95 protein-coding genes, 2 tRNA genes and 2 pseudogenes (1 of these 99 cut by a window edge) are annotated in these 114,805 nt (G+C 71.4%); 61 read left to right on the top strand and 38 right to left on the bottom strand.

Annotated features, from left to right (window positions below; all coding sequences use genetic code 11):
* The first annotated feature begins 222 nt into the window (after window positions 1–222).
* From rsfS to ACIBBH_RS33325, 3 genes are all read left to right on the top strand, one after another.
* A complete protein-coding gene (rsfS, locus tag ACIBBH_RS33315; RefSeq protein WP_399411103.1) occupies window positions 223–669 on the top strand; it encodes a ribosome silencing factor in 447 nt (148 codons plus the stop codon).
* On the top strand, window positions 666–1,334 hold the full coding sequence (locus ACIBBH_RS33320; protein ID WP_399411105.1) for a histidine phosphatase family protein: 669 nt from the start codon (window positions 666–668) through the stop codon (window positions 1,332–1,334). The genes rsfS and ACIBBH_RS33320 overlap by 4 nt, the downstream gene beginning before the upstream one ends.
* Before the next feature lie 110 nt (window positions 1,335–1,444).
* Window positions 1,445–1,517, top strand: a tRNA-Ala gene (locus tag ACIBBH_RS33325).
* A gap of 53 nt (window positions 1,518–1,570) precedes the next feature.
* Here ACIBBH_RS33325 and ACIBBH_RS33330 read toward each other — a convergent pair.
* Window positions 1,571–2,497, bottom strand: coding sequence for a helix-turn-helix transcriptional regulator (locus ACIBBH_RS33330; protein ID WP_399411299.1), 927 nt, complete (start codon window positions 2,495–2,497; stop codon window positions 1,571–1,573).
* A gap of 222 nt (window positions 2,498–2,719) precedes the next feature.
* Here ACIBBH_RS33330 and ACIBBH_RS33335 point away from each other — a divergent pair, with 222 nt between their 5' ends.
* The 4 genes from ACIBBH_RS33335 to ACIBBH_RS33350 all read left to right on the top strand — a co-directional run bounded on the left by ACIBBH_RS33335 (window position 2,720) and on the right by ACIBBH_RS33350 (window position 5,074).
* The gene (locus ACIBBH_RS33335; protein ID WP_399411107.1) at window positions 2,720–4,081 is read left to right on the top strand and encodes an MFS transporter; all 1,362 of its coding nucleotides are present in this window, start codon (window positions 2,720–2,722) and stop codon (window positions 4,079–4,081) included.
* Window positions 4,082–4,150: 69 nt separating this feature from the next.
* Complete coding sequence (locus ACIBBH_RS33340) at window positions 4,151–4,324, top strand: hypothetical protein (RefSeq protein ID WP_399411109.1); 174 nt, start codon at window positions 4,151–4,153, stop codon at window positions 4,322–4,324.
* A 3-nt stretch (window positions 4,325–4,327) separates the two neighbouring features.
* Window positions 4,328–4,561, top strand: coding sequence for a hypothetical protein (locus tag ACIBBH_RS33345; protein ID WP_006136074.1), 234 nt, complete (start codon window positions 4,328–4,330; stop codon window positions 4,559–4,561).
* Window positions 4,562–5,001: 440 nt separating this feature from the next.
* Window positions 5,002–5,074 (top strand) — tRNA-Ala (locus ACIBBH_RS33350).
* 143 nt (window positions 5,075–5,217) lie between these two features.
* On the opposite strand, the gene ACIBBH_RS33355 is transcribed toward ACIBBH_RS33350, so the two are convergent.
* Window positions 5,218–6,825: an NADH-ubiquinone oxidoreductase-F iron-sulfur binding region domain-containing protein gene (locus ACIBBH_RS33355; RefSeq protein WP_399411111.1), complete on the bottom strand. Its 1,608-nt coding sequence runs from the start codon at window positions 6,823–6,825 to the stop codon at window positions 5,218–5,220.
* Entirely contained in the window at window positions 6,822–8,144 is a 1,323-nt protein-coding gene (locus tag ACIBBH_RS33360) for a cytochrome b/b6 domain-containing protein (RefSeq protein ID WP_399411112.1), read from the bottom strand. The genes ACIBBH_RS33355 and ACIBBH_RS33360 overlap by 4 nt, the downstream gene beginning before the upstream one ends.
* Before the next feature lie 392 nt (window positions 8,145–8,536).
* Between ACIBBH_RS33360 and leuS the strand changes: the two genes are divergently transcribed.
* From leuS to ACIBBH_RS33405, 9 genes are all read left to right on the top strand, one after another.
* Window positions 8,537–11,419 carry a leucine--tRNA ligase gene (gene leuS / locus ACIBBH_RS33365; protein WP_399411114.1) on the top strand — a complete coding sequence of 961 codons (2,883 nt, stop codon included), beginning with the start codon at window positions 8,537–8,539 and terminating at the stop codon, window positions 11,417–11,419.
* A 140-nt stretch (window positions 11,420–11,559) separates the two neighbouring features.
* Window positions 11,560–12,294 (top strand): hypothetical protein, encoded by a 735-nt coding sequence (locus ACIBBH_RS33370; protein WP_399411117.1) that lies wholly within the window; start codon window positions 11,560–11,562, stop codon window positions 12,292–12,294.
* A gap of 72 nt (window positions 12,295–12,366) precedes the next feature.
* A complete protein-coding gene (locus tag ACIBBH_RS33375) occupies window positions 12,367–13,212 on the top strand; it encodes a DegV family protein (RefSeq protein WP_399411119.1) in 846 nt (281 codons plus the stop codon).
* A 134-nt stretch (window positions 13,213–13,346) separates the two neighbouring features.
* Window positions 13,347–14,495: a helix-hairpin-helix domain-containing protein gene (locus tag ACIBBH_RS33380; protein WP_399411121.1), complete on the top strand. Its 1,149-nt coding sequence runs from the start codon at window positions 13,347–13,349 to the stop codon at window positions 14,493–14,495.
* Window positions 14,492–17,080, top strand: coding sequence for a ComEC/Rec2 family competence protein (locus ACIBBH_RS33385; RefSeq protein ID WP_399411123.1), 2,589 nt, complete (start codon window positions 14,492–14,494; stop codon window positions 17,078–17,080). Before ACIBBH_RS33380 ends, ACIBBH_RS33385 begins: the two co-directional genes overlap by 4 nt.
* 4 nt (window positions 17,081–17,084) lie before the next feature.
* Complete coding sequence (locus ACIBBH_RS33390) at window positions 17,085–17,942, top strand: arylamine N-acetyltransferase (protein ID WP_399411125.1); 858 nt, start codon at window positions 17,085–17,087, stop codon at window positions 17,940–17,942.
* A complete protein-coding gene (locus tag ACIBBH_RS33395; protein ID WP_399411127.1) occupies window positions 17,939–18,184 on the top strand; it encodes a hypothetical protein in 246 nt (81 codons plus the stop codon). Before ACIBBH_RS33390 ends, ACIBBH_RS33395 begins: the two co-directional genes overlap by 4 nt.
* Before the next feature lie 63 nt (window positions 18,185–18,247).
* On the top strand, window positions 18,248–19,240 hold the full coding sequence (gene holA, locus ACIBBH_RS33400) for a DNA polymerase III subunit delta (protein ID WP_399411129.1): 993 nt from the start codon (window positions 18,248–18,250) through the stop codon (window positions 19,238–19,240).
* Window positions 19,241–19,324: 84 nt separating this feature from the next.
* A complete protein-coding gene (locus ACIBBH_RS33405; RefSeq protein ID WP_399411131.1) occupies window positions 19,325–19,717 on the top strand; it encodes a nuclear transport factor 2 family protein in 393 nt (130 codons plus the stop codon).
* Window positions 19,718–19,952: 235 nt separating this feature from the next.
* Here ACIBBH_RS33405 and rpsT read toward each other — a convergent pair whose 3' ends face one another.
* A complete protein-coding gene (gene rpsT, locus ACIBBH_RS33410; RefSeq protein WP_086168781.1) occupies window positions 19,953–20,219 on the bottom strand; it encodes a 30S ribosomal protein S20 in 267 nt (88 codons plus the stop codon).
* Window positions 20,220–20,440: 221 nt separating this feature from the next.
* Between rpsT and lepA the strand changes: the two genes are divergently transcribed.
* Window positions 20,441–22,309, top strand: coding sequence for a translation elongation factor 4 (gene lepA / locus ACIBBH_RS33415; protein ID WP_399411133.1), 1,869 nt, complete (start codon window positions 20,441–20,443; stop codon window positions 22,307–22,309).
* A 261-nt stretch (window positions 22,310–22,570) separates the two neighbouring features.
* The gene (locus ACIBBH_RS33420; protein WP_399411135.1) at window positions 22,571–24,445 is read left to right on the top strand and encodes an AMP-dependent synthetase/ligase; all 1,875 of its coding nucleotides are present in this window, start codon (window positions 22,571–22,573) and stop codon (window positions 24,443–24,445) included.
* Between the two features lie 24 nt (window positions 24,446–24,469).
* On the opposite strand, the gene ACIBBH_RS33425 is transcribed toward ACIBBH_RS33420, so the two are convergent.
* Both ACIBBH_RS33425 and ACIBBH_RS33430 read right to left on the bottom strand, forming a co-directional pair.
* On the bottom strand, window positions 24,470–24,937 hold the full coding sequence (locus ACIBBH_RS33425) for a two-component system response regulator (RefSeq protein ID WP_399411137.1): 468 nt from the start codon (window positions 24,935–24,937) through the stop codon (window positions 24,470–24,472).
* Window positions 24,938–24,945: 8 nt separating this feature from the next.
* Window positions 24,946–28,938, bottom strand: coding sequence for a HAMP domain-containing protein (locus ACIBBH_RS33430; RefSeq protein ID WP_399411139.1), 3,993 nt, complete (start codon window positions 28,936–28,938; stop codon window positions 24,946–24,948).
* 263 nt (window positions 28,939–29,201) lie between these two features.
* On the opposite strand from ACIBBH_RS33430, the gene ACIBBH_RS33435 reads away from it, so the two are divergent.
* The 3 genes from ACIBBH_RS33435 to ACIBBH_RS33445 all read left to right on the top strand — a co-directional run bounded on the left by ACIBBH_RS33435 (window position 29,202) and on the right by ACIBBH_RS33445 (window position 33,092).
* Window positions 29,202–31,157, top strand: coding sequence for a SpoIIE family protein phosphatase (locus tag ACIBBH_RS33435; protein ID WP_399411141.1), 1,956 nt, complete (start codon window positions 29,202–29,204; stop codon window positions 31,155–31,157).
* Window positions 31,158–31,184: 27 nt separating this feature from the next.
* Window positions 31,185–32,417, top strand: coding sequence for a radical SAM family heme chaperone HemW (gene hemW / locus ACIBBH_RS33440; protein WP_399411143.1), 1,233 nt, complete (start codon window positions 31,185–31,187; stop codon window positions 32,415–32,417).
* A 102-nt stretch (window positions 32,418–32,519) separates the two neighbouring features.
* Window positions 32,520–33,092: a Uma2 family endonuclease gene (locus ACIBBH_RS33445; RefSeq protein ID WP_399411145.1), complete on the top strand. Its 573-nt coding sequence runs from the start codon at window positions 32,520–32,522 to the stop codon at window positions 33,090–33,092.
* Here the strand turns inward: ACIBBH_RS33445 and ACIBBH_RS33450 are convergent.
* Window positions 33,076–33,882 carry a DUF3097 domain-containing protein gene (locus ACIBBH_RS33450; RefSeq protein WP_399411147.1) on the bottom strand — a complete coding sequence of 269 codons (807 nt, stop codon included), beginning with the start codon at window positions 33,880–33,882 and terminating at the stop codon, window positions 33,076–33,078. The two genes, ACIBBH_RS33445 and ACIBBH_RS33450, sit on opposite strands and share 17 nt — an antisense overlap.
* Before the next feature lie 31 nt (window positions 33,883–33,913).
* Entirely contained in the window at window positions 33,914–34,639 is a 726-nt protein-coding gene (locus ACIBBH_RS33455; protein WP_399411149.1) for an MBL fold metallo-hydrolase, read from the bottom strand.
* Between the two features lie 172 nt (window positions 34,640–34,811).
* Between ACIBBH_RS33455 and hrcA the strand changes: the two genes are divergently transcribed.
* From hrcA to ACIBBH_RS33505, 10 genes are all read left to right on the top strand, one after another.
* Window positions 34,812–35,828, top strand: a complete 1,017-nt coding sequence (hrcA, locus tag ACIBBH_RS33460; RefSeq protein WP_399411151.1) for a heat-inducible transcriptional repressor HrcA — start codon at window positions 34,812–34,814, stop codon at window positions 35,826–35,828.
* Window positions 35,829–36,965 carry a molecular chaperone DnaJ gene (dnaJ, locus tag ACIBBH_RS33465; protein ID WP_399411153.1) on the top strand — a complete coding sequence of 379 codons (1,137 nt, stop codon included), beginning with the start codon at window positions 35,829–35,831 and terminating at the stop codon, window positions 36,963–36,965. It abuts the gene before it with no gap.
* Between the two features lie 99 nt (window positions 36,966–37,064).
* A complete protein-coding gene (locus ACIBBH_RS33470; RefSeq protein ID WP_399411156.1) occupies window positions 37,065–38,141 on the top strand; it encodes a nitronate monooxygenase in 1,077 nt (358 codons plus the stop codon).
* Window positions 38,138–38,884, top strand: a complete 747-nt coding sequence (locus ACIBBH_RS33475; RefSeq protein ID WP_399411158.1) for a 16S rRNA (uracil(1498)-N(3))-methyltransferase — start codon at window positions 38,138–38,140, stop codon at window positions 38,882–38,884. The genes ACIBBH_RS33470 and ACIBBH_RS33475 overlap by 4 nt, the downstream gene beginning before the upstream one ends.
* A gap of 15 nt (window positions 38,885–38,899) precedes the next feature.
* Window positions 38,900–39,292 carry a VOC family protein gene (locus ACIBBH_RS33480; protein ID WP_399411160.1) on the top strand — a complete coding sequence of 131 codons (393 nt, stop codon included), beginning with the start codon at window positions 38,900–38,902 and terminating at the stop codon, window positions 39,290–39,292.
* A gap of 443 nt (window positions 39,293–39,735) precedes the next feature.
* Window positions 39,736–40,299 carry a hypothetical protein gene (locus ACIBBH_RS33485; protein ID WP_399411162.1) on the top strand — a complete coding sequence of 188 codons (564 nt, stop codon included), beginning with the start codon at window positions 39,736–39,738 and terminating at the stop codon, window positions 40,297–40,299.
* Between the two features lie 81 nt (window positions 40,300–40,380).
* Window positions 40,381–43,584, top strand: coding sequence for a S41 family peptidase (locus ACIBBH_RS33490; protein WP_399411301.1), 3,204 nt, complete (start codon window positions 40,381–40,383; stop codon window positions 43,582–43,584).
* A 56-nt stretch (window positions 43,585–43,640) separates the two neighbouring features.
* Window positions 43,641–44,006, top strand: coding sequence for a histidine triad nucleotide-binding protein (locus ACIBBH_RS33495; RefSeq protein ID WP_399411164.1), 366 nt, complete (start codon window positions 43,641–43,643; stop codon window positions 44,004–44,006).
* Between the two features lie 6 nt (window positions 44,007–44,012).
* Complete coding sequence (locus ACIBBH_RS33500; protein WP_399411166.1) at window positions 44,013–44,918, top strand: ribonuclease Z; 906 nt, start codon at window positions 44,013–44,015, stop codon at window positions 44,916–44,918.
* Between the two features lie 21 nt (window positions 44,919–44,939).
* A complete protein-coding gene (locus tag ACIBBH_RS33505) occupies window positions 44,940–45,944 on the top strand; it encodes an adenosine deaminase (protein ID WP_399411168.1) in 1,005 nt (334 codons plus the stop codon).
* On the opposite strand, the gene ACIBBH_RS33510 is transcribed toward ACIBBH_RS33505, so the two are convergent.
* Window positions 45,896–47,179 carry an MFS transporter gene (locus ACIBBH_RS33510; RefSeq protein ID WP_399411170.1) on the bottom strand — a complete coding sequence of 428 codons (1,284 nt, stop codon included), beginning with the start codon at window positions 47,177–47,179 and terminating at the stop codon, window positions 45,896–45,898. The two genes, ACIBBH_RS33505 and ACIBBH_RS33510, sit on opposite strands and share 49 nt — an antisense overlap.
* A gap of 274 nt (window positions 47,180–47,453) precedes the next feature.
* Here ACIBBH_RS33510 and ACIBBH_RS33515 point away from each other — a divergent pair, with 274 nt between their 5' ends.
* The 6 genes from ACIBBH_RS33515 to ACIBBH_RS33540 all read left to right on the top strand — a co-directional run bounded on the left by ACIBBH_RS33515 (window position 47,454) and on the right by ACIBBH_RS33540 (window position 53,404).
* The gene (locus tag ACIBBH_RS33515; protein ID WP_399411172.1) at window positions 47,454–48,743 is read left to right on the top strand and encodes a glucarate dehydratase family protein; all 1,290 of its coding nucleotides are present in this window, start codon (window positions 47,454–47,456) and stop codon (window positions 48,741–48,743) included.
* A 113-nt stretch (window positions 48,744–48,856) separates the two neighbouring features.
* A complete protein-coding gene (locus tag ACIBBH_RS33520) occupies window positions 48,857–49,999 on the top strand; it encodes a carbohydrate kinase family protein (RefSeq protein WP_399411174.1) in 1,143 nt (380 codons plus the stop codon).
* Window positions 50,000–50,143: 144 nt separating this feature from the next.
* On the top strand, window positions 50,144–51,217 hold the full coding sequence (locus ACIBBH_RS33525) for a PhoH family protein (RefSeq protein ID WP_399411176.1): 1,074 nt from the start codon (window positions 50,144–50,146) through the stop codon (window positions 51,215–51,217).
* 13 nt (window positions 51,218–51,230) lie between these two features.
* The gene (gene ybeY / locus ACIBBH_RS33530; RefSeq protein WP_399411178.1) at window positions 51,231–51,728 is read left to right on the top strand and encodes an rRNA maturation RNase YbeY; all 498 of its coding nucleotides are present in this window, start codon (window positions 51,231–51,233) and stop codon (window positions 51,726–51,728) included.
* 9 nt (window positions 51,729–51,737) lie between these two features.
* Window positions 51,738–53,048 carry a hemolysin family protein gene (locus tag ACIBBH_RS33535; protein WP_399411180.1) on the top strand — a complete coding sequence of 437 codons (1,311 nt, stop codon included), beginning with the start codon at window positions 51,738–51,740 and terminating at the stop codon, window positions 53,046–53,048.
* The gene (locus ACIBBH_RS33540; protein ID WP_399411182.1) at window positions 53,045–53,404 is read left to right on the top strand and encodes an MmcQ/YjbR family DNA-binding protein; all 360 of its coding nucleotides are present in this window, start codon (window positions 53,045–53,047) and stop codon (window positions 53,402–53,404) included. The genes ACIBBH_RS33535 and ACIBBH_RS33540 overlap by 4 nt, the downstream gene beginning before the upstream one ends.
* On the opposite strand, the gene ACIBBH_RS33545 is transcribed toward ACIBBH_RS33540, so the two are convergent.
* Entirely contained in the window at window positions 53,366–54,817 is a 1,452-nt protein-coding gene (locus ACIBBH_RS33545) for an MFS transporter (protein WP_399411184.1), read from the bottom strand. The two genes, ACIBBH_RS33540 and ACIBBH_RS33545, sit on opposite strands and share 39 nt — an antisense overlap.
* Window positions 54,818–54,959: 142 nt before the next feature.
* Between ACIBBH_RS33545 and ACIBBH_RS33550 the strand changes: the two genes are divergently transcribed.
* The 3 genes and pseudogenes from ACIBBH_RS33550 to ACIBBH_RS33560 all read left to right on the top strand — a co-directional run bounded on the left by ACIBBH_RS33550 (window position 54,960) and on the right by ACIBBH_RS33560 (window position 57,408).
* Window positions 54,960–55,781: a helix-turn-helix transcriptional regulator gene (locus ACIBBH_RS33550; protein WP_399411303.1), complete on the top strand. Its 822-nt coding sequence runs from the start codon at window positions 54,960–54,962 to the stop codon at window positions 55,779–55,781.
* Between the two features lie 28 nt (window positions 55,782–55,809).
* Complete coding sequence (locus ACIBBH_RS33555) at window positions 55,810–56,160, top strand: cytidine deaminase (RefSeq protein WP_399411186.1); 351 nt, start codon at window positions 55,810–55,812, stop codon at window positions 56,158–56,160.
* A gap of 247 nt (window positions 56,161–56,407) precedes the next feature.
* Window positions 56,408–57,408: pseudogene (locus ACIBBH_RS33560) on the top strand (WxL protein peptidoglycan domain-containing protein).
* Here ACIBBH_RS33560 and ACIBBH_RS33565 read toward each other — a convergent pair.
* Both ACIBBH_RS33565 and ACIBBH_RS33570 read right to left on the bottom strand, forming a co-directional pair.
* Window positions 57,302–57,640: a P-II family nitrogen regulator gene (locus ACIBBH_RS33565; protein ID WP_399411187.1), complete on the bottom strand. Its 339-nt coding sequence runs from the start codon at window positions 57,638–57,640 to the stop codon at window positions 57,302–57,304. The pseudogene ACIBBH_RS33560 and the gene ACIBBH_RS33565 overlap by 107 nt on opposite strands.
* Window positions 57,637–58,962, bottom strand: coding sequence for an ammonium transporter (locus ACIBBH_RS33570; protein WP_399411189.1), 1,326 nt, complete (start codon window positions 58,960–58,962; stop codon window positions 57,637–57,639). The genes ACIBBH_RS33565 and ACIBBH_RS33570 overlap by 4 nt, the downstream gene beginning before the upstream one ends.
* A 162-nt stretch (window positions 58,963–59,124) precedes the next feature.
* Here ACIBBH_RS33570 and era point away from each other — a divergent pair, with 162 nt between their 5' ends.
* The gene (gene era / locus ACIBBH_RS33575; protein ID WP_399411191.1) at window positions 59,125–60,078 is read left to right on the top strand and encodes a GTPase Era; all 954 of its coding nucleotides are present in this window, start codon (window positions 59,125–59,127) and stop codon (window positions 60,076–60,078) included.
* Window positions 60,079–60,099: 21 nt separating this feature from the next.
* Here the strand turns inward: era and ACIBBH_RS33580 are convergent, their stop codons facing one another.
* On the bottom strand, window positions 60,100–60,657 hold the full coding sequence (locus tag ACIBBH_RS33580; RefSeq protein ID WP_399411193.1) for a hypothetical protein: 558 nt from the start codon (window positions 60,655–60,657) through the stop codon (window positions 60,100–60,102).
* An 86-nt stretch (window positions 60,658–60,743) separates the two neighbouring features.
* Window positions 60,744–65,252 (bottom strand): DUF6531 domain-containing protein, encoded by a 4,509-nt coding sequence (locus ACIBBH_RS33585; protein WP_399411195.1) that lies wholly within the window; start codon window positions 65,250–65,252, stop codon window positions 60,744–60,746.
* An 88-nt stretch (window positions 65,253–65,340) separates the two neighbouring features.
* Between ACIBBH_RS33585 and ACIBBH_RS33590 the strand changes: the two genes are divergently transcribed.
* Window positions 65,341–66,510 (top strand): DUF6183 family protein, encoded by a 1,170-nt coding sequence (locus tag ACIBBH_RS33590; protein WP_399411197.1) that lies wholly within the window; start codon window positions 65,341–65,343, stop codon window positions 66,508–66,510.
* Between the two features lie 13 nt (window positions 66,511–66,523).
* Here ACIBBH_RS33590 and ACIBBH_RS33595 read toward each other — a convergent pair whose 3' ends face one another.
* Window positions 66,524–66,778 (bottom strand): hypothetical protein, encoded by a 255-nt coding sequence (locus tag ACIBBH_RS33595; RefSeq protein WP_399411307.1) that lies wholly within the window; start codon window positions 66,776–66,778, stop codon window positions 66,524–66,526.
* Here ACIBBH_RS33595 and ACIBBH_RS33600 point away from each other — a divergent pair.
* Window positions 66,678–66,924, top strand: a pseudogene (locus ACIBBH_RS33600) (NAD(P)-dependent oxidoreductase); the annotation flags it as partial. The gene ACIBBH_RS33595 and the pseudogene ACIBBH_RS33600 overlap by 101 nt on opposite strands.
* A 22-nt stretch (window positions 66,925–66,946) precedes the next feature.
* Here ACIBBH_RS33600 and ACIBBH_RS33605 read toward each other — a convergent pair.
* From ACIBBH_RS33605 to ACIBBH_RS33620, 4 genes are read right to left on the bottom strand one after another with little or no spacing between them, the layout of a single operon-like run.
* On the bottom strand, window positions 66,947–68,209 hold the full coding sequence (locus ACIBBH_RS33605; RefSeq protein WP_399411199.1) for an MFS transporter: 1,263 nt from the start codon (window positions 68,207–68,209) through the stop codon (window positions 66,947–66,949).
* Complete coding sequence (locus ACIBBH_RS33610) at window positions 68,206–69,519, bottom strand: GH1 family beta-glucosidase (RefSeq protein ID WP_399411201.1); 1,314 nt, start codon at window positions 69,517–69,519, stop codon at window positions 68,206–68,208. The genes ACIBBH_RS33605 and ACIBBH_RS33610 overlap by 4 nt, the downstream gene beginning before the upstream one ends.
* 58 nt (window positions 69,520–69,577) lie before the next feature.
* A complete protein-coding gene (locus ACIBBH_RS33615; RefSeq protein ID WP_399411203.1) occupies window positions 69,578–69,844 on the bottom strand; it encodes a protealysin inhibitor emfourin in 267 nt (88 codons plus the stop codon).
* A gap of 33 nt (window positions 69,845–69,877) precedes the next feature.
* Window positions 69,878–70,948, bottom strand: coding sequence for a M4 family metallopeptidase (locus ACIBBH_RS33620; protein WP_399411205.1), 1,071 nt, complete (start codon window positions 70,946–70,948; stop codon window positions 69,878–69,880).
* 333 nt (window positions 70,949–71,281) lie between these two features.
* On the opposite strand from ACIBBH_RS33620, the gene leuA reads away from it, so the two are divergent.
* The 3 genes from leuA to ACIBBH_RS33635 all read left to right on the top strand — a co-directional run bounded on the left by leuA (window position 71,282) and on the right by ACIBBH_RS33635 (window position 75,126).
* On the top strand, window positions 71,282–73,003 hold the full coding sequence (gene leuA / locus ACIBBH_RS33625; RefSeq protein ID WP_399411207.1) for a 2-isopropylmalate synthase: 1,722 nt from the start codon (window positions 71,282–71,284) through the stop codon (window positions 73,001–73,003).
* Window positions 73,004–73,189: 186 nt separating this feature from the next.
* The gene (locus ACIBBH_RS33630; protein ID WP_399411209.1) at window positions 73,190–73,885 is read left to right on the top strand and encodes a TerB family tellurite resistance protein; all 696 of its coding nucleotides are present in this window, start codon (window positions 73,190–73,192) and stop codon (window positions 73,883–73,885) included.
* Between the two features lie 53 nt (window positions 73,886–73,938).
* Window positions 73,939–75,126, top strand: a complete 1,188-nt coding sequence (locus tag ACIBBH_RS33635) for an exo-alpha-sialidase (protein ID WP_399411211.1) — start codon at window positions 73,939–73,941, stop codon at window positions 75,124–75,126.
* Here the strand turns inward: ACIBBH_RS33635 and ACIBBH_RS33640 are convergent.
* Genes ACIBBH_RS33640 through ACIBBH_RS33660 form a run of 5 tightly spaced genes read right to left on the bottom strand, consistent with a single transcriptional unit; the run spans window position 75,123 to window position 81,663 of the window.
* The gene (locus ACIBBH_RS33640; RefSeq protein WP_399411213.1) at window positions 75,123–76,058 is read right to left on the bottom strand and encodes a dihydrodipicolinate synthase family protein; all 936 of its coding nucleotides are present in this window, start codon (window positions 76,056–76,058) and stop codon (window positions 75,123–75,125) included. The two genes, ACIBBH_RS33635 and ACIBBH_RS33640, sit on opposite strands and share 4 nt — an antisense overlap.
* Window positions 76,055–77,074, bottom strand: a complete 1,020-nt coding sequence (locus tag ACIBBH_RS33645) for an oligopeptide/dipeptide ABC transporter ATP-binding protein (protein WP_399411215.1) — start codon at window positions 77,072–77,074, stop codon at window positions 76,055–76,057. The genes ACIBBH_RS33640 and ACIBBH_RS33645 overlap by 4 nt, the downstream gene beginning before the upstream one ends.
* Complete coding sequence (locus tag ACIBBH_RS33650; RefSeq protein WP_399411217.1) at window positions 77,071–79,062, bottom strand: dipeptide/oligopeptide/nickel ABC transporter permease/ATP-binding protein; 1,992 nt, start codon at window positions 79,060–79,062, stop codon at window positions 77,071–77,073. Before ACIBBH_RS33650 ends, ACIBBH_RS33645 begins: the two co-directional genes overlap by 4 nt.
* Entirely contained in the window at window positions 79,062–80,021 is a 960-nt protein-coding gene (locus ACIBBH_RS33655; RefSeq protein WP_399411219.1) for an ABC transporter permease, read from the bottom strand. The genes ACIBBH_RS33650 and ACIBBH_RS33655 overlap by 1 nt, the downstream gene beginning before the upstream one ends.
* 22 nt (window positions 80,022–80,043) lie before the next feature.
* The gene (locus tag ACIBBH_RS33660) at window positions 80,044–81,663 is read right to left on the bottom strand and encodes an ABC transporter substrate-binding protein (RefSeq protein ID WP_399411221.1); all 1,620 of its coding nucleotides are present in this window, start codon (window positions 81,661–81,663) and stop codon (window positions 80,044–80,046) included.
* Between the two features lie 350 nt (window positions 81,664–82,013).
* Here ACIBBH_RS33660 and recO point away from each other — a divergent pair, with 350 nt between their 5' ends.
* From recO to ACIBBH_RS33675, 3 genes are all read left to right on the top strand, one after another.
* Window positions 82,014–82,760, top strand: coding sequence for a DNA repair protein RecO (gene recO / locus ACIBBH_RS33665; RefSeq protein ID WP_399411223.1), 747 nt, complete (start codon window positions 82,014–82,016; stop codon window positions 82,758–82,760).
* 48 nt (window positions 82,761–82,808) lie between these two features.
* The gene (locus ACIBBH_RS33670; protein WP_399411225.1) at window positions 82,809–83,654 is read left to right on the top strand and encodes an isoprenyl transferase; all 846 of its coding nucleotides are present in this window, start codon (window positions 82,809–82,811) and stop codon (window positions 83,652–83,654) included.
* A 152-nt stretch (window positions 83,655–83,806) separates the two neighbouring features.
* Window positions 83,807–84,628 carry a glycosyltransferase family 2 protein gene (locus ACIBBH_RS33675; protein ID WP_399411227.1) on the top strand — a complete coding sequence of 274 codons (822 nt, stop codon included), beginning with the start codon at window positions 83,807–83,809 and terminating at the stop codon, window positions 84,626–84,628.
* A 139-nt stretch (window positions 84,629–84,767) separates the two neighbouring features.
* Here ACIBBH_RS33675 and ACIBBH_RS33680 read toward each other — a convergent pair whose 3' ends face one another.
* From ACIBBH_RS33680 to ACIBBH_RS33695, 4 genes are all read right to left on the bottom strand, one after another.
* Window positions 84,768–85,178, bottom strand: a complete 411-nt coding sequence (locus ACIBBH_RS33680; RefSeq protein WP_399411230.1) for a Fur family transcriptional regulator — start codon at window positions 85,176–85,178, stop codon at window positions 84,768–84,770.
* A gap of 61 nt (window positions 85,179–85,239) precedes the next feature.
* Window positions 85,240–86,142, bottom strand: coding sequence for a metal ABC transporter permease (locus tag ACIBBH_RS33685; protein WP_399411232.1), 903 nt, complete (start codon window positions 86,140–86,142; stop codon window positions 85,240–85,242).
* Complete coding sequence (locus tag ACIBBH_RS33690) at window positions 86,142–86,909, bottom strand: metal ABC transporter ATP-binding protein (protein WP_399411234.1); 768 nt, start codon at window positions 86,907–86,909, stop codon at window positions 86,142–86,144. Before ACIBBH_RS33690 ends, ACIBBH_RS33685 begins: the two co-directional genes overlap by 1 nt.
* A gap of 35 nt (window positions 86,910–86,944) precedes the next feature.
* Complete coding sequence (locus tag ACIBBH_RS33695; protein ID WP_399411236.1) at window positions 86,945–87,901, bottom strand: metal ABC transporter substrate-binding protein; 957 nt, start codon at window positions 87,899–87,901, stop codon at window positions 86,945–86,947.
* A 160-nt stretch (window positions 87,902–88,061) separates the two neighbouring features.
* On the opposite strand from ACIBBH_RS33695, the gene ACIBBH_RS33700 reads away from it, so the two are divergent.
* Entirely contained in the window at window positions 88,062–89,444 is a 1,383-nt protein-coding gene (locus ACIBBH_RS33700) for a glycine--tRNA ligase (RefSeq protein WP_399411238.1), read from the top strand.
* Window positions 89,445–89,495: 51 nt separating this feature from the next.
* On the opposite strand, the gene ACIBBH_RS33705 is transcribed toward ACIBBH_RS33700, so the two are convergent.
* The gene (locus ACIBBH_RS33705) at window positions 89,496–90,608 is read right to left on the bottom strand and encodes an endonuclease/exonuclease/phosphatase family protein (RefSeq protein WP_399411240.1); all 1,113 of its coding nucleotides are present in this window, start codon (window positions 90,606–90,608) and stop codon (window positions 89,496–89,498) included.
* A gap of 207 nt (window positions 90,609–90,815) precedes the next feature.
* Between ACIBBH_RS33705 and ACIBBH_RS33710 the strand changes: the two genes are divergently transcribed.
* Entirely contained in the window at window positions 90,816–91,427 is a 612-nt protein-coding gene (locus ACIBBH_RS33710; protein WP_399411242.1) for a LysE family translocator, read from the top strand.
* 6 nt (window positions 91,428–91,433) lie between these two features.
* Here the strand turns inward: ACIBBH_RS33710 and ACIBBH_RS33715 are convergent, their stop codons facing one another.
* The gene (locus ACIBBH_RS33715) at window positions 91,434–92,486 is read right to left on the bottom strand and encodes a chitinase (RefSeq protein WP_399411244.1); all 1,053 of its coding nucleotides are present in this window, start codon (window positions 92,484–92,486) and stop codon (window positions 91,434–91,436) included.
* Between the two features lie 163 nt (window positions 92,487–92,649).
* Between ACIBBH_RS33715 and ACIBBH_RS33720 the strand changes: the two genes are divergently transcribed.
* On the top strand, window positions 92,650–93,657 hold the full coding sequence (locus ACIBBH_RS33720; protein ID WP_399411246.1) for an aldo/keto reductase: 1,008 nt from the start codon (window positions 92,650–92,652) through the stop codon (window positions 93,655–93,657).
* 22 nt (window positions 93,658–93,679) lie between these two features.
* Complete coding sequence (locus tag ACIBBH_RS33725) at window positions 93,680–94,273, top strand: TetR family transcriptional regulator (protein ID WP_399411248.1); 594 nt, start codon at window positions 93,680–93,682, stop codon at window positions 94,271–94,273.
* Window positions 94,274–94,364: 91 nt separating this feature from the next.
* On the opposite strand, the gene ACIBBH_RS33730 is transcribed toward ACIBBH_RS33725, so the two are convergent.
* Window positions 94,365–94,589 (bottom strand): hypothetical protein, encoded by a 225-nt coding sequence (locus ACIBBH_RS33730; RefSeq protein ID WP_399411249.1) that lies wholly within the window; start codon window positions 94,587–94,589, stop codon window positions 94,365–94,367.
* Window positions 94,590–94,856: 267 nt separating this feature from the next.
* Between ACIBBH_RS33730 and ACIBBH_RS33735 the strand changes: the two genes are divergently transcribed.
* The 3 genes from ACIBBH_RS33735 (at window position 94,857) to ACIBBH_RS33745 (ending at window position 96,250) form a co-directional block, all read left to right on the top strand.
* Window positions 94,857–95,588: a chitinase gene (locus ACIBBH_RS33735; protein ID WP_399411251.1), complete on the top strand. Its 732-nt coding sequence runs from the start codon at window positions 94,857–94,859 to the stop codon at window positions 95,586–95,588.
* Window positions 95,589–95,687: 99 nt separating this feature from the next.
* Window positions 95,688–96,128, top strand: a complete 441-nt coding sequence (locus tag ACIBBH_RS33740) for a septal ring lytic transglycosylase RlpA family protein (protein ID WP_399411253.1) — start codon at window positions 95,688–95,690, stop codon at window positions 96,126–96,128.
* Window positions 96,128–96,250, top strand: a complete 123-nt coding sequence (locus ACIBBH_RS33745; RefSeq protein ID WP_399411255.1) for a hypothetical protein — start codon at window positions 96,128–96,130, stop codon at window positions 96,248–96,250. Before ACIBBH_RS33740 ends, ACIBBH_RS33745 begins: the two co-directional genes overlap by 1 nt.
* Before the next feature lie 57 nt (window positions 96,251–96,307).
* Here ACIBBH_RS33745 and ACIBBH_RS33750 read toward each other — a convergent pair whose 3' ends face one another.
* Complete coding sequence (locus ACIBBH_RS33750) at window positions 96,308–97,735, bottom strand: MFS transporter (RefSeq protein WP_399411257.1); 1,428 nt, start codon at window positions 97,733–97,735, stop codon at window positions 96,308–96,310.
* Between the two features lie 101 nt (window positions 97,736–97,836).
* On the opposite strand from ACIBBH_RS33750, the gene ACIBBH_RS33755 reads away from it, so the two are divergent.
* A complete protein-coding gene (locus tag ACIBBH_RS33755; RefSeq protein WP_399411259.1) occupies window positions 97,837–98,766 on the top strand; it encodes a helix-turn-helix transcriptional regulator in 930 nt (309 codons plus the stop codon).
* Here the strand turns inward: ACIBBH_RS33755 and ACIBBH_RS33760 are convergent.
* Window positions 98,715–100,160 (bottom strand): MFS transporter, encoded by a 1,446-nt coding sequence (locus ACIBBH_RS33760; RefSeq protein ID WP_399411261.1) that lies wholly within the window; start codon window positions 100,158–100,160, stop codon window positions 98,715–98,717. The two genes, ACIBBH_RS33755 and ACIBBH_RS33760, sit on opposite strands and share 52 nt — an antisense overlap.
* Before the next feature lie 96 nt (window positions 100,161–100,256).
* On the opposite strand from ACIBBH_RS33760, the gene dusB reads away from it, so the two are divergent.
* Window positions 100,257–101,396: a tRNA dihydrouridine synthase DusB gene (gene dusB / locus ACIBBH_RS33765; protein ID WP_399411263.1), complete on the top strand. Its 1,140-nt coding sequence runs from the start codon at window positions 100,257–100,259 to the stop codon at window positions 101,394–101,396.
* A gap of 12 nt (window positions 101,397–101,408) precedes the next feature.
* On the opposite strand, the gene ACIBBH_RS33770 is transcribed toward dusB, so the two are convergent.
* From ACIBBH_RS33770 to ACIBBH_RS33780, 3 genes are all read right to left on the bottom strand, one after another.
* A complete protein-coding gene (locus ACIBBH_RS33770; RefSeq protein ID WP_399411305.1) occupies window positions 101,409–102,992 on the bottom strand; it encodes a CDP-alcohol phosphatidyltransferase in 1,584 nt (527 codons plus the stop codon).
* 889 nt (window positions 102,993–103,881) lie between these two features.
* The gene (locus ACIBBH_RS33775; RefSeq protein WP_399411265.1) at window positions 103,882–105,819 is read right to left on the bottom strand and encodes a glycogen debranching N-terminal domain-containing protein; all 1,938 of its coding nucleotides are present in this window, start codon (window positions 105,817–105,819) and stop codon (window positions 103,882–103,884) included.
* A complete protein-coding gene (locus tag ACIBBH_RS33780; RefSeq protein WP_399411267.1) occupies window positions 105,816–107,309 on the bottom strand; it encodes an MGH1-like glycoside hydrolase domain-containing protein in 1,494 nt (497 codons plus the stop codon). Before ACIBBH_RS33780 ends, ACIBBH_RS33775 begins: the two co-directional genes overlap by 4 nt.
* Before the next feature lie 120 nt (window positions 107,310–107,429).
* Here ACIBBH_RS33780 and ACIBBH_RS33785 point away from each other — a divergent pair, with 120 nt between their 5' ends.
* The 3 genes from ACIBBH_RS33785 to ACIBBH_RS33795 all read left to right on the top strand — a co-directional run bounded on the left by ACIBBH_RS33785 (window position 107,430) and on the right by ACIBBH_RS33795 (window position 113,965).
* A complete protein-coding gene (locus tag ACIBBH_RS33785) occupies window positions 107,430–108,632 on the top strand; it encodes an ROK family protein (protein ID WP_399411269.1) in 1,203 nt (400 codons plus the stop codon).
* Between the two features lie 405 nt (window positions 108,633–109,037).
* Entirely contained in the window at window positions 109,038–111,758 is a 2,721-nt protein-coding gene (gene ppdK / locus ACIBBH_RS33790) for a pyruvate, phosphate dikinase (RefSeq protein ID WP_399411271.1), read from the top strand.
* A 1,463-nt stretch (window positions 111,759–113,221) separates the two neighbouring features.
* Window positions 113,222–113,965: a tyrosine-type recombinase/integrase gene (locus tag ACIBBH_RS33795; protein WP_399411273.1), complete on the top strand. Its 744-nt coding sequence runs from the start codon at window positions 113,222–113,224 to the stop codon at window positions 113,963–113,965.
* A 266-nt stretch (window positions 113,966–114,231) separates the two neighbouring features.
* On the opposite strand, the gene ACIBBH_RS33800 is transcribed toward ACIBBH_RS33795, so the two are convergent.
* Window positions 114,232–114,699, bottom strand: coding sequence for an SMI1/KNR4 family protein (locus ACIBBH_RS33800; RefSeq protein WP_399411275.1), 468 nt, complete (start codon window positions 114,697–114,699; stop codon window positions 114,232–114,234).
* Window positions 114,689–114,805 carry the final stretch of an HNH/ENDO VII family nuclease gene (locus ACIBBH_RS33805; protein WP_399411277.1) on the bottom strand. It continues 132 nt past the right edge of the window, so the window shows 117 of its 249 coding nt (coding positions 133–249); its start codon lies off the right edge, out of view; its stop codon occupies window positions 114,689–114,691. The genes ACIBBH_RS33800 and ACIBBH_RS33805 overlap by 11 nt, the downstream gene beginning before the upstream one ends.

Here is a 114,805-nt window from a genome sequence, read left to right on the forward strand (position 1 = left end):
GACCGACGTCAGGTGAACTGGCAGTTCACCACCCACGACGCACGCATCAAACTGCGCCACCTCTATCCCAAAAATTAGCCGCGACAATCTACTAGGGCGCCGGGCACGCCAGGAATGGCGTGCCCGGCAGCGGTACCCCACGTGACCCGCTAAACACGTGGGGTACCACGGGCGGCTCGTGAGACCCTTGGTGTCAAGTGACCGCCGACGGAAAGCCATGTAGTGACCGCAACCGACCGTTCTCTCGAGCTCATCAACACCGCCGCCCAGGCGGCCGCCGACAAGCTCGCCCACGACGTCATCGCCTATGACGTCAGCGATGTGCTGTCGATCACCGACGCCTTCCTGCTGGCGTCCGCACCCAACGACCGCCAGGTCAAGTCGATCGTCGACGAGATCGAGGAGCGTCTGCTGAAGGAACTCGGCGCCAAGCCGGTGCGCCGTGAGGGCGACCGCGAGGCCCGCTGGGTCCTGCTCGACTACGTCGACATCGTCGTCCACGTCCAGCACAGCGAGGAGCGTGTCTTCTACGCGCTGGAGCGGCTGTGGAAGGACTGCCCCGAGATCGAGCTGCCCGCCGACGCCAGGGCCACCCGCGGCAAGGCCGAGGAGCACGCCAGGCTGCAGGCCGCCGACGCCGCCGACGAGCTGGGCGGGGAGTGGGAATGAGCGCCACCGGTGAGGTGACCGACAAGAAGGGCCGAGGCCGCCGCATCATCCTGTGGCGGCACGGCCAGACCGCGTGGAACGTGGAGCGCCGCTTCCAGGGCACCACGGACGTCGAGCTGACCGAGACCGGCCTCGGCCAGGCCCGGCGCGCGGCGCGGCTGCTCGCCTCGCTGGGGCCCGACGCGATCGTCTCCTCGGACCTGCAGCGGGCCGCGCTCACCGCGGCCGAGCTCGCCGCCCTCACCGGCCTGGAGATCACCCGCGAAGAGGGCCTGCGCGAGACCTACGCGGGCGCGTGGCAGGGGCTGACGCACGAGGAGATCATCGCCCGCTACGGCGAGGAGTACGCGGCGTGGAAGCGCGGCGAGCCGGTCCGCCGCGGCGGCGGCGAACTGGAGACCGAGGTCGCCGACCGCGCCGCCCCCGTCGTGCTGCGGCACGCCGACAAGCTGCCCGAGGACGGCACCCTCGTGGTGGTCAGCCACGGCGGCACCATCCGCACCACCATCGGCCGCCTCCTCGGCCTGGATGCCCACCTCTGGGAGAGCCTGGGCGGCCTCTCCAACTGCTGCTGGTCCGTCCTCGGCGAGGGCGCGCGCGGCTGGCGGCTGCTGGAGCACAACGCGGGCACCCTTCCGGAGCCCGTCCTCGGCGACGACGACTGAGTGCCTGCCGGGGCCCGGATTTCACTTTCCGGCAGGTCGCAGGCTAAAGTTCTTCTTGTTCGCCCCGCCGAGCGGGGCGAAACACCATGCGGCTCCGCCGCGTGGCACAAGGGGCTATAGCTCAGTTGGTAGAGCGCCTGCATGGCATGCAGGAGGTCAGGAGTTCAATTCTCCTTAGCTCCACGGATCGGCACTCTGTTGAGTTGTCAAAGATCGGTGATGAGGATCCCGTCCCTTCAGGGGGCGGGATTTTCTGTGCTCCACATGCGGATGACCTCCGCGGCCGCCTCGTCCGACGACGGCCACAGCCGCTCCCTCCGTTCCCTGAGCAGAGCGACTTTCGTCCGCGCCTCCTCGCTCTCCGGGGTGTACGTCACGATCCGGCACTCCGGCATTCCGTCGATCGACAGCGACAGCGACGTCATCCTCAGCTCGCCCACCGCCTGGTGACGGAACGTCTTCACCCGCGGCCCCGGTGGTATCACCTCGCCGTTCGCCCACAACTCGGCGAAGCGCGGGCTGGCCGCCGAGAGCCTGCGTATGAAGTTCTCCCAGGAGGGTTCGCCGACGTGTCTGCCGTACGAGGAACGCAGCGTCGCCACCATCATCGGCAGCTCCCGCTCGCGGTTGACCACGGGACAGGCGTCCTCGGACAGGGTGAACAGCGTCCACAGCACGTTCGGCACGCCCGTCCTGAGCGTCTCCGGCACAACGAAGAGGTCGCGGTAGGCCGGATTGGTGGCGAGGATGTCGTACCGCGAGTTGTAGACCGCCGCCGGATACGGATCGAGGGCGTCGATGAGGCCCTGGATCTCCGGCCCGACCGTCCGCGCCGACTGCTCCGGGCTCGGGTCGAAGGGCACCTCCGCCAACCGGTACAGATGCTCCCGCTCCGGCGGGTCCAGCCGCAGCGTGCGGGCCACCGCGTCGAGCACCTGCGGCGAGGCGTTGATCGGCCGGCCCTGCTCGAGCCAGGTGTACCAGGTGACGCCCACGCCCGAGAGCTGGGCGACCTCCTCGCGGCGCAGCCCCGGTGTGCGGCGGCGCAGGCCGGGCGGCATGCCCACGTCGGCCGGTGTCACCCGCGCGCGTCGGCTGCGCAGAAAGGCGGCCAGCTCGTGCCGGCGGCGCTGTGTCGTCCCCGTCATCGTCACGTCCCCCATCGTCACGTCCCCATGGTCGGTGCCCGACTTGTCCGCTGCCAGGTGCTGTCAGTACCAGCATCACCGGGCACTCGGCACCCGTATCGGGGCCCCGCCAGGCTCGACGGCATGACGACAACACCCCAGACGGGACCGGGTCGCACACCCGCGAACCCGCTTCCAAGTCCTGCGACCAGTAAAGCGCCCGGCACTGACAACGGGTCCCGGTCGCTGCTCGCGGTCGTGCTCGCGGCCCAGTTCATGGCCCTGCTCGACGTGTTCATCGTCAACGTCGCCGCCCCCACCATCGGTTCCGAACTCCACGCGTCCGGCGCCGACTTGCAGCTGGTGATCGCCGGGTACGCCATCACGTACTCGGTTCTGCTGATCACCGGTGCACGTCTCGGCGACCGGCTGGGGCACGGCCGGGTCCACCTCGCGGGGCTCGCCCTCTTCACCGCCGCGTCGCTCGCGTGCGGCCTGGCGCAGGGCGCCACCGAGCTGATCGTCTTCCGGCTGGTCCAGGGCGCCGGCTCGGCGGTGATGATCCCGCAGGTGCTGAGCCTGATCCAGCGCACCTTCACCGGCGAGGCCCGGGTGCGGGCCCTCGGCGCGTACTCGGCGGTCATCGCCGTCGGCGCGGCGGCCGGGCAGACGGTCGGCGGCGTGCTGGTCAGCGCCGACCTGTTCGGCACCGGCTGGCGGCCGGTGTTCCTCGTCAACGTCCCGGTGGGCGCCGTGCTCCTCGCCGTGGGCAGGCGTGTCCTGCCGCGAGGTGGCGCCGAGCGGGAGGGTGCACGCGGACTCGACGTGCCCGGTCTGGTGCTGCTCGGCGGGGCCGTCGCGCTGCTGACGGTGCCGCTGGTGCTCGGGCAGGAGGAGGACTGGCCGCTGTGGTCCTGGCTGTCGCTGGCGGCGGCCGCGGTGCTGTTCGGACTCTTCTGCCGGTACGAGTCCCGGCTCGCCCGGCGCGGCGGCGCCCCGCTGATCGCGCCCCGGGTGCTGCGCCACCCCGGTATGGGCCTGTCGGTGTTCCGCATCCTCGCCGTCATGGCCGTCAACGGCGGATTCCTGTTCGCGGTCACCCTGCACGTCCAGGGCGGCCTCGGCTACAGCGCGCTGCGGGCGGGCCTCAGCTTCGCGCCGACCGCGGCCGCCTTCGGTGCGGTCGGCCTGACCTGGCGGAAGTGGCCCGCCTCCTGGCAGCGGTGGCTGACCGCGGCCGGATTCGCGCTCCTCGCGATGTCCGTGACCGGTGTCGGACTGGCCTTCCACGGCGGCGGCGCCGGCGGGCCCCTGCTCCATGCCGCGTACGCGGGCGTGGGCGTGGGCCTCGCGCTCGGTTTCAGCCCGACGCTGACGAGGGCGCTGGCCACCGTGCGGCCCGAGGACGCGGCGGACGCCAGCGGACTGCTCGCGACGGTCGCCCAGCTCGGCCAGCTGATCGGCGTGGCCGCGTTCGGCACACTGTTCCTGATCCGCCTTGAGTCACTTGGGGGCCCGCAGGCGTATACCTCTGCGGAGGCGCTGTCAGTGTGCGCGTGGGCGCTGGCCGGAACGGCGGCGGTGGGTGCCGTGTCCGGACTGGTACTGAGGCGTCGCTGACCGTATTGGTCCGGCCGTGGCAGAATCAAACGGCCGGAAGGGGGCGCGGCCCGACGGGAGGGAGTAGCGATGCCTGCGAGCATCCTCGAGGAGGTCGACCACCTCCTCGATGCGGCGTTGATACGGGACACGGCCACCCGCCTCAGCTGCCCTTCCTGCGGTTCCGGCCATGTCGCCCAGGTCCTCGGCGACAACGGAGGGATCTCCTACGTGTGCACGGCCTGCGGCCACAGCTGGAGCTGATCGATGGGTGCACACAGGCGAAAGTGCGACTGGTGTGGGAGCGGTACGCCCATCGTCCGTGACATGGAGCCGATCAATCCCGACTACCAGTACTGGTGCGAGGAGTGCGCGCGGGCGCTGATCATAAAGGGCGACCCGATCGAGACGTACCGCGAACTGGAGGGCGAGCCGATCTACGGGCGGCTCCTCGAGGAGCACTGCACGCTCAAGCGGTTCTACTCGTTCGTCACGGCCTGATCCCCGCCGGACCTCGGCGACGATGTCCGGCGCGCGTCGGCAGGAACAGGCCGGCACCTCCGTTGAGGGTTGACAGCGCCGACTCGACGCAGCCCTGGTGCAAATCCGTGCCGCCCGGCCCGTGCGGCACCCACTCGCCGCCGTGACCGCCACGGGCGGCCCCGGCAGGCCGCCAGGGCGGTGCCGCCACGCGCGCGTGCCCCACCAGTGGCAGCGACAGCCACGCCGTGCAAAAAGACGAGGGTGGCCCCCGGGGAGGCCGGCGCACGACGGTGGGCTCCGGAGAACCCGATCACGGTCACAAAAGCCGACATCGAGGTCTGTATCTGCCCAGAACGGAAACGATTTGGTGCTGCACCCCGTTGACCGTGTAATGTTGGCGTCGCCGCCGGGGAAACCGGGCGGCACGGTCAATACGCGGCTTCGCCGCATGGCCGCGAGGGGCTATAGCTCAGTTGGTAGAGCGCCTGCATGGCATGCAGGAGGTCAGGAGTTCAATTCTCCTTAGCTCCACAGAAGTCGAAGGCGGACCACTCGATCGAGTGGTCCGCCTTCGGTGTTTTCGAGTCCGGCGGGACGGCGAGAAAGCGGCTGCGGAAAGTGACGGCGTGAAAACGGTGGGCCACCCGTGATCCGGGTGGCCCGCGTACGTGTGTTCAGCGGCCCAGGGCGCGGCGGCCGCGGCCCTGGGAGAGGACCGGCAGATTGCGGGCCGGGGCCTGCGGGCGGGTGTCCTCCTCGATGCGCAGGGCGAGCGCCGGGCAGCGGCGCACCGCGCGTAGAGCCTTGGCCTCGGCGTAGCGCGGCACCTTCGCCTGCGCCACCGTCGGGAAGCCGTCCGCGCCGAGTTCGAAGACCTCCGGGAGGATGTCCGCGCACAGTCCGTGCCCCCGGCACAGCGTCCAGTCGACGTAGATCTTCTGACGGCTGTCGCCGGTCTCCGCGGGCTCGCCGCCCGGGATGCCCGTCGGCATCTTGCCGTCCTCGAAGAGCGGCAGAACACCCTCCACGGGCCGTCCGCACCCGTTTCCGAGGACGTGCGCGGCGAGGTCGTCGGTGAACGCCTTGATCGTCGACTCCAGGAACATCGCGGAGCCGTCCGGGTGGGAGCACGCACCGCGCCGCTTGACGTTCTTGGCGACCTGCTTGAGGGCCTCCAGGGCGGCCGGGCCGCCGCCGTTGAGGATGTCCTCCATGCCGCGCGCGGCGGCCGGCAGACCGAGGTAGCAGGGACCGCACTGTCCCGCGCTCTCCTCCGCCAGCCACTGCGCCACCCGCAGCGACTCGCCCAGCGGGCAGGTCTCCTGACTGATCGGCAGGATCGCTCCGGCGCCGAGCGTACCGCCCACCGCGTCCAGGGAGTTGCGGGAGATGATCGCCTCGCTGACCGTCGCCGCGTCGATCCACTTGCCGTGGTAGCCACCGGTCAGCACGCCCTGCGGGACCGGCGGGGCGCCGGCCAGCTGCAGCACGTAGCGCAGCGGCACGCCCGTGGGGGCCTCGATCACCATGGGGCGGGCGACCGCCCCGGAGACCGTCAGCATCACGGTGCCCGGCTCGTCGTACAGGCCCGTGTTGCCGTACCGCTCCGGGCCGATGCGGGCGGCGATCGCCAGCTGGGCGAAGGTCTCGGCGTTCGACAGCAGCGTGGGCGCGCCGCCGACACCGCTCTTCGAGGCGCTGATCTTGCGGCCGGGCGGGATCGCCGGACCGCCGTCGATGGAGCGGATCAGCGACGCGGCGGCACCGGTGACCATGCGGATCGGGTTGCGCTGGACGGACGCCTTCAGGGCCGAGCGGCGGCCGTTGCTCAGGCCTCGTTCGGCGAGCGCGGCCTCCATGGAGCGCTGCGTGGACTCACGGGTGACGCCCACCACGAGCGTGCGGGCTCCCAGCGCCTCCGCGACCAGCAGTGCGCCGTCCAGGATCAGGTGCGGGGCACGGTTGATGAGGACCGTGTCCTTGCGGCAGGCCGGCTCGTCCTCGCTGCCGTTGACGACGACGACCGGCCGGACGCCGCGCTTGATCGCCGATTCGGCGACCGAGCGCAGCTTCTTGTGGAAGGGGAAGCCCGCGCCGCCGCGGCCCTTCAGGTTGATGGCCTCGGCGAGCTGCGCGAGCTGCTCGCCGGCCAACGGTTCGAGCGGCCCGTGCACCTTCAGGTGCATGGGCAAATCGAGTCTCTCGACAAGGTCGAAGCCCGACGTGAGCTGAGGAAGACCGACCACGCGGACTTCTGGTACGTCGGGCAGGGCCTCGTTCACCTATAGCCTCCGGAAGGCGTGTTCCAAGGTTCGCCCGATCCCGGTGAGTCGAAGGACGCACCGGGGGATGGTTCATTGGCGGGACCGCTGTTGTACGTGTCACTCGAGTTGTACGTGCCGTAGAGGGGGTTCGACTCACCGGTGTCGTACACATCACTTCCGCCGTACCCGCCGACGCCCGAATTGTTGTAGACCGGGATGTTGTGCCCGGTGTCGGCGAGCGGGTCGTACGCCGACGGGGGCGCCTCGCCGACCGGCGGCGGGGACGGGATCGGCCAGCTGCCCGAGGTGCTGGTGGGGCCGTCCACGCGCGGGATCGCCTCCGTGGCCTGCATGTCCAGCGGCAGGTCCATGCGCGCGGTCTGGCCGGCCGCGAAGGGCTGCTGGGGCTGTGCGGGTGTCGAGACGGCCCGGTAGGCGGCCGCGAAGCCGGACGCGGGCTCCGCGGTCACGGGGCGGCCCATGGCGTCGTAGCGCGGGGTCGAGGGCGCCGCCGTGTGCAGGGAGGCGGCGGTCTCGGCGAACGCCGCCTGGTTCTCGTAGCCCGGCAGCGCGGACGCGGCAGAACCGAGGGACCCCGCGTCCGTCACCCTGGCGCGGCTGGCGTCCAGGTCCTCGAGGTCCCGCCGCTCCTCGGCGCCCAGGATCGCGAGGAGCCGGTCGGCGACCTTGCGCTTGAACGGGCGCGGCGCGGCGCGCAGCGCCAGGGCCGCGATGATTCCGAGCAGGCACAGTTCGTACGAAACCATGAAGAACGGCTTCGCCGCGCGACCCGCGAACAGGCCGTGGATCAGTGCCGCGCACAGGGCCGGGTAGGCCAGCATGTGCATCGCGCGCCAGCGTGCCGCGACCGGCGCGGGGGTGGCGAACTGGTTGCGCAGCGCGCCGGTGACGCCCACGAAGATCATGAGCAGGCCCGCCAGGGATCCGAGGCCGATGAGTCCCGCGCTGCCCTCGACGCCCAGGCTGAAGGGGATCAGCGCGGCGATCAGGACGGTGTGCTCGAGCGCCAGCTTGATGGTGATGTGCACCAGGAGGAACGCGATGGAGGCGACAGCGAGCACCCGGTGGATGCCCTGGGCGATGATCCGCTGGCGCGTGTTCAGGAAGATCCGGTCCTGTGCCACCAGGCCCCAGATCACCGAACTGGTGAGACTGACGAGTGACAGGACGCCTGCGCCGAAGTTCAGGAAGTCCTGGAGCCAGCCGCCTCCGTTCAGCACCACCACGGGTATGAGCAGCAGGGCGACAGCCGTCGCCACCCCGTAGGCCGACCGGCCCGGTTTGGGGAGCGAACTGTTACTAAGACGAGCGTTCATGGGGGCAACTCCGAGCGGTTCGGGAAAGCGGTCCCGCTGCCGAACTTTAAATGGCGCCATACCGATCAGTACGAGGTTTGAGTTATTGCGCTGTTATCAAATGACAATCTCCTCGTTGCGATGTCCCTTAGTGGGTGTTACGCGAAGTAATCCTTGACCTTGGTTCAGTTGCTGTCGCTGTCACCCAGGCATACGGAAGCGCGTCGCGGCTTGCTCAAGGCCTGCGGTACCCTAACGCCATGCGTGCCGTACGCCTTCTGCTTAGCGGGCCGCGCTGATCAGTCCCGACCGTCGGTGAGTGCCGAGTGGTCGGCATCGGCGCGGCGTCCCCTCCTGTGCGAGGGGATTTTTCGTTTCCGCAGGCAGAGACGATCGATGGAGCTTTGAGGATCATGAGCGAGACGAACCCCGCTGCCGCCGCTGCCGTGTCGGCGGAGGCAGCGCCGCACCGCTACACGGCCGCCCTGGCGGCCGAGATCGAGGCACGCTGGCAGGACTTCTGGGACGCCGAGGGCACGTACGCGGCGCCGAACCCGAAGGGTGACCTGGCCGGCGACCCCGAGGTGGTCGCCCGGCCCAAGAAGTTCATCATGGACATGTTCCCGTACCCCTCCGGTGCGGGCCTGCACGTCGGCCACCCCCTGGGATACATCGCCACCGATGTATATGCCCGGTTCCAGCGAATGACCGGCCACAACGTCCTGCACACCCTGGGCTTCGACGCCTTCGGCCTGCCCGCCGAGCAGTACGCCGTGCAGACCGGCACGCACCCGCGCGTGTCCACCGAGGCCAACATCGAGAACATGAAGATCCAGCTGCGCCGGCTGGGCCTGGGCCACGACAAGCGCCGGTCGTTCGCCACGATCGACCCGGACTACTACAAGTGGACCCAGTGGATCTTCCTGCAGATCTTCAACTCCTGGTACGACGACGACGCGAACAAGGCCCGCCCCATCTCCGAGCTGATCGCGCAGTTCGAGTCCGGTGAGCGTGCCGTACCCGGGCACGCGCGCGCGTGGGGCGAGCTGAGCGCCGCCGAGCGCGCCGACGTCCTGGGCGGGTTCCGCCTGGCCTACGCCTCCGACGCCCCCGTCAACTGGTGCCCGGGCCTGGGCACCGTGCTGGCCAACGAGGAGGTCACCGCCGACGGCCGCTCCGAGCGCGGCAACTTCCCGGTCTTCAAGGCCAAGCTGCGCCAGTGGAACATGCGGATCACCGCCTACGCCGACCGGCTGCTGGAGGACCTGGAGGAGCTGGACTGGCCCGAGGCCATCAAGCTGCAGCAGCGCAACTGGATCGGCCGCTCCGAGGGCGCCCGCGTCGACTTCCCGATCGACGGCGAGCGCATCACGGTCTTCACCACGCGCCCGGACACCCTGTTCGGCGCGACCTATATGGTGCTGGCGCCCGAGCACCCGCTGGTCGAGAAGTTCACCCCTCAAGCCTGGCCGGAGGGCACCCACGAGGTGTGGACCGGCGGTCACGCGACCCCGGCCGAGGCCGTCGCCGCCTACCGCGCGCAGGCCGCCTCGAAGTCCGACGTCGAGCGGCAGGCCGAGGCCAAGGACAAGACCGGCGTCTTCATCGGCGCGTACGCGACCAACCCGGTCAACGGCGAGCGGGTCCCGGTCTTCGTCGCCGACTACGTCCTGATGGGCTACGGCACCGGCGCGATCATGGCCGTCCCGGCCCACGACGCCCGCGACTTCGAGTTCGCGCGCGCCTTCGAGCTGCCCATCCGCTGCGTGGTCGAGCCGGCCGACGGCCGAGGCACGGACACCTCGACGTGGGAGGACGCCTTCGCCTCGTACGACGCGAAGATCGTCAACTCCGTCAACGACGAGGTCTCCCTGGACGGCGCGGGTGTCGTCGAGGCCAAGGCCCGCATCACCGAGTGGCTGGAGCGCAAGGGCATCGGCGAGGGCACCGTCAACTTCCGCCTGCGCGACTGGCTGTTCAGCCGCCAGCGCTACTGGGGCGAGCCCTTCCCGATCGTCTACGACGAGGACGGCGTCGCCCACGCCCTGCCCGAGTCGATGCTGCCGCTGGAACTGCCGGAGGTCGAGGACTACTCGCCGCGCACCTTCGACCCGGACGACGCCGACACCCAGCCCGAGACGCCGCTGTCGCGGAACGAGGAGTGGGTCAACGTCACCCTGGACCTGGGCGACGGGCCGAAGAAGTACCGCCGCGAGACCAACACCATGCCCAACTGGGCCGGTTCCTGCTGGTACGAGCTGCGCTACCTGGACCCGCACAACGACCAGAAGCTGGTCGACCCGGAGATCGAGCAGTACTGGATGGGCCCGCGCGAGGGCCGGCCGCACGGCGGCGTCGACCTGTACGTCGGCGGCGCCGAGCACGCCGTGCTGCACCTGCTGTACGCGCGCTTCTGGTCCAAGGTCCTGTACGACCTGGGGCACGTCTCCTCCGCGGAGCCGTTCCACAAGCTGTTCAACCAGGGCATGATCCAGGCCTACGTCTACCGCGACAGCCGTGGCATCGCGGTGCCGGCCGCCGAGGTGGAGGAGCGCGACGGCGCTTACTACTACCAGGGCGAGAAGGTCTCCCGCCTGCTGGGCAAGATGGGCAAGTCCCTGAAGAACGCGGTGACTCCGGACGAGATCGCCGCCGAGTACGGCGCGGACACGCTGCGCCTGTACGAGATGGCCATGGGCCCGCTGGACGTGTCGCGGCCGTGGGACACACGCGCGGTGGTGGGCCAGTTCCGGCTGCTGCAGCGGCTGTGGCGCAACATCGTCGACGAGGCCACCGGTGAGGTCACCGTCACCGACGCCGAGCCCGACGAGGACACGCTGCGCGCCCTGCACAAGGCGATCGACGGCGTGCGCCAGGACCTGGAGGGCCTGCGGTTCAACACCGCGATCGCCAAGGTCACGGAGCTGAACAACCACCTGACCAAGGCGGGCCGGGCGGTGCCGCGCTCGGTCGCCGAGCCGCTGGTGCTGATGATCGCCCCGCTGGCCCCGCACATCGCCGAGGAGCTGTGGCGCAGGCTGGGCCACCCCGACTCGGTCGTCCACCAGGACTTCCCGGTCGCCGACCCGCAGTACGTCGTGGACGAGACCGTGACCTGCGTCGTGCAGATCAAGGGCAAGGTCAAGGCACGCCTGGAGGTGCCGCCGTCCATCTCCGAGGAGGAACTGGAAAAGGCGGCGCTGGCCGACGAGAAGGTCGTCGCAGCGCTGGGCGGTGCCGGGATCCGCAAGGTGATCGTGCGGGCGCCGAAGCTGGTGAACATCGTTCCGGCGTAACGCTTGGTGAGCGGTACCTGAGGGCTCGGGGTAGTCCCCTACGGGCAGGTTCGGGGTTCTTCTGGAACTCCGTACCTGCCCGTTGCGTTTACCGTTGAGAGGGGAGCGGCCCGCGCCGCCAGGACCGGAGGAGGAGCTTCGTGGAAGCAGTGATCGCAGTCTTCGCCCTGCTCTTCCTGCTGTTCGTCGTCCTCGGCGCCTACGCCACGGTCAAGGTGATCGGCGCCGCCAAGCGCGGTGTCGACCGGACGATCACACAGGCCCGCCGCACGGTCGAGGACCACACGCTGCGCGCCAAGTCCATCGTCCAGCCCGGGCCGGCCGGCGAGATGGCGCAACTCCGGCTCACCCTGCGCACCTCGATGCGCGCCACCCAGGAGGCGTTGCAGACGGGCGTCGCCGAAGACGAGTCGCTGAGGGAGTCCCTCAGCCTCTTCCAGCGGCTCAGCGTGCACGGGCACGAACTGGACGACGAGCTCAAGCGCCTGGAGTCCGAGCCGGACCGGACGACGCTCGCCGCGCGCCTGCCCGAGCTGCGCCGCCGCACCGAGCGCGTCACCCAGTCCGCGGACTCGCTGCGCTGGGCCGCCCGCGACCGGGCCCACCGCTTCGCCGACGACGACCTGGACACACTGAGCGCCCAGATCGACGTCGAGGCCGGCGCGCTGCGGCACTGGACGCGCTCGGATGCCCAGCCCGCGCCGCCGCCGTGGCCCGACGCCCCGGCCGACGACGGCCGGACCGCACAGCAGACCTGGCCGGAGCCGCCTCGGCCCGGCAGCGCCGAGCAGCCGGCGCGGCCGTCCCTCACCCCGCCCGGCCGACGCCAGGCATACCCCTGGCAGAAGAAGGCCCGCCCCGAGAGCACCACTTGATCCGGCCGACTCCGGCCCAGGTCACCGGGGCCGGGCTGCCGCCCCGGCGCTACGCCAGGTAACCTCCAGCTCATGTCCCGCCATGTCGCTATCGTCACCGATTCAACGGCCTACCTGCCGCCGCGGACGATGGAGCGCCACGGCATCACCGCGGTGCCGCTGACCGTGGTCCTCGGTGACCGGGCGCTCGACGAGGGCACCGACATCTCCACCCGCTCCCTGGCCCAAGCCCTCCAGAAGCGGCGTGCCGTCACCACCTCGCGCCCCAGCCCCCAGGTGTTCGCGGAGACCTACCGCAAGGTCGCCGAGTCCGGTGCGACCGACATCGTCTCCCTCCACCTCTCCGCCGAACTGTCGGGCACGTACGACGCCGCGGTCGTCGCGGCGTGCGGGGCGCCGGTGCCGGTGCGAGTGGTGGACACCGGCATGGTCGCGATGGCCCTGGGCTTCTGCGCCCTCGCCGCGGCCGAGGCGGCGGAGGCAGGCGGTACCGCGGACGAGGCCGTCGCCGCGGCCGAGAAGCGGGCCGCGGGTACGTCCGCCTACTTCTACGTCGACACCCTCGAGTACCTGCGCCGCGGCGGCCGTATCGGCGCCGCGCAGGCCCTGTTGGGCTCCGCGCTCGCCGTCAAGCCCCTGCTGCAACTGGACGGCGGCCGCATCGAACTCCTCGAGAAGGTACGGACGGCGTCCAAGGCGATCGCCCGCCTGGAGGAGATCGCGGCCGATCGGGCGGGCAGCGCCGAGGTCGACATCGCCGTCCATCACCTCGCCGCCCCCGACCGCGCCTCGGCCCTGGCGGACCGGCTCCGGGCCCGCGTGCCCGGCTTGGCCGACCTGCACGTGAGCGAGGTCGGCGCGGTGATCGGGGCGCACACGGGACCCGGGCTGCTGGGGGCCGTGGTCTCGCCGCGGTGACAGCAACAGGACGCAGGTGTCTACGCGTCGGGCGCCGCACTCGTACGGGTGGCGGAATTATCCACAACCGGCTCATCGTCCACGGAAATTGAGCAAGATCATCGCGAAGCGGCGGGATGCCCGATCCTCGTCGCATGGCACTTCGATCACGTTCACGCACAGCGACCGCGACCAGCGGCCCCGGCCGCGCCCCCGCTTCCGACGGCCGCATCCGACACCGCCGTCCACCCACCCGACGCCCCGCCCGCCACCGCCACGCTCCGGCGGAGGAACTGCGCCGCCGCGCCGAACTGCTCTTCGCTGAGAACGCCCGGCAGCCAAGCGAGTCGGGGCACGGGCCCCCACCGGCACAGCCGCGAGCGGACACGGCGAGCGGGGTGGGCGCGGCGCCCGGGATGGGCCTCGGGCCGGGGACGGCCACCGGACCTGGCACGGTCGTCGTCCCTCGTGTCGCCGCGCCGGCGACGAGCACGGCGTCGTCTGCTGGGCCCGAGGACGTCGTAGAGGGCGGTACGGACGACGAGTCGGTGGTCCCCGACTGGCGGGAGCGGGCCACGCTTGCCCTGCGGGAGCGGATGCCGGTGTGGTTGCAGGCGCGGTGTGCTCTGGAGCGGCGGGGCGCGGTCGCGCTCACGGTGCTGCTGGCGGTCGCCGCGGTGTTCGCCGTGCAGCACTTCTGGGCGGCCCGCACCCAGTCGGTCAGCGCACCGCAGGCGGTGCGGGCGGAAGCTCCGTACGAGAAGGAGGCGGAACCAGGGAAGAGCGGCGGGCACCGGCAGACCGGGCTGACCGGCCCCGGGGCCACTGCCGGGACTGCCACGGCTTCCGGGACCGAGATCGTGGTGGACGTCAGCGGCAAGGTCCGTGACCCCGGGATCCATCGCCTGCCGGCCGGTTCACGGGTCGCCGACGCGCTGCGTGCGGCGGGCGGGGTGCGTCCGGGCACCAGCACGGAGGGCCTCAACCGGGCCCGCTTCCTCGTGGACGGCGAACAGGTCGTCGTCTCAGGCCACGCACCGGCGCAGGGCTCCGCTCCGGGTGCCGTGCCGGGATCCGTTGCGGCAGGCACGACAGCGGGAGCCGGACCCTCGGCGCCGGTCTCCCTGAACACGGGCACCGCGGAGCAGTTCGACACTCTGCCCGGCGTCGGCCCCGTGCTGGCCCAGCACATCATCGACTACCGCACCCGGCACGGCGGCTTCCGTTCGGTCGACGAGTTGCGCCAGGTCAACGGCATCGGCGACCGGCGGTTCGCCGACCTGCGGAACCTGGTACGGCCATGAGCCGGGCGCCCGACCAGCCGAGCGGCGCCGCGCTGTCCGACGGCGGCCACGAGGAGCGCCCTGCCACCCGCCGGGCCGTCCACGCCGCCTCCGGGAAGCGGCTGGGCGCCGCACACCCCCGGCAGGCGGGACCGACGGACCTGCGCCTGGTACCGCCCGCGCTCGCGGCCTGGGGGACGGCGGCGCTCGCGCTGGACAGCCAGCCGGGCTGGACCGCCGGCCTCGTGATCGGTTGCGTGATCACGGCGGCGGTCCTGCTGTGCGGGCGGTGGACGCAAGCCGCGCCCCTGTCCGTCGCCTGGTCGCGCGTCACGGTCGCCGCCGTGCTCCTGTGCGTCGCCGCGGCCGCCGCTTCCGCCGGGCTGCACGGGGCGGATCTGCGCCGTGGGCCGGTGCCCGCGCTGGCCCGCGAGTACGCCACGGTGACCGCCGAGGTCGAGGTCGGCTCCGATCCCTGGCTCAGCAGACCCGGGGTCACCGGTGATCACGCGGCACCGGTCGCCGTGCTGGTCCGTGCGGAGGCGCGGCGCGTCGAGGAGGCCGACGGGACGGTCGCGGTGACACGGACACCGGTGCTGATGATCGTCGACGCGGGCACACCGGGGCCGCGCGGGACTGCCGAGGAGAGCGCGACGGGCGCGCGGGCGGCCTGGCTCGGGCTGTTGCCCTCGACACGGCTCAGGGTGAGCGGGCGGCTGGCGCCCGGGCCGGCTGACGGCGACCGCATCGCGGCCGTGCTGCGGGTGCGGGGCCGGCAGGCGCCGGAGGTCGTGGGGAGGCCGAGCGGGCCGCAGCGGCTGGCGGGGCGGTTGCGGGCCGGGCTGCGCGAGGCGACCGACGGGCTGCCGGCGGACGCGCGGGCGCTGCTGCCCGGGCTGGTCGTCGGGGACACCTCTCGGATCACGCCCGAGTTGGACGACGCCTTCAAGGAGACGGATCTGGCCCACACCCTCGCCGTCTCCGGCAGCAACCTGACCATCCTGCTCGTCCTGCTCATCGGGCCGCCCGGACTGGCCCAGCGGGCCGAGCGCCGGGGTCTGGCGCCCTTCCTCGGCCTTTCCCTGCGGGCGGCCGCGTTGCTCGCGGCCGCGCTCACGCTCGCGTTCGTGGTCGTGTGCCGGCCGGACCCCAGTGTGCTGCGGGCCGCGGCCTGCGGAGGCGTCGCTCTGCTCGCGCTGGCGACGGGACGCCGCAGATCGTTGATTCCGGCGCTGGCGACGGCCGTTCTGCTGCTGGTCCTGTACGACCCGTGGCTGGCCCGTAGTTACGGCTTCCTGCTCTCCGTGCTGGCCACCGGCGCCCTGCTCACGCTCGCGCCCCGCTTCGGCGCGGCGCTGCGGCGGCGCCGGGTGCCCGCGCGGCTCGCGGAGGCGCTGGCCGCCGCTGCCGCCGCGCAGGTGGTGTGCGCGCCGGTGGTCGCCGTGCTGTCGGCCCGGGTGAGTCTGGTGGCGGTGCCGTGCAATCTGCTCGCGGAGACCGCGGTCGCCCCGGCCACGGTGCTGGGCTTCGCGGCGCTGGCGACCGCGCCGGTGGCGATGCCCGTGGCGAAGGCGCTGGCCTGGCTCGCGAGCTGGCCGGCCGGATGGATCGCGGGCGTGGCCCGGGGCGGGGCCGAACTCCCCGGCGGGGGAGTCGACTGGCCGGGCAGCTGGGCGGGGGCGCTGCTGCTCGCCGCCGTCACGGTGGTCGTCGTACTCCTCGGGCGCCGGCTGGTGCGGCACCCGTGGTGGTGCGGTGTCTGCGGGCTGCTGCTCCTGCTCGCCGTGGTGCGGCCCGCGCCGCTGACCCGGGTGATCACCGGCTGGCCGCCGCCCGGCTGGCGGCTTGCGATGTGCGACGTGGGACAGGGCGACGCCACGGTGCTCGCGGCGGGCGGTGGCACCGGGGTGGTGGTGGACGCGGGACCCGATCCGGCGCTGGCCGACCACTGTCTGCGCGAGCTGGGCATCACCCGGATCCCGCTGGTCGTACTGACCCACTTCCACGCCGACCACGTGGCGGGACTGCCCGGTGTGCTGCGCGGGCGGTCGGTGGGCGAGATCGAGACGACGGGCTATGAAGAGCCCCCGGACCAGGCCGGGTTCGTACGGAAGGAGGCGGCCGAACGCAACATCCCCCTCACCCGCGCGGTAGCCGGGGAGCGGCGGAGTACCGGACCGCTGTCCTGGCAGGTGCTGTGGCCACCGCCCCGCCCGGCACCGGAGCCGGACGGACCCAACGAGGCCAGCGTCGCGCTGCTCGTCCGGTCGGCCGGACTGCGGTTGCTGTTGCTCGGGGATCTCGAACCCCCGGCCCAGCAGGCGCTGTTGAGATCGCCGGCGGCGGCCGGGCTGGTCCGTGTCGACGTGCTCAAGGTCGCCCATCACGGTTCCGCCTACCAGGACCCCGACCTGATACGCCTGGTCGCTCCGCGGGTCGCGCTCATCAGCTGCGGTGCGGACAACCCGTACGGCCACCCGGCGCCCGGCACCGTGCAGGCGCTGCGGGAGGGGGGCGCGGTGGTGCTGCGTACGGACCGGGACGGGGCGCTGGCGGTCGGGGGGAGCGGTGGGGCGGACGGGGAGGTGCGGGTGGCGAGAGACTGAGCGCATGAACTCCGCACAGGTCGACGCCTATCTCCGCCGCCTCGGGGCCGCGCACCCGGCGCGGCCCACCGCCGAAGCGCTCCGCGCACTGCATCTCAGCCATCTGCGGGCCGTGCCCTTCGAGAACCTGTCGGTGCACCTCGGAGAGGAGATCGTGCTGGAGGAGGAACGGCTCGTGGACAAGGTGGTGGGTGCGCGGCGGGGCGGGTTCTGCTACGAACTGAACGGCGCCTTCGGGGCGTTGCTCACCGCGCTGGGCTTCGACGTCGCCCTGCTCGCGGCGCGGGTGTACGGGGACGAGGGCCGGCTCGGGATCCCGTACGACCATCTCGCGCTGCGGGTGCGGACGGTGGACGGCGGTGAATGGCTCGCCGACGTCGGGTTCGGGGCGCACAGCCACTACCCGCTCGCGTTGCGGGAGCGGGGCGACCAGCCGGACCCGGGCGGGACGTTCCGGATCATGGCGGCCGCGCCGGACGAGGCCGGGGTGCGCGGTGTCGCCGGCCTGAGCGACGCCCTGGACCTGGACGTCGTGCGGGACGGCACGCCCCAGTACCGCCTGGAGACACGGCCCCGGGCGCTCGGGGACTTCGCCGCGGGGGCGTGGTGGCACAGCACCTCGCCGAAGTCTCACTTCACGCGGTCGCTGGTCTGCTCGCGGGTCACGGAGGACGGAGGGAGGATCACCCTGAGCGGCCGCGGCTGGACGGTGACGGCCGCCGACGGAACGCGTGAGGTGCGCGAGCTGGAGTCGGACGAGGAGGTGCTCGCGGTGTACCGGGACCGGTTCGGGATCGTGCCGGCCGTGGGGGTGCCGGCCGTCGGAGTGCCCGTCGCGAGGGCGCGGAGAATGGCTCCGTGAGTGATGTGAGACATGTGCTGGTGCTGCCCGACCGTGATGCCGCCGAAGAGGTGGCGGACGCGCTCGGGGAGCGGTTCGGGATCGCGGAGGAGCCGCAGCTGGTGCGGGACGCCCTGGCGGGCGAGGACGACGCCGAGGACGCCCAGTGGCTCGTCGTCCTGCGGGACGAGGCGGGACGGCTGGATCCGCGGGAGCTGGACGCGCTGGCGGGGGAGTGGGACGGATGGCGGGAGGAGCCGTAGGCCCGCCCGGTCCCCTGGTCTTGGCGGAGGGCGTTGTCAGTGGCGCGTGGGATGCTTGTCGCGATGGCCAGGAAGACTGCGAATGACGACCCTCTCGCCCCGGTGACCGTTGCCGTGGGCCAGGAGGACCTCCTGCTCGACCGTGCCGTGCAGGAGGTGGTGGCCGCCGCCAAGGCCGCCGACGCCGACACGGACGTCCGGGACCTGACCCCTGAGCAGTTGCAGCCCGGGACGCTCGCCGAGCTGACCAGCCCGTCGCTCTTCGCCGAGCGCAAGGTCGTGGTCGTACGCAATGCGCAGGATCTGTCGGCCGACACGGTCAAGGACGTGAAGGCGTATCTCGGGGCGCCCGCCGAGGAGATCACCCTTGTGCTGCTGCACGCGGGCGGGGCGAAGGGCAAGGGGCTGCTCGACGCCGCGCGCAAGGCGGGGGCGCGGGAGGTGGCGTGCCCGAAGATGACCAAGCCGGCGGACCGGCTGGCGTTCGTGCGGGGGGAGTTCCGCTCCTTCGGGCGGTCGGCCACGCCCGAGGCGTGCCAGGCGCTGGTGGACGCGCTCGGGAGTGATCTGCGGGAGCTGGCGTCGGCGGCGGCGCAGCTGGTCGCCGACATCGAGGGGACGATCGACGAGGCCGTCGTCGGACGGTACTACACCGGGCGGGCCGAGGCCTCCAGCTTCACGGTCGCGGACCGGGCGGTCGAGGGCCGGACGGCGGAGGCGCTGGAGGCGCTCAGGTGGTCGCTGGCGACCGGGGTGGCGCCGGTGATGATCACCAGCGCGCTGGCGCAGGGCGTGCGGGCGATCGGCAAGCTGTCGTCGGCGCGGGGCGGTCGTCCCGCCGATCTCGCGCGGGAGCTGGGGATGCCGCCGTGGAAGATCGACCGGGTGCGCCAGCAGATGCGGGGGTGGACGCCGGACGGGGTGGCGGTCGCCATGCGGGCGGTCGCGGAGGCTGACGCGGGGGTGAAGGGCGGCGGGGACGATCCCGGGTACGCCCTGGAGAAGGCGGTCGTGACGGTCGCGCGGGCGGCGCGGTCCAGGGGCCGCGGGCAGTGATCCAGTCGCCCCGGCCGCCGTACGGAGGAGAATCGTGGGCACCAGCCGACGCATCGCCGGACACGGAGAAAGGTGGCGATCGACATGGCTGAACACCCGCACGCCGCGCTGGTCCGAAGGGGCTACGGGGCCTTCTCCCGTGGGGACATGGACACCATGCGGGAACTGATGGCGGCGGACGCCACGCATCACGTGCCCGGCAGTCACCCGCTCTCGGGCGACTTCAAGGGGCAGGACGCGATCATCGGCATGTACCGGCGGCTCGCCGAGGAGACGGACTCGATGAGCGTCGAGCTGCGCGCCGTCTGCGTCGACGGCCGGGGCCACGCGGTCGGTGTGCACCGCTTCACCGCCGAGCGCCAGGGCAAGCGCCTGGACGACACCGGGTGCATCGTCTTCCGGATCGTCGGAGACAAGATCACCGATCTCGACGAGTGCGTGGGGGACATCGGCAAGAGCGACGACTTCTGGTCGTGACGGCAGTACAGGGCAGCACTCGGCGGCAGCTCGGCAGTACCCACCAGCACAGGACAGGCCGAAGACCCCGCCGCTCCTCCTGGGAAGGGAGGGGAGACGGGGTCTTTCGGTTCAAGAACGGTGAGCCCGTACCCGCGTGGCGAACGCAGGCCGCGTACGAGCTCGGGGTGCCGGTCGGGAGCGGATGAGAGAGGGCCCGCTCTGGGTCCTTCCGGCGGTCAGATCAGAGAAGGGTTCAGCCCTTGAGGGACGCGACCTTGGCAGCCAGCGCCGACTTCTTGTTGGCGGCCTGGTTCTTGTGGATGACGCCCTTCGAGACGGCCTTGTCGAGCTGACGCGCGGCAGCGCGCTGGTACTCGGTGGCCTTCTCGACGTCACCCGCGGCAGCGGCCTCGCGGGCCTTGCGGATCGCGGTCTTCAGGGAGGACTTGACGGCCTTGTTGCGCAGCCGGGCCTTCTCGTTGGTCTTGATCCGCTTGATCTGGGACTTGATGTTCGCCACGAATGAGCCTTTTCAGGTTCTGGCACGGGGCCACGAAGGTCCCGTACCGATGATTTTCTTGGGTCGTGCCTCGCGCAGAGAGGGCATGAGACACAGCCACTCAGCCTACCAGCGGCCCAGCGAGTGGCCCAAACCGGTCGCCGGTCCCCGCCCGTGGGACCATGGAGACTACGTATCGATCCGACCCGAGGCATAAGGCGCCTCAAGAGACAGGACCCTGCGTGCCCGCGACCCCTAACCATGTGCCCGAGCCGAGCCGTACCGACCCGGCTCTGATCCGCAATTTCTGCATCATCGCGCACATCGACCACGGCAAGTCCACGCTCGCCGACCGGATGCTCCAGCTGACCGGTGTGGTCGAGCAGCGGCAGATGCGTGCTCAGTACCTCGACCGGATGGACATCGAGCGTGAGCGCGGTATCACGATCAAGTCCCAGGCCGTGCGTCTGCCCTGGGCGCCCACCCACGATCCGGGCAACACGCACATCCTCAACATGATCGACACCCCGGGGCACGTCGACTTCACCTACGAGGTCTCGCGGTCGCTCGCCGCCTGCGAGGGGACCATCCTCCTCGTGGACGCCGCCCAGGGCATCGAGGCGCAGACCCTCGCCAACCTGTACCTGGCGATGGAGAACGACCTCACCATCATCCCGGTGCTCAACAAGATCGACCTCCCGGCCGCCCAGCCGGAGAAGTTCGCCGAGGAGCTCGCCAACCTCGTCGGGTGCGACCCCGACGACGTGCTCAAGGTCTCCGCCAAGACCGGCCTCGGCGTGGAGGCGCTGCTCGACAAGGTCGTCGCCGAGGTCCCCGCCCCGGTCGGCGTCAAGGACGCCCCCGCGCGTGCCATGATCTTCGACTCGGTCTACGACTCCTACCGGGGTGTCGTGACGTACGTCCGTGTCATCGACGGGCAGCTCAACAAGCGCGAGCGCATCAGGATGATGTCCACGAACGCCACCCACGAGCTGCTGGAGATCGGCACCAACTCGCCCGAGATGCTCCCGGCGGACGGCCTCGGCGTCGGTGAGGTGGGCTACCTGATCACGGGTGTGAAGGACGTCCGCCAGTCCAAGGTCGGTGACACCGTCACCAGCCAGGCCAAGGGCGCCACGGAGCCGCTCGGCGGCTACAAGGACCCCAAGCCCATGGTCTTCTCGGGCCTGTATCCACTGGACGGCTCGGACTACCCCGAGCTGCGCGAGGCCCTGGACAAGCTCCAGCTCAACGACGCCGCGCTGGTGTACGAGCCGGAGACCTCCGCCGCCCTCGGCTTCGGCTTCCGCGTCGGCTTCCTGGGCCTGCTGCACCTCGACGTGATCCGCGAGCGGCTCGAGCGCGAGTTCGGGCTCGACCTCATCGCCACCGCGCCGAACGTCGTCTACCGCGTGGTCATGGAGGACGGCAGCGAGCACACCGTCACCAACCCGAGCGAGTTCCCCGAGGGGAAGATCGACGAGGTGTACGAGCCGGTCGTGCGTGCCACCATCCTGGCGCCGAGCGAGTTCATCGGCTCGATCATGGAGCTGTGCCAGACCCGGCGCGGCACCCTCCTCGGCATGGACTACCTGTCCGAGGACCGGGTCGAGATCCGGTACACGCTCCCGCTCGCCGAGATCGTCTTCGACTTCTTCGACCAGCTGAAGTCCAAGACGCGCGGCTACGCCTCGCTCGACTACGAGCCCACGGGCGAGCAGACCTCCCAGCTCGTCAAGGTCGACATCCTTTTGCACGGCGACAAGGTGGACGCCTTCTCCGCGATCACCCACCGTGACCAGGCGTACGCGTACGGCGTGCGGCTCGTGGCCAAGCTCAAGGAGCTGATCCCGCGGCAGGCCTTCGAGGTGCCCGTCCAGGCCGCCATCGGCTCCCGGGTCATCGCCCGCGAGACCATCCGCGCCATCCGCAAGGACGTCCTCGCCAAGTGCTACGGCGGTGACATCTCCCGAAAGCGGAAGCTGCTGGAGAAGCAGAAGGAAGGCAAGAAGCGGATGAAGATGGTGGGTTCCGTGGAGGTTCCGCAGGAGGCCTTCATCGCGGTCCTCTCCAGCGATGACAGCGCGGGGTCGGCCAAGGGCAGGAAGTAACCGCCGGTAAGGGCCGGTGGCGTCCGCAAACCAGGTGCAACAGGGGCCCGTCGTGCCAAAGCACGGCGGGCCCCTACGCGTGCGTAGCGTCGCTCTCTGTAGGAAGTGACAGGCCGCCGCCCCTTACGCGTCGGCCCGGAGCGCTTTACTCTGATCCCTGCTCGATAGTTACTCGCGAGTTAAACAACAGCCCGAAACACCGCCCGTGAGTACCCCAGCCGCACTGAGCCAGCCGCACCGTCGCGGGCCCCGGAGGATGTCGTGAGCGACACACAGACACTGATCGAGAACCGTCCGCCGTCCGTCGCGGCCCTCTTCCTGGAGCGCGTCAACGCCACACCGGACGCCGAGGCATACCGCTACCCCGTACCGCCGGCCTCCGGGCAGGGCCCCGACGACTGGAAGTCGCTGAGCTGGGCCCAGGCGGCCGAGCGGGTCTACGCGATCGCGGCCGGCCTCATCGAGCTGGGGGTGCGGCCCGAGCAGCGGGTGGCACTGGCCTCCTCGACCCGGGTCGAGTGGATCCTCGCCGACCTCGGCATCCTGTGCGCCGGCGCGGCCACGACCACCGTCTACCCGCAGACCAACGCCGAGGAGTCGGCGTTCATTCTCGCCGACTCCGAGAGCCGGGTGCTGATCGCGGAGGACGCGGCCCAGCTCGCCAAGGCGGTCGAGAAGCGCGCCGAGCTGCCCGAGCTGCACCACGTGGTCGTCATCGACCCGGCGGGCGTCGAGACCGGCGACTGGGTGCTCACCCTCGCCGAACTGGAGCAGCGCGGCGCCGCGTACCTGGAGAAGCACCCCGAGCTGATCGAGGAGCGGGTCGGTGCGATCACCAGGGACCAGCTCGCGACGCTGATCTACACCTCCGGCACCACCGGCCGCCCCAAGGGCGTGCGCCTGCCGCACGACAACTGGTCGTACATGGCCAAGGCGACCGCCGCGACCGGTCTGATCAGCGCCGAGGACGTGCAGTACCTGTGGCTGCCGCTCGCGCACGTTTTCGGCAAGGTGCTCACCTCCGGGCAGATCGAGGTCGGGCACGTCACCGCCGTCGACGGCCGCGTCGACAAGATCATCGAAAATCTGCCGGTGGTGGAACCGACCTACATGGCGGCCGTCCCGCGCATCTTCGAGAAGGTCTACAACGGCGTCGCCGCCAAGGCCCGCGCGGGCGGACCGGCCAAGTACAAGATTTTCCAGTGGGCCGCCGAGGTGGCCCGCGAGTACGCCAAGGTCTCGCAGGACAACTTCCGCCGCACCGGTACGCACTCCGTGCCCTTCGGCCTCGGCGCCAGGCACAAGGTCGCCGACGCGCTCGTCTTCGCCAAGATCCGCGAGGCCTTCGGCGGCCGGCTGCGCGCCTGCGTCTCGGGCAGCGCGGCCCTCGCCCCCGACATCGGCTACTTCTTCGCCGGCGCCGGCATCCACATCCTGGAGGGCTACGGCCTCACCGAGTCCTCGGCCGCCTCCTTCGTCAACCCCGGCGAGGCCTACCGCACCGGCACGGTCGGCAAGCCGCTGCCCGGCACCGAGGTGCGCATCGCGGACGACGGGGAGATCCTGCTGCGCGGTCCGGGAATCATGGAGGGCTACCACGGGCTGCCCGAGAAGACCGCCGAGGTGCTGGAGAGCGACGGCTGGTTCCACACCGGCGACATCGGCGAGCTGTCGCCCGACGGCTACCTGCGCATCACCGACCGCAAGAAGGACCTGATCAAGACCTCCGGCGGCAAGTACATCGCGCCCGCCGAGGTCGAGGGCCAATTCAAGGCCGTGTGCCCGTACGTGTCCAACATCCTCGTCCACGGCGCCGACCGGAACTTCTGCACCGCCCTCATCGCCCTCGACGAGCCGTCGATCCTGGAGTGGGCGAAGGAGAACGGGCTGGGGGGCAAGTCGTACGCGGAGGTGGTGGCCGCGCCGGCCACGGTCGCGATGGTCGAGGGGTACGTCTCGGAACTCAACGCCGGTCTCCAGCGCTGGCAGACCATCAAGAAGTTCCGGCTCCTGCCGCGTGACCTCGACGTCGAGCACGGGGAGATCACGCCCAGCCTCAAGCTGAAGCGGCCGGTGGTGGAGCGGGAGTACAAGCACCTGATCGACGAGATGTACGCGGGCACGCGCGAGGCGTGACCACCCCGGTGGCCGGGGGCGGGTTCACCCGCCCCCGGCCACCAGTCGGCGCAGTTCCCGGACCTCTGCGCGCAGGCGTTCCACCTCGAGGGTCTTGCGGTGCAGGTCCAGAAACACCTTGACCTTCGCGCGCAGGACCCAGGGGTCGAAGGGCTTCGTCAGATAGTCCGCCGCGCCCGTCGCGTAGCCGCGGAACGCGTAACCGGAGTCGTCGTCCGCGCCGGTCAGGAAGATGATCGGGACGTCCTTGGTCTGGTCGAGCCGCTTGATGTTGGTGGCCGTCTCGAAACCGTCCATGCCCGGCATCCGCACGTCCAGCAGGACGAGTGCGAACCGTTGCCGCAGCAGCGCCTTCATCGCCTCCTCGCCCGAACGGGCGCGCACCAGCGGCTCGTTGAGGGAGCCGAGGACGGCCTCCAGGGCAATCAGGTTGTCCTCCATGTCGTCCACCAGGAGGATCCCGGCGGGCTCGTCGTTCCTCGGCTCACTCACCGGTCGCCTCACTCACCCGTCGTCTCCTCGGCGTCGGCGCTCCCCTCCGGGTCCAGGAGCGCGCAGACGACCGTGAGCAGCCGGTCGACGTCGACCGGCTTCGGTACGTAGTCATTGGCGCCGCGCGCGATGGACTTCTCCCGGTCGCCCGGCATCGCCTTCGCGGTCAGGGCGACGATGGGCAGGCCGGCCCAGCGCGGGGTGCGGCGGATGGCGGCGATCGTCTCGTAGCCGTCCATCTCCGGCATCATGATGTCCATCAGGACCAGCTCGACGTCCGGATTGCGCTCCAGCGTCTCGATGCCCTCCCGGCCGTTCTCCGCGTACAGCACCGGCATGCCGACCCGGCCGAGGACATGGGTGAGGGCGAAGACGTTGCGGATGTCGTCGTCGACGATCAGCACTCTGCGGCCGGGCAGCACCTGGCCCGCGCGGCCCGTCTGCCACGCCTCCAGCTTGGGAGGCGCGGGCCAGGAGTCGTCGGCCGTCAGGGGCTCCGCCGAGGGCTGCTCGCGCACCCGGGCGTCCACCGCCGGGCCGGTCACCGGGTGGCCTGGGCTGACGACGGGGACGTACAGGGTGAAGGTGGAGCCCTTGCCGGGTTCGCTCTCCGCGACGATCCGGCCGCCGAGCAGCCCGGCGATCTCCCGGCTGATGGACAACCCCAGCCCCGTACCGCCGTACTTGCGGTTCGTCGTGCCGTCGGCCTGCTGGAACGCCTCGAAGATCACCGGGAGCTTCTCGGCGGCGATGCCGATGCCGGTGTCGGAGACCGCGAAGGCGATCACGTCGTCGCTGTCGCGGACGTAGCGGCGCTCGGGGTCCTTCACCCGGTTCACGCGCAGCTCGACCCGGCCCGACGCGGTGAACTTGATCGCGTTGGACAGGAGGTTGCGCACGATCTGCTGCAGGCGCTGCTCGTCCGAGTACATCTCGCGCGGTACGTCCTCGCCGACCGCCACGTCGAACGCGAGCCCCCGGTCCAGGGTGAGCGGCCGGAAGGTGGCGTGGACGTAGTCCAGCAGCTTGATCAGCGGAAGCCGCTTCGGGCGGACGTCCATGCGGCCGGCCTCGATCTTCGACAGGTCCAGGATGTCGTTGATCAGCTGGAGGAGGTCCGAGCCGGAGCGGTGGATCGTCGTCGCGAACTGCACCTCCTGGTCCGACAGATGGCCGTCCGGGTTGTCCGACAGCAGCCTCGCCAGGATCAGCAGGGAGTTGAGCGGTGTGCGCAGCTCGTGCGACATGTTCGCCAGGAACTCCGATTTGTACTGCGACGAGGTGGCCAGCAGGGCGGCCTTCTCCTCCAGTTCCGCGTTGGAGCGCTGCAACTCCGCCTGCTGCTTCTGCAGTTCGTCCGAGCGCTCCTGGAGCTGCATCGCGAGGCGCTGGGACTCGCCGAGCAGGGACTCCGTACGGGAGTTGGCGATGATCGTGTTGATGGCGACGCCGATGGTGTTCACGAACTGGTCGAAGAAGGCCAGGTGGACGTCGGAGAAGCGGGAGAAGGAGGCGAGTTCGATCACGCCGAGGAGTTTGTCCTCGAAGAGGATAGGGATGATGACGATGGTGGTGGGGGCGGCTTCCCCCAGCCCGCTGTTGATCTTGATGTAGTCCGGTGGGGCCTCCTCCACCAGGATCCGCTTCTTCTCCCGGGCCGCCTGCCGGACCAGGCCGTGCACCGGCAGACCGCCGGTCTCCACGGTCGCGCCCTGGGCCGCGCCGTATCCGGCGATGAAGGCCAGCCCCTTCGCGGGCACGGCCGTCCGCAGGGACGCGCTGTTCTCGTCGGGGTCGGCCAGGTAGAACGCGCCGTACTGGGCGTTCACCAGCGGGGTCAGCTCGCGCAGGATCAGGTCGGCGACCTCCATCAGGTCCCGGTGGCCCTGCATCAGCGCGGCCAGGCGGGCCAGGTTGGACTCCAGCCAGTCCTTGGCCCGGGTGGTCTCGCGCAGGTTGGCCACCATCAGGTTGATGTTGTCCTTCAGCTCCGACACCTCGCCGCGCGTCTCCACGGAGATCGAGCGGGACATGTCGCCCTGGGCCACCGCGGAGGCGACCTCGGCGATCGCGCGGACCTGGGTGGTCAGGTTCAGGGCGAGCTCGTTGACGTTCGTCGTCAGGCGCTTCCAGGTGCCGTACACGCCCTCCACCCGGGCCTGGCCGCCGAGCTGGCCCTCGCTGCCCACCTCGCGGGCCACGCGCGTGACCTCCGAGGAGAAGGAGGACAGCGTGTCGACCATGGTGTTGATGGTGGTCTTCAGCTCCAGGATCTCGCCCCGCGCGTCCACGTCGATCTTCTTCGACAGGTCGCCCTGGGCGACGGCGGTGGCGACCTGGGCGATGTTGCGGACCTGCGAGGTGAGGTTGTCCGCCATGTAGTTGACGTTGTCCGTCAGGTCCCGCCAGACCCCGGAGACGCCCAGCACCTGGGCCCGGCCGCCCAGCCGGCCGTCGGTGCCGACCTCGCGGGCCACGCGGGTCACCTCGTCGGCGAAGGCGCGCAGCTGCTCCACCATCGTGTTGACGGTGTCCTTGAGTTCCAGGATCTCGCCGCGCGCGTCGACGGTGATCTTCTTCGACAGGTCGCCGTTGGCGACGGCCGTGGTCACCTGGGCGATGTTGCGGACCTGGGAGGTCAGGTTTAGCGCCATGAAGTTGACGTTGTCGGTGAGGTCCTTCCAGACGCCCGAGACGCCCCGGACCTGGGCCTGACCGCCGAGGTTGCCCTCGGTGCCGACCTCGCGGGCGACCCGGGTGACCTCGTCGGCGAAGGCGGAGAGCTGGTCCACCATCGTGTTGATCGTGGACTTCAGCTCCAGGATCTCCCCCTTCGCCTCCACCGTGATCTTCTTGCCGAGGTCGCCCTGCGCGACGGCGGTCGACACCAGCGCGATGTTGCGGACCTGCGAGGTGAGGTTGTCCGCCATGAAGTTGACGTTCTCCGTCAGGTCCTTCCAGACCCCGGACACCCCGCGCACCTGCGCCCGCCCGCCGAGGTTGCCCTCGGTGCCGACCTCGCGGGCGACCCGGGTGACCTCGTCGGCGAAGGCGGAGAGCTGGTCCACCATCGTGTTGATCGTCGACTTCAGTTCCAGGATCTCGCCCTGCGCGTCGACCGTGATCTTCTGACTGAGGTCGCCGTTCGCCACCGCCGTGGTCACCTGGGCGATGTTGCGGACCTGCGAGGTCAGGTTCGAGGCCATGAAGTTGACGTTGTCGGTGAGGTCCTTCCACACCCCGGACACGCCCCGCACCTGCGCCCGTCCGCCCAACTGGCCCTCCGTGCCCACCTCGCGGGCCACCCGTGTCACCTCGTCCGCGAAGGCCGACAGCTGGTCCACCATCGTGTTCACGGTGAGCTTCAGCTCCAGCAGTTCGCCGGTCGCCTCCACCGTCACCGTACGGGTCAGGTCACCTCGCGCCACCGCCGTCGTCACCAGCGCGATGTCCCGGACCTGCGCGGTCAGCCGGGCCGCCATCGTGTTGACCGCCTCGGTCACGTCCCGCCAACTGCCCGACAGCCCCCGCACATTGGCCCGCCCGCCGAGCCGCCCCTCGGTGCCGACCTCGCGCGCCACCCGGGTCACCTCGCCGGTGAAAAGGGACAACTGGTCGACCATCGTGTTCACCGCCCGGCCGAGCCGCCGCAGGTCGCCGCGCAACTGGCGGCTGCCGTCGTGCAGGTCGACTCGCTGGGTCAGGTCGCCCCCCGCCACCGCGTCCAGCACGCGCGTGGCGTTGGCCGCCGGGGCCACCAGGGCGTCCAGGACCTGGTTCACGTCGTTGACCCGGGACGTCCAGGCGCCCTGCCCCGGACTCGCCGAGACCCGCTCGTCGAGCCGCCCGTGCCGCACCAGCTCCCGCTTCACCCGCTGCACTTCCGAGTTGAAGTGCGTGCTGCGGTCCATGATCTGGTTGAAGACCGCGGTGAGTTCGGCGACGATGCCGTCCCCTGTCTCCGGGGCCTTAGTGAAGTCGCCGTCCCGGGCGGCGGTCATCGCGGCGAGCAGCGGGCGAAGGTCGGAATCGCGCAGTTCGCGAGCATGCGGTTCGGAAGCGCGCGGTTCCGGCGCACGCGGTCCGGATGCTCGGACTTGTTCCGCTTTCTGTCCGTCTTCGAGCACACGCGTGGCACTGTTCTCACTCATGGCGGCCCACTTCGGTAACTCGGCGCTTATGGGCGCAGCCAGTCTGTCACTCTGTCCCCATCGACCGAGACACATTCGTCTGAACTTCGTCCGATCTGCTCGGGGAGCCGGCCATGGGCACCATACCGACGCAACGGGAGATCCTTTCCCGTGCTTCCGATGTGCCTGCGCACTGGGGCGCGGGGGAGCGCACGGAGGTACGCGCGACCCTGTCCGGAGGCCCCCTCGCGCCCGGATCCGCCCGCGCGCTGGTGCGCGCCGCGCTGGCCAAGTGGTCCGGCCTGGGCCTCGCGCCCTCCGACCGGCTCGCCGAGGACGCCATGGTGGTCGTCAGCGAACTCGTCACCAACGCTGTCGTGCACGCGGGCACCGACGTGGAGCTGACCTGCCGCCTGGAGGAGACCGGCGCGCTCGTCGTCGAGGCCGGCGACCACCACCCCTCCCGCGCCCCCCGCCAGGACGGCACCGAAACGCCGTACGAGACACCGGAGTACGGGCGCGGCCTGCGCCTGGTCGCCAACCTCGCCGAGTCCTGGGGCGTCACCTACCGCACCGGCGCCAAGACGGTGTGGGCGCGCCTGCCCGCCAAGGGCAGCCCGGCCGCCGAGGAGCCCGAGACGTACGCCGGGGAGCGCGGGCTGGAGGTCGCCGGGATCCTCGCCCCCGACCCTCCCCCGCACTCGACCGCGCTCGAGCGGGGAGACCCCCATCGCGCCGAACGCGACCGGGAATGGCTCGGCCGCGGCGCCCTTTCCTTCCTCGCCGAGGCCTCCGACCTGCTCGCCGGACAGCTCGACGAGAACCTGGTCGCCGCGCTCACCGGGCAGCTGATCGTGCCCCGGCTCGCCGACTGGTGCGCGGTGTGGCTGGAGGACGAGTCGACCGTCCGGTGGGCGTCCGCCCGCACGAGCGGGGCCGAGAGCGGCTGGGCCGACGGGGCCGGGGCGCCGGGGCCCCGGCTGGCCCGGGTCTGGCACTTCAGCGAGAACCGCATCGAGGAGCTGCGCCGGGCCCTGGAGAAGGACCCGCCCTGCCCCCGGGACGGCTCACGGTCCGGCCCCGAGCCCTACCCCTGGCCCGGCGAGGCGCTCGGCCCGCACGGCACGGACGGCTCCGCGCTGGCCTACCGGCTGATCGCGGGCGGCCGTCCGCTGGGCACGCTGGTCATCGGGCGGTGCGGGCCGGTGCGCTTCCCGGACGAGATCACCGGGCTGGTGGAGGACCTCGGCCGCCGGGTGGCGCTCGCCATCGGCGCGGCCCGCCAGTACGCCCGCCAGGCCACCATCAGCGCCGTCCTCCAGCGCGGGCTGCTGCCCGGCGCGGTCGCCGAGATCCCCGGCGTGAGCAGTGCGCTGGTCTACGAGCCGTGCGACAAGGGCGGTCCGAGCGGCGACTTCTACGACCTGTTCCCGGCGGGCGACGGCCGCTGGTGCTTCGCGGTGGGCGACGTGCAGGGCAAGGGGCCGGAGGCAGCCGTGGTGATCGGGCTCGCCCGCCCCTGGCTGCGACTCCTCGCCCGCGAGGGCTACCGCGTCGCCGACGTCCTGGACCGCCTCAACCAGCTCCTCCTCGACGACGCCACCGAGGCCGCCGACGCCGCCGCCCGCGCCCTGGTCGCCGCGGGCGGCCGCCCGGTCGCCGCCGGCGACGGGCCGCAGACCCGCTTCCTCTCCCTTCTCTACGGCGAACTGGTCCCCTTCGACGGCGGCGTCCGCTGCACCCTCGCCTCCGCCGGACACCCCCTGCCGCTGCTCCTCGGACCCGACGGCGAGGTCCGTACGGTCGCGAAGCCGCAAACGCTCGTCGGGGTCATCGAGGACGAGACGTACACCAGCGAGACGTTCGAGCTGCGCTCCGGCGACACCCTGCTGTGCGTCACGGACGGGGTGACCGAGCGGCGCTCCGGCTCCCGCCAGTTCGACGACGGCGACGGGCTCGCGCGGGCCCTGGCGGGGTGCGCGGGGCTGAGCGCCGAGCTGACCGCGGAGCGGATCAGACGGCTGGTGCACGAGTTCGGCGGCGGGCTGCCGGAGGACGATCTGGCGCTGCTGGTGCTGCGGGCGGAGTAACCGTCCCGGTACGGGACAATGGAGGACATGCCTTCCGCACTCCCCGACGGCGAGCCCGTCCCCGCCGACGGCGCGCTGCCCGCGTCCGCGCTCGCCGGGGCCGCCGACCGACCCCTCGGGTTCTACCTGCACGTTCCGTACTGCGCGACCCGCTGCGGCTACTGCGACTTCAACACCTACACCGCCACCGAGCTGCGCGGCACCGGCGGTGTGCTGGCCTCCCGGGAGAACTACGCGGACACGCTGGTCGACGAGATCCGCCTGGCCCGCAAGGTGCTCGGCGACGACCCGCGCGAGGTCCGCACGGTGTTCGTCGGAGGCGGTACGCCCACGCTGCTGGCCGCCGGCGATCTCGTACGGATGCTGGGGGCCATCCGCGACGAGTTCGGCCTCGCGGCGGACGCGGAGGTCACGACCGAGGCGAACCCGGAGTCGGTCGACCCGGCCTACCTCGCGCGGCTGCGGGAGGGCGGCTTCAACCGGGTGTCCTTCGGGATGCAGAGCGCACGGCAGCACGTGCTGCGCGTGCTGGACCGGACGCATACGCCGGGGCGTCCCGAGGCGTGCGTGGCGGAGGCCCGGGCGGCCGGCTTCGACCACGTGAACCTGGACCTGATCTACGGCACGCCGGGCGAGTCGGACGACGACTGGCGGGCCTCGCTGGACGCGGCCCTGGGGGCGGGCCCGAACCACATCTCCGCGTACGCACTGATCGTCGAGGAGGGCACGCAGCTGGCGCGGCGCATCCGGCGGGGCGAGGTGCCGATGACGGACGACGACGTGCACGCCGACCGCTACCTGATCGCCGAGGAGCGGCTGTCCGCGGGCGGCTTCGACTGGTACGAGGTGTCGAACTGGGCCACCTCGGAGTCCGGCCGCTGCCTGCACAACGAGCTGTACTGGCGGGGCGCCGACTGGTGGGGGGCGGGCCCGGGGGCCCACTCGCACGTGGGCGGGGTGCGCTGGTGGAACGTCAAGCATCCGGGGGCGTACGCGGCGGCGCTGGCGTCGGGTCGCTCGCCGGGTGCCGGGCGGGAGCTGCTGTCGGACGAGGACCGCCGGGTGGAGCGGATCCTGCTGGAGCTGCGGCTGCGGGAGGGGGTACCGCTGTCCCTGCTGAGGGAGGAGGGGCTGACGGCTTCGCGGCGGGCGCTGGGGGACGGCCTGTTGGAGGCAGGGCCGTACGAGGAGGGGCGGGCCGTGCTGACGCTGCGGGGGCGGCTGCTGGCGGATGCGGTGGTGCGGGGCCTTGTGGACTGATCACTCCGGCGGGTGAATCGGTGCGGAACGTCGGTTCGGTCCCTAACCTGATTCGTAGGCTGCCGCCGTACGCGCGGCGGCGGAGAGCGGAGGGCCACGGAGATGACCGCTGTGGATGATCGCCGGGTGCACGACGCCTTCGAGAACCTCGAGGTTCCCGAGGGCTTCAAGGCTGAGCTCATCCGGGGGGAAATCGTGATGATGGCCGGCCCTGACAAGGTCCACAACCGCATCGTGCAGTCCGTGCAGGACCAGATCCCCGCCCACCGATGGGAGCGGCTGCAGACCCAGGACGTGGCCTTTCCCGGTGAGAACAGTGAGCCCCAGCCGGATCTCGTCGTCATGGAGAGCGGAGCCGACGACAGCCCGGGGCGCCTCGTACCTGCCCCAGCCGTGACCATGCTGGTCGAGGTCGTGTCCAGGACCAGCGTCCATCGGGACTACGTGGAGAAGCGGTCGATCTATGCCGCGGGCGGGGTGCCCGTGTATCTGATCATCGATCCCTTCGACGCCAGATGTCTGGTGCTCACGGAGCCGGTCGGTAGCGGTAGGTCAGCGGACTATCAGTCGAAGCGGACGCGGAAGTTCGGCGACCCGGTGCCGCTGCCGTTCGTGGGTATCGACTTGGACACGAGCACGTTCGGCACGCTGCCGCCTCTTACGGATGCGCCGTAACGAAGTCGATCAACTCCTCCACCCGCCCCAGCAACTCCGGCTCCAGGTCCTTGTACGACCGCACCCGCCCCAGAATCCCCTGCCAGGCCGCCCCCGTGTTCTCCGGCCATCCCAGCGCCCGGCACACCCCCGTCTTCCAGTCCTGACCGCGCGGAATCCGGGGCCACGCCTCGATCCCCAGCGAGGACGGCTTCACCGCCTCCCAGATGTCGATGTACGGGTGGCCGACCACGAGGGCGTGTTCGCTGGTCACCGACTCCGCGATCCGCCACTCCTTGGTGCCCGGCACCAGGTGGTCCACGAGCACCCCCAGGCGGGCGTCCGGACCCGGCCCGAACTCCGCGACGATCGACGGCAGGTCGTCCACGCCCTCCAGGTACTCCACGACCACGCCCTCGATGCGCAGATCGTCGCCCCACACCTTCTCGACCAGTTCCGCGTCGTGCCGGCCCTCGACGTAGATGCGCCCGGCGCGGGCCACGCGCGCGCGTGCGCCGGGGACGGCGACCGAGCCGGAGGCGGTGCGGGCGGGGCGGGCAGCAGCCTTTCCGGTCGGCCGTACGAGCGTGACCACCCGGCCCTCCAGCAGGAACCCGCGCGGCTCCAGCGGAAACACCCGGTGCTTGCCGAACCGGTCCTCCAGTGTCACCGTGCCCGCCTCGCAGCGGATCACCGCGCCGCAGAAGCCGGAGCCGGACTCCTCCACCACCAGGCCGGGCTCCGCCGGGACCTCAGGGACGGGCTTCGGCTTCTTCCAGGGAGGGGTCAGGTCGGCGGAGTACTGGCGCATTCGGATGACGATAGGAGAAGCCGCACCGCCATCAGGGCGACACGCCGAAACGCGCCGCCAGCGCGTCCCGCTGCGCCCGGACGAAGGCCGCGTCGACCACCGCTCCGTGACCGGGCACGTACAGTGCGTCCGCGCCGCCGAGGTCGAGGAGCCGGTCGAGGGCGGCGGGCCAGTGGGACGGTACGGCGTCGGGGCCGGCCTGCGGTTCGCCGGACTCCTCGACCAGGTCGCCGCAGAAGACCACCTCGGGCTCGCCGGGGACCAGGACCGCGAGATCGTGGGCGGTGTGACCCGGGCCCACGTTCGCCAGCAGCGCCTGGCGGCCGCCGCCCAGGTCGAGGGTCCACTCGCCGGAGACCAGGTGGCGGGGGAGGGGCAGGGCGTCCACCGCCTCGTCCGCATCCGCCACCGGCAGGCCGTTGCGGACGGCGTCCAGGCGGAGTTCCGCACGCTCGTACGCGAGCACCGCGTCCATGCCCACCGCCGCGAAGACCTCCGCCCCCGCGAAGGCGGCCGCGCCGAAGACGTGGTCGAAGTGGGGGTGGGTGAGCGCGAGATGGGTCACACGGCGGCCGGCCAGTTCCTGCGCCCGCGCACGCAGGCGGGCGCCCTCGGCGAGGCTCGACCCGGCGTCCACCACGAGCGCCGTGCCCTCCCCCAGGACCAGTCCCGCCGTGCAGTCCCAGCCCGGCAGCCGGCACCGCCCGACCCCGGCGGCCAGCCGCTCCCACCCCAGCTCTTCCCAAGTCACCGTCATACCGCGACGCTAGCGGGGACGACCGCACCGGGGCACGGCGGACGTACCGACCTTGCCCGGGGTGTACCCCACAGCCGTACACTGGGCCGGGGAATGCTGGCACTCGCACGCGCAGAGTGCCAGGCGAAGGACCGAAGGGCCGTGGGGACGAGTTTTCTGGAGGTGTGCGCGGATGCTGAGTGAACGCAGGCTTCAGGTGCTGCGCGCCATCGTCCAGGACTACGTGGGCACCGAGGAGCCGGTCGGCTCCAAGGCGCTCACGGAGCGGCACAACCTCGGCGTCTCCCCGGCCACCGTCCGCAACGACATGGCGGCTCTGGAGGACGAGGGGTACATCGCCCAGCCGCACACCAGCGCGGGGCGCATCCCCACCGACAAGGGCTACCGGCTGTTCGTCGACAAGCTCGCGGGCGTCAAGCCGATGACCGCCCCCGAGCGGCGGGCGATCCAGAACTTCCTGGAGGGCGCCGTCGACCTCGACGACGTCGTGGCCCGTACGGTGCGGCTGCTCGCGCAGCTGACCCGGCAGGTCGCGGTCGTGCAGTACCCCTCGCTGACCCGCTCGACCGTGCGGCACGTGGAGCTGCTCGCGCTCGCCCCCGCGCGCGTGATGCTCGTGCTGATCACGGACACCGGCCGGGTCGAGCAGCGGGTGATCGACTGCCCGGCTCCCTTCGGGGAAGCGTCTCTGGCGGACCTGCGCGCGCGGCTCAACAGCCGGGTCGCGGGCCGCCGCTTCACGGACGTGCCGCGGCTGGTCGAGGACCTCCCGGAGGGCTTCGACACAGAGGATCGCGGTACGGTCTCGACCGTGCTCTCCACTCTGCTGGAGACACTCGTCGAGGAGAACGAGGAGCGGTTGATGATCGGAGGCACCGCCAATCTCACCCGCTTCGGACATGACTTTCCCCTCAGTATCCGGCCGGTGCTCGAGGCGCTGGAGGAGCAGGTCGTGCTCCTCAAGTTGCTGGGCGAGGCGAAGGATTCGGGCGTGACCGTGCGGATCGGTCACGAGAACGCCCATGAGGGGCTCAACTCCACGTCGGTGGTGTCGGTCGGCTACGGTTCGGGCGGCGAGGCGGTTGCCAAGCTCGGCGTGGTCGGACCGACCCGCATGGACTACCCGGGAACGATGGGAGCGGTACGCGCAGTGGCACGGTACGTCGGACAGATCCTGGCGGAGTCGTAAGTGGCCACGGACTACTACGCCGTTCTCGGCGTGCGCCGCGACGCGTCGCAGGAAGAGATCAAGAAGGCCTTCCGGCGGCTCGCGCGCGAGCTGCACCCGGACGTCAACCCGGATCCGAAGACCCAGGAGCGGTTCAAGGAGATCAACGCCGCTTACGAGGTGCTGTCGGACCCGCAGAAGAAGCAGGTCTACGACCTCGGCGGCGACCCGCTCTCGCAGGCCGGCGGCGCCGGCGCGGGCGGCTTCGGGGCCGGTGGATTCGGCAACTTCTCCGACATCATGGACGCCTTCTTCGGTACGGCGTCCCAGCGCGGCCCGCGCTCGCGCACCCGGCGCGGCCAGGACGCGATGATCCGCATCGAGGTAGAGCTGGACGAGGCGGCCTTCGGCACGACCAAGGACATCCAGGTTGACACGGCGATCGTCTGCAACACCTGCAACGGTGAGGGCGCCGCGCCGGGCACGAGTGCCCAGACGTGTGACATGTGCCGCGGCCGCGGTGAGGTCTCGCAGGTCACCCGGTCCTTCCTGGGCCAGGTCATGACCTCGCGCCCGTGCCCGCAGTGCCAGGGCTTCGGTACGGTCGTGCCGACCCCCTGCCCGGAGTGCGCCGGCGACGGCCGCGTCCGCTCCCGGCGGACCCTGACCGTGAAGATCCCGGCCGGTGTCGACAACGGCACCCGCATCCAGCTCGCCGGCGAGGGCGAGGTCGGCCCCGGCGGCGGTCCGGCCGGTGACCTCTACGTCGAGATCCACGAGCTGCCGCACCCCACCTTCCAGCGGCGCGGCGACGACCTGCACTGCACGGTCACCCTCCCGATGACCGCGGCGGCCCTCGGCACCAAGGTGCCGCTGGAGACGCTGGACGGCATGGAGGAGGTCGACATCCGCCCGGGCACCCAGTCCGGCCAGTCGATCCCCCTGCACAACCGGGGCGTCACCCACCTGCGCGGCGGCGGCCGGGGCGACCTCGTCGTCCACGTCGAGGTCACCACCCCGACCAAGCTCGACCCCGAGCAGGAACGCCTCCTGCGCGAGCTGGCCAAGCTGCGCGGCGAGGAGCGGCCGCAGGGACAGTTCCAGCCCGGGCAGCAGGGTCTTTTCTCGCGGTTGAAGGATGCGTTCAACGGGCGTTGAGGCCACGCGGGACGGTCCCTGACCACCGACCATGCACCTGGCCTATGCCGGTGGAAGGCCGGATTCGGACTTGTTCGGAGGACGTGACAACATGCGGTCATGTCCTCCGCACTGACCGATCTCTTCCCTCAGCCGATCGTGCAGGCTCCCATGGCGGGCGGTGTCTCCGTCCCCCAGCTCGCCGCCGCCGTCTCCGAGGCCGGCGGCCTCGGGTTCCTCGCCGCCGGGTACAAGACCGCCGACGGCATGTACCAGGAGATCAAGCAGCTGCGGGGCCTGACCGCCCGCCCTTTCGGCGTGAACCTGTTCATGCCGCAGCCCGAGTACGCCGAGTCCGGCGCGGTCGAGGTCTACGCCCACCAGCTGTCCGGCGAGGCCGCCTGGTACGAGACCGAGCTCGGCGACCCGGACAGCGGCCGGGACGACGGCTACGACGCCAAGCTCGCCGTGCTGCTCGACAACCCGGTGCCGGTGGTCTCCTTCCACTTCGGCGTGCCGAGCCGGGACGTGCTGGACTCCCTGCGCCGTGCCGGAACCTTCACCCTGGTCACCGCGACCACCGCCGAGGAGGCCCTCGCGGTGGAGCGGGCCGGGGCCGACGCGGTCATCGCGCAGGGCGTGGAGGCCGGCGGCCACCAGGGCACCCACCGGGACATCCCGGAGACGGACGGCAGCGGCATCGGCCTCCTCTCCCTGATCGCCCAGGTCCGCGAGACCGTCGGCGTCCCGATCGTCGCCGCCGGCGGCATCATGCGCGGCAGCCAGATCGCCGCGGCCATGGCGGCGGGCGCGAGCGCGGCCCAGCTCGGCACCGCGTTCCTCGCCACCCCCGAGTCCGGCGCGAACGCGCTGCACAAGCAGGCGCTGACCAACCCGCTGTTCGCCCGTACGGAGCTGACCCGCGCGTTCTCCGGCCGCCCGGCCCGCGGCCTGGTCAACCGCTTCATGCGCGAGCACGGCCCGTACGCCCCCGCCGCCTATCCGGAGGTCCACCACCTGACCTCGCCGCTGCGCAAGGCCGCCGCCAAGGCCGGGGACGCGCAGGGCATGGCGCTGTGGGCCGGACAGGGGCACCGGATGGCGCGGGACCTGCCGGCCGGGCGGCTGGTGGAGGTCCTCGCGGCCGAACTCGCCGAGGCCCGGACAGCGTTGTCGGGCGGGGGTCGGGGCGAGTGACCGCGCCGGTCTTCGTCGTCGAGCACTTCCGCTCGGAGAGCCACCGGTACGTCCTGGACGGCCCCGAAGGCCGCCACGCGGTCTCCGTGAAGCGGCTGCAGCCCGGTGAGGAGGTCGTCCTCACCGACGGCGCCGGGCACTACGCGGTGTGCGAAGTGATCGGCACCGAGGGCAAGGACCGCCTGATCGTCCACATGCCCTCGGTCTCGGAGGAGCCCGCGCAGTCCCCCCGCATCACCGTCGTCCAGGCCCTGCCCAAGGGCGACCGCGGCGAGCTCGCCGTCGAGACCATGACCGAGGTCGGCGTCGACGCCATCGTGCCGTGGGCGGCCGCCCGTTGCATCACCCAGTGGCGGGGCGACCGGGGGCTGAAGGCCCTCGGGAAGTGGCGGTCGACGGCCCGCGAGGCCGGCAAGCAGTCCCGCCGGGTCCGCTTCCCGGACGTCGCGGACGCGGCGACGACCAGACAGGTTGCCCGGCTTCTCGCCAAAGCCGACTTCGCCGCCGTCCTGCACGAGGACCGCGACTACCCCAGCGAGCCGCTGGCCACCGCCGAACTCCCCACCGAGGGCGAGATCGTGCTGGTCGTCGGCCCCGAAGGGGGCGTCGCAGCCGAGGAGCTGGCGCTGTTCGAGGAGGCGGGCGCGAAGGCGTACCGGCTCGGGCGTACCGTACTGCGTACATCGACCGCCGGAACCGCGGCCGTGGCCCTGCTCCTGGGCCGTACCGGACGCTGGTCCTGACCGCTGGGGAAAAGCGTGGAACTCGCCCAAGTCCGGCTGCTCGTCACCGACTTCGCCGCCTGCTACCGCTTCTACGCCGAGGTGCTCGGCCTGAAGCCGCAGTCCGGGGCGACCGAGGGACCGTACGAGAAGTTCAGTCCCGCCACCGGCTCCGCCGGGATCGCGCTGCAGGACCGCTCCATGATGGCGGCGGTGCTCGACGAACTGGGCGACAGCGCGACCGGCCACCGCTCCCTGGTGGTCCTGCGCGTCGACGACCTCGACGCCTACTGCGCGGAGATCACCGACCGCGGCGCCACCCTCCTGCACGGCCCGGCCGCCATGACCGAGCGCATGCGCGTCGCCCACCTCAAGGACCCGGAGGGCAACCTGGTGGAACTCCAGGAGTGGCTGCTGCTGCGCACCTGAGGACGACCGCCCGGAACAGCTCCCAGCCGTCCGCATCCCCGGCGCCCGCGAGCAGTTCACGCTCCCGGGCCTCGTCGAGGAACGCGCGGACGACACCGGCCGGTGCAGGTTCAGCGGCTCGCCGCTGCCGTCGCCCACGCACCCCGGGTGCAGCAGCCCGTCCGGCACGATCCGGCCCGCACCGCCCCGGAAGACGATCCGCGTGCGGACCCCGTCCCGGTACAGCGTAAGCACCTCCCGGCGGCCCGCGCCGTCCCCGTGCCGGTGCCGCACGGTCCACCGGCGGACGGTCCCCTCCCCGTCGACGAGCCGCCCGATCCCGCGTTCACCGCGCACGGGCTCGGATCAGGCACCCGGGAGACACTCGATGGGGAGGCGCCCGAACACTCGAGTGGCCATATGCGCCCTACCGCCCAGCCCGCGACGGTGGCACGCTGCCGTGCATGGGGGCATTGAGGCACATTCGGCATCGGCCCCGCGGGACGCGGACGGTGGCCGTGACGGGGCTCGCGATCGTGGCCGTGGGCGGCGTCGTGGCGTGCGAGCCGGGTGGTCTGAGCTCGGCGTCGGTCGCGTACACGACCGACAGGACCGCCACCGCGGAGCTGGAGAAGCAGCACGTGAACGTGCGCTGGCTCAGTTGCACGGGCAACTACGGCAACAAGGGCTACACGCCGGGGAAGGCGCCGTCGCCCAGCGAGACCACCGTCGTCTCCGTCGACTGCCAGGGGCAGACCGACGACGGACGGAAGATCACCGTCACCGGCAAGGTCACCAAGGCCGTCGACGGCGCGTGCGTGCGCGGAGAGCTCACCGCCAAGGTGGGCGGCAAGGAGTGGTTCCACGTCAACGGGCTGGGCAACTGCGACGCCACGCCCGGTCCGACGTACACCCCGCCCGTCACCTACCGGCCCTCGGGCGGGCAGCAGCCCGGACCCACCGTCACCGTCACCAAGACCATCTGGTGCAAGGGAGACCCCACCTGCTGGCCGGTCGAGGGCAAGTGAGCCGGGAACGAGTGATCGAAACCGGGTCCGCGGACGCCGTCCGCTGCGTAGGGTGATCGGGTGACCCAGGGCGCATCCACCATGACACCGGCAGCACCGTCATACCTCCGGTTCCCGCACCTGCACGGCGAACTGGTCGCCTTCACCGCCGAGGACGACGTGTGGCTCGCCCCGCTCGACGGCGGGCGGGCCTGGCGGGTCAGCGCCGACAACGTACCGGTGACCCATCCGCGGGTCTCGCCCGACGGCACGACGGTCGCCTGGACCTCCACCCGCGACGGCGCCCCCGAGGTGCACGTCGCCCCGGTGTCCGGCGGCCCGGGCAAGCGCCTGACGCACTGGGGCAGTTGGCGCACGCAGGTGCGCGGCTGGACCCCGGACGGGCACGTCCTGGCGATCAGCACCCAGGGCCAGGCCAGCCTGCGCCGCAGCTGGGCGCACGCCGTCCCGCTCGACGGCGGACCGGCCACCACGCTGCCGCACGGGCCCGTCGGTGACGTCGCGTTCGGGCCGGGCACGGTGCTGCTGTCCGCGCCGATGGGACGCGAGGCCGCCTGGTGGAAGCGCTACCGGGGCGGTACGGCGGGCAAGTTGTGGATCGACCGCGAGGGCGACGGCGAGTTCGTACGGCTGCACGCGGAGCTGGACGGGAACATCGAGTACCCGGGGTGGGCCGGCGAGCGGATCGCCTTTCTGTCCGACCATGAGGGCACGGGCGCGCTGTACTCCTCCCTCGCCGACGGCTCCGACCTGCGGCGGCACACCCCCCTCGACGGCTTCTACGCCCGGCACGCCGCCACCGACGGCACCCGCGTCGTCTACGCCGCCGCCGGTGAGCTGTGGCTGCTGGACGACCTGGACGGCGCCGAGCCGCGGAAGCTCGACATCCGGCTGGGCGGGCCGCGCGTGGACCTCCAGCCGTACCCGGTGAACGCCGGCCGCTGGTTCGACTGCGCCGCCCCCGACCACACCGCGCGCGGCAGCGCGGTCGAGGTGCGCGGCGCCGTCCACTGGGTCACCCACCGCTCCGGCCCCGCGCGCGCCCTCGCCGCCCAGCCGGGCGTCCGGGCCCGGCTGCCCCGCACATTCCGCGCGGAGGGCGAGGAATGGGTGGTGTGGGTGACCGACGCCGAGGGCGAGGACGCCCTGGAGTTCGCCCCGGCGACCGGACTCGCGCCCGGCGCCATCCCGCGGCGCCTGGCCGCCGGACAACTCGGCCGGGTCCTGGAGATGTCCATGGCCCCCGACGGCAGCCGGGCCGCCGTCGCCGCGCACGACGGGCGGCTGCTGCTCGTCGAGCGGGAGACCGGCGAGGTCCGCGAGGTCGACCGCAGCGAGGACGGCGAGGTGTCCGGGCTGGCCTTCTCGCCCGACTCGGCCTGGCTCGCCTGGTCCCACCCCGGCCCGCGCCCCCTGTGCCAGCTGCGGCTCGCCCACACCACCGACCTGTCGGTCACCGAGGCGACCCCGCTGCGCTTCCAGGACTACGCGCCCGCCTTCACCCTCGACGGCAAGCACCTCGCCTTCCTCTCCACCCGCTCCTTCGACCCCGTCTACGACGAGCACGTCTTCGACCTGGCCTTCGTGGTCGGCTCCCGCCCCCACCTGATCACCCTCGCCGCCACCACCCCCTCGCCCTTCGGCCCGCAACGGCACGGCCGTCCCTTCGAGGCGCCCGACAAGGACGAGACCCCCGACAGCGAGGGCACTCCGACCACCCGGATCGACCTGGAGGGGCTCGCCGACCGGATCGTGCCTTTCCCGGTAGAGGCCGCCCGCTACTCCAACCTGCGCGCCGCCAAGGACGGCGTGCTCTGGCTGCGCCACCCGGTCCGCGGTGTCCTCGGCGCCTCCCGGGCCACCCCCGACGACCCCGACCCCAAGACCGAACTGGAGCGCTACGACCTCGCCCAGCAGCGCATCGAGCACCTCGCCGCCGACGCCGACCACTTCGAGGTCAGCGGCGACGGCAAACGTGTCCTGCTGTGGACCGACGGCCGGCTCCGGGTCGTCCCCAGCGACCGGCGCGCCTCCACCGACGACGACGGCGACACGTCCGTCACCGTCGACCTCGGCCGGGTCCGGCAGACCGTCGACCCGGCGGCCGAGTGGCGGCAGATGTACGACGAGACCGGCCGCATCATGCGCGACCACTTCTGGCGGCCGGACCTGGGAGGCGTCGACTGGGACGGCGTCCTCGACCGCTACCGCCCGGTCCTGGAACGCGTCGCCACCCACGACGACCTCGTCGACCTGCTGTGGGAGGTGCAGGGCGAACTCGGCACCTCGCACGCCTACGTCATGCCGTACGGCGGACACGGCGGCGGCGCCCGCCAGGGCCTGCTCGGCGCCGACATCTCCCGGCACCAGGACGGCAGTTGGCGCATCGACCGCATCCTGCCCGCGGAGACCTCCGACCCGAACGCCCGGGCCCCGCTCGCCGCGCCCGGCGTCGCGGTGCGCGCCGGGGACGCCATCGTCGCGGTCGGCGGCCACCCCGTCGACCCGGTGACCGGACCCGGCCCGCTGCTCGTCGGCACGGCGGGCAAGGCGATCGAGCTGACCATCTCACCGGCCGGCGGCGGCGAGCCCCGGCACGCGGTCGTGGTCCCGGTCGCCGACGAGGAGCCACTGCGCTACCACGCCTGGGTCGCCGACCGGCGCGCCCACGTGCACGAGATCTCCGGCGGCCGGCTCGGCTATCTGCACGTCCCCGACATGCAGGCCCCCGGCTGGGCCCAGATCCACCGCGACCTGCGCGTGGAGGTGGCCCGCGAGGGGCTCGTCGTCGACGTCCGGGAGAACCGCGGCGGCCACACCTCCCAGCTGGTCGTGGAGAAGCTGGCCCGGCGGATCGTCGGCTGGAACCGGCCGCGCGGCCTGAGGCCCTACAGCTATCCCCAGGACGCGCCCCGGGGCCCGGTCGTCGTGGTCGCCAACGAGTTCTCCGGCTCCGACGGCGACATCGTCAACGCGGCCATCAAGGCGCTCGGTATCGGACCGGTCGTCGGCACCCGCACCTGGGGCGGCGTCATCGGCATCGACAGCCGCTACCACCTGGTCGACGGCACGCTGATCACCCAGCCCAAGTACGCGACCTGGCTGGAGGGTTACGGCTGGGGCGTGGAGAACCACGGCGTCGACCCCGACGTGGAGGTGGTCCAGAGCCCCCAGGACTGGGCCGCCGGGCGGGACGTCCAGCTGGACGAGGCGGTGCGGATGGCGCTCGCGGCGCTGGAGGAGAACCCGGCGAAGACTCCGCCGCCCTTGCCGGAACTGGACTGACGCCCGGCTCGATACGATGCCCCCGTACTGGATCACCGGCGTGAGGAGGCACACGCATGGCAGGGCAAGAGGGCGGCGCGCCGCAGGACGACTGCCTGTTCTGCAAGATCGTCGCGGGGCAGGTCCCGGCGACGATCGTCCGTGAGACCGAGACGACCGTCGCCTTCCGGGACATAAACCCCCAGGCGCCGACCCACATCCTGGTGATCCCCAAGGCGCACTACCGGGACGCCGCCACGCTCGCCGCCGCAGCGCCGCAGCTCGCGGCGGACGTCCTGGCCGAGACCCAGGCGGTCGCCGACGACGAGAAGCTGGAGAGCTACCGCACCGTCTTCAACACCGGCAGCGGCGCCGGACAGACCGTCTGGCACGCGCACGCCCACGTCCTCGGCGGCCGTGGCCTGCAGTGGCCGCCCGGGTAAGCAGCCGTGTCCGTACGCGAGTTGGTCGTCCTCGGCACCGCCAGCCAGGTCCCGACCCGGCACCGCAACCACAACGGCTACCTGCTGCGCTGGGACGGCGAGGGCATCCTGTTCGACCCCGGCGAGGGCACGCAGCGCCAGATGCTGCGCGCCGGGGTCGCCGCACACGACCTGAACCGGATCTGCGTCACCCACTTCCACGGTGACCACTCGCTGGGGCTCGCCGGGGTCATCCAGCGCATGAACCTCGACAAGGTCCCGCACCCGGTCACCGCCCACTACCCCCGCTCCGGACAGCGCTTCTTCGACCGGCTGCGGTACGCGACCGCCTACCGGGAGACGGTCGAGCTGGCCGAGGCGCCCGTCGACGCCGACGCCGACCTCGCGGTGACCGCGTCGTACACCCTCCAGGCCCGCAAGCTGTCCCACCCCGTCGAGTCCTACGGCTACCGGCTGATCGAGCCCGACGGGCGCCGCATGCTGCCCGAGCGGCTCGCCGCGCACGGGATCAAGGGGCCGGACGTGGGCCGCATCCAGCGGGAGGGAGCGATCAACGGCGTCGCACTGGAGGACGTCAGCGAGGTGCGGCGCGGGCAGCGGTTCGCGTTCGTCATGGACACCCGGCTGTGCGACGGGGTGCACGCGCTCGCCGAGGGGTGCGACATGCTGGTCATCGAGTCCACGTTCCTGGACGAGGACGAGGAACTGGCCGTCGAGCACGGGCACCTGACGGCGGGCCAGGCCGCGCGCGTGGCGCGGGACGGCGGCGTGCGGCACCTGGTCCTCACCCACTTCAGCCAGCGTTACTCGGAGCCGGACGAGTTCGAGCGGCAGGCGCGGGCGGCCGGGTTCGAGGGGGAGCTGACGGTAGCGCACGACCTACTGAGGGTGCCGGTTCCGAAACGTCGATAAAAACGGCCGTACGATGCTTTGGTGCCCCTCCCCAAAGCAGAACTGCACCTCCACATCGAAGGCACTCTCGAGCCGGAGCTGGCGTTCCTGCTCGCCGGGCGCAACGGCGTGCCCCTCCCGTACGCGGACACCGACGAGCTGCGCAGGGCGTACCGGTTCGAGGACCTCCAGTCCTTCCTGAACCTGTACTACGAGCTCATGGCCGTCCTGCGCACCGAGCAGGACTTCGCCGACCTGGCCGACGCCTACCTCGCCCGCGCCGCCGCGCAGGGCGTGCGGCACGCGGAGATCTTCTTCGACCCGCAGGCGCACCTCGCGCGGGGCCTCGGCATGGGCACGGTCGTGGAGGGACTGTGGCGGGCCCTGGGGCGCAGCGAGCGGCAGCACGGCGTCTCCACCCGCCTGATCATGTGCTTCCTGCGCGACGAGTCCGCCGAGTCGGCCATGGAGACGCTGGAGGCGGCCAAGCCCTACCTCGACCGGATCACCGGTGTCGGCCTCGACTCGGCCGAGGTCGGTCACCCGCCGGCGAAGTTCCGCGAGGTGTACGAGGCCGCCGCCGCGCTCGGGCTGCGCCGTGTGGCGCACGCCGGTGAGGAGGGGCCGCCGGAGTACATCACCGAGGCTCTCGACGTGCTCGGCGTCGAGCGCGTCGACCACGGCCTGCGCTGCGTGGAGGACGAGGCGCTGGTCGCCCGCCTGGTCCGCGACCGTATCCCGCTGACCCTGTGCCCCCTGTCCAACGTCCGGCTCCGCGCGGTCGGCGCCCTCGCCGAGCACCCCCTGCCCGCCCTGCTCGACGCGGGCCTGCTGTGCACGGTGAACTCCGACGACCCGGCCTACTTCGGCGGTTACGTCGGCGACAACTTCCGTGCCGTCCGCCAGGCGCTGGGTCTGACCGACGACCGCCTGCGCGAACTGGCCCGCAACTCCTTCCTCGCCTCCTTCCTGGAGGACGACGAGGAGCTCCGGGCCCGTTACCTCGCGGAGGTCGAGGCGTACGAGTTCGGGGACGCGGTGTCGTAGGCCTGTCGGGCGGGGGTGGCCGGGCTGTCCACGGGGATCTCCACCACCTCGACCGTCTCCGCCACCGGCACCGGGCGCCTGGCCGTGCGCAGGGCGACCGCTGTCATCGGCACCGCGATCACCAGCAGGCCGGCGGCGAGCACCGTGCCCATGGCCGGGAAGCCGGCCCGCGCGGACAGCAGGCTGCCGGCCAGCGGGCCCGCCGCCGTGCCCAGTGAGCCGGCGGAGCCGACCAGGACCGCCCAGCGGCCGCGCGGGTCGAGGGAGGCGGCGAGGCCGATCAGGTAGGACAGGACGATCGGGTAGAGGGTGTTCCAGGCGATCTCGCCCGTCGCGAAGGTCGCCAGGTCGGTCGCGGACGCGCTGAGCGCGATGCAGGCCGCGATGAGCGCCGTACCCGCCCCGATCGGCAGCGCCCGGCCGAGCCGCGGCCCGAGCGCGCCCGCCCCCACGACGCCCAGCAGCCCGGCGCCGAGCGCGACCGCGAACACCGCGCCGACGGTCACCTCGGTGAGGTGCGCCTGGGACAGGCCGATCCGGCCGCTGACGCCCCAGAGGGAGTTCTGGGCGAGGGACCAGCAGGGCATCACGGCGGCGAGGACCAGCCCGGAGCGCGGGTGGGGGAGGCGGCCCCGCTCGACGCGGTCGCGGGCGGCGGCCGTTCGGGCGGACAGGCGGCCGGTGAGCGGCCACACCGCGAGCGCGGTGAGCGCGATCGCCGCCAGCGGCTGCCCGTGGCCCGGGCCGAGGTGCGGGACCGTCAGGTAGACGGCGCCCGCGAGGGCGGAGACCCCGAGCAGGCCGAGGGTGGTGGCCCGGTGCGGATCGCTCCCCCAAGCTCTCGACTCCGTTCGGGCAGGGGGCACTCCGAGGGCGGCGATGCCGGTGGCGGCGACCGCGGTGACCGTACCCGACCCGAACCCGCCGAGGACCGCGCCCGTGACGACGGCCGCCACGGCACCGGTGAGCGCGGCCCCGCCGTAGCCGAGGACGGCCAGTGCGAGGCCGGCGCGGGCGAGCGTCCGGGCCCCGATCCGGTCCACCCGGGATGCCAGCAGGAAGCCCGCCGCCGCCGAACTCAGCAGCAGCGCGCTGCCGACGGCGCCGGCCTGGGTGGCGGAGAGGGGGAGCCCCGCGTCGAGCCTGCCGACGGTGGTGGGCAGGAGGTACGGGGCGAGGTACCCGGCCGTGAAAAGGGCGACGAGGGGCCAGGGCGTGGTGCGGGGGGAGGACACGGGCGTTCCAGGGCGTGCGAAAGGAGCGGCTCAGGAGGGGGATTGGGCGACGACCGTCGACGGACAGGAACGCGCGAGCAAGTTGTATCAAGCAGGCGGATCGGGAAGAAGCGCGGGATGTGTGATCTGGGGCACCTTTTGTTTGGTGGGTGCGGGCAGCGGGTAACCCGAGGCGCCCTGCCTGGCGGTGCCGTTGACGACCGTTGTTCGCCTATCTAGTCTCGGTTCCCATATGTGGATGACGTCCGTGATCCGACCTCGGAGGAGCCGCCCTGTGACCCGCGACCTGACCATCGCCGGCGTACGGCTGACGCCGATCCTGGTCGCCGACCCGCCGCTGCTGAACACACAGGGCGTTCACCAGCCGTACACCCCTCGCCTGATCGTGGAGGTGGTGACGGCCGACGGCAGCACCGGGCTCGGCGAGACATACGGCGACACCAAGTACCTGGAGCAGGCCCGCCCGCTCGCCGCTCACCTGGTGGGCCGTCAGGTCACGGACGTGAACGCTCTCTTCGCCCTCGACCTCACCGTGGACGCCTCCCGCGTCGAGCCCGCCGTCGACGTCGGCGGGCTGCGCGGCGCCCAGACCGCCGACAAACTGCGCCTGTCCGTCCTCTCCGCCTTCGAGGTCGCCTGCCTGGACGCCCAGGGCCGGGCGCTCGGGCTGCCCGTGCACGCGCTGCTCGGCGGCAAGGTGCGCGACGCCGTGGAGTACAGCGCGTACCTGTTCTACAAGTGGGCCGGGCATCCGGCGGGCGTCCGCGCCGAGCGGGACGACTGGGGCGCCGCCCTCGATCCCGCCGGGGTGGTCGGGCAGGCCCGGAGGTTCAAAGAGCGTTACGGCTTCACCTCCTTCAAGCTCAAGGGCGGCGTCTTCCCGCCCGACGAGGAGATCGCGGCCGTACGCGCCCTGGCGGAGGCGTTTCCCGGCCACCCCCTGCGGCTCGACCCCAACGGCGCCTGGTCCGTGGAGACCTCGCTGAAGGTGGCGAAGGAACTGGCGGACGTCCTGGAGTACCTGGAGGATCCCGCGCTGGGCACCCCCGCCATGGCCGAGGTGGCGGCGGGCACCGACGTGCCGCTGGCCACCAACATGTGCGTGACGACCTTCGGCGAGATCAGGGAGGCGTTCATGCGCGACGCCGTGCAGGTGGTCCTCTCCGACCACCACTACTGGGGCGGCCTGCGCAACACCCAGCACCTCGCGGCGATCTGCGCCGCTTTCGACGTCGGGGTGTCCATGCACTCCAACACCCACCTCGGGATCAGCCTGGCCGCGATGACCCACGTGGCGTCCACCGTCCCCGACCTCCACCACGCCTGCGACTCCCACTACCCCTGGCAGTCGGAGGACGTCCTCACCGAGCGGCCGGCGTTCGAGGGCGGCAAGGTCGTCGTCTCCGACGCCCCCGGCCTCGGCGTCGAACTGGACCGCGACGAGCTGGCCCGCCTGCACCGCCGCTGGGCCGAGGACGACGGCACGCTCAGGGACCGGGACGACGCGGCGGCGATGCGGGTGACCGAACCGGGATGGGTGACGCCGACGACACCCCGCTGGTGACGCCCCCTGGACAGGGGCGGCGCTCGATCGGGCGGCCGCGGCGGGAGAGCCGCCGTGGCGTGGACTCAGTGGTGCACACTGGCCAGACCCGCACCACGTCAGGGAGCGCAATCGTGACCGCGTCCAACGCGTTTGCCGGAGAGGAACGGGAGCACCTCGGGGAGCCCCCGCACGCCCACGCCCACGTCGACCCCCTCGCCGCCGTGCGCACGCCGGCCGACCCGCCGTGGGACGTCTACCTCACCGGCACCGTCTTCCTGGACATCATCTTCACCGGCCTCGACTCCGCCCCGGTGCGCGGGACCGAGTCCTGGGCGCGCGGAATGGGCTCGAGCCCCGGCGGCGTCGCCAACATGGCCACCGCCCTGGCCCGCCTGGGCCTGAGAACCTCCCTCGCCGCGGCCTTCGGCGACGACCACTACGGCGAGTACTGCTGGGACGCCCTCGAACACGGCGAGGGCATCGACCTCTCCCCGTCCCGCACCGTCCCCGGCTGGCACTCCCCGGTCACCGTCTCCATGGCCTACGAGGGCGAGCGCACGATGGTCTCCCACGGCCACGAGCCGCCCCCCGAGGAACCCGCCCCCGACTGCCCGCCCCGCGCGCGGGCGGCCGTCGCCTCCCTGACCCCGGGCAAGGGGGCGCCCTGGATCGCGCAGGCGGCACGCGGCGGCACCCGGATCTTCGCCGACGTCGGCTGGGACGACACGGGGGCCTGGGACCTCTCGGGCCTCGCCGACCTGGAGCACTGCGAGGCGTTCCTGCCCAACGCCGAGGAGGCCATGCGCTACACCGGCGCCGGCTGCCCGCGCGCGGCGGCCCACGCCCTCACCGCGCACGTACCGCTGGCCGTGGTGACCCTCGGCGCGGACGGCGCCTACGCGGTCGACCGGCGCACCGGCGAGACCGCCGAGGTCCCCGCCATCGCCGTCGAGGCCCTCGACCCCACCGGCGCCGGGGACGTCTTCGTCGCCGGTTTCGTCACCGGCACGCTGGCGGGATGGCCGCTGGCCGACCGCCTCGCCTTCGCCGGTCTGACGGCCGCGCTCTCCGTCCAGGAGTTCGGCGGCTCCCTGTCGGCCCCCGGCTGGGCGGAGATCGGCGCGTGGTGGCGCCAGGTCCAGTCGGTGGACGGCCAGGATCCGGCGGCCCTGCGCCGGTACGCGTTCCTGGCGGACCTGGTTCCGGCGGAGCCGGTCACCGCGTGGCCCCGGCGCAGGGCGGTGCCGACGATCGGGTTCGGGCGGTCGGCCTGACGACAGGGGCTTTGCCCCTGGACCCCCGTCTGTACGAAAAGCCCTACGGCGTTGTCATCCCCCCGTCGTACTCTGGATACCGCGAGGCCGCCCTCAGCTACGCGGCCGTGACGAGGAGGAACCGCAGGCCTTAAGCGCCGGCCCATGACTCAGACACCCACAGCTCACACCCCCGCGCAGGAGCAGGCGAGAGCACAGTTCACCGTCCCCGCCCAGCACCCCATGGTCACCGTCCTGGGGTCCGGCGACGCCCTCCTGCGCGTGATCGAGAAGGCCTTCCCGGCGGCCGACATCCACGTCCGGGGCAACGAGATCAGCGCGGTCGGCGACCCCGTCGACGTCGCCCTCATCTCGCGTGTGTTCGAGGAGATGATGCTGGTGCTCCGCACCGGGCAGCCGATGACGGAGGACGCAGTGGAACGCTCGATCGCCATGCTGAAGGCGAGCGACGCCGGGACGAGCGACGGCCAGGAGACCCCGGCCCAGGTACTGACACAGAACATCCTGTCCTCGCGCGGCCGCACGATCCGCCCCAAGACGCTCAACCAGAAGCGGTACGTCGACGCCATCGACAAGCACACCATCGTCTTCGGCATCGGCCCCGCCGGCACCGGCAAGACCTACCTCGCCATGGCCAAGGCGGTGCAGGCCCTGCAGTCCAAGCAGGTCAACCGCATCATCCTGACCCGCCCGGCGGTCGAGGCGGGCGAGCGGCTCGGCTTCCTCCCGGGCACGCTCTACGAGAAGATCGACCCGTACCTGCGCCCGCTGTACGACGCGCTGCACGACATGCTGGACCCGGACTCGATTCCGCGGCTGATGGCGGCGGGGACGATCGAGGTGGCGCCGCTGGCATACATGCGGGGTCGGACCCTCAACGATGCTTTCATCATCCTGGACGAGGCCCAGAACACGAGCCCCGAGCAGATGAAGATGTTCCTCACCCGTCTCGGCTTCGACTCGAAGATCGTGATCACGGGTGACGTGACCCAGGTCGACCTGCCGGACGGGACGAAGTCCGGCCTGCGGCAGGTGCAGGACATCCTGGAAGGGCTCGACGACGTCCACTTCTCGCGGCTGTCGTCCCAGGACGTCGTACGGCACAAGCTCGTCGGCCGTATCGTCGACGCGTACGAGAAGTACGACAGCAAGCACGGCACCGAGAACGGCTCCCACAAGGGCGGCCGGGGCAGGTCGTCCGCGCACAAGGGGAAGTAGAAACCGCACGACCATGTCGATCGACGTCAACAACGAGTCCGGAACCGAGGTCGACGAGCAGGCGATCCTCGACATCGCCCGCTACACGCTCGCGCGGATGCGCATCCACCCGCTCTCCGAGCTCTCGGTGATCGTCGTGGACGCCGACGCCATGGAGCAGCTGCACATCCAGTGGATGGACCTGCCCGGGCCGACCGATGTGATGTCCTTCCCGATGGACGAACTGAGGCCGCCGGGCAAGGACGACGACGAGCCCCCCCAGGGGCTCCTCGGCGACATCGTGCTGTGCCCGGAGGTCGCCGCCAAGCAGGGGGCGGAGGCGCCCACGCAGCACTCCATGGACGAGGAGCTTCAGTTGCTCACCGTCCATGGCGTGCTGCACCTGCTCGGGTACGACCACGAGGAGCCCGACGAGAAGGCCGAGATGTTCGGGCTCCAGGCCGCCATCGTGGACGGCTGGCGCGCCGAGCGCGGGCTGACCGGGCCGTCCCCGGCGCCGACGGTCTCGTAAGCGCGGCCCATGAGTCCTCAGATCGTCCTCGGCGCGATCGCCCTGGTCGTCGTGGCCTGGCTCGCCGCCTGCGCGGAGGCGGGCCTGGCGCGGGTCTCCAGCTTCCGCGCGGAGGAGGCCGTCAAGTCGGGGCGGCGCGGCAGCGCCAAGCTCGCGCAGATCGCCGCCGACCCCACCCGCTACCTCAACATGGCCCTGCTGGTCCGCGTCGCCTGCGAGATGGCGGCCGCGGCCCTGGTCACCTACGCCTGCCTGCAGGAGATCGACGGCACCGCCCAGGCCCTGCTCGCCGCGATCGGCGTCATGGTCCTGGTGTCGTACGTCGCCGTCGGTGTCTCCCCGCGCACCATCGGCCGCCAGCACCCGGTGAACACGGCGACGGCGGCGGCGTACGTCCTGCTGCCGCTGGCGCGGATCATGGGACCGATCCCGTCCCTGCTGATTCTCATCGGCAACGCGCTCACCCCGGGCAAGGGCTTCCGCCGCGGCCCCTTCGCCTCCGAGGCGGAGCTGCGCGCGCTGGTCGACCTCGCCGAGCAGGAGTCCCTGATCGAGGACGAAGAGCGCCGCATGGTGCACTCGGTCTTCGAACTGGGCGACACGCTCGTGCGGGAGGTCATGGTCCCGCGCACCGACCTGGTCGTCATCGAGCGCTACAAGACCATCCGCCAGGCCCTCACCCTCGCGCTCAGGTCCGGCTTCTCGCGCATCCCCGTCACCGGTGAGAGCGAGGACGACATCGTCGGGATCGTGTATCTGAAGGACCTGGTCCGCAGGACGCACATCAGCCGCGACGCCGAGAACGACCTGGTGTCGACGGCGATGCGGCCGGCGTTCTTCGTGCCCGACACCAAGAACGCCGGCGACCTGCTGCGCGAGATGCAGAAGCAGCGCAACCACGTCGCCGTCGCCATCGACGAGTACGGCGGCACGGCGGGCATCGTCACCATCGAGGACATCCTCGAGGAGATCGTCGGCGAGATCACCGACGAGTACGACCGCGAACTCCCGCCCGTCGTGGACCTCGGCGCGGGCCGCTACCGGGTCACCGCCCGCCTCGACATCACCGACCTCGGCGAGCTGTACGGCCTGGAGGAGTACGACGACGAGGACGTGGAGACCGTCGGCGGCCTGCTGGCGAAGGCGCTGGGCCGGGTGCCCATCGCCGGGGCCTCCGCCGAGGTCGAGCTGCCGGACGGGCGGCAGCTGCGGCTGACGGCGGAGGCCGCCGCCGGCCGGCGGAACAAGATCGTGACGGTGCTGGTGGAGCCGGTGGGCCCTGAGCAGCCGCCGGACGACGAGGAGACGAAGCCAGAGTGACACCTCAGGAGTTGCGCACCTTCTGTCTGTCCTTCAACGCGGTCGTGGAGGACTTCCCCTTCAACCCGGACACCTCCGTCTTCAAGGTGCTGGGCAAGATGTTCGCCCTGACCAACCTGGACGGGCGGCCTCTGACCGTCAACCTCAAGTGCGACCCGGAGGACGCGCTGCGCCTCCGGGCCGACCACCCCGGGCTGATCGTCCCCGGCTACCACATGAACAAGCGGCACTGGAACACCGTCACGGCCGACGGCGAACTCCCGGACCGCCTGGTCCGGGAGCTCATCGAGGACTCGTACGACCTGGTCGTCGCCGGACTACCGCGCGCCGACCGCCTCCGCCTCGGCCGCCCCTGAGGCCTTGCGACCGCGCAGGCCCAGCCCCACCAGCACCGCCGCCGCCAGCACGATCGCCGCGTCCAGGCCCAGCACCGTGTGGACGCCGGACATCAGGTCGTCCGAGGTGGTGGCCAGAACGCCGAGCAGCGGGATGCCGACCGTGATGCCGACCTGCTGGGTGGAGGTGACCAGGCCGGTGGCCAGGCCCTGCTCCTCGTCCGGGACACCGGAGGTGACCGTCAGGCCGTAGGAGATGATCGCGCCCAGGTGGCACATGCTGGCCAGCGACACCGCGGCCGTCGCGAGCCACACCGACCAGGTGTGCGCGTTCAGGCCAAGGAGAGCGGCGACCAGGACTCCCTGACCGGCCAGCGAGCCGACCAGCGTACGTCGGGCGCCGAAGCGGCCGATGACCTTCGCGGCGTACGTCCCCGCGACCGCCGACAGCACGCCCTGCACCCCGAAGACCAGGCCCGTCTCGAAGGCCGACAGGCGCAGCACCTCCTGGAGGTACAGGGTGAGCACGAAGACCACCGTCGACATCATCGAGAAGGTGACCAGACCGCCCGCGTTGCCCCACGCCACCGTGCGGCGGCGCAGCATCGGCAGCGAGACCAGCGGCGCGTCGCTGCGGGACTCGACGGCGACGAAGGCGGTGAGCAGGGCGGCCCCCGCGATCAGCGTGGTGATCACGTCGGCGCGGCCGAAGCCGTGGCCGGCGGCCGTCGACAGGGCGTAGATCAGCGAGAGCAGACCGCCGGTGACGGTGACCGCGCCCGGCACGTCCAGGCGCGGGCGCTCAGGGGTGCGGGACTCGGGCAGCAGGCCGGGTGCCAGCGGCAGCACGATCAGCGCGAACACCGCGAGCAGGGCCATGGTGGAGCGCCAGCCGAGGGCGTCGGTCAGGACGCCGCCCGCGACCATGCCGACCGTGAAGCCGAGCGACAGCAGCGTGCCCGAGATGCCCAGGGCGCGGTCGCGGGCCGGGCCCTCCGGGAAGGTGGTGGTCAGCAGGGACATGCCGGTCGGCACGATGGCCGCCGCGCCGAGCCCCTGCAGGGCGCGCCCGGCGAGGAAGGAGGCCGGGTCCCAGGCGAGGGTGGCGAGCAGCGAGGCCGCGCCGAACAGGGCCAGGCCGGTCAGGAACAGCTTCCGGCGGCCGTACAGGTCGCCCATCCGGCCGAAGAGCAGCAGGAAACCGCCGGACGGCAGCGCGAACGCGGTGACCGCCCACTGCAGCGCGGACCGGCTCATGCCCAGGTCCGATCCGAGCTCGGGCAGGGCCACGTTCAGCACGGAGAAGTCCAGGGCGACCATGAACTGGGCCGCGCACAGGACGAAGAGGACCAATCTGTCGCGCGTCGACAGCCGGGGGTTGTCGAGCGGTTCTCGGACGGGGGCGGTGGATGAGGTGGTGGTGTCGATCGCCATGGCAAAGAGCTTCGGGCGAGCGGAATAAGCGTGGGGAGTCGGAACTTATGGTGGTGGTGGCACCACCAGACACGAGGGGGAGCGGTACGTGCCTGAGGACGCGCTGAAGAGCCATCGGCTGCGTGAGCTGCGGGAGTTCCTGATGAGCCGGCGGGCCCGGGTGAGCCCGGCCGAGGCGGGCCTGCCGGACGGCGGGGCCCGGCGCCGTACGCCCGGACTGCGCCGCGAGGAGGTCGCCGTGCTGGCCGGGGTGGGCGCCTCCTGGTACCAGTGGCTGGAGCAGGGCCGGGACATCTCCGTCTCCCCGCAGGTGCTCGACTCCGTCGCCCGCGTGCTGCGGCTGAGCAACGCCGAGCGCCGGCACCTGTACGTGCTGGCCGGGCTGAACCCGCCCGCGCCCGAAGTGGAGCCGGAGAAGCGGGACATGTGCGACGGGCTGCGGCGGCTGATCGACACGTGGATGCCGTATCCGGCGCACATCATGGACATGTACTACAACTGCGTGATGTACAACGACGCGGCCGCGATCGTGCTCGGCATGCGGCCCGGCATCACGCAGAACTGCATCGTCGACTTCTTCACCGACCCGCTGTACCGGTCGCGGTCCAAGAGCTGGGAGCGCAACGCCCGCACGGTGGTCGCCCAGTTCCGGGCCGCGAGCTCGGCCCGTCCCGACGACGAGGGGTTCCGGACGCTGCTGGCGGATCTGACGGCGGCCAGCGCCGAGTTCGCCGCTCTGTGGGCTCAGCGGGACATCGAGGACGCCGGGCAGATCCGCAAGGAGCTCGATCACCCGCTGGCCGGGCTGCTGGTCGTGGAGTCGACGGCGATGAGGGTGCCGGCCCGGCCCGATCTGACGATCGTGCTGCACACGCCGCTGGACGAGGCGAACACCGCAGCGAAGCTGGAGTGGCTGGCCTCGCCGGCGGGGCGGCGCGGGGCGATGTACCCCGTGGCGGGGTGACGGGCGTGGTTCTTCGTATGCTCGGGGCATGACCGACAGCGCGCTTGACCCCGAGGACCGCAAGATCGTCACCCTGGCCCGTTCCGCGCGAGCCCGCAACGGCGTGCCGGAGGGCGCGGCCGTGCGGGACGAGACGGGCCGTACGTATGTGGCCGGGACCGTGGCCCTGGACTCCCTTCAGCTGAGTGCCCTGCGGACGGCGGTTGCCATGGCGGTGGCGTCGGGGGCGAAGTCGTTGGAGGCGGCGGCGGTGGTGACGGAGGCGGAGGGGGCTTCTGCGGAGGACCTCGCGGCGGTGCGGGACCTTGGTGGGGCGGGGACGCCGGTGCTGGTGGCGGGGCCCGACGGGGTAGTGCGGCTGACTGTCTCGGCGGGCTGAGGGCCCAGGGGCTGCGCCCCTTCGACCCCGCCAGGGTGCTGCGCCCCCTGGCCCCCTTCGGCCTGAACGGCCTCGTCCTCAAACGCCGGACGTTCCGGATGCCGCAGAAACTGATGATCCGTCAGTTTCTGCGTCTCACGCTCACCTGAGGGTACGCGTCACCTCGCCGGTGGCCGGGCCCCCGACCGCACCCCGGCCGCACCCGCCCGACCACCGTCCCGACTCACGCCTGCGGGGGTCCGCACCCATGCGCAAGCCCGCCGACAACGGCAGCTGGTCCGTCTACCCCGTCTCCTCCCGGATCGCCGCCCGGCCGTACTTCTCCCTCTCCGCCGACCCCGGCCAGACGATCACCTACCAGGTGGTCGTCGCCAACAAGACCGCCAAGCCGCTGACCTTCCGCCTCTACGCGGCCGACGCCTACAACACCGCCCGCGACGGCGGCTTCGCCGTGCGCACGGTCAAGGAGCGGATGCGGGGCGTCGGCGCCTGGGCGGCACCCAAGAAGTCCCGGGTCACCGTACCCGGCCACAAGAAGGTCACCGTGCCCTTCACTCTGCTCACTCTGCGCGTGCCGAAGGGCGCCGAACCGGGCGACCACCCGGGCGCGATCGTGGCGCTGGACATGGGGGTCCGCCCGCTCGAGCGAAGCCGAGAGCGGGGGAGCGCCGACCAGGGCGGCGGCTCCCTCGCGCTCGGAGTGCGGCGGGCCGTCGGCGCCCGTGTCTACCTCCGGGTGAGCGGACCCGCGCTGCCGGCGATCGCCGTCGAGCACGTCCAGGTCACCCACCACCAGCCCTCGTCCCCGGCCTCGGCGACAGCACGGCGACCGTCTCCTGCACACTGCACAACACCGGCAACGTCACCCTCGACCCGAAGGTGGAGCTGAGGGCCCGCGGCCTGTTCGGCCGTACGCTGCTGGCCCGCGACCTGACGAGGATCCCCTCCGAGCTGCTGCCGGGGCAGCGGGTCCGGCTCACCGAACGCTGGCGGGGCGCGCCCCGGCTCGACCGGGGCGACGTGACACTGACGGCCAGCGCCACGGGCACCCGCGAGTCGGCGAGCGCCTCCTTCTTCGCGCTGCCGTGGCTTGTGGTGGCGGTGGTGTTCGCCGCCGGGGTGGTGGCGGGTGTGCTGCTGGTCAGAGCGCGTCGGGGCCGCGCTCGCCCGTCCGCACCCGTACGACGGTCTCCACGGGCAGCGCCCACACCTTCCCGTCCCCGATCTTCCCCGTCTGCGCGGCCTTGACGATCGCGTCGATCACGGCGTCCGTGACGTCGTCCTCGACGACGACCTCGATACGGACCTTGGGCACCAGGTCGATCCGGTACTCGGCGCCGCGGTACACCTCGGTGTGGCCGCGCTGCCGGCCGTAGCCGCTCGCCTCGGTCACGGTCAGGCCGTGCACGCCGAGCTCCTGAAGGGCGGTCTTGACCTCGTCGAGGCGGTACGGCTTGACGATCGCGGTGATGAGCTTCATGCCTGGGTCTTGACCTTCTGGGGGGTGGGGACGGACTGGGACACCGGGGCACCGTGGCCCAGGACTCCGTGATCGTAGGCCGACTCGGCGTGCACCGTAAGGTCCAGGCCGGTGTACTCCTGCTCCGCGCTCGCGCGGAAGCCCATCGCCTTGTCGAGCAGCTTGCCGATGCCGTACGTCACACCGAAGGCGTACGCGGCCACGACCACGACGGCGAGGAGCTGCTTGCCGAACTGGCCGATGCCGCCGCCGTAGAAGAGGCCTTCCGCGCCGCCGGTCATCGCCTTCTCCGCGAAGAGGCCGATGAGGAGGGTGCCGACGATGCCGCCGACCAGATGGACGCCGACGACGTCGAGGGAGTCGTCGTAGTTCAGCTTGAACTTCCAGCTCACGGCGTACGAGCACAGGACGCCAGCGGCGAGGCCGACCACCAGGGCGCCGAGCAGGGAGACCGAACCGCAGGACGGCGTGATCGCGACCAGGCCGGCGACCGCGCCGGAGGCCGCGCCCAGGGTGGTGGGGTGGCCGTCGCGCTTCTGCTCCACGAAGAGCCAGCCGAGCAGGCCCGTGCAGCCGGCGGCGAGGGTGTTGAGGAACGCGGCGGCGGCCAGACCGTTGGCGCCGAGCGCGGAGCCGGCGTTGAAGCCGAACCAGCCGAACCAGAGCAGACCGGCGCCGAGCACCACCATGGGCAGGTTGTGCGGGCGCATCGCGTCCTTCTTGAAGCCGAGGCGCGGGCCGAGGACCAGGCACAGGGCCAGTCCGGAGGCGCCGGAGGTGATCTCGACGGGCAGACCCCCCGCGAAGTCGAGGGCGCCGAGCCGGTCCAGGATCCAGCCGCCGGGGCCCCAGACCCAGTGGGTGACGGGAACGTATACGAGCAGCGCCCAGACGGGGACGAAGACCAGCCACGCCGAGAATTTCGCCCGGTCGGCGATCGCGCCGCTGATCAGGGCGGCCGTGATGATCGCGAAGGTGAGCTGGAAGGTGGCGAAGAGGAGGGTGGGGACGGTTCCCCGGACGCTGTCCGGGCCGAGCCCCGACATGCCGGCGTGGTCGAGCCCGCCGATCAGCCCGCCGCCGATGTCGTCGCCGAAGGCGAGCGAATAGCCGCCCGCCAGCCACACCACCGTCACCAGGGCGATCGACACGAAGCTCATCATCAGCATGTTGAGGACGCTCTTCGTGCGGACCATGCCCCCGTAGAAGAGGGCCAGACCCGGCGTCATCAGCAGGACGAGGGCGGTGGCGGCGAGCAGCCAGGCGGTGTCGCCGGTGTCGACGTGCGCTGCGTGCGCGGCGAGGATCACGGGTGTCTCCAACGGTATGGGGGCTCGTCAGAGGGTCACCGGCGTGCATTTCCGGTTGCGTACGGGTGTGTTTCGGGGACGTTTCATTGCGTGCGGGTTTCCGGAAGCTCACGGTGCGGGACGTGGTCGGGTGCTGGTACGGCGGGGCTCTGTGGATCAGGGAGAATAGGCGCCATGAGCGTTCGTACCCAGTCATCCGAGCAGTCGGGCGAGACCGTCCACCGCGCCGGCTTCGCCTGCTTCGTGGGCCGCCCCAACGCGGGCAAGTCCACCCTCACGAACGCTCTGGTCGGGCAGAAGGTGGCGATCACCGCGAACCAGCCGCAGACGACGCGGCACACGGTACGGGGCATCGTGCACCGGCCGGACGCCCAGCTGATCCTGGTGGACACCCCCGGGCTGCACAAGCCGCGCACCCTGCTGGGCGAGCGCCTCAACGACGTCGTCCGCACGACCTGGGCGGAGGTCGACGTGATCGGCTTCTGCCTGCCGGCCAACGAGAAGATCGGCCCCGGCGACCGCTTCATCGCCAAGGAGCTGGCCGGGATCAGGAAGACCCCCAAGATCGCCGTCGTCACCAAGACCGACCTGGTGGACTCCAAGACCCTCGCCGAGCAGCTGATCGCCATCGACCAGCTGGGCAAGGAACTGGGCTTCGAGTGGGCGGAGATCGTCCCGGTGTCGGCGGTCGGCGACAAGCAGGTGAGCCTGCTGGCCGACCTCCTCGTCCCGCTGCTGCCCGAGGGCCCGGCGCTCTACCCCGAGGGCGACCTCACGGACGAGCCCGAGCAGGTCATGATCGCGGAACTCATCCGCGAGGCGGCCCTGGAGGGCGTCCGCGACGAGCTGCCGCACTCCATCGCGGTGGTCGTCGAGGAGATGCTCCCCCGCGAGGACCGTCCGGCCGACAAGCCCCTGCTGGACATCCACGCCAACCTCTACATCGAACGCCCCAGCCAGAAGGGCATCATCATCGGCCCCAAGGGCAAGCGCCTGAAGGAGGTCGGCATCAAGTCCCGCAAGCAGATCGAGGCGCTGCTCGGCACTCCCGTGTTCCTCGACCTGCACGTGAAGGTGGCGAAGGACTGGCAGCGGGATCCGAAGCAGTTGCGGCGGCTGGGGTTCTGAGCGCCGGGCGGCTCCGCTCGGTCAGGGTGTGGCGAGCAGTTCCTCCAGTGCCCGGGCGTAGGCCCGGAACCCGGTCTTCCCCTGCTGCGGAGTGCCCGACCCGGGGCGGAGGATGCCCGGCAGGTGGGCGACCCGCCACATGCGGAAGACGAGTGCGGGGGCGCTTTTGCCGGCCGGGTCCGCCAGATCGGAGGCGATGCGGAGGACCCGGGCCACCTCGGGAGCTCCCCGGTCGGGCTCTGTGCCGGCGGCGACGGCCGCGGTGACCAGGGCCTGGAGCAGGTTGACGAGTTGCAGGTCCGCTGCCGTGCGGCACATGCGGCGCACGAAGGAGGGCTCCTCCAGCCTCTCGAGCGGCTGCGGGACCCCTGTGACTCCTCCGGACCACAGGAGCAGGAAGGCCGCGTCCACCGTGTGTTCGCGGAACCGCCCCAGCTCGTCGACGATCGCCATGGTCTCGTCACCGAAGCGGCAGACCGAGCGGACGCCCGCGAGCAACCGCTCGATGTCGTCCCGCCTGTCCGCAAGGAAGCCGTCCATGGAGACGTCGCCGAGATCCCAGGTGCCCGTGGAGTTCACCGCTCCGACCTCCACCACGGCCCCCAGTGGTCCGAAGACCTCGCGAGCGAGCAGGCTCTCCGGAACGTGAAAGGGTGTACTCCCGCTCACACCGGATACGCCGTATGGATGTTCCCGTCGCGGATGACGACCTCGACGACGCTGGTTTCCCTTCCGCTGCCGTTGATGCCGACGGGTTCGCCGTGGTCGAAGCGGTGGATGTGCGTGTTGTCGCCGGCCCGGGCACGAGGGTTGGGCACGGCGGGGGTGCCCTCGATGCCCTCACGGAGGCGGCGGCCCAGGACGAAGTCGTCGCCGTCCCAGAAGAAGTCCTCGTAGAACTCGCCGGGCAGTGAGGGCTCCGGACCGGTGGGGTCCGCGTTCTCCCGGACCCGGTCCTGGGCTCCGGGACCGTGCTGGCCCTCGATGTGGTTCTCGCGGTCCGAGGTGATCCCGTGGTTGCCCTCGCAGCTCACCAGCCCCCACGGGTCGGTCCAGCGCAGTGGGTCGCGGACATAGGCGTGGTGGTTCGGCGCGGGGGCAAGGCCCAGCGGGTCGGGGCTGATGTAGCGGGCGTTGTCGGGGTCGTAGTAGCGGCGGAAGTTGTATCGCAGCCCGGTCTCTTCGTCGTGGTACTGGCCCGGGAAGCGCAGGGGGCAGTCGGCCGGGCCGGTTGCGCCGCCGACCGGCGTGCCCCACAAGGTGGTGCGGGCCCGCCAGGCGATGCGGCCCTCCTCGTCGACCAGCTCGGTCGGGGTGCCGACCAGGTCGGTCACGATGGCGTAGAAACGACGGTCGACCTCGTCCTGCTCCATCTGGAGCAGCGCCCGGTCGGTGCCCGGCGCCCACTCCCAGGTCCTGGTGGGACCGCTGGAGCCGAGCTGTTCCGCCAGATGCGAGCCGTCCCAGACGAAGACGGTCTCCTCGGCAGCCTGGCCGTCCTCGGACAGCAGGCGTTTGGCGACCCGTCGGCCGAGACCGTCGTAGAGGTACGCCCAGCGGCGCCCGTCCGGGGTGCTGACCTGGGTGAGCCGGTCATCGGCGTCCCAGGTGTACGTCCACTCCCGCGTGCCGCCGGACAGGAGCTTGCGCGACTGCCGCACCAGGCGCCCCTGCGTGTCGTGGACGTACGTGATGTGGCCGGCCCGGCGCACGAGCGTGCCTTCGTGGATCCGCTCGCCCTGCGGGCCTTCGGGAGCCTCGGCCCGGCTGACGTTGCCGGCCGCGTCGTACGCGTAACGCTCCGACCATCCGGTGGCGGAGACCGTCTCCACCCGGCCGAGGCGGTCGCGGGTGAACCGGCGGGTGCCGTAAGTCTCGTCCTCGACGGCGCTCAGGCCGCCGTCCGGCCCGTACGTGTACGAGCGGTGCAGCAGCGGCTTGGCGGCCCCGGCCGGCTGGGCGGCGGCGAGTGCGACGACCGTCTGGCCGGTCAGCCGGTGACCGGCGTCCCACTCCTGGGAGAGCACCGCCGTCTCGCCGAGCCGCCGCTCGGTCTCGTGCCCGGACGTTCCGTAGCCGAAGCCGAGCGTGTTGCCGCCGAGCCGGACTTCGGTGGGGCGGTTGTTCGCGTCCCATTCCCATCTGCTGACGGCGCCCGACGGCGTGCGCCGCTCCACCCGCCGGCCGAGGACGTCGTAGGCCGAGTGCACGGCGCGGCCGTCGCACTCCTCGGTGACGACGCGGCCCACCGCGTCGCGGGTGAGGGTCAGCACGGTGTCCGGGGTGACGGCCGCCGTCAGCTGCCCCGCGGAGTCGTAGGCGTAGGTCGTGACCGTGTCCCCGGAGCGCCGCTCCACGACGCGACCGCACGCGTCGCGCACGTAGACGGTGGTCTCGCCCGCGCCGTTGGTCCGCGCGGTCAGCCGGCCCGCCGCGTCGTAGACGTAGGTGACGGTACGGCCGTTGAAATCGGTCTCGCTCACCAGTCGCCCCGCCGGGTCGTACGCGTAGGACCACGTTGCCCCCGACGCACTCGTCACCGAGGTCAGCCGCAGTTCGGTGTCATAGCCGAAGCGCATGGTCGAGCCGTCGGCCTCGGTGCGGGCGCTGAGCCGGTCGAAGCGGGTGAAGGTGTGGGTGACGTTCCGGCCGTCCGGCCCGGTGTAGCGGACCGTGTTTCCCTCGCCGTCGTACGACCAGCGTTCGGTGCCGCCGTCGGGCATGCTCCGCTCGGCGGGGCGGCCCTCCACCGTCCAGGTGGTGCGGGTGGTGGCGCCGGTGGCGTCGACGGAGGCGACGATGCGTCCGAAGGCGTCGCGGACGACACGGGTGGTACCGCCCACCGGCGCGGTGATCGCGTCGGGCAGGCCCAGGGGGCCGGACTCGACGTGGTGGACCGCCCCCAGCGCGTTGGTGACGCTGCGCAGCCCGCCGAGGGAATCGTAGGCGTAGGTGGTGACCGCGCCGGCCGGGTCCACGGTCGCGGCCGGCCGGCCTTGCTCGTCGTAGGCGTAGCCGCGCCTGCCGCCGGTCGGCAGGATGATCCACAGGGGCCGGCCGGCGGCGTCGTACTCGGCTGTGGTGACCGAGCCGTCGGGCCGGACCACCGCGGTGAGGTTGCCGCGCTCGTCGTAGTGGAAGCGGGAGGTGTGGCCGAGCGGGTCCGTGCGGGACAGCATCCGGTCGTGGGCGTCCCATTCGGCGCGGGTGGTGTGGCCGAGCGGGTCGGTCTGGGCGACGAGTTGCAGGCGCTCGTTGTACCGGTAGACGGTCGTGTGGCCCAGCGAGTCCGTGTACCGCGTCTCACGGGCCTCGGGGTCGTAGGCGATGGTGCAGGAGAGGAAGCCGTCGGCGCCCTCGCCGCGTACGCACCGGTCGTGGTCGTCGTAGGTGAAGCGGTACCAGGATCCGTTGCGGTCGGTCCAGGAGGTGATGCGCCCCTGGAGGTCGTGGGTGAGCCGCAGCGGAAGGCCGCTGGAGTTGTGGATCTCGGTGAGGTGCCCCTCGTCGTCGTACCCGTAGCGCAGCAGCGTCGTCCCCTCGGGGCCGTCCTCCGCGTTGCGCAGCCGTAGCCGGACGACGCGGCCGTCCGAGGTGTCGACGTGCAGATGGCGGCCGGCGGAGTCACGGACGGCGACCGGTGCGCCGGTCTCGTCGCGGTCGAAGTCGACGCGCCGTCCGTCCCGGTCGGTGATCGCGGCGAGGGGCAGGGTGAACGCCTCATGGGTGGGCGCGGGACGGCGCGGCGCGGCGAAGTGACGGGTGTGGCCGGTGGCCGGGTCACTGATGCGGAGGGGAGCGCCGGGCGCGCCGTCCCAGTCCAGAGGCCAGCGCGGGCCCTCCAGCGGCATGACCGAGGTGCCCGGAGTCGGCACGGGGTAGACGAGGATCATGCCGTCCTCGGCCGCGAAGACGGCGCCGTCGCCGTCGAGTTCCAGGCGCTCGTCCAGCGTGGAGGCCCATGTGGGGCCGTACCAGTGGCCCCACTGGTAGGTCGACAGGTGGGTGCGCCGCAGCACGAGCGGGAGGAGGCCGGGCAGTTCGACGTCCGTCTCCTCCATGAGCATCTCGCCGGAGACCATGTCGACGGGGTCGCCGTTCTTGCACCGGCCCTTGGCCGACTTGCTCTTCTCCAGGGCGTCGTCGGCGCCCTTGCGGAGTCCCTTCCCGAGCCCCTTGGCCATGGCTTTGAGGCCACCCTTGCCAAGGGTTTTCATGCCCTTGGCGAGCTTGCCGAGGCTGGTGATGCCCTTGCCGCCGGGTATGCAGTCCATGGCGGCGAAGGCCACGTCCAGCAGACCGGCTTGGCCCTTGCGGTATTTGTTCAGTGTGTCGGCGAGCACGACGAGCGCCGCGATCAGCACGATCGCGCCGAGGATCGGCCCCCCGATGATCATCGCGATGATGCCGACGACGGCGACGACGACCTTGCAGACCGCGACGATCGTGTCCCAGTTGTCCTCGAACCAGTCGCCGATGTCCTCCCACCACGACCGGTTCTGGATCCCCGCGTCCGAGGCCTCGTCGATCTTCGTCTTCGCCTCGCGGGCGGCCTCCTCGCGCATCTTGCGCGCGTCCTCGGCCATCTTCTTCGCCGCGTCCAGGGCGCTCTGCGCGGTGGTGACGTCCGACTGGGCCTTGGTGTGAGCGGACTTGGCGTTCTGCGCGTCCCGGGTGGCAGCGCGGACCTTCGCCTCGTCCGGCTTGTCGGCGTCGCTCTTGCTGCCGGTGGGGTCGTCCTTGTACTTGTCGGCTTCCTTGTTGGCCCGCGTCACCCACGAATCGGCCGAGGAAAGGCGCGACTTGGCGGAGGTGAGGTCGTCCTGCGCCTCCTTCGCCTTGGCGAGCGCCTTGTCGGCCAGCGTCTGGGCCCGCTCCAGCTTCGGCCAGTAGTCGGCGAGGGCGTCGCCGCACATCTCGTACGACTTCTTCAGCTTCTTCAGGTTCTTCGGGACGTCGGAGAACTGGTCCTTGAAGACCTCCGCCGACTTGCCCGCCCACTCCAGCAGCGTGTCCTCGCCCGCCATGCCCTTCACCAGGCGCAACGCCTCGGACACATCGTCCGCGAAGTCGTGCAACTGCTTCGCCAGTGAGCGGACCCGGGCCGGATCCCCCGGCGTCGGATCCTTGTCCAGGTCCAGTGGCTGCCAGTCCGCCGGCCGATGCCCCGCCATGCCGCAACCCCCGTTGCCTTGCCTTGCCTCACACGTGGCATGAATGCCTCGGCAAAGGTACTTGATCCTCCGTTCGTAGACTTCCGGTGTGAGCGACAACCACATGACCTCCGGCGACGGAGCCGGCTCCCGGCCCCTCTGGGAGCGGTCCGGGCCCGAGCTGGAGCAGCTGGCCGGTTCCCGGCCCGAGGAGTTGTACGAGGCGGCGGAGCGGCTGTGCCGCGAGACGGCCGATGCCGGACCCGGGGGTGTCCCGGTGCTGCGCGCGGTCGGGCGGATCACCGAGGCGCTCGCCGGGACGCGCTCGCGGGAGTGCTCGCGGTTCGCGGCGGACATCGCGGGCCGGCTGCTGCCGCCCACGGATGCCGGGGGCGAGGAGAGCGTCCGGCTGCTGCGTTCGGTGGCCGAGAAGCTCGCCAAGACACAGCAACCGCGTGATGTGGCCCCCCTGTTCGACGCGCCGCCGGACCACCTCGGGGATCCGGCGGTCGAGCTGCGGGCCTGTCTGCTCGGCGAGCTGGCGCTGACCGGCGCCGGACGCGGGCGGCCCGCGCTGGACGCGTACGCGGAGAGACTGCGGGAACTGGGGCATCCTCTGGCCCGGCTGCCCGGGACCCGGCTGGACATCGAGCACCGGTTCGGCGTCCGGGTCCGCGGGCTCGGGCCCGTCAAGACGACGGCCCAGCTCCGCTCACGCTTCCCGGAGGTGCCCCCCTCGGACACCGGCGCGGCGGCGGGGCGTACGGCCGTGGAGACACCTGACGGCGACCGCACGCGGGCCGCCGCCGGGCCCTTCACCGCCGGCGGCTGGGCCCGGACCCCGGAGGCGCGGTTCTTCTCGCTGCCGCGTCCGCTCGACCCGGGCGACTTCGGCTTCTCCTTCCTCCGGGAGCTGCCCCTGGAGTGCCTCGCGGGCGAGGGCACGCGCCGTGGCGCCTCCGTCGCCTGCCGGACGACCCCCGATGATGTCCTGGGTGAGTTGTTCTCGGCTGCCCGCAACGGGGGAGTGAACGGCGGCGCCCAGGGCGGCGCCTACGGGCGGCTGTACGCGTGGGACAGTCTGTACGCTCTGCTGGGACTGCCCGCCGACGTCCCGTTCCTGGAGGCCGCGCGGCACGCAGTCGACCACCGGTGGCTGCGCTTCATGGCGTTCACGGACTGGTTCCGTCACGACACGGCGGACCTGGGCTTGGCGGTGCTCGATCCATCCGGCACCAGGGCCGCGGTCCTGGCGGCGACCGACACGGACCAGGTCTGAGCCGGGGCGGGGCTCAGCCTGCCGGGGTCGGGGACAGGTCCTGCAACCCCAGCCCCACCACCCGCAGCGGCTTCAGCCGCTCGTACGATTCCGTCCCCGGCCGGGCCGTGTGCACGGCGAGGAGTCGGCGGTGGCCGGTGTTGAGGAGGATCTCGCAGTCGAGTTTCCAGGGGCTGCTGCGCCTCCTCCACGCCCCGGCGGCCGGCGGACCGGTCCGCAACATCGTCGCCGACGCCCCCGTGACGGCGGTCGAGCTGCACCAGCTCAACGGCGTCGAGGTGCCCGCCGGACTCCACACCCGCACGGATCCCGACCCGTGGCTCGGGACCATGTCCCCCGAGCGGATCCGCCGGGACCTCGGCCTCCGGCCCCGCCACCCGGCCGTCTGGGACCGCCCGGGACGCGGGCGCACTGCAGGTCTCGGTCCACGCAGGTCTCAGTCCACGCCCCGGATCCGCCCCACCAGCCCCGCCCCCACCAGCCCGATCACCGCCGCCACCAGGTACAGCACGCGGTAGCCGCCGAGATACCTCACGATCGGCGCGGCGAGGGCGGGTGCCGCCACCTGCGGCAGGGCATTGGCCACGTTGATCAGGCCCAGGTCCTTGCCGCGGTCCAGCGCCTTCGGCAGCACGTCCGTCATCAGCGCGAAGTCCACGGAGGTGAACACGCCGAAGCCGATCCCCAGCACCGCCGCCGCGACGATCGCGCCCGGCCAGGTCTGCCAGCCGGACAGCAGTGCCGTCGCGACCGCCATCAGCACCCCGGACCACAGGACGAACGGCTTGCGCCGGCCCACCCGGTCCGACCGGACGCCGCCGACGACCACCGTGGCGAGCAGCGTCACCCCGTTCACCGCGGTCAGGACCAGCACGCCCTGGTCGGGGTCGTGGTGGTGCAGGCGGTCGCGCAGGTAGTACAGCAGGTACAGCAGCACCAGCGCGTTGCTGAGATTGATCAGGAAGCGGGTCAGCCATGCCCAGCCCAGGTCCGGGTACCGGCGCGGGCTCAGCCAGAAGCCCGCGAGGAAGCCGCGCCAGGATCGGGGCGGGCGGTCCTCGACGGCCAGGCGCAGGTCCTCGTAGCGCCACACGTACGGCAGCACGCCCACCGCCGTGAACACCGCGCAGGCCGCATAGCCCGCCCCGACGCCCCCGGCGGCCGTCGCGAGCCCCGTCCCGCCGACCACACCGAGGATCTGCGCCGCCCCCAGCCAGCCGCCCACCGAGCCGCGCTGCAGCCGGGGCACCCGGTCGGGGACCGCCGCCGTCACCGCGGCGAAGGCCGCGTTGAGCGTCAGCTGGACCAGGCACCAGCCCAGCGTCATCGCGGCCATCCCGCCCGCGCCCGCGAGCACCAGCAGGGACAGCGCCCCGCCCGCCGCACCGGCCACGATCCACGGCGTGCGGCGGCCCCAGCGGGACGGGGTACGGTCGGACAGCGCGCCGAAGAACGGGTTCGCCACCAGCGACACCACCGCGCCGACGCCCGTCACCCACGCCAGCATCGTCTCCTTCGACATGCCGGAGCCGGGCGCGAAGTCCTTCGCCTGCGAGGCGAGCAGGATCTGCAGCGGGCCGTACCAGCCCACCCAGATCGCCCCGTTGGCGAGGGACAGTGCCGCCGTCCAGCCACGCCCTACCGGCTCGACGGGTTCGGCGAGGGCGTCGCCGCCCGCGCGCAGCCCGGCCGTCGTCATCCCTGCGCCCGCAGCATGTCCCGGAACCAGCCGTACGACGCCTTCGGGGTGCGCTCCAGCGTGTCGTAGTCGACGTGGACCAGGCCGAAGCGGCGCGCGTAGCCCTCCGCCCACTCGAAGTTGTCGAGCAGCGACCAGACGAAGTAGCCGCGTACGTCCACCCCGGCCTGCACCGCCCGGTGCAGCGCCCGTACATGGGCGTCGAGATAGGCGATCCGGTCCTGGTCGTCGATGCCCTCGTACGAGCAGCCGTTCTCCGTGATGACGACGGGCGGGAGCCGGTCGCCGTAGCGGTCGCGGAAAGTGGTGAGCAGTTCCGTCAACCCCTCCGGGACGACCGGCCAGCCGAAGTCCGTCACCGGGCGGCCCTCGATCTCCCTCACCGAGAAGGGCAGTTCGGCGGGCAGGGTGATGCCGCCGAAGTCGATCTCGGTGCCGTGGGGGGCGCCCACCTTCGCCGGGGCGTAGTAGTTGACGCCGTACCAGTCGATCGGCTCGGCGATGACCTTCAGGTCCGACTCGACATCGCCGGGCATCAACTCGCCGAGCCCGCAGGGGTATTCACCCAGGATCAGCGGCTCCGCGAACAGCCGGTTGAGGAGCACGTCGTAGAAGTCCGCCGCCTCCGCGTCGGCCGGCTCCTCGGATGCGGCCCAGACCGGCCCGTGCGAGTTGGCGATCCCGATGTCGGTCGCGCCGGCCGCACGCAGCGCCCGTACCGCCAGGCCGTGGGCCAGCAGCTGGTGGTGGGCCACGGGCAGCGCGTCGAACAGCAGCTGCTTGCCGGGGGCGTGGACGCCCAGGGCGTGGCCCAGCAGGGTGTGCTCGGCGGGCTCGTTGAGGGTGATCCACTTGGATACCCGGTCGCCGAGCCGCTCGGCGACCAGCGACACGTACTCGGCGAACCGGGACGCCGTGTCCCGCTCCAGCCAGTCCAGCCTGGCCGGCAGGTCCCAGTGGAAGAGGGTCGGGACGGGCCGTACGCCCGCCGCGCACAGCGCGTCCACCAGGCGGTCGTAGAACTCCGGACCGCCGGGGGAGTTCACCCGGGGCCAGGAGACCGAGAAGCGGTACGCGTCCACGCCCAGGCCGGCCAGGAGCGCCACGTCCTCCCGGTAGCGGTGGTAGTGGTCGCAGGCCACCGCCGCCGTCGAGCCGTCCTTCACCCGCCCGGGCCCGGCCGTGAACGCGTCCCACACGGAGGGCTCGCGTTCGTCCACCGCCCCCTCGATCTGGTGGGCCGAGGTCGACACTCCCCACAGGAAGCCGGCCGGGAACCGGGGCATCGGGTTGCCTGCATCAGTCGCCATGGGCGGGATCATCCTTACCGCCGGTAACGGAAGTCAACGCCCGGGCGTGAACCGCCAGTCACGCTCCCTCTTTGAGCACCCGCGAGACCAGCGTCCGCTGCTCGTCCGTGAGGTGGGGGTCGGCCGCGTACACGGTCCTGCCGTCCACCGTGATCTCGTACCGGAAGCCGTCCGGCACCCCGAGCGGCGGCCTGCCCCGGCCGGCGGCCAGTACCCGCTCGGCCAGGGCCTGCCACTCCTGGGCGTCGGACCGCCCCGAGGTGTCCACCTCGGCACGGCGCTCGATGCCCGCGAATCCGCCCGTGCGCCTCACCCGAATACGCATGGGTCCCTGTCTAGTACGGAAGGCCCCGGAAAACTACAGCGTCCGCACCCCGACCTGCTCCCACGCCTTCTGTACGGCCTGCAGCTCGTCCCCGGCGCCGTACCGCTCCCGCGCCGCCTTGACGGTCAGGGTCGCGAAGTCCGCGAACAGGGCGTCCGGCTTGAGGTCGCCGCCGGTCAGCACGTCGTACCAGATCTGCCCGGCCTTCTCCCAGGCGTGGCCGCCGAGGGCGGTGGCGGCCAGGTAGAAGGCGTGGTTGGGGATGCCGGAGTTGATGTGCACGCCGCCGTTGTCGCGGCCGGTGCGGACGAAGTCGTCCATGGTCGCGGGCTGCGGGTCCTTGCCGAGGACGTCGTCGTCGTACGCCGTGCCCGGGGCCTTCATCGAGCGCAGCGCGGTGCCGGTGACGCGCGGGGCGAGCAGCCCGGCGCCGATCAGCCAGTCGGCCTCGGCGGCGGTCTGGCCGAGGGTGTACTGCTTGATCAGCGAGCCGAAGACGTCGGAGAGCGACTCGTTGAGGGCGCCGGGCTGGCCGAAGTAGGTGAGGTTGGCGGTGTGCTGGGTGACGCCGTGGGTCAGCTCGTGGCCGATGACGTCGACCGGGATGGTGAAGTCGAGGAAGATCTCGTTGTCCCCGTCGCCGAACACCATCTGCTCGCCGTTCCAGAAGGCGTTGTCGTAGCCCTCGCCGAAGTGCACGGTGGCGTCCAGCGGCATCCCGTTGTCGTCGATGGAGTGGCGGCCGTAGGCCTTCAGGTACAGCTCGAAGGTGGCGCCGAGGCCCGCGTAGGCGCGGTTGACGGTGGCGTCCTGGCCGGGCTCGGAACCCTCCGAGCGGACCTTCTCGCCGGGCAGGTCCTGCGTGTGGCCGGCGTCGTAGACGGTGCGGTGCGGCTGATCGGCGGCGGCGCCGGCGGGCGGGGCGACGGCGGCTGCGCCGATGACCGTGGTCAGGCGGCGGTGGGTGCGCTGGTAGGCGTCGTGCTCCAGGGACTGGCGGGCGGGCGCGGAGATCGCGGGGTCCTCGGCCTGCGCGAGCTTGTCGAGGACGTGCGGCGGCACGATGGTGCAGAAGACGGGCTGGAAGCCCCCGTTGGTCGTCATGCCGGGCACCCTTGCACTGCGTGACGTCACTGTCACTACTCGCAACCATGATTGGTGAAATACGCGGACATTCGGCGTCGCGCTGCGTCACGGAGTGGTATGGCGCACGTTTTGTCCCCTTCGTTCTCACAGTCCCGCATACTGGAACAGGCCCGCGCGTCCGGCGGGGCTCGGCTAGGCTGCGGAGCATCATGCGTTTCGGGCTGCTTCTCCTTAGCTGCCGCGGCGAGGGCCTGTAGAGGCCGACTCCCTCCCCGCGGAGCTTGGCGTTGCGTTGTCGGCCGTCCTTCCGGACACCGGACACACCGGACTTCTCGAGGAGCCCACGCAATCATGGCGAACCGCCAGCAGCCCACCTCCATGCCGATCCACAAGTACGGCCGGTACGAGCAGGTCGACATCCCGGACCGCACCTGGCCGGACAAGCGGATCACCGTCGCCCCCCGCTGGCTCTCCACCGACCTGCGTGACGGCAACCAGGCTCTGATCGACCCGATGTCGCCCGAGCGCAAGCGCCGGATGTTCGACCAGCTGGTCAAGATGGGCTACAAGGAGATCGAGGTCGGCTTCCCCGCCTCCGGCCAGACCGACTTCGACTTCGTGCGCTCGATCATCGAGGAAGAGGGCGCGATCCCCGACGACGTGACGATCTCCGTCCTGACCCAGGCCCGCGAGGACCTCATCGAGCGGACCGTGGAGTCCCTGAAGGGTGCCCGCCGCGCCACCGTCCACCTGTACAACGCCACCGCGCCGGTCTTCCGCCGGGTCGTCTTCCGCGGCTCCAAGGACGAGATCAAGCAGATCGCCGTCGACGGCACCCGCCTGGTGATGGAGTACGCGGAGAAACTGCTGGGCCCGGAGACCGAGTTCGGCTACCAGTACAGCCCGGAGATCTTCACCGACACCGAGCTGGACTTCGCCCTGGAGGTCTGCGAGGCGGTCATGGACGTCTGGCAGCCCGGCCCCGGCCGCGAGATCATCCTCAACCTGCCCGCCACGGTGGAGCGTTCGACGCCGTCCACGCACGCCGACCGCTTCGAGTGGATGGGCCGCAACCTCTCCCGCCGCGAGTACGTCTGCCTGTCCGTCCACCCGCACAACGACCGCGGCACGGCCGTCGCGGCGGCCGAGCTGGCCCTGATGGCCGGCGCCGACCGCGTCGAGGGGTGCCTGTTCGGGCAGGGCGAGCGCACCGGCAACGTCGACCTGGTCACCCTGGGCATGAACCTCTTCTCCCAGGGTGTCGACCCGCAGATCGACTTCTCCGACATCGACGAGATCCGTCGCGTGTGGGAGTACTGCAACCAGATGGAGGTCCACCCGCGCCACCCGTACGTGGGCGACCTGGTCTACACGTCCTTCTCCGGCTCCCACCAGGACGCCATCAAGAAGGGCTTCGACGCCATGGAGGCCGACGCGCAGGCCAAGGGCGTCACCGTCGACGACATCGAGTGGGCCGTGCCGTACCTGCCGATCGACCCCAAGGACGTCGGCCGGTCCTACGAGGCCGTCATCCGCGTCAACTCCCAGTCGGGCAAGGGCGGTATCGCCTACGTCCTGAAGAACGACCACAAGCTGGACCTGCCCCGCCGGATGCAGATCGAGTTCTCGAAGATCATCCAGGCGAAGACGGACGCCGAGGGCGGCGAGGTCACGGGCGGCGACATCTGGGCGGTCTTCCAGGACGAGTACCTGCCGAACCCCGAGAACCCGTGGGGCCGCATCCAGGTCCGGACGGGTCAGTCGACCACCGACACCGACGGCGTGGACACGCTCACCGTCGAGGCCACGGTCGACGGCCAGGACACCGTCCTGACCGGCTCCGGCAACGGTCCGATCTCGGCCTTCTTCGACGCCCTGCAGTCCATCGGCATCGACGTACGCCTGCTGGACTACCAGGAGCACACGATGAGCGAGGGCGCCTCCGCGCAGGCCGCCTCGTACATCGAATGCGCGATCGACGGCAAGGTCCTGTGGGGGATCGGTATCGACGCGAACACGACGCGTGCGTCGCTGAAGGCCGTCGTCTCCGCCGTGAACCGCGCGGCCCGCTGACCCCGCTCTGACCGGCGCTTTCGGGGCCCCGACCGCTTCCTCCGGCGGTCGGGGCCCCGTCGTTTATCGGCCATCCGTTCGTGCAGGTCACGGAAAGGTCTCGTACGAGGTACTGACTCCACCTCAACAATGTGGCTAACATCACGCCAGCGCGGCGATGTTGCCGCGTCGTTACGGAGGTGCGACGTGCTGCCAGTACGGGGACGAGACGACCGTGCCACCGGGCTTGTGCGCATCGTGGGCACCCGCATCGCGTGGACGCCCGTCGGAGACGGCGAGTTCTTCTGCCCGGGCTGCGGAGGCGACCGCAACTACGAGCGCCTCACCGGCCGCCGCCGCTTCACCCTCCTCGGCGTGCCCGTCCTGCCGCGCGGGGTGACCGGACCGGTCGTGGAGTGCGCGTCCTGCCGCCGCCACTTCGGCACCGACGTCCTCGACCACCCCACCACGTCCCGCTTCTCCGCCATGCTCCGCGACGCCGTGCACACGGTCGCCCTCGCCGTGCTGGCCGCGGGCGGCACCTGCGCCCGTACGTCCCTGGAGACCGCCGTGAGCGCGGTGCGCGCCGCCGGCTTCCAGGACTGCACCGAGGAACAGCTCGCCGCGCTGGTCGAGGCCCTCGCCGCCGACACCGGCCGGTTCTTCGAGCAGCCGGGCGGCGCGAGCCTGGCCATAGAGCTGCACGAGTCCCTCGACCCGCTCGCCCCGCATCTCGCCCCCGCCGGCCGCGAGTCGATCCTCCTGCAGGCCGCCCGCATTGCCCTCGCCGACGGCCCCTACACCCCGGCCGAACGGGAGGCTCTCATCACCGTGGGCGCCGCCCTCACCATCCACGCGGACGACGTGAGCCGGCTGCTGGCGGCGGCGCGGACACCGTCGTAGGCCGTGCCGGTGGTGCGGGCGTCGGACGAGGCGGCTGCGGGGACCATGTGGCCGTGACCCTCCTGAGCCGCGCCCTCCTCGCCGCCGCCGCGCTCCTCACCCCGCTCACCACCACGCAGGCCGCCCACGCCACACCGGGTTGTACGTCCTCGGTGCCGTACGTCTCCGGCGCGGGGGGCTACGACACGTACCGCATCCCGGCCGTGGTCACCACCCGCAGCGGCATCCTCCTCGCCTTCGCCGAGGGCAGGCGCAACAGCGCGGGCGACACCGGTGACATAGACGTCGTCCTGCGCCGCTCCACCGACGGCGGCTGCACCTGGGGCCCGCTGCGGGTGGTCGCCGCCGGCAACGGGGACACCCGGGGCAACCCCGCGCCGGTGGTCGACCCGCGCACCGGCGCCGTCGTGCTGCTGACCTCCTACAACAGCGGTGCCGTGACCGAGGCGCAGATCATGCGCGGCGAGGTCACGCCGGAGCGGAGCCGCCGGGTGTTCGTGCAGCGCAGCCGGGACGACGGGCGGCACTTCACGCCTCCGAGGGACATCACGGCCGCGGTGAAGCCGAAGGGCTGGCGCTGGTACGCGACGGGGCCCGGCCACGCGGTGGCGCTCACCCGGGGCCCGCACCGGGGCCGGCTGGTGGTCCCCGCCAACCATTCGGCGGCCCCGCCCGCCGGTTCCCCCGACACCGGGCAGGAGGCCAGGTACTACGGCGCCCACGCGATCCACAGCGACGACGGCGGGCACACCTGGGAGCTGGGCTTCGTGGACGACTCCTACGACGGCGCGGAGAACGCCAACGAGTCCACCGCCGCTCAACTCCCCGACGGGCGCCTGTACGTCAATTCCCGCGACCAGAACGGCACCAGCCCCGGCAACCGCCTCGACAGCTACTCCAGCGACGGCGGGCAGACCCTCGACCGGCCCTACGCCGTGCAGCCGGCGCTGGACGACGTGCCGGTGGTGCAGGGCAGCGTGCTCCAGCTCACGCACGGGCCGCTGCTGTTCTCCGGCCCGTCCGTGCCCACCGCCCGCCGGGCGCCGGCGATCTGGCGCAGCACGGACGGCGGGGCGACCTTCACCAAGGCGCTGACACTGTCCGACCAGCGGGCCGCCTACTCCGACCTCGTGCAGGTCGGCCCCGGCACCGCTGGGATCCTGTACGAGACGGGCGCGACGGGGACGTACGACACGATCGAGTTCCGCAGGCTGGACCTCTCCCAGCTGGACAGGGCCTAGAGCAGACCGGCCGCCGCCAGGAACTTCCCCACCTTCTCGACCTCCTCCGCCGACAGCGGGATCTGCGGCTCGGCGGTCAGCGGGCAGTCGATCACGCCGCGCAGGTGCAGGGCCGCCTTGAAGGCGCCGATGGCCGACGAGTTGCCGCCCATCCGTGCCCGATCCCCGACGCGCACCATGCCGAACAGGGCGCACAGCCGCTCCTGTTCGGCCCGGGCGGCGTCCCGGTCGCCCGCCCGGCACAGGCGGTCGAGGCGGACGTAACCGTGCGGGTCGACGTTGGCGAGACCGGGCACGGCCCCGTCGGCGCCGAGGGCGAGAGCCGCGTCGACGACGAGTTCGGAGCCGGTGAGCACGCTGAAGCCGCTGATGTCGGGGCGGCCGCGGGCGCCGGTGACGACCTCCCGGAAACCGCCGAGGTCGCCGCTGGAGTCCTTCAGCCCGGCCAGCACGCCGTCGGCGGCGAGTTCCAGGACGAGGTGGGCGGGGAGCTTGGTGTGGACGGCCGCCGGGATGTCGTAGGCGAGCACCGGGACCGGGCAGACGGCGGCGATCCGGCGGTAGTGGCGGGCGATCTCCGCCGGATGGGTGCGGGTGTAGAAGGGGGCGGTGACGACGACCGCCTGCGCGCCCGCGGTGGTGACCTCGCGGACGTCGTACAGCACCCGCGGTGTGGTCATGTCGATCGCCCCGGCCAGCACCGGGACCTGACCGCCGAGGTGGCCCACGACCGCTTCCACCACCAGCCTGCGCTGCAGGTCCGTGAGATAGGCGGCCTCGGAGGTCGACCCGAGCAGGAACAGGCCGTGCACCCCGGCGGCCACCAGGTGGTCGACCAGTCCGAGGAGCGAGGGGACGTCCACCTCGCCGTCCGGTGTCAGGGGCGTGCAGACGGGCGGTACGACACCGGACAGCGGGGCGGGCAAGGTCATGAAGGCTCCCGGGGATGGCTCTGGCGTACGAGGTCGCGGGTCGAGTGGTCCTCCCGCACAGGATGGTGGCAGCGGTAGCGGTGTCCGGGGTCCGACGCGGCCGAGAAGCCCGGCATCTCCGCCGCGCACACCTCGTCGGCCTGCCAGCAGCGGGTGCGGAACGGGCAGCCGCTCGGCGGCCGGGTCGCCGACGGCACCGGGCCGGTCAGCGGGATCGCGTCGATCGGGTCCAGCAGGCCGGGGGTGGCGGAGAACAGGGCACGGGTGTACGGGTGCCGGGAGCGGTCGGTGACCCGGCCGGCCGGGCTCTCCTCGACGATCCGGCCGAGGTACATGGTGATCACGCGGTCGCTCATCCGGCGCACGGTCTGGATGTCGTGCGAGACGAAGACGAGGGCCAGGCCCAGCCGCTCCCTCAGATCCAGCAGCAGGTTGAGGATCTGCGCGCGTACCGACACGTCCAGCGCGCTGGTCGGCTCGTCCGCCACCACCAGGCCGGGGTCCAGCGCCAGCGCCCGGGCGATGGCCACGCGCTGCCGCTGACCGCCGGACAGCTGTCCCGGCAGCGCGTCGGCGAGGGCCCGGGGGAGGCCCACCAGGGCCATCAGCTCCCGCACCCTCTCCTCCCGCCGGGTCTTGGTCCCCCGGTTGTGGACGTCCAGCGGGTCGCGCAGGATCCGGCTGACCGGCAGGCGGCGGTTCAGGGCCGTGGACGGGTCCTGGAAGACCATGCCGGTGCCGGCCCCCACGGCCGCCCGGCGCTCGGCGGGCGCCATGGCCCACAGGTCCCGGCCGTGGAAGGACACCGTCCCGGACGTCGGCCGCTGGATCCCGACCAGCACCTTCGCCAGCGTCGACTTCCCGCACCCCGACTCGCCGACCACGCCGACCGTCTCGCCGGCCGCCACGGTGAGGTCGGCGCCGGTCAGGGCGTACACCCGGTCCCGGCTGAACAGGCCACCGCTGCGGGCCTTGTGGACGACGTGGGCGTCCGACAGTTCGACGACCGGGTTCACTTCACCGCCCCGCTCTCCGGGCTCTGCGTGTTTTCCGGCGTCGCCAGGCCGAGCGCCGGGTGGTGGCAGGCCGCCGTGTGCGCCGGTGAGCCCCGCAGGGCCGGAGCCGTCGTGCGGCACACCTCGCTCGCCATCGGGCAGCGGTCGGCGAAGCGGCAGCCGGCCGGGAAGTCGGCGGGGGACGGGACGACCCCCTTGATCTGTGTCAGGCGTTCGGCCGCCGACTCCAGGGACAGCACGCTGCCCAGCAGGCCGCGCGTGTAGTGGTGGGCCGGGGACTCCACCAGGTCGGCGGTCACGCCCGTCTCCACGATCTGCCCGCCGTACATCACCACCACCCGGTCGGTGACGTCCGCGACCAGCGCCAGGTCGTGCGAGACCAGGACCAGCGCGAAGCCCAGCTCCGCCCGCAGCCTCAGCAGCAGCTCGATGACCTGCGCCTGTACGGTCACGTCCAGCGCGGTCGTCGGCTCGTCGGCGACGATCAGCCGCGGCTCCCGGGACAGCGCCATCGCGATCAGGACGCGCTGGCGCTGGCCGCCGGAGAGTTCGTGCGGATAGCTGCGCAGGGTGCGCTCGGGGTCGAGGCCGACCATGGCCAGCAGCTCGGCGGGACCGCGCCGGCCGCCGCGCCGCACGAGTTGCCCCAGCTGGGCGCGGACGGTCATCGCCGGGTTCAGGGAGGACAGCGCGTCCTGGTAGACCATGGCCATCTCGTGGCCGAGGAGCCGGCGCCGCACGCGCATCGGCTCGGCGAGCAGGTCCCGGTGGCCGAAGCGCACATGGCCGCTGACCCGGGCGGTCTTCGGCTGCAGACCCATGACGGTGAGCGCCGTCAGCGACTTCCCGCAGCCCGACTCGCCCACCAGGCCCAGCACCTCGCCGGGCCGCACCTCGAAGCTGATCCCGTCGACGATGTCCACGCCCCGGTGGCGGCCCTCGAACCCGATGGCGAGGTTCTCCACCGCGAGCACCGGCCGGGCGCCGGGGTCGGGCAGGGGCCGGGCCCGGGACCGCAGCCGCCGGGCGGCCTCCGTGAGACCGGGGAGCGGGAGCACCTCCCCGCTGCCGGGCTCGGGCGCCTCCAGGCGGTCCTCGGGTACGTCCACCTCCCGGGCCGCCGGTGCCGCCCAGGCGTCCGACACGCCCTCGGACAGGATGTTCAGCGACAGCACGGTGACCAGCATCAGCAGCCCGGGGAACACGGTCGCCCACCAGCCGCCGGTCAGCACCATGTTCTTGCCGTCCGCGATGACGCTGCCCCAGGACGGGTCCGGGGGCCGTACGCCCGCGCCGATGAACGACAGCGACGCCTCGAAGACGATGGCCTCGGCGACCTGGACCGTGCAGAACACCAGCACCGGCGCGGCACAGTTGACGGCCACGTGCCGCAGCACGATGTGGGGCGTGCGGGCGCCGATCACCCGTTCCGCCGTGACGTAGTCCTCGCCGTACTGGTCGAGGACGTTCGCCCGGACCACCCGGGCCACCGGCGGGGTGAACAGGAAGGCGATCGCGCAGATCAGCACGGTGATCCCGCCGCCGAACACGGCCACGAGGACGGCGGCCAGCGCGATGCCCGGGAACGCCATCACCACGTCCAGGCAGCGCATCAGCGTCTCGTCGACCGCTTTGCGGGAGGTCGCCGCCACCGCCCCCACCAGCGCCCCCGCCACGAGGGCCAGCGAGGTCGCGCCCAGCCCGATCGCCAGCGACCAGCGGGCCCCGTACATCAGCCGGCTGAGGATGTCCCGGCCGAGACTGTCCTGGCCCATCCAGTGCGCGGCGGACGGGTGCCCGGTGCCGCCGGCCGGGGGCTGCTGGTCGAGCGGGTCGTCCGGGGCGAGAACCGGGGCCAGCAGCGCCGTCAGCACGACGACGGCCAGGAAACAGACGGCGGCCCTGGACAGCGGGGGCAGCCGCCGCGGGCCGCGCAGCCGGACGCCGGGCCGGGACAGGGCTTCGGTCAGACCCTTGCGGGTGAGCATCAGGTGGCGTCCCTCAGTCGCGGGTTGACCAGGAGATAGAGGAGGTCGATCACCAGGTTGACCACGACGAACCCGGTCGCCGTGGTCAGTACGACACCCTGGACGACCGCCGGATCGCCGTTCTGCACGGCGTCGATCATCAGCTTGCCCATGCCGGGCAGCGAGAAGATCGTCTCGATGACCACCGCGCCGCCCAGCAGATAGCCGACGCGCAGCCCGAGTACGGTGAGCGGATTGATCAGGGCGTTGCGCAGGACGTTGCGCCCCACGACCACCCTTGGCGGCAGCCCGCTGCCGATCGCCGTGCGCACGTAGTCCTTGTCCAGCTCCTCCACCACCGCCGTCCGCACGATCCGGGTCAGCTGCGCCGCGACCGGCAGCGACAGCGCGAACGCCGGGAGCGTCATCGTCCTCAGCCAGCCGGTGAAGGAGTCGGCCGGGTTGATGTAGCCGCCGGTCGGGAACCAGCCCCGGTCCACCGCCAGGTACTGGATCATCAGCAGCGCCAGCCAGAAGCCCGGCGCCGCGACCCCGGTCAGCGAGACCACGCGGATGACCTGGTCGGGTAGCCGGTCCCGGTAGATCGCCGCCGTCACCCCGCCGGCCAGCGACAGCACCACCGCGATGCCGAGCCCCAGGAAGGTGAGCTGCAGGGTGAGCGGCAGCGCGGTGGTGACCTGGTCGACGACCGGCGCCCGGGTCAGGGCGCTGGTGCCCAGGTCGCCGTGGAGCAGGTCGCCGACGAAGTGGACGTAGCGCAGGGGGAGCGGGTCGAGCAGCCCGTTGCGCTCCCGGAAGTCGTGCAGCTGCCGCGGGGTCGGGTTGGCGCCCTGGAAGAACGCGGACGCCGGGTCGACGTCGGAGAACCGCATCACCAGGAACACGAACAGCACGATGCCGAGCATCAGCGGCACGAGCAGGGCGAGACGGCGGAGCAGGATGCGGAGGATGGCGACCACGCGCGGTCAACTCCCGTGGTCGTCAGACCCACTTGGCCTGGAGCAGGTTGATGCCGGGGTAGGGCTGCGCCCTTGTTCCGGTGAGCTCGCGCGGGTCCCAGGCGGTCATCAGCTCGTTGTGGACGACCGGGTAGAGCACGGCCTGCTCGGCGACGACGTCGACGTAGTCCTGGATCATCGCCCTCTTCCTGTCCGGGTCCGGCTCCCGGGTCGCCCGGTCCATGTCCTGGAAGAGCTGCTTGGCGACGGGAGTGTCGGCCCACCGGGTGTAGCGCATCCACAGGTTGTCGGGGCCGTAGTTGTAATGCATGATCAGGTCGGCGTCGAGCCCGAACTGGTTCGGGTTCGAGGCGGCGGCGACGACCTGGTAGTCCTGCCTCTGGTCCATCTTGGTGAAGACGGCCGTGGTCTCCTGCGGGGAGAGGGTCGTCTCGACGCCGATCGCGTCCCAGGAGGACTTGATGGTCGGCAGGCAGTCCACGATCCAACTGACGTTGACGGCCAGGATGTTCACCTTCAGGCGGGTCACCCCGGCGGCCTTCAGCAGCGCCTTCGCCTTCTCGGGGTCGTAGTCGTAGACGGTCTTCGCCCGCCGGTAGGAGGGGTTGCCCTCGTCGAGGAAGGACGAGGACGGCTTCCCGTGCCCCTTCAGGGCGACCTCCACCATCTTGCCGGTGTCGATGGCGTAGTGCAGCGCCTGCCGCACCCGTACGTCGTCGAAGGGCTTGTGCCGGGTGTTGAACATCAGGAACAGGTTGTTCATCCCGGCTCCGCCCGCGACCGTCAGACCGCCCTGCTTCAGGCGCGTGATGTTGGCGTACGGGATGTTGTCGGCGATCTGCGCGCCCGCGCTCGCCCCGGAGATCTTCGCCACGCGGGGTGCCGCGTCCACGATCGTCAGCCAGTTCATCTTCTTGAAGGCGGGCCTGCGCGGCCCGTTGTAGCCGTCGAACGCCTCGAAGGTGGTGTTGGACTTCGGATGGTGCGCGGTCTGCCGGTACGGCCCCGAGCCCACCGCGAGACCCTTGATCGCATCGTCCCAGGCGCCCGGCCGGGAGAACACGTGCCTCGGCATGACCTTGGCCAGGGTGAGCCGCGAAAGCCCGTCCGGGAAGGGGAACCTGAGCACCAGCTCGACCGTCCGCGCGTCGATCCTGCGGACTTCCTTAAGCCAGCTCGCGAAGAAGCCCCTGGCGAGCGTCTGGGTCTTCGGATCGAGGATCCGGTCGAAGACGAAGACGACGTCGTCGGCGGTGACCGGCTTGCCGTCGTGGAACGTCGCTCCCGTCCGCAGCGTGAACCGCCAGGAGGTGCTGCCGCTGTCCTTCGGCACCTCGGTCGCCAGCGCCGCGTACGGCTCGCGGGAGATCGGGTCGGTGTCGAGCAGCCCCTCGTAGATGTGGTTGTTGGCGGCCATGGCGAACGCGGACGCCGTCTGCGTCGGATCCCAGCTGCCGTCGTTGCCGTAACCGATCACCGCGGTCAGCGTGCGGTCGCCGCCGCCGGTGTCGTTCGTCGACTCCGGCCCCGAGGAGCAGGCCGCCAGCGACGAGGAGAGGGCGGCGGCCGCGCCCAGCGCGCCGGTGTACTTCAGGAACGACCGGCGGTGCACCGCCGGCACGTCGTGGGTCACGTCGCGCACGGGTCCTCCAGCGGGGGAGATACGACGTCCTACGTCCGGTCGGTCAGCGCGACCATAGGGGGGCCCGCGGGGGCGGTCAAGGGACCGCACACGAATGGCGTAGCCGTCAGAGGTTGGACCAATGACGCGGCAAAATGGGGGAGTTGGCCCAGGCCGGCGTCACAGCCCCCCGGGGTGTTCATGGTGTCCCCGGTGACCGGCGCCGCCGTCCCCCGGCCCCGCGGCTCCGCAGGGCGGGCCACGCCTTCGCCGGCTCCTTCGCGGCGGCGTTCCGGCGGGTGGCGGGGGTCACGCCGAGGGCGGTACTTCCCTGGCCCCGGCACAGGCCCGCAGGAGGGCAGAATGGGCTCATGAGTCTGTTCCGCGACGACGGCATCGTGCTGCGCACCCAGAAGCTGGGTGAGGCGGACCGGATCATCACGCTGCTCACGCGGGGGCATGGGCGGGTGCGGGCGGTGGCCCGGGGGGTGCGGCGGACGAAGTCGAAGTTCGGGGCCAGGCTGGAGCCCTTCTCGCACGTGGACGTGCAGTTCTTCGCGCGGGGGAGTGAGCTGGTGGGGCGCGGGCTCCCGCTGTGCACGCAGAGCGAGACCATCGCCGCGTACGGTGGCGGGATCGTCACCGACTACGCCCGCTACACCGCCGGGACGGCCATGCTGGAGACCGCCGAGCGGTTCACCGACCACGAGGGCGAGCCGGCCGTCCAGCAGTACCTCCTGCTCGTCGGCGCCCTGCGCACCCTCGCCCGGGGTGAGCACGCCCCGCACCTCGTACTCGACGCCTTCCTGCTGCGGTCCCTGGCGGTGAACGGCTACGCGCCGACGTTCAGCGACTGCGCCAAGTGCGGAATGCCCGGACCGAACCGGTTCTTCTCCGTGGCGTCCGGCGGCTCCCTGTGCGTGGACTGCCGGGTGCCCGGCAGCGTCGTACCCTCGCCGGCGGCCCTCGAACTGCTCGCTGCGCTGCTTACGGGAGACTGGGAGACCGCGGACGCGTGCGAGCCGCGGTACGTCCGGGAGGGCAGCGGGCTGGTGTCCGCCTACCTGCACTGGCATCTGGAGCGTGGACTGCGCTCCCTTCGGTACGTGGAAAAGTAGAACGCCACGCACCACGAGATCGGCAACACCTAGGGAGACGAGAAGCACATGGTCGTACGCGGGATCCTGGGGCGCCGGCGCCGCGAGTACAGGACGCCGGAGCCGCACCCGTCCGGCGCCCGCGCGCCCAAGCTCCCCGGCGAGCTCGTCCCCAGCCACGTGGCGATCGTCATGGACGGGAACGGCCGCTGGGCCAAGGAGCGCGGGCTGCCCAGGACGGAAGGGCACAAGGTCGGGGCCGAGCGCGTCCTCGACGTGCTGCAGGGCGCGATCGAGGTCGGCGTGGGGAACATCTCCCTGTACGCCTTCTCCACCGAAAACTGGAAGCGCTCGCCCGACGAGGTCCGCTTCCTGATGAACTTCAACCGCGACTTCATCCGCAAGACCCGCGACCAGCTCGACGAACTCGGTATCCGGGTGCGGTGGGTGGGGCGGATGCCCAAGCTGTGGAAGTCCGTCGCCAAGGAGTTGCAGATCGCCCAGGAGCAGACCAGGGGCAACGACCGGCTCACGCTGTACTTCTGCATGAACTACGGCGGCCGGGCCGAGCTCGCGGACGCCGCGAAGGCGCTGGCGGAGGACGTGCGGGCCGGGCGGCTCGACCCTGCGAAGGTCACCGAGAAGACCATCCAGAGGTACCTCTACTACCCGGACATGCCGGACGTGGACCTGTTCCTGCGCCCCAGCGGTGAGCAGCGCACCTCCAACTACCTGCTCTGGCAGAGCGCGTACGCCGAGATGGTCTTCCAGGACGTGCTGTGGCCGGACTTCGACCGCCGCGACCTGTGGCGTGCCTGCGTCGAGTTCGCCTCCCGCGACCGCCGGTTCGGCGGGGCCGTCCCCAACGAGGAACTGCTCGCCATGGAACGGGACATGCGGGGCGGCACCTCGTAGCCACCGGGTCCGTGGAGATCACCGACGCTCCGGCCGTGAAGCGTGTCACTCCCGCCGTCGCCCTGTGCGGCCGGGAATAGGCCGCTTGCGTGTGCGATTTAAGATCATGAGCGACTGCTCGATCTCAACGGGGGTTCCGCTTGTTCGCTTTCGTGATTCCTGCGCACAACGAAGAGGCCACGGTGGCCACGATCGTCGGCCAGGCCCTCGAGGCCGCGCGGCCCGGCGACCGTGTGCTGGTCGTGGACAGCGCGTCGACCGACGGTACCGCCCGGCGGGCACGGGAGGCCGGTGCGGAGGTGCTGAGCGGCCCGCTCGGCAAGGGCGCGGCCATGCAACTGGCGGTGTCGGCGGTGGACAGCGAGTGGACGTGCTTCCTCGACGCCGACCTCGTCACGTCGGAACGGAATGTCGCCGCGCTGCTCCGCGAGGCGGCGGCCGGCGGCACGGCGGACCACGTGGTCGGTGACTACGAGTACGACCATCCGGGCACCATCCTGGCGTCCACGTTCACCATCTACGAGCCGTTGACCGCCCGGTTCTTCCCGGAGGTCGGCTACCACGGGGCGAACGCCCTCACGGGCTACCGTGCCGTCCGTACCCGTCACCTGCGCGTCCCGCTACCGCCGGACTTCGGTGTCGAGACCTTCCTCAACATCTCCGTCGCCCTGTCCGGCGGGCAGGTGGACGTGTGTCACCTCGGCGTCATCGGCAGCCGCTACCGCTTTCACGGGGGCTCGATGGCGACCGAGATAGGCACCAGGATCCTGGACATGGCCGAGGACCACGGGCGGCTGGACCCGGCGGACCGGCCGGAGTGGGATCAGTGGCTCCAGGCGGGGGTGGCCGCCATCGCGCCGAACACGGCGGACCAGGGCCGCTCGGCCGTCCTGGCCCGGCTGTTCAGCACCGTCCGCAGGCCGATGCCGAGGAGCGGACCGTCGGCGACGGTTCACTTCGCGAGCCGGTCGTAAGCCCGCGGGCGAGGCGGCCGGTCGCGGCCGTGACGACCGAGAGCCGGGGTCCCGCAGCGGCGGCCCCGGCACCTCGGCTCAGGGATCCCTGCACTGTGCCCGCGCGACCTTGTCGGGCGCTCATGGTGCAAGGACCCCATCAGTGCGCGGCGCAGTCCGCGCACGTGCCGAAGATCTCCACCGTGTGCGCCACGTTGACGTACCCGTGCTCCGCCGCGACGGCCTCCGCCCATTTCTCCACCGCCGGGCCCTCGACCTCGACCGCCTTGCCGCAGGTGCGGCACACGAGGTGGTGGTGGTGTTCGCCGGTGGAGCAGCGGCGGTAGACGGACTCGCCGTCGGAGGTGCGCAGGACGTCGACCTCGCCGGCGTCGGCGAGGGACTGGAGGGTGCGGTAGACCGTGGTCAGTCCGACCGAGTCGCCCTTGTGCTTGAGCATGTCGTGGAGCTCCTGCGCGCTGCGGAACTCGTCGACCTCGTCGAGGGCTGCCGCCACGGCGGCACGCTGCCGGGTGGCGCGGCCCTTCACGGGCGGTCCAGCGGTCGTCACCGGTTGCCTCCTCACGTCTCACGCTAACCCGGGTCATTGTGCCAGTCCGGGCTGTGCGCGGTCAGACGCCGACCTCGTCGGCGGTCCCCCGGGTGGCCGGAATCGTGCACTGGGCCGGGTCCCCGGCGGGCCGCGGGCCGGCGGCGGCCCGGGCGCGGCGGCGGGCCAGCGGAGTGGCCAGGGCGGTCAGGGCGATGAACGCCGCGATGGTCAGCAGCACGATCGTCGCGCCGGGCGGCACGTCCTGGTAGTACGAGGTGACCGTGCCGCCGATGGCCACGGTCACGCCGATCGCGACGGCGATCGCGAAGGTGGCCGCGAAGCTCCGGGTGAGCTGCTGGGCCGCCGCTACCGGCACCACCATCAGCGCCGAGACCAGGATCAGGCCGACCACCCGCATGGCGACGGTGACCGTGACGGCCGCGGTGACCGCCGTGAGCAGGTTCAGGGCACGGACGGGAAGCCCCGTGACCCGGGCGAACTCCTCGTCCTGGCTCACCGCGAACAGCTGCCTGCGCAGCCCCAGGGTCACCACGACGACGAACGCGGCCAGCACGGAGATCGCGTTCACGTCCGACGGGGAGACCGTCGACAGCGAGCCGAAGAGGTAGGAGTTCAGGTTGGCGTTGGAGCCGCCCGGCGCGAGGTTGACGAACATCACGCCGCCCGCCATGCCGCCGTAGAAGAGCATGGCCAGGGCGATGTCGCCGCGCGTCCTGCCGTACCAGCGGATGAGCTCCATCAGCACCGAGCCGAGCGCGGAGACGGCGGTCGCCATCCACACCGGCGAGGTGTTCAGCAGGAAGCCGAGGCCGACGCCGGTCATCGCGACGTGCCCGATGCCGTCGCCCATCAGGGGCTGGCGGCGCTGCACGAGATAGATGCCGATCGCGGGCGCGGTGACGCCGACGAGGACGGCGGCGATGAACGCCCGCTGCATGAAGGCGAAGTCGAGGATTTCCATCAGCTCAGCAGTCCCGTCCGGATCGGTTCGGTGCCCGCCGGGGCGTGCGGGTGGACGTGGTCGTGGCCGGGCAGCGCGTGCTGGCCGACTGCGCGCGGGGGCGGGCCGTCGTGCGTGACACAGCCGTCGCGCAGGACCACCGCCCGGTCGATCAGGGGCTCCAGCGGGCCCAGTTCGTGCAGGACGAGAAGGACCGTCGTACCGGCCGCGACCTGCTCCCTCAGGGTCTGCGCGAGCACCTCCTGGCTGGCCAGGTCGACGCCCGCCATCGGCTCGTCCATGATCAGCAGCTCGGGTCCGGCGACCAGGGCGCGGGCGATCAGCACCCGCTGGTGCTGGCCGCCGGAGAGGGCGTGCACGGCGTCCTTGGCCCGGTCCGCCATGCCGACCAGCTCCAGGGCGTGCCGTACGGCCTCGTGGTCGGTCCTGCGGAAGAGGCCGAAGCGGGTGCGGGAGAGGCGGCCGGAGGAGACGATCTCGGTCACGGTCGCCGGGACGCCGCCCGCGGCCGTGGTGCGCTGCGGTACGTAGCCCACGCGGGCCCAGTCCCGGAAGCCGCGGCGCGGGGTGCCGAACAGTTCGATCTCGCCGGCGCTGACCGGCACCTGGCCGATGATCGCGCGGATCGCGGTCGACTTGCCGGAGCCGTTCGCGCCGAGCAGCGCGACGACCTCACCGCGGCGGACGCTGAGGTCGATGCCGCGCAGGACGGGGCGCGAACCCAGTTCGGCCCGGACGCCGCGCAGGGATATGACCGGTTCTGCCATGACGTCGTCCTCCGGGGGTGTCTCGTGGTTCGGTGTCACCTGGTTCCCAGGGCGTTGCGCAGGGCCTTGAGGTTGGACTCCTGGACCGAGAAGTAGTCCGTGCCCCGGGACGTGGACGTGATGCCCTCGATCGGGTCGAGGACGTCCGTCTTCAGCCCGGCGTCGGCGGCGATGGTCTTCGCGGTCCTGTCGCTGACGAGCGTTTCGTAGAACACGGTCGTCACGCCGTCGGCCTTCGCCGTCTTCTCGAGGTTCTTCACGTGGGCGGCGCTGGGCTCGGACTCGGGGTCGAGGCCGTTGATGGCCTCCTCGGTGAGGCCGTAGCGCTCGGCGAGGTAGCCGAAGGCGGCGTGGGTGGTGACGAAGACCCTGGTCTGCGTGTTCGCCAGGCCGTCCTCGAACCGGGTGTTGAGGTCGTCGAGTTTCTTGACCAGGGCCGCGGTGTTCTTCCTGTAGTCGGCCGCGTGGCCGGGGTCGGCCTTCTCGAAGGCCTTGCCGACGCCCTCGGCGACCTGGGCGTAGCGCACCGGGTCGAGCCAGATGTGGGGGTCGAGGCCGGACAGTTCCCCGTTCTTGGAGTCGTCGTGCTCGGCCGCGTGGCCGCCGGCCTCGTTGCCGTGCTTCTCCAGCGTGGTGAGGGAGGCCGCGTCGATCTTCGTCTTGATCCGGGACTGGGCCACCGCGTCGTCGACGGAGGGCTGGAGGTTCTTGAGGTAGAGCACCGCGTCGGACTCCTGGAGCCGCGCGGTCTCCCGGGCGCTGATCTCCAGGTCGTGCGGTTCCTGGCCGGGCTGGGTGAGACTGGTGACGTGGACGTGGCTCCCGCCGATCTGCTCGGCGAGGAAGGTCATCGGGTAGAACGACGCGACGACGTCGAACTTGTCCGTGTTGCCCGCGGCGCTCGCGCCGGAGCAGGCGGAGAGGCCGGCGAGACCGAGGGCGGTTGCCGCGGTCGTCGCCACCGCGGGTATGAGGCGTCGTCGTACGTTCATGACAGTCATTTTCAACGAAACTGGAAACCGTTGTCAACAAGCCCCGTGAAGGGCTGAGCGCGGGACCGATTTGGTTGAGGGGGAGCACCCGCCGGTACCCTGAAGCATTCGCTCTGAAGCGTCTCGCTTCGTCGCCCGTCGTCGTAATGAAGAGAGCACCGTGGCCGCCGACAAGATCGACACCATCGTCAGCCTGAGCAAGCGCCGTGGCTTTGTATTCCCCTGCAGTGAGATCTACGGCGGACAGCGCGCCGCCTGGGACTACGGGCCGCTGGGTGTCGAGCTCAAGGAGAACCTCAAGCGCCAGTGGTGGCGCTACATGGTGACGTCGCGCGAGGACGTGGTCGGTATCGACTCGTCCGTCATCCTGGCCCCCGAGGTCTGGGTGGCCTCCGGCCACGTCGCCACCTTCACGGACCCGCTGACCGAGTGCACCTCGTGTCACAAGCGGTTCCGCGCGGACCACCTGGAGGAGGCGTACGAGGCCAAGAAGGGGCACCTTCCGGAGAACGGCCTGGCGGACGTCAACTGCCCCAACTGCGGCAACAAGGGCCAGTTCACCGAGCCCAAGCAGTTCTCGGGCCTGTTGTCCACCCACCTCGGCCCGACCCAGGACTCCGGCTCCGTCGCGTACCTGCGCCCCGAGACCGCCCAGGGCATCTTCACCAACTTCGCCCAGGTGCAGACCACCTCGCGCCGCAAGCCCCCGTTCGGCATCGCCCAGATGGGCAAGTCCTTCCGCAACGAGATCACGCCCGGCAACTTCATCTTCCGCACCCGCGAGTTCGAGCAGATGGAGATGGAGTTCTTCGTCAAGCCGGGCGAGGACGAGAAGTGGCAGGAGTACTGGATGGAGCAGCGCTGGAACTGGTACACCGGCCTGGGCCTGCGCGAGGAGAACATGCGGTGGTACGAGCACCCGAAGGAGAAGCTCTCCCACTACTCCAAGCGCACCGCTGACATCGAGTACCGCTTCCAGTTCGGCGGCAGCGAGTGGGGCGAGCTGGAGGGCGTCGCCAACCGCACCGACTACGACCTCGGCGCCCACTCCAAGGCCTCGGGCCAGGACCTGTCCTACTTCGACCAGGAGGCCGGCGAGCGCTGGACGCCGTACGTCATCGAGCCCGCGGCCGGTGTCGGCCGCGCGATGCTGGCGTTCCTGCTCGACGCCTACGTCGAGGACGAGGCGCCCAACGCCAAGGGCAAGATGGAGAAGCGCACCGTCCTGCGCCTGGACCACCGCCTGGCCCCGGTGAAGGTCGCGGTGCTCCCGCTCTCCCGCAACCCGGAGCTGTCGCCGAAGGCCAAGGGCCTCGCCCAGGCGCTGCGCCAGCACTGGAACATCGAGTTCGACGACGCCGGCGCCATCGGTCGCCGCTACCGCCGCCAGGACGAGATCGGCACGCCGTACTGCGTCACGGTCGACTTCGACACGCTCGAGGACAACGCCGTGACGGTGCGTGAGCGTGACTCGATGAAGCAGGAGCGCGTGTCGCTGGACCAGATCGAGGGCTACCTCGCGAGCCGCCTGATCGGCGCCTGATCCACGGCTTTCCCGGTGCCGGGCCCCTCCGGGGGCCCGGCACCGCCGTGTCTACAGGTCCAGGTCCAGGTCCGCGTAGAGCGCGGCGTGGTCGGAGGCCTCGGTGGCCTTCGAGGTCACGGTGTCGAACGGCTTGGGCTGTTCGAAGATCCCGCGCGTCTCGAGGCCGACGTGCTGGATCCGGTGCCACAACGGCGGCGGGAACAGCAGGTAGTCGAGCTTGTCCCGGGCCTCGCACTTCCCGTGCGTGCCGCGCAGTTCTCCCGCGTAGGCGGGGTGGCTCATCGCGTCACGCAGGCCGGTGTCGAGCAGGGCGGCGACCGGTTCGCTGTCCAGGTCGTCGTTGAGGTCGCCGGCGACCATGACGTACGGGGAGCGCTCCAGGGCGGCCTGGTGGATCTGCGCGACCCGCCGGGCCTGGGCCAGGCGCAGCGCCGGGTCGTCGTTGGACTTGCTCTTGAGGTGGTTGCCGAGGAGCACCAGGGGCGTCCCGTTGAACCGGATCTCGAACTCGGGGCAGTCGCGGCTGAACAGATGCTCGCCGGGACGCTCCGGGTCGGGATCGAAGACGTGGGACCGGATCGAGGTGATCGGGTGACGGCTGAGGATCCCGATGTCGATCCCGCGGCTGTCGTTGCCGTCGATCAGCATGTTGTAGGGGTACGGCCGCCGCCCGAGCGCGCCGGCCAGGATCTGCCTGTTGAAGCGCTCCAGGGTGAGCCGGTCCTCGACCTCCGGCATGAGCAGGATGTCGGCGTCGACCTCGGCGACCACCCGGCCGGTGTTCCGCACCGCGTTCTCGTCGAGGTCGTCCTGCGTGAGTTCGGCCCAACCGGCCCACGCCCCACGGCCCTTCGCGGTGACATCGATGTGGTCGGGGTGGGCGGGCGGCGGCTTGAACAGTCCGGCTTCCCTGCCGGGGCGGATCTGGTTGATGTAGATCGGCGGGGGGTTGTCCGGGTCGATGGCGTAGGCCCGGTGCTTCAGGATGAGCCGGCCGATCCGCTCCTTGTCCGCGGCCGTGTAGGTCGGCAGGTCCAGCAGAGAGACCAACTCGAGGAAGTCGTCGAGGACTTCCTGCCGCTGCGTCCCGTCCGGCAGGCCGAAGGCCTTGGGACGGCGGAAGAGGTTCTCCGCGTTGAAGGTGGCGATACGGAGGATCATGGCAGGCCTCCTCGAGCGGCGCGCACACCGCGCGCCGGGCGGCAGGCGCCGCCAAGTGACTGCTCGCTGACCATTCCCATTGTCCGAGGCGTGCGGGAGGGTGTCCAACGGAGGGCTGCCCGCACCTCGGCGTGTGGTGACTGGTCCGGCATACCGACCGGCGATTGGCCCTGTTTCCCGGTCCACGGCGTGCGCCAGGGTGACGGTATGAGCCTCGCCTTCCTGCTGACCACCCTCGTCATCGTCGCCACCCCCGGCACCGGCGTCGTGTACACCCTGGCCGCCGGGCTCTCCCGGGGCCGTCGGGCGAGCGTCGTCGCCGCCTTCGGCTGCACGCTCGGGATCGTGCCGCACGTGCTCGCCACGGTCACCGGGGTCGCCGCGCTGCTCAACGCGAGTGCGGCGGCGTTCCAGGTGCTCAAGTACGCCGGTGTCGCCTACCTCCTCCACATGGCCTGGGCCACCGCGCGGGACAAGGAGGCGATCACGGTGGACGAGGACACCGCCCCGCGCTCGGCGGCGCAGGTGATCGTCCGGGCGGTGCTGGTCAACCTGCTCAACCCGAAGCTGACGATCTTCTTCTTCGCCTTCCTGCCGCAGTTCGTCAGCCCCGGGGAACCGCACGCGGTGGTACGGATGCTGGGGCTGAGCGGTGTCTTCATGCTGCTGACGTTCGTCGTCTTCGCCGCGTACGGCATCCTGGCCGCCTCGGTGCGCAGCCACGTCACCTCGCGGCCGCGCGTGATGACGTGGCTGCGGCGCAGCTTCGCGGGATCGTTCGTGGCGCTGGGCGCGAAGCTCGCGCTGACGGCCCGCTGACCCGGGTCAACGGCCCTGAAGTGCCCTGACGTTGTCGCCGAAGGTCCAGTTCTTCGAGCCGTCCCAGTTCACCGACCAGGTCATCAGGCCCTTGAGCGAGGTGCCGTAGTGCTTCCAGGCCTGGGAGACCAGGGACGGTGACATGTAGCCGCCGCCCGCGCCGGACTGCGCGGGCAGGCCGGGTACCTGCTTGTCGTACGGCACCTTCACGGTCGTACCCTGCACGACCAGCCCCTTGTTGAGGCAGTCGGTCTGGGCGGTGAAGCCCGCGACCGTGCCCGCCGCGTAGGAGTCGCCGGAGCAGCCGTACATGCTGCCGTTGTAGTACTGCATGTTCAGCCACCACAGACGGCCGTTGTCGGCGTACTTCTTGATGATGGGCAGGTAGGCGCCCCAGATGGAGCCGTAGGTGACGCTGCCGCCGGTGACGTATGCGGTTTCCGGGGCCATCGTCAGGCCGAAGTTGGACGGCATCTTCGCCAGTATCCCGTCGATGATGCGGATCAGGTTGGACTGGGACGTGGAGAGCTGGGTGATGCTGCCGCTGCCGACCAGCCCGGTCTCGATGTCGATGTCGATGCCGTCGAAGTTGTACTTCTTCAGGATCGGCACGATCGTCGCCACGAAGCGGTCGGCGACGGCGGTGGAGCTGAGGTCGATGCCGGCCGCGGCGCCCCCGATGGAGAGCAGGATCGTCTGCCCGGACGCCTTCGCCGCGCACATCTCCGCGGGCGTCGCGACCTTCACGCCCGCGTCCATGCCGTCCTCCCAGAGCGCGGTGCCGTCGGAGCGGATGACCGGGAAGGCCGCGCTGAGCACGTTGTAGCCGTGCGCGGCGATGCGGGAGTCGGTGACGGGGGTCCAGCCGAAGGGCGGGTGGACCCCGTTGCTCGAACCGTCCCAGTTCTCCCAGTAGCCCTGGAGGACCTTGCCGGCCGGGCGGGACTTCACGGCGCAGGTGTCCGCGGCGGAGGCGGCGGGGGCGGTGGCGAGGGCGAGAGGGGCGAGGAGCGCTGCGATCAGCGTGCCGGCGAGCAGGCGCAGTTTCCGGCGGATCATGCGGGGCCTCCCGGTGGGGGTGCGGCGAGGTGTCGTAGGCATGACAGTGCGCGTGGTCCAGACCTCTCGTCAATAGGTCTGGACCAAAAGGCCCTCCAAGGTCACGAGCAAGTGACAGCTGACAGATATTGAAATCTGTCAGCTGTCATGTCAGGGTGAGGGCATGGCGATGCACACCCGATCCCTCGGTACCACCGGCCTCCACGTCTCCGCCCTCGGCCTCGGCTGCATGGGCATGTCCGCGCTGTACGGTGACGCGGACCGGGCCGAGTCCGTCGCAACCGTCCACGCCGCCCTCGAGGCCGGCGTCACCCTGCTCGACACCGGCGACTTCTACGCCATGGGCCACAACGAGACGCTGATCGGCGAGGCCCTGCGCGCCGCCCCCGCCGCCCGCCGCGAACAGGCGCTGACCAGCGTGAAGTTCGGCGCGCTGCGCGACCCGGACGGCAACTGGGCCGGCTACGACGGCCGCCCGGCCGCCGTGAAGAACTTTGCCGCCTACTCCCTCCAGCGCCTCGGCGTCGACCACATCGACGTCTACCGGATCGCCCGCGTCGACCCGGACGTGCCGATCGAGGAGACCGTCGGCGCGATCGCCGAGCTGGTCGAGAAGGGGTACGTCCGGCACATCGGCCTGAGCGAGGCCGGCGCCGACACCATCCGCCGGGCCGCGGCCACCGCGCCGATCTCGGACCTGCAGATCGAGTACTCGCTCATCTCCCGCGGCATCGAGGACGAGGTCCTGCCGGCCACGCGCGAGCTGGGCATCGGCATCACGGCGTACGGCGTCCTCTCCCGCGGCCTGATCTCCGGCCACTTCACCGCCGACCGGGAGCTCGCCGCGAACGACTTCCGGGCGCACTCGCCCCGCTTCCAGGGCGAGAACCTCCGGCACAACCTGACCCTCGTCGAGGCGCTGCGGAAGATCGCCGAGCAGAAGGGCGTCAGCGTCGCGCAGATCGCCATCGCCTGGGTGCTCTCGCGGGGCGAGGACATCGTGCCGCTGGTCGGCGCCCGCACCAGGGAGCGGCTGGCCGAGTCGCTGGGCGCGCTCGACGTCACGCTGGAGGCGGCCGACCTCGCGGCCATCGAGGAGGCCGTCCCGGCGGGCGCGGCGGCGGGCGACCGCTACCCGGCCGCGCAGATGAGCCACCTCGGCAGCAAGTAGGGAGCGGGGTACGGTCTGGGTCATGTCTCCGACCACCGAAGCCCTGACCGCCGAGCGCATCCTCGAGACCACCGAGGAGGTGCTGCGCCGCCACGGACCGGCCAAGGCGACCGTGGTGGACGTGGCCCGGGCGCTCGGTGTCAGCCATGGCAGCGTCTACCGCCACTTCCGTACGAAGGCGGCGCTTCGGGAGGCGGTGACGAAGCGGTGGCTGGACCGCACGTCGGAGGTCCTGTCCGGGATAGCCGCCGACGGGGACCGCGACCCGGAGTCCCGGCTGCGCGCGTGGCTCGGGGCCCTGTTCGAGGCCAAGCGCAGCAAGGCGGGCGACGACCCCGAGCTGTTCGCCACGTACATGGTGCTGGTCGACGAGAGCGGCGCGGCGGTCGCCGAGCACATCACCGACCTGACCGGCCAGCTGACCCGGATCATCGAGGCGGGCGTCGGCGCGGGCGTCTTCACCACCCCCGGCCCCGCCACCGCCGCCCGCGCCGTCTTCCAGGCCACCGGCCGCTTCCACGACCCGTGCTACGCCCCGGAGTGGAAGCTGCCCGGGGTGGAGGACGACTTCGCGGCGCTGGTGGACCTGCTGGTGCGCGGCCTACGGCGCGGTTAGGACCCGGTGGTGGCGGTCGCAGTCGTGGGACCACCACTCCCGCGGCGCCGGAAAGTCATCGGACCGGACATCACCGCACCCGCCGGGCCGCTCACGCCGCCGTGGGATCCACCGTCGCCTGATGCGCCTCGGCCAGATGTTCCTCGGCCTTCAGCCAGGGCAGGAACTGCGCGCCCTTCCGCCAGCCGCAGGTGTCGCATCTGATCGTGCGCTGGATGCCCGTACGCCGCACCCGGACGACATGCTCCCGGCCGTGCTGGTCCCAGCGGCTGACCTTGCTCGTGTGGCGCGCGTTGGTCTGCTCTTTCGGCGGCATGGTCAAGGAGTGTGCAGCAAGACCAACATCAACGGGCATCTCTTCCCGGCGAGTTGGCCAAGCTGTGTCCCGCGGCCGATGACCGGAAGTGCTCGGTGCCTTGGTGCAGACCATTGACAGGCCGGCGTCCTGTCGCTGTCATATGAGGCCGTCGGCATGTGGGAGCGCTCTCAGGGGCGCCTTCTCACGATTCGCCGCACCGTCCGGATTCCCCCGAGTCTTCCTGGAAGCCCACCAATTGTCATGATCAAATCAAGATCAGCCGGTATGGGCGCCGCTGACAACGTTGCCCCGCCCCGTCGCCGTCTCTTCGTGGCCGCCGCGGCCATAGCGGCGGCCACCCTGGCCGCCGTCCTGCCCACCGCCACCGCCTCCGCGACCGGCTTCGTGGTGAGCCGGGCCCAGTTCCAGCAGATGTTCCCGGACAAGAACGCCTTCTACACGTACGACGCGCTGGTCGACGCGATGGACGCCTACCCCGCCTTCGCGCACACCGGCAACGACCGGGACCGGAAGCTGGAGGCGGCGGCCTTCCTGGCCGACGTCAGCCACGAGACCGGCGGTCTGCGCTACATCAGGGAGCAGAACACGGCCAACTGGCCGACGTACTGCGACACTTCCCGCCATTACGGCTGCCCGGCCGGGCAGGCGGCGTACTACGGCCGCGGCCCCCTCCGGATCAGCTGGAACTTCAACTACAAGGCGGCCGGCGACGCGCTGGGCGCCGACCTGCTGCACCACCCCGAACTGGTGGCGACCGACGGCCAGGTCTCCTGGAAGACAGCGCTGTGGTACTGGAACACCCAGACCGGTCCCGGGACGATGACACCCCATCAGGCGATGGTGTCCGGCGCCGGGTTCGGCGAGACCATCCGCAGCATCGACGGCGCCGTCGAATGCGACGGCCGCGACCCCGCAGAGGTGCAGGACCGGATCAGCCTCCACCGGCAGTTCGCACAGATCCTCGGCGTGACCCCGGGCACCAAGGTGTCCTGCTGAACCAAGCACCCGGGCGGCGGGCTGAACTCCACGTCCCACGTGCGTTCCTGATCCTCCGTCCGTCATCCCGGACGACGTCCAAGAGAGGCGACAAGAGCGATGACTCGTGCAATATCCTTCGTCCGCGTGGCCGTCGGGGCCACCGCGCTCGGCGCGCTCGTGGTGCTGGCGCCCACGGGTTCGGCCGGTGCCGCCCCTGCCGTGAAGGGGGCCGCCGACGACCAGTGCTGGGCGACGCACTACGGCCCCGTGCCGCCCGGCGCCCTGACCGCCAGCGGCGAGGTCTTCGACAACAGCGCCGACACCGCGGCGACCTCCCTGACCCGCAACCCGCAACTGCCGTTCGGCACCAGGGTGAAGGTCACGAACGTCGCCAGCGGCGCGTCCCTGGTCGTCCGCATCAACGACCGCGGCACCTTCCAGCAGACCCCGCAGTCGCCCAAGTGCCTCGACCTGACCGACGGGGCCTTCAGCCGGCTCGGCGGGATCCTCAACCCCGACCAGGGCCACATCGTCGTCACGCAGCAGGTGGTGGGCTGATGCCGCGGAAGAAGGCCTCGGGGCTCGCGGCGCTGCACGCCGGGTGCGGTGCCGCGGCCCTCTCCTCCGCCGCGCAGGCGGCACCGGTCGCCGGAGCCGGCGCCGTCATCAGCGACCTCTGAGGGACCTCGGGGAGTGATGACCGAACCGGCTGTCCGGCCGGGGTGCCGGACAGCCGGTCAGCCGATCGTGCGCGGCAGCCGCAGGCTGAGCAGCCCGGTCAGGGCCACCCCGGCCAGCTGCACCAGGAGCGTCGTCACCAGGGCGTCCCGCATGCCCAGGCCGGGGATCAGGGAGAGGAAGAGCGTGCCGAGGGCGGCCACGCCGAGCGCCAGCGCCGACTGCTGGGTGGTCATCATCACGCCGCTGCCCACGCCGGCCCGGGCGGGCTGCACCTCGGAGAGCACCACCCGGAAGATGATGGGGAGTTGGAGGGCCTGACCCGCCCCGGCGAGCGCCGCTCCGGGGAGCAGTCCGGCGAAGCCGAGGTCCGGCCAGGAACGCCAGGCGGCCAGCGCCATCAGCCCCACGCCGATGCCCTGGATCAGCGCGCCGGCGGTCACCACCCGGGTGCCGAACCGGGCGACCAGCCGCGGCCCGGCGAGCGAGACGAAGAAGAACACCACGGCCATGGGAGCGAGCGCCAGTCCCGCCGCGACCGAACCCAGCCCCGCGCCCCGCTGCAGCGCCACCGCGATCACGAACATGAAGCCGCTGAAACCGATGGAGAACGGCACGATCATCACCAGCCCGCGCCTGAGCGACTCCAGCGCGAACAGGCTCGGCGGCACCAGCGGCGTACGGCCCTGCCGGTCCGCCCGGCGCTCCACCGCGTAGAACGCGGCCGCCACGCCCGGGAACGCGGCCAGCGACACCCACGTCCACAGCGGCCAGCCCGCCGCACGGCCCTCGGTCAGCGGCGCCAGCAGGGCGAGCAACGACACGGCGAGCAGCACGGTCCCCGGCCCGTCCACCGGCTCCGGGTGCTGGGAGCGGGTCTCCGGCACGGCGCGGGCGGCCAGTATCAGCCCGACGATCACCACCGGAACGTTCACCAGGAACACCGCGCGCCAGCCGGTGCCCGCGATGTCGGCGGCGACCAGGACCCCGCCGAGGATCTGGCCGGCCACCATGGACAGGCCTGCCGTCGCGCCGTACAGGCCCATCGCCTTGGCGCGGCGCGTCCCCGAGGTCGCCGACTGGATGGTGGCCAGCACCTGCGGCAGCGTCGCCGCGGACGCGGCGCCCTGCGCGACCCGCGCCGCGACCAGGCTCCAGGCGCTGGGCGCGAGTCCGCACGCCAGCGAGGTCACGCCGAAGGCGGCCATACCGCCCAGGAAGAGCCGGCGGCGGCCGAACAGGTCGCCGAGCCGGCCGCCGAGGACGAGCAGGACGGCGTACGCCAACCCGTAACCGGCGACGACCAGTTCCAGCACGGCCTCGCCCGCGTGCAGGTCGGTACCGATGGTGGGCAGGGCGACGTTGACGATGAAGAAGTCGACGAGAGGCAGCGAGGCGGCCAGCAGGACGGTGAACAGCCCCAGCGGGCCGAGCACCGGTGGTGCCGCGGGAGAGCGGACGGTGGGCGTCGTGGCGGTTTCGGTCATGGTCCCGAGCCTGGGCCCAGGCCCAGACTGGTACCAGAGTCTTCTTATCCTGGTAGCAGGACTACCTGGCAACAGGGTCCGCGAGGCGGCAGGCTGAGGGCATGACGACCACGGTCCAGGAGAACACCGCCCTGCCGGCCCGGGGTTCGGAGATCAGGCGCCACGAGCTCGCCGCCTTCCTGCGCAGCCGCCGCGAGCGGATCGCCCCGGAGCAGGTGGGGCTGCCCCGCGGAACCCGCCGCCGCACGCCCGGACTGCGCCGCGAGGAGGTCGCCCAGCTCTCCGCAGTCGGCGTCACCTGGTACACCTGGCTCGAACAGGCCCGCGACATCCAGGTCTCCGTGCAGGTCCTCGACGCACTCGCCCGCACCCTCATGCTGGACGCCAGCGAACGCGCCCACCTCTTCCAGCTGGCCGGCTCCACCGACCCCACGCCCGCCGCGCTCTGCTCGAGTATGACCCCGGCCCTGCGCGAACTGCTGCGCCGCCTGGAACCCGTACCGGCCTGCATCCAGAACAGCCGGTACGACATCCTCGCCTACAACCGCACCTACGCCCGCCTCATGGGCGACCTCGACGCCGTACCGCCGGAGGACCGCAACTGCATGCTCCTGGTGTACACGAACGCCGAGTGGCAGTCGGCGATCGTCCGCCTGGAGGAGACCAAGCGCCTCATGGCCGCCAAGCTGCGTGCCTCGATGGCGGGCCATCTCGGAGAGCCCGCCTGGAAGATGCTGCTCAAGCGCCTGGAGGCGGAGTCCCCGGACTTCCGCGAGACCTGGGAGCGTTACGAGGTGGTCGGCGCCCGCAGCAAGACCAAGCAGTTCCGCAACCCGTACGTGGGCCTGCTCACCCTGGACCACACGGACCTGTGGCTGACCCCGGAGGCCGGGGCGCGGATGGTGACGTACGCGCCGTCGGACGAGGAGACCAGGGAGCGCCTGGAGAAGCTCTGCGCGCTCGCCCTCGCGCAGGAGGATCAGCTGGTCACGCCCGCCGCTTCCGGGACCTCGGCCGACTCCAGCCGCTGAGCGGTGTGTTCGGCCGTGCGGCGGGCCCAGCGGCCGTTGGTGAGCGCACCGAGCACGAACACCGCGAGCCCGCAGGCCGCGAGGATCCACCAGCCGGGCCGGGCCGCCGACACGAACGCGGTCCGGTACGAGGACGAGCCGATCCCGGACGCCAGCACCGCCCCGATCACGGCAACCCCCAGCGTCTGCCCGAGCTGCCTGCTGGTGGAGGCGACGGCCGCCGCGACCCCCGCCTGGGCCCGCGGCATCCCCGACACCGCCGTGTTGGTGATCGGGGCGTTCACGAAGCCGAAGCCGATGCCGAACAGTACGTAGCCGAGGACGAGCGTGACGTTCGACGTCTCCGCCTCGAACGCGGCGAACAGCACTGCGCTGACGGTCATCGCGAGCCCCGCGACGAGCAGCGGAATCCGCGGCCCCCGGCTGCCGACGAGCCGTCCGGACAGCGGGGCGCACAGGAACGTCGGCACGGCCATCGGCAGCATCCACAGGCCGGCGTGCAGGGCGTCGAGTCCGCGTACGTTCTGCAGGTACAGCGTCGACAGGAACAGGAAGCCGCCCAGCGCCGCGAACGCGCTGATCGCGATCACCGTGGCCCCGCTGAACGGAGCCGAGCGGAAGAAGCGCAGGTCGATGAGGGGTTCATCGCGCCGGGGTTCGTACCGGAGCAGGCCGAGCAGCGCCACGAACGCGACCACGGCGAAGGGCAGCACCGTCCCCGGGCCGGAGTCCGGCGCCTCGATGATCGCGTACGTCAGGGAGCCGAACAGGGCGATCACCAGCAGCTGGCCGACCGGGTCGGGGCGGCGGGCCCGCGGGGCGCGGGACTCGGGGACGAAGCGCAGGGTGAGCAGGAGCGCGGCCAGGCCGACCGGCAGGTTGACCCAGAAGATCGAGCGCCAGCCGACCGACTCCACCAGCAGACCGCCGATCAGCGGCCCGGCGGCCATGGATATGCCGACGACCGCGCCCCACACGCCGATCGCGCGGGCGCGTTCGCGCGCACCGGTGAAGGTGTTGGTGATGATCGACATGGCGACCGGGTTGAGCATCGAGCCGCCGACCGCCTGGATCATGCGGAAGGCGACCAGCGCCTCGAGGCTGGGTGCGAGGGAGCACAGCAGCGATCCGGACGTGAACACGATCAGGCCCACCATGAAGACCTTCTTGCGGCCGACCCGGTCGGCGGTGGAGCCCGCTAGCATCAGCAGGGAGGCCAGGACGAGCGTGTAGGCGTCGATCGTCCACTGCAGGCCGGACGTGGTGGCACGCAGGTCGCGCTGCATGGAGGGCAGGGCCACGTTCAGGGCGGTGACGTCGAGGCTCACGAGGAGCAGGCTCATGCAGCAGATCGCGAGCACGAGCAGACGTCGGCGATGGCTGAGCTCGGGCATGGGCTCCATCGTACGCCGATTTCGATAGTACCTCTAACTAATGAGTGTTCCATGTTATCGCGCCGACCATCCCCGCGCGTGCGTGACAATAGGGGAATGTCCACGCCCACGTCTGCTCTGCGGATCGGCCCGCACACCGTCCGGCCCCCCGTCGTGCTCGCCCCCATGGCGGGGATCACCAACGCGCCCTTCCGCACGCTGTGCCGGGAGTTCAGCGGTGGCAAGGGGCTGTTCGTGAGCGAGATGATCACGACCCGGGCGCTGGTCGAGCGCAACGAGAAGACCATGCAACTGATCCACTTCGACGCGACCGAGAGGCCGCGCTCGATCCAGCTGTACGGCGTCGACCCGGCCACCGTCGGCAAGGCCGTCCGCATGATCGCGGAGGAGGACCTCGCCGACCACATCGACCTCAACTTCGGCTGTCCGGTCCCGAAGGTGACCAGGAAGGGCGGCGGCTCCGCCCTCCCGTACAAGCGCAACCTGCTCCGTGCGATCCTCCGCGAGGCCGTCAGCGGCGCCGGGGACCTCCCGGTCACGATGAAGATGCGCAAGGGCATCGACGACGACCACATCACCTACCTCGACGCCGGCCGCATCGCCGTCGAGGAGGGCGTCACGGCCATCGCCCTGCACGGCCGCACCGCCGCCCAGCACTACGGCGGCACCGCGGACTGGGACGCCATCGCCCGTCTGAAGGAGCACGTACCGGAGATCCCCGTGCTCGGCAACGGCGACATCTGGTCGGCCGAGGACGCGCTGCGGATGGTGCGGGAGACCGGCTGCGACGGCGTGGTCGTCGGGCGTGGGTGCCTCGGCCGCCCGTGGCTGTTCGCGGACCTGGTGGCGGCCTTCGAGGGGCGTACGTCCTTTGCCCGCCCGACCCTGCGTGAGGTGGCCGACGTCATGGTCCGGCACGCCACCCTCCTCGGCGAGTGGATCCGCGACGAGTCCAAGGGCGTCGTCGACTTCCGCAAGCACGTCGCCTGGTACCTGAAGGGCTTCGCGGTCGGCTCCGAGATGCGCAAGCGGCTCGCGATCACCTCCTCGCTTCAGGAGCTGCGGGCCGGCCTGGACGAACTGGACCTCGACCAGCCCTGGCCCGCCGGCGCCGACGGGCCCCGCGGCCGTACGTCCGGCAACAACCGGGTGGTGCTGCCGGACGGCTGGCTGAAGGACCCGTACGACTGCGCCGGAATCGGCGAGGACGCGGAGCTGGACACCTCCGGGGGCTGACCCCGGGGAGGGTCAGCCCTTCTTGGGGTGCGGGGTCGAGCCGTACGCCGTCAGGAACCTGTCCCGGAAGGAGCTCATCTTCCACACCGGGGCGTCGTGGGCGGGGCGCAGCCCGTCCGTCCAGTTCCAGTCGGCGACCTTGTCCAGCACCTTCGGGTCCTTGGCGACTATGGAGACCGGCACGTCACGGCTGGCGTGGTTGCCGCTGACCCGGGCGATGGGCTGGTGGTCCCCGAGGAAGACCAGGACGGTGTCGTCGGTGCCGTAGCGCTCCAGCCACTGGGTGAGGGCGGTCACCGAGTACTGGATCGACTTGCCGTACTCCTGCCGGGACCTGGTGGTGTCGGCGATGACGTCGGCCGGCTTGTTGCCCGCCGCCTGGATGCTGTCGAAGACCGAGCCGTCGCCGAGCTGGTCCCAGTCGACCATCTTCGGGATGGGCGCCCAGGGCTGGTGGCTGGAGGTCAGGATGAGCAGCGACATCAGCGTCCTGCCGCCGACGCGCTTCTTGCTGTGCACCCGCTCCTGGTACTGCTGGAGCGCGTACTGGTCGGGCATGGTCGACCAGCTGAACTTCGGGCCCTGGTAGCCCAGCTGGAAGGCGTTGTAGACCTTGTCGAGGCCGTAGAACTTCTGCTCCGGCCAGCCCTTCTGCACCCCCGGCATGACACCGACCGTGTCGAAGGCGCCGGTCTTCTTGAACGCCTCGGTCAGGCTGAGGTGGTCGCTGGCCATGACGGTTCGGTAGCGCTGCTGGTTGCTGATCCACAGGCCGGACATGGTGGTGGAGTGGCCGAGCCAGCTGCTGCCGCCGTACGTCGCCGAAGTCAGCCAGCCGCTCTTGGCGTGGAAGCCCGCCTTGGCCAGGGCCTTGGTGCGGGCGTCCAGCGTCTGGTCGACGCCGGGCGCCATGATCGGATCCTCGATGGCGCTGCGGCCGTAGCTCTCGACGAACGTGAAGATCATGTCCTTGCCGCGCAGGTCGGGCACCAGCTCGCCGCCCGGCGTGTTGCCGAAGGCGTCGACCTTGGCCACCTTCGCGAACTCCGCCTCGTCGTGCAGGGTGTTGACGACCTGATGCGCCTGGATCTTCAGGGCGGAGGCGGTGCGGTCGGAGGCGATCGGCACGCCGGATATCTGGATGCCGAAGGAGGAGCAGGTGATCCACACGACGCCGGCGATCAGCGTGCCCCGGGTGGCCGTGCCGGTGTTCCGGGCGAGGAGGTTGCTCAGCCGGACCGTGGCCAGGGCCAGCAGCAGGAACAGCAGCAGCACGAGGACGACGACGCCGACGGTGGCGGCGAGCGTGGCCGTCCTGCCGAAGGAGTCGTTCAGATACGACTGCGCGTCACCGAGCAGGCTCCAGTCGAGGATGGGGTTGAAGCCCCGGCCGAGGTACTGGTTGAAGCCCATGTCGAGGAAATTCAGCACGGTCATCGCCCCGAGCGCGACCCCGGAGACGGCGGCCAGCACGATCCGGGGCCTGCGCGGCAGCGCCAGCATCACGGCGGCCCCGATGATCGCCTCCGCCGGTATCCGCGCGAACTTCATCGGCCGCAGCGCGACCACGGTGTTCGGCAGCAACAGCGCGGCCATCACCAGCGCGGCGGCCAGCACCGTGACGGTGACGGACAGCACGGCGGCCGCCGTGGGGTGCGCCGCCCGCCAGGCTTCCCGCCGCCGGCGGATCCGGGCCCGCCCACTTCGGGCGCGGCGGGCGGGGGCGGGAGTGATTTCGGGGGCACGGGGCTGACCGGCGGCCTCCGGGCCGGGCGCTTCGGGGCCGGCTGCGTCGTCGGCGGTGTCCGGCCCGGGGGCTTCTCCGTCGGCTGCGTCCGCGGGGGCGGTCGTGGGGAGCGTGGGCCCGGGTGCGGTCTCCCGGCCGGGTGCCTCCCCCGCGCTCGCCTGAGCGGCGGTCCCGGACCCGCCCTCGGGGGCCGTCTCCGGGGTGGCGGTCCCGCCCGCGGATTCCCGGCCGGAGGCCTCGGGCGCGGGCGTCCGGCCGGTGGTTCCCCGGCCGGTGGCCGCTTCCGGCGGGGCGGGCTTCTCGTCGGTGGCTTCAGCGGCGGACCCGAGCGCAGCCTCCCGGGCGGGGCCTGCGGGGGCGGTTTCGGAGTCGGCGGCCCCGGACGCGGCCTTGGAGCCGGTGGGCCCCGCGGTCCCGTGCCCGGACCTCGCCCCGGACGGGGCGTCAGCGGCCTCGGTGCGACTCGTGGCCCGCGTGCCGACCCCGGCGTCCCCGATCCCGGCCCCGGGCTCCTCGACTTCCGGCCGCACGGCGGAGCCGTCCGTGTCCGGTGACTGGCGAATGCTCGTGTGCTGAGGCAACCCGGAGGTCCTTCCGTGCGGGCCCGTGAACGGCGGTGGCGGGCCCCGCGGGGAGGCAGGGGCCCGCCGTCATCCCGTACGGTTCGCCTCCGGTGCCTGTTCACGGCCCCGGGCAAACACCCGGCAAACGGCTCGTCAACACTCGCCACGCCCGGTCCTAGGCGCCGCCCACCGCCGTGAGCAGCGCCAACGGGGCCGCCGCGGAGCGGGACTCACGGACGCACGCGTGCGGGTAGGGCACGGGCTCGGCGTGGGTGTCGCGGCCGTACCCCGCGAGGACCTCCGGCAGCCGGTGCCCCGTGGCCGTCGCCGCGTCGACCAGGGCGTGGGCGACCGTGCGGGCCTCGTCGTGCAGTCCGTAGCGGGCCAGGCCCAGGGTGAGCAGCGCGTTGTCGTGCGGCCAGACCGAGCCCCGGTGGTACGACAGGGGGTGGTACGCCGGCTGCCCGGACGCCAGCGTGCGGACGCCCCAGCCCGAGAAGAAGTCCGGTTCCAGGAGCCTGCGGCCGACCAGCCCCCCGTACTCCTTGTCCAGCAGCCCCGACCACAGCAGATGCCCCGCGTCCGAGGCCAGCGCGTCCACCTGGCGGCCCTCCCCGTCCAGCGCGAGGGCGGGGAAGGAGTGCTCCGGCATCCAGAAGTCCCGCTGGAAGCGGTCCCGGAGATCGGCGGCGGCCTGTTCCAGGAGGGCCGCGTAGGTCTCGTCGTCCCACACGGTGCGCGCCACCCACGCCGTGCGGCGCAGCGCGTCGTACGCGTAGCCCTGGGCCCCCGCCGCCATCACCGGCCCGTGCGGGCGGGTGCCGTCGGCCGAGCAGATGGCGCCGGGGGAGTCCTTCCAGTTCTGGTTGGCGAGGCCGCCCCGGTCGGCGCGGTAGACCAGGTAGCCGCGGGAGGTCAGCCCGCCGTGGTCGAGCATCCAGCCGATCGCCGCGCGGGCGTTGGGCTCCAGGTGGCGGGCGAGGGCCGCGTCCCCGGTCTGTTCGACGTACGCGCCGAGCAGGATGAGGAACAGCGGGGTCGCGTCGACCGAGCCGTAGTACCGCCCGTACGGCACCTGTCCGAAGTGCGCCAGCTCCCCGTGCCGTACCTCGTGCACGATCTTGCCGGGCTGGGCCACCGAGGCCGCGATGGTCCCGGTCGCCTGGGTGGCGGCGAGCGCGGGGAGCGTGGCGGCGGCCAGGCGGGGGCGGTAGGGGAGGGTGAACAACGACGTCAGCAGGGCGTCCCTGCCCAGCAAAGTCAGGAACCACGGCGCGCCCGCCGCCGGCACGCGCAGTTCCTCCCCGTCCGGTCCGGTCGCCGGGACCTGGAGTGCCGCGAGGTCGGCCAGGCCCCGCGCGCAGGCCGCCGCCAGCTCGGGCCAGCCGGTCGGGAAGGCCACACCTTCCACGAACTCGCCTTCCAGCGCGAGGAGTTGCTCGTTCAGCGCGGCCGGGGAGCGCGGCACCCTGAGGGCCCGTTTCTCGCCGTGCGGCCGGGCGATGACCCGCAGCACCAGCTCGACCGTGTCGTGCGGTTCCAGCTCCAGGGTCCACACCAGCCGGCGGGCGCCCGTGCCCGTCTCCTCCACGCCGTCGGGGACGGGGTCGGCCGTGATGGTCGTACAGGACCGCCACTCGCCGCGCCGGTAGGTGAACTCCAGGCCGTCGTCCAGGACCTGGCGGGAGCGTACGGCGCCGGTCTTGGCGTACGTGCGGTGGTCGGAGCGCAGTTCGAACTGGTCGGTGAAGTCGGCGTCGGCGGTGATCGCCAGGCGGACCGTGGTGGGCACCGGGCGGTTGCTGGTCACCCTGAGGGACTCCACGAACGAGCTGTCGCCGACGGCCTGTTCACGGAAGAGGGTGTGCGCGGGCGGTTCCTGCCGGCCACCGCGCGGGACCAGGACGCAGCGCGCGCCGTCCCCGTCGGCGACCGGTGTGAGCACCTCGGGCACCGCGCCGTCGACGGTGAGCTGCCAGCGGCTGAGGTGCCGGGCGTCGCGGACGAACCAGCCGTCCGGGGAGCCGCCGCCCCGGACGCCGCTGATGTCGCCCCGGTCCCCCACGGCGGCGAAGGTCGCCCCGTGCACGAGCAGATGATGCCGGTCCGTCATCCCCGGTCCCCTCCCTTGTCACTCCTGTCGAACGTGCCGAGGCCCGTCGGGGACACGCCCTGTGCGGGGTGTCCGGGGGACTCGTGGAGCAGATCGAGCGTGAGCGCGGCGGTCCAGCTGAAGCCGGCCGCACCGCAGGCCTCGCCGGTGTACGGGTCGACGTACTCGGCGAACCCGGTCGCCTCGGCGGTGTGCAGGATCGCCGACCGCAGTGCGTCGGCCCGCTCCCGTTCGCCGTGCGCGCGCAAGCCCCGCTCGACCAGCCAGCCGGTGTTGAACCAGGCCGGGCCGCGCCAGTAGCGGTGCGGGTCGAAGGCCTCGCCGAGCAGGTCGTAGCTGGGTACGAGGCGGGTGGTGGCGCCCAGGCCGAAGTGCGGGCCGGTGAGCGTGCCGACCAGTGCGGCGGTGATGTCGCGGGGCAGGCCGGGCAGGAGGAGCGGGATCAGGCCCGAGACGCTGCGTTCGGGGATCAGGTTCCCGCCCCGTACGTCCCGGCAGAAGAACATGCCCTGCGCCGGGTCCCACAGCCGCTCTACCAGCGCCGCCGTCAGGCGTTCCGCGCGCGCGTGCCGGGCCGTGCCGGTCGCGCCCAGTTCCTCCGCGATGCGGGCGAGCGCGTGCTCGGAGGCGGCGAGCAGGGCGTTGAAGGCGGGGTCCTCGACGGCGAACTCGCCCTCCCGTCTCCCACCACCGCCCTCGACCGAGGCCCTGCGGGCCGCCCCTTCGTCCGTGCCGTCGGCGTATCCGCGGTCCCGGTAGTCCGTCGCCAGCCGCACGTACCGCCCGTAGTCCAGGTCCGTCGGCCGGTCCTCGGGTGCGCCGTGGTCGAGGTCGGCGCGGCGGAAGGAGCGGGCCGGGGCGGGCGTGATCCGGGCGAGCGGGGCGTCCCAGCAGGGGCTGTTGTCCATGCCCTGCTCCCAGGGATGCACGACGGCGGCCAGGCCGCCCCCGCCCAGGTCGCGGCGGTGCAGCAGATAGCGGTGCCAGGCGGCCAGCCGCGGGTACACCCGGGCCAGGAAGCCCCGCGCGTGCGACAGCCCCGGGTCGGCGCGGTGCACCAGCCAGGCCGCCAGCGCGTGCACCGGTGGCTGCACGATGCCGGAGGTCTGTACGGTGCGCGGGGCGCCCGCAGCGCGCCCCGCGGTCGAGGAGCGCCAGAAGTCGGGGCTCGGGAAGTAGGCGTCGAGGGGGACGGAGGGGTTGAAGACGATGTGCGGGACGCGCCCGTCGCCCCACTGGGCGGCCAGCAGCGTCTCCAGCTCCGTCTGCGCCCGTAACGGCGAGACGTGCCTGAGGCCGATCGCGATGAACGCGGAGTCCCAGGACCACTGGTGCGGATACAGGCTCCGCGAGGGCACCGTCGACGTGCCCCGCCAGTTGCCCTCCAGCACGCGTGCGGCGCTGACGTGCAGCGACCCGGCCGCGGGCGGCGGATCGTATGCGATCGCACGCGCGGCGCGGCGGGCGGTGAGCTGGGCAGTGCGATCCACTCGGGGCTCCCCGAAAGACGTCCGGCCGATCGGTTCGGCCGTGGCTACCGTAGAGTTACGCCTATTTAACACGCAAAACTCAATATGTAATGCAAGCTTGAGAAACACAAGGGGGTGCGCATGAGCGGTCGGAGTCAGGCGAGCGCCGGCGATCTGCTCGAACTGGTACGCACCGGGCGTGCCACCACGCGCGGTGCCCTCCAGCAGGTGACCGGTTTGTCCCGGGCCACCGTCGGCCAGCGACTCGACCGCCTCTTCCGGGCCGGCTGGCTGCGCGAGGGTGCCGGGGGTCCGGTCGACTCCCCGCTGGGCGGGCGCCCCTCGATCACCCTGGAGTTCGACGACGCCCACGCCGTCGTCCTCGCCGCCGACCTCGACACCCGGCACGCCCGTGCGGCCGTCCTCACGCTGACCGGCGAGATACTCGCCGAGCACTCCGGCACGCTGGCCGTCGACGACGGCCCGGACGCCGTACTGGGCGAGCTGGGCCGGTGGTTCGGCGAACTGCTGGAGAAGGCCGGCCATCGGGCGGCGGAGGTCTGCGGCATCGGCCTCGCCGTCCCCGGCCCGGTGGACCGAGAGACCGGCCGGGTCGTCCAGCCGCCGATCATGCCCGGCTGGGACGGCTACGACATAAGGGGCCGCCTGTCCCGCGCCCTCACCGAGCACACCGGCGCCCCGCCCGTCCCCGTCCTCGTCGACAACGACGCCAACCTCATGGCGTACGGCGAGCAGCGCACCGGACACCCGGACTGCTCGGCGTTCGTGCTGGTCAAGGTCTCGACGGGGATCGGCGCCGGGGTTGTGGTCGACGGCTCGATCTACCGGGGCATCGACGGAGGCGCCGGGGACATCGGGCACATCCGGGTGCCGGAGGGCGCTCAGGCGCTGTGCCGGTGCGGGTCGTACGGCTGTCTGGCCGCCGTCGCCAGCGGGGGTGCCGTGGCCCGGCGGCTCGCCGAGTCGGGTGTGCCGGCCGCCAGCGGCTCGGACGTGCGGGACCTGCTGGCGTCCGGGCACCCGGAGGCGGCGGCGCTCGCCCGGGAGGCCGGGCGCCGGGTCGGGGACGTCCTGGCGACCGTCGTGACGCTGCTCAACCCCGGCGTGCTGATGATCGCCGGGGACCTGGCCGGCACGCCCTTCCTCACCGGCGTACGGGAGCTGCTCTACCAGCGGGCGCTGCCGCGCTCCACCGCCCACCTGGACGTGGTGACCTCGCGGCTGGGGGAGCGGGCCGGGCTGGTGGGGGCCGGGGCGCTGGTCGTGGAGTACCTGTACGCGCCGGAGCGGGTGGAGGAGCGGCTGTCGGCGCTGGGGGTGTGACGTCGTGTTTCCCGTCCGGATCCCCGTCCGCATGGTGAAATCCGAGCCCGTGTGGCAGCGTGATTCTCGCCACCCTTGATAAGGGTTGCGCTCAGATGAGCGGATCTTGCGCGACTGCACTTCTCCAAGGGGTGGCACTCGGTGCCACCCTGTGATCGTTCATCGATCGAAATCGTAGGTGTCGCCACTCGCTCATCTGAGCGCAAAACTGCACCTGTGGGCGCTCGTGAGTTCAAGTAGTGAAAACACAAGCCCCTCTCTGCTTGCCAAGCCTTGACTTTCGATCCACTGGCGGACGAGTGGTTACGGGCGTATGACGCGCAAGTAGACGTACCCAGAAGCCTTCGATCTGGGTATGTTCCTCGCCGTCAGGGCAGCCACCGCGGCCTCAAGGAGTCGAGACCCGTGTCGGAAAACAAAGAACCCCACGTAGCGAAGTTCGTTTACGACTTCACCGAGGGCAACAAGGACCTCAAGGATCTCCTCGGTGGCAAGGGCGCCAACCTCGCCGAGATGACCAACCTGGGCCTTCCCGTCCCTCCGGGCTTCACCATCACCACCGAGGCCTGCAAGGTCTACCTCGACAGCGGCGAGGAGCCCGCGGCACTGCGTGACGAGGTGAGTGCGCACCTCGACGCCCTCGAGCAGAAGATGGGCAAGAAGCTCGGCCAGGCCGACAATCCCCTCCTCGTCTCCGTCCGCTCCGGCGCCAAGTTCTCCATGCCCGGCATGATGGACACCGTCCTGAACATCGGCCTCTCCGACAAATCGGTGCAGGGCCTGGCCAAGCAGGCCGGCGACGAGCGCTTCGCCTGGGACTCCTACCGGCGCCTCATCCAGATGTTCGGCAAGACCGTCCTCGGCGTCGACGGCGACCTCTTCGAGGAGGCCCTCGAGGCGGCCAAGGCGGCCAAGAAGGTCACCGTCGACACGGACCTCGAAGCGGCCGACCTGAAGAAGCTGGTCACCAAGTTCAAGAAGATCGTCAAGACCGAGGCCGGCCGGGACTTCCCGCAGGACCCGCGCGAGCAGATGGACCTCGCCATCAAGGCGGTCTTCGACTCCTGGAACGGCGACCGCGCCAAGCTCTACCGCCGCCAGGAGCGCATCCCGCACGACCTCGGCACCGCCGTCAACGTCTGCTCGATGGTCTTCGGCAACCTGGGCCCCGACTCCGGCACCGGCGTCGCCTTCACCCGCGACCCCGCCTCCGGCCACCAGGGCGTCTACGGCGACTACCTGCAGAACGCGCAGGGCGAGGACGTGGTCGCGGGCATCCGCAACACCGTGCCGCTCGCCGAGCTGGAGAACATCGACAAGAAGTCGTACGACCAGCTCATGCAGATCATGGAGACCCTGGAGAACCACTACAAGGATCTCTGCGACATCGAGTTCACCATCGAGCGCGGCCAGCTGTGGATGCTGCAGACCCGCGTCGGCAAGCGCACCGCCGGTGCCGCCTTCCGCATCGCCACCCAGCTGGTGGACCAGGGCCTGATCGACGAGACCGAGGCGCTCCAGCGCGTCAACGGCGCCCAGCTCGCCCAGCTGATGTTCCCCCGCTTCGACGAGCACGCCAAGACCGAGCAGGTCGGCCGGGGCATCGCGGCCTCGCCGGGCGCGGCGGTCGGCAAGGCGGTCTTCGACTCCTACACCGCCGTCAAGTGGTCCCGCTCGGGCGAGAAGGTCATCCTGGTCCGCCGCGAGACCAACCCCGACGACCTGGACGGCATGATCGCGGCCGAGGGCATCCTCACCTCGCGCGGCGGCAAGACCTCCCACGCGGCCGTCGTGGCGCGCGGCATGGGCAAGACCTGTGTCTGCGGCGCCGAGGAGCTGGAGGTCGACACCAAGCGGCGCCGGATGACGGTCCCGGGCGGGCACGTCGTCGAGGAGGGCGACGTCATCTCCATCGACGGCTCGACGGGCAAGGTGTACCTGGGCGAGGTCCCGGTGGTCCCGTCCCCGGTCGTGGAGTACTTCGAGGGCCGGATGCACGCCGGCGCCGACGACGCGGACGAGCTGGTCGAGGCGGTCCACCGCATCATGGCCTTCGCCGACCGCAAGCGCCGCCTGCGCGTGCGCGCCAACGCCGACAACGCCGAGGACGCGCTGCGCGCCCGTCGCTTCGGCGCCCAGGGCATCGGCCTGTGCCGTACGGAGCACATGTTCCTCGGCGACCGCCGCGAGCTGGTGGAGCGGCTGATCCTGGCCGACACCGAAGCCGAGCGCGAGGAGTCCCTCAAGCAGCTCCTGCCGCTGCAGAAGAAGGACTTCGTCGAGCTCTTCGAGGCGATGGACGGCCTGCCGGTCACCATCCGCCTCCTCGACCCGCCGCTGCACGAGTTCCTGCCCGACATCACCGAGCTGTCGGTGCGCGTGGCGCTGGCGGAGTCCCGCCAGGAGCCGCACGAGAACGAACTGCGCCTGCTCCAGGCGGTCCACCGTCTGCACGAGCAGAACCCCATGCTGGGCCTTCGGGGCGTACGCCTCGGCCTGGTCATCCCGGGTCTGTTCACCATGCAGGTCCGGGCCATCGCCGAGGCCGCGGCCGAGCGCAAGAACGCCAAGGGCGACCCGCGCGCCGAGATCATGATCCCGCTGGTCGGCACGGTCCAGGAGCTGGAGATCGTCCGCGACGAGGCCGACCAGGTCATCGCCGAGGTCGAGGCCGCCACCGGCGTTCGCCTGAAGCTGGCGATCGGCACGATGATCGAGCTGCCGCGCGCCGCGCTGACCGCCGGTCAGATCGCCGAGGCGGCGGAGTTCTTCTCCTTCGGCACGAACGACCTCACCCAGACGGTGTGGGGCTTCAGCCGGGACGACGTGGAGGCGAGCTTCTTCACGGCCTACCTGGAGAAGGGCATCTTCGGCGTCAGCCCCTTCGAGACGATCGACAAGGACGGCGTCGGCTCCCTGGTGAAGGCGGCGGCGAAGGCGGGCCGCGAAACACGTCCCGACCTGAAGCTCGGCGTCTGCGGCGAGCACGGCGGCGACCCGGAGTCGGTCCACTTCTTCCACGAGGCCGGGCTCGACTACGTCTCCTGCTCCCCGTTCCGCATCCCGGTCGCCCGCCTGGAAGCGGGCCGCGCGGCCACCCAGTCGGAGGGCAGCGACCACCGCTGACCCGCTGCCGAGAACCCCGGAGCCGTCGCTTGTCACCCGACCCTCACCGATCGGCGGCGGCTCCGGCGCACGAAAGAGAAGGGGCGGCACCCTGTGCGGGGGTGCCGCCCCTTCGTGCATCATCTGCGGAGACTGTCAAGCTAAGTCGCTGAGCAGGCGGAACAGCGTTTGGTGGCGTTGGTTGCCGTTGAACCCGCGCGAGGGTGTTGTGCCCTCGTTGTGCCCTCCGGGCACGGCTGGGGCCCCCTGTCGCGCGTTACCACAGGACGCTCCCGCCGTTCGGCCTGGTCACGCAGCTAGCGCCAGTCGGAGGGGTTGCTGTACTTCGCCGCTGTACTGCAACGGCTCCGGAGGCCGCTTCGGACCTGGGCAACACGGCAGGTCACGGCCCTGCACGCGGCAGTTGAGGGTGGACGAGTCCGCGGATAGTCCACGGCTGGTTGAGCACCGCTTTAGGAGATCATCCGGACGATCTACTGGCCTGGGCTGAGGTCTCTCCGCCTGCTCCGACTGGTGCGCGGTTGGTTCTCCTAGTACGGCAACGTCCGCTGCTGTCGCCGTCAAGAGTGCCGTCAGGCCAAGGAGTCGGAGCTGCGGTTTCGTCCGGCACCCCCCGCGAACGGGTCAGCCGATGACGATGGTGCGCAAGCCATCAGCTTGGGAAGCTCGGGTCTTATGGGGACGATGACCGCACCGACCTGCGGTTCGAACAGTGCTCCACCGGTCCTCAGCCGGCTGGCCGACGACGTCCGTCGGAGCAAGCCGCGCCAGCGGAAACGTCGGCGAGGCCTTGCACGATGACACTCGGCGAAACTACTCAGAGGAGGGTGTTTTGACGACGCTCATCGGGCTTCTCGGTGCGATTCTCGGTGTCTTGGCCGGGGCTATCGCCACTTACCTGACGGCGCGATCAAACATGCGACTAGAACTTGAGCACTCATATGACACAAATCTGCGAGACAAGAGGTTGGCGTGCTATCAAAAGCTTTTCCATATCTCTAAATGCCTGCCTCGATACTGGCGGCCAGGTGAAGATCCGACGAGGCAGGACTTGCTGCAGTTCAGCCAAGACTTCCATGATTGGTATTTTGGCGAGGATGCGGGAGGAATGTTCCTCACTCCGGCTGCAAAGAATGTTTACATGCGAATGCAGAACATGCTTGCGGAGGCGGCGCGTCCTACGGCGAGCGATAGCGGAGAAGAGTCTCCGCTATCAGTCACCGAGTCACAGACTATTCGTGACCTAGCCAGCGAACTACGACATCAGCTCGCCGAGGATGTTGGGGCTGCGAACCCTCCCCGCCTACGCTGGACGCGACTGGGTCCGACGCTCCAGCCGCCCACGAGCGTGGGCGCTAGGTCAGGCGACCCGTCGGAGCTGCTTTGGCGCGAGTGATCATGGCCCGGTCATCGCTCCGTCGACCTTCGCGACGCCCTGGAACGTCTGCACCAGCATCCTGAAGATGGCCCATCAAGAGGGGATCATCCCGAAGTACCCGTGGGAAGGGCTGAAGCCCCCCGAGGTCTTCTGTCCGGAGATTCACCCGCTCCACCCGGAGGCAGTGAAGGCGCTGATCGTGACCGCATCTCCCCGGTACCGCGCCTTGGTGCGGCAGGCTGCATCGACGGGTCTGCGGCAGGGCGAGTTGTTCGGGCTGGAGGACGAAGAGCCTGCCGAGACCGTGACCGTCAAGCAGCAACTGATCGGTCCAGACAAGGGGGTGCCGTACCTCGGGGAGCCGAAGACCAAGCAGAGCTACCGGTCTGTTCCCCAAGGGCGTTCGGTCGTAGGCGAGATCGCCCGGCATCGAGAGGAGTTCCCGCCGCGGGTCGTCTACATAGAGGATCGGACGAACCCGAGAAAGCCCGTGTGGCGCCACGCTCGCTTGCTCTACACCAGCGCGACCGGTGGGGCGATCCGGCGTGGCAGGTGGGCGAAGGTGTGGGCCCGCAACGTCAAGCGGGCGAACACCTACTTGAAGAAGTCCGGCAGCAAGGTCCGTGTCCCCGAGGACACGACCCTTCACGATCTGCGACACTTCTACGCCTCGGTCCTGATCAAGAACGGGGCGACACCGAAGCAGGTACAGATGAGGCTTGGCCACGCTGAGCCATCGATCACGCTGAACGTCTACACCCACCTGTGGGAGGCGGAGGCGGACCGAACCGCCGACATGATGGAGGCGGTCCTGAGCGATGTGCCCTGACTGTGCCCTCTGACGTCCCGGTATGGCCGACTCCCCAGGTCAGGGAGTCGGCCATACACCCTGTGCGGGGTGCCGCCCCTTCGTGTGCCCTCACATCGGGTGGCTTCGCTACTCCCGGCCTCCGGCACCGGCCGAGTGCTCGACGGTCGCGCGCGAGGGGATCCTCCGACGCGCGGACGGGCGTTCAGGCGTCCGGCGTGCACCCGGCGTGGACAGGCCGCGGATGCTCCCGCTCGGCGCGGCCGACCTCCGCCTCGCCAACGCGGTCAGGCGCTTCTCAGCCCACGCTGAGCCAAGCCGAGGGCGACAGTACCGAAATCCGTGCCGATGTACTCGAGCTCCGTCGCGCTATGTGCCCCAGCCCCCCACACATACACCGGAGCTTCACCCTCCGCGCTCATTCGACTGGTGTCGAGAGTGAAGTATCCGCCCATTCCATCGGGCCGGAACGCGACCAGGTGGGACGGCATACCCGTGGACTCCCTGAGGTCAAAGGTCTCGGTTACCGCTCCCAGCAGCTGGCTGTCACGGACGACGACGCCGTAGATTTCCTCTCCTGCCACATAACAGTCCCCCAGCTCCCGCAGGAAGAATTTATAAGACTCGGGGAAGGTGACGCCCAGTTGTCGTTCTGCTTCCGCGATCTCGGCTTCCGAGCATCCGCCTGCGAAAATAGACTCATCAGGATTCTCGCGAAAAAGCTGCACGAACTGTTCCGCTTCCCTAATTCCCATCGCGGCTCTCCAGGTATGCTTTTGCTCGGTCTTTCCAATACTGCTTGCGCCAGAGGTCGAATTCTTCCCGGTTTATCCCGGACGGAATATCTGTTCCTGACTTCCA

It is taken from the genome of Streptomyces sp. NPDC051636 (genome assembly GCF_044453765.1).
Classification (GTDB): domain Bacteria; phylum Actinomycetota; class Actinomycetes; order Streptomycetales; family Streptomycetaceae; genus Streptomyces.

Bases quoted from the DNA above. Each gene is read 5' to 3' on its own strand.
- ACIBBH_RS33495 (WP_399411164.1), top strand. From the start codon at position 43,641: ATGGCAGGGCAAGAGGGCGGCGCGCCGCAGGACGACTGCCTGTTCTGC.
- ACIBBH_RS33535 (WP_399411180.1), top strand. From the start codon at position 51,738: ATGAGTCCTCAGATCGTCCTCGGCGCGATCGCCCTGGTCGTCGTGGCC.
- ACIBBH_RS33605 (WP_399411199.1), bottom strand. From the start codon at position 68,209: ATGACGACGGCCGGGCTGCGCGCGGGCGGCGACGCCCTCGCCGAACCC.
- ACIBBH_RS33740 (WP_399411253.1), top strand. From the start codon at position 95,688: ATGACTCGTGCAATATCCTTCGTCCGCGTGGCCGTCGGGGCCACCGCG.
- ACIBBH_RS33760 (WP_399411261.1), bottom strand. From the start codon at position 100,160: ATGCCCGAGCTCAGCCATCGCCGACGTCTGCTCGTGCTCGCGATCTGC.
- ACIBBH_RS33725 (WP_399411248.1), top strand. From the start codon at position 93,680: ATGTCTCCGACCACCGAAGCCCTGACCGCCGAGCGCATCCTCGAGACC.
- holA (WP_399411129.1), top strand. From the start codon at position 18,248: ATGGCCAGGAAGACTGCGAATGACGACCCTCTCGCCCCGGTGACCGTT.
- dusB (WP_399411263.1), top strand. From the start codon at position 100,257: ATGTCCACGCCCACGTCTGCTCTGCGGATCGGCCCGCACACCGTCCGG.
- ACIBBH_RS33360 (WP_399411112.1), bottom strand. From the start codon at position 8,144: ATGAACGCTCGTCTTAGTAACAGTTCGCTCCCCAAACCGGGCCGGTCG.
- ACIBBH_RS33620 (WP_399411205.1), bottom strand. From the start codon at position 70,948: ATGACGACCAACGGGGGCTTCCAGCCCGTCTTCTGCACCATCGTGCCG.
- ACIBBH_RS33550 (WP_399411303.1), top strand. From the start codon at position 54,960: ATGAGCCGGCGGGCCCGGGTGAGCCCGGCCGAGGCGGGCCTGCCGGAC.
- ACIBBH_RS33565 (WP_399411187.1), bottom strand. From the start codon at position 57,640: ATGAAGCTCATCACCGCGATCGTCAAGCCGTACCGCCTCGACGAGGTC.
- ACIBBH_RS33695 (WP_399411236.1), bottom strand. From the start codon at position 87,901: ATGAACGTACGACGACGCCTCATACCCGCGGTGGCGACGACCGCGGCA.
- ACIBBH_RS33340 (WP_399411109.1), top strand. From the start codon at position 4,151: ATGCCTGCGAGCATCCTCGAGGAGGTCGACCACCTCCTCGATGCGGCG.
- ACIBBH_RS33385 (WP_399411123.1), top strand. From the start codon at position 14,492: ATGAGCCGGGCGCCCGACCAGCCGAGCGGCGCCGCGCTGTCCGACGGC.
- ACIBBH_RS33755 (WP_399411259.1), top strand. From the start codon at position 97,837: ATGACGACCACGGTCCAGGAGAACACCGCCCTGCCGGCCCGGGGTTCG.
- ACIBBH_RS33705 (WP_399411240.1), bottom strand. From the start codon at position 90,608: ATGATCCTCCGTATCGCCACCTTCAACGCGGAGAACCTCTTCCGCCGT.
- ACIBBH_RS33720 (WP_399411246.1), top strand. From the start codon at position 92,650: ATGGCGATGCACACCCGATCCCTCGGTACCACCGGCCTCCACGTCTCC.
- ACIBBH_RS33545 (WP_399411184.1), bottom strand. From the start codon at position 54,817: ATGGCGATCGACACCACCACCTCATCCACCGCCCCCGTCCGAGAACCG.
- leuS (WP_399411114.1), top strand. From the start codon at position 8,537: ATGAGCGAGACGAACCCCGCTGCCGCCGCTGCCGTGTCGGCGGAGGCA.
- ACIBBH_RS33690 (WP_399411234.1), bottom strand. From the start codon at position 86,909: ATGGCAGAACCGGTCATATCCCTGCGCGGCGTCCGGGCCGAACTGGGT.
- ACIBBH_RS33770 (WP_399411305.1), bottom strand. From the start codon at position 102,992: ATGGCCGCGCTGTTGCTGCCGAACACCGTGGTCGCGCTGCGGCCGATG.
- ACIBBH_RS33555 (WP_399411186.1), top strand. From the start codon at position 55,810: ATGACCGACAGCGCGCTTGACCCCGAGGACCGCAAGATCGTCACCCTG.
- ACIBBH_RS33795 (WP_399411273.1), top strand. From the start codon at position 113,222: ATGGCCCATCAAGAGGGGATCATCCCGAAGTACCCGTGGGAAGGGCTG.
- ACIBBH_RS33345 (WP_006136074.1), top strand. From the start codon at position 4,328: ATGGGTGCACACAGGCGAAAGTGCGACTGGTGTGGGAGCGGTACGCCC.
- ACIBBH_RS33750 (WP_399411257.1), bottom strand. From the start codon at position 97,735: ATGACCGAAACCGCCACGACGCCCACCGTCCGCTCTCCCGCGGCACCA.
- ybeY (WP_399411178.1), top strand. From the start codon at position 51,231: ATGTCGATCGACGTCAACAACGAGTCCGGAACCGAGGTCGACGAGCAG.
- ACIBBH_RS33450 (WP_399411147.1), bottom strand. From the start codon at position 33,882: ATGCGCCAGTACTCCGCCGACCTGACCCCTCCCTGGAAGAAGCCGAAG.
- ACIBBH_RS33730 (WP_399411249.1), bottom strand. From the start codon at position 94,589: ATGCCGCCGAAAGAGCAGACCAACGCGCGCCACACGAGCAAGGTCAGC.
- ACIBBH_RS33445 (WP_399411145.1), top strand. From the start codon at position 32,520: ATGACCGCTGTGGATGATCGCCGGGTGCACGACGCCTTCGAGAACCTC.
- ACIBBH_RS33775 (WP_399411265.1), bottom strand. From the start codon at position 105,819: ATGACGGACCGGCATCATCTGCTCGTGCACGGGGCGACCTTCGCCGCC.
- ACIBBH_RS33390 (WP_399411125.1), top strand. From the start codon at position 17,085: ATGAACTCCGCACAGGTCGACGCCTATCTCCGCCGCCTCGGGGCCGCG.
- ACIBBH_RS33785 (WP_399411269.1), top strand. From the start codon at position 107,430: ATGAGCGGTCGGAGTCAGGCGAGCGCCGGCGATCTGCTCGAACTGGTA.
- ACIBBH_RS33715 (WP_399411244.1), bottom strand. From the start codon at position 92,486: ATGATCCGCCGGAAACTGCGCCTGCTCGCCGGCACGCTGATCGCAGCG.
- ACIBBH_RS33455 (WP_399411149.1), bottom strand. From the start codon at position 34,639: ATGACGGTGACTTGGGAAGAGCTGGGGTGGGAGCGGCTGGCCGCCGGG.
- ACIBBH_RS33800 (WP_399411275.1), bottom strand. From the start codon at position 114,699: ATGGGAATTAGGGAAGCGGAACAGTTCGTGCAGCTTTTTCGCGAGAAT.
- ACIBBH_RS33650 (WP_399411217.1), bottom strand. From the start codon at position 79,062: ATGCTCACCCGCAAGGGTCTGACCGAAGCCCTGTCCCGGCCCGGCGTC.
- ACIBBH_RS33585 (WP_399411195.1), bottom strand. From the start codon at position 65,252: ATGGCGGGGCATCGGCCGGCGGACTGGCAGCCACTGGACCTGGACAAG.
- ACIBBH_RS33330 (WP_399411299.1), bottom strand. From the start codon at position 2,497: ATGGGGGACGTGACGATGACGGGGACGACACAGCGCCGCCGGCACGAG.
- ACIBBH_RS33615 (WP_399411203.1), bottom strand. From the start codon at position 69,844: ATGCGTATTCGGGTGAGGCGCACGGGCGGATTCGCGGGCATCGAGCGC.
- ACIBBH_RS33745 (WP_399411255.1), top strand. From the start codon at position 96,128: ATGCCGCGGAAGAAGGCCTCGGGGCTCGCGGCGCTGCACGCCGGGTGC.
- recO (WP_399411223.1), top strand. From the start codon at position 82,014: ATGAGTCTGTTCCGCGACGACGGCATCGTGCTGCGCACCCAGAAGCTG.
- ACIBBH_RS33435 (WP_399411141.1), top strand. From the start codon at position 29,202: ATGGGCACCATACCGACGCAACGGGAGATCCTTTCCCGTGCTTCCGAT.
- ACIBBH_RS33490 (WP_399411301.1), top strand. From the start codon at position 40,381: ATGACACCGGCAGCACCGTCATACCTCCGGTTCCCGCACCTGCACGGC.
- era (WP_399411191.1), top strand. From the start codon at position 59,125: ATGAGCGTTCGTACCCAGTCATCCGAGCAGTCGGGCGAGACCGTCCAC.
- leuA (WP_399411207.1), top strand. From the start codon at position 71,282: ATGGCGAACCGCCAGCAGCCCACCTCCATGCCGATCCACAAGTACGGC.
- ACIBBH_RS33485 (WP_399411162.1), top strand. From the start codon at position 39,736: ATGGGGGCATTGAGGCACATTCGGCATCGGCCCCGCGGGACGCGGACG.
- ACIBBH_RS33405 (WP_399411131.1), top strand. From the start codon at position 19,325: ATGGCTGAACACCCGCACGCCGCGCTGGTCCGAAGGGGCTACGGGGCC.
- ACIBBH_RS33320 (WP_399411105.1), top strand. From the start codon at position 666: ATGAGCGCCACCGGTGAGGTGACCGACAAGAAGGGCCGAGGCCGCCGC.
- ACIBBH_RS33735 (WP_399411251.1), top strand. From the start codon at position 94,857: ATGGGCGCCGCTGACAACGTTGCCCCGCCCCGTCGCCGTCTCTTCGTG.
- ACIBBH_RS33525 (WP_399411176.1), top strand. From the start codon at position 50,144: ATGACTCAGACACCCACAGCTCACACCCCCGCGCAGGAGCAGGCGAGA.
- ACIBBH_RS33470 (WP_399411156.1), top strand. From the start codon at position 37,065: ATGTCCTCCGCACTGACCGATCTCTTCCCTCAGCCGATCGTGCAGGCT.
- ACIBBH_RS33380 (WP_399411121.1), top strand. From the start codon at position 13,347: ATGGCACTTCGATCACGTTCACGCACAGCGACCGCGACCAGCGGCCCC.
- ACIBBH_RS33430 (WP_399411139.1), bottom strand. From the start codon at position 28,938: ATGACCGCCGCCCGGGACGGCGACTTCACTAAGGCCCCGGAGACAGGG.
- ACIBBH_RS33640 (WP_399411213.1), bottom strand. From the start codon at position 76,058: ATGACCTTGCCCGCCCCGCTGTCCGGTGTCGTACCGCCCGTCTGCACG.
- ACIBBH_RS33375 (WP_399411119.1), top strand. From the start codon at position 12,367: ATGTCCCGCCATGTCGCTATCGTCACCGATTCAACGGCCTACCTGCCG.
- ACIBBH_RS33670 (WP_399411225.1), top strand. From the start codon at position 82,809: ATGGTCGTACGCGGGATCCTGGGGCGCCGGCGCCGCGAGTACAGGACG.
- ACIBBH_RS33610 (WP_399411201.1), bottom strand. From the start codon at position 69,519: ATGGCGACTGATGCAGGCAACCCGATGCCCCGGTTCCCGGCCGGCTTC.
- hemW (WP_399411143.1), top strand. From the start codon at position 31,185: ATGCCTTCCGCACTCCCCGACGGCGAGCCCGTCCCCGCCGACGGCGCG.
- ACIBBH_RS33710 (WP_399411242.1), top strand. From the start codon at position 90,816: ATGAGCCTCGCCTTCCTGCTGACCACCCTCGTCATCGTCGCCACCCCC.
- ACIBBH_RS33685 (WP_399411232.1), bottom strand. From the start codon at position 86,142: ATGGAAATCCTCGACTTCGCCTTCATGCAGCGGGCGTTCATCGCCGCC.
- hrcA (WP_399411151.1), top strand. From the start codon at position 34,812: ATGCTGAGTGAACGCAGGCTTCAGGTGCTGCGCGCCATCGTCCAGGAC.